Origin of the sequence: Paenibacillus sp. NPDC056579 (genome assembly GCF_042793215.1) — a bacterium.
Lineage (GTDB): Bacteria > Bacillota > Bacilli > Paenibacillales > NBRC-103111 > Paenibacillus_S.
In genome coordinates this window covers 1,151,888-1,267,230 of record NZ_JBHTVD010000001.1, presented here as the reverse complement: position 1 = coordinate 1,267,230, position 115,343 = coordinate 1,151,888, and the positions used below count along the sequence as shown (strand labels likewise).

The window sequence follows — 115,343 nt, the reverse complement described above, 5'->3', positions numbered from 1 at the left end:
TGGAGAAAGGGGACTCATCATGATTCGATTGCTTCTGGTTGACGATGAACCTGTTATTTTGGAGGATTTGACTTTATTTATAAGGAAAACTACAAACTTTGATTGCGTATATACAGCTGCCTCTGGGCAAGAGGCCGTTCAGATCATTGAGCAATTCCCTGTCGATATTGTTGTCACCGACATTCGCATGCCGGGAATGACAGGGCTTGAATTGTGCGAGTATATCAAACAGAAACAGATGGATATCGAATGTATCCTTTTATCAGGCTATGCTGAGTTCGAATATGCACAACAGGCGTTAAAAACCAACGCAGCGGCGTACCTGTTAAAGCCGGTCAAGAAAGATGAGCTGCTGCAAACCATTCTTCAAACGGCTGAAAGGCTACAACAAAAGAGGGAAGCCGTGGTTTCCAACAAAAAAGCGCAGGAAACGCTTCGTTCTCATATCGTGCGCTTACAAGCATCTCTACTGCTCGAATTACTTAAAGGGGGAAAGCAGACCCCGGGGATATTGACCGAAGAAATGGAAAGGTTAAGTATTCCTTTCTCATCAGGGGATAAGGCAGCTTTGATGCTGCTAAGAATTGAAAATCGCTTTTTGGAATATGATGAGCGGGACATTTCCTTATTTGAATATGCAATCGTTAATATTACAGAGGAAGTGTTCCAAGAATTTTTTGAAGTTTGGTCCTGCAAAGACGACAGTCATTATCTGGCTTTCTTAGTAAAAACAAAAAACAATGATTTGCTGGATGCCTCCCGAAAAAAGCTGGAGCAGTTGATCCCGCAATTACAGCATTATATAACGATATATCTTCAAGGAAAAATCTCAGTCATTGTCAGTGACTTTGAAGCTTTCCCCCAAGGACTTACCGAGCTGTATCAAAAAGCTCTGACGCTGTTCAGAAGGCTGCCCGAAAGCGAACAGGAGTTGTTTCAACGTTTGTGGGACCAAGCTCCGCATACACCACTGAGGCCTCTCCAGCGGTTGTACGAACCTCCTACCGTTTTACAGCTGATAGAGACCGGCCGGTGGCAGGATGCACAGGAGAGATTGAACTATATTTTTGAAGAGCTGAGCAGCAATGGAATGGACTCCGCGGAATATTTATCGGAAGTGTATTTTGCTTTATCGAATGCCTACACCTACGTGATTCACATGTATGGACTGCAAATGGCGGATGTGATAGAGGAGCCCTATATGAGAGGGATTAACAGCCCTGTGTTTCGTACCGTGAAGCTGCTTCATGCTTGGGCGGCTCAGGTGCTGAATCGGCTTAAAGAACGCGTTGCCGTTGGCGGTAACGTGAGTAAGAGCTCACTTGTATTGCAAATTCATCAATATATAGAGCGCCATCTCTCCGAGAATGTAACCCTGCAGGCCATCAGCGACCACGTCCATCTTCATCCGTCTTATTTGTCGGTTGCGTACAAACAAGAAACCGGCGAGAACTTGAGCGAATATATTTACCGGTACCGTATGGAGAAGGCTGCCTACTTGTTGAGAAATTCAAAGGCCAAAATCTATGAAATCTCCGCCCTGCTGGGTTATCAATATACCCCCTATTTTACAAAATTGTTTAAAAGCTATTATAACGTATCGCCGCAAGAGTATCGCGCCATGTCGGGTCGAGAATAGGCACAATCTTTAGATTGTCCTCTAAGATCTTAAAATATCATCCGTTTTCGCCTCCCCCTATACAACCTATACTTAAATTATGAATCGGAAGCATCTCAAAACAAATAGGGGGACTCCAGTAATGAATCGCATAATACTCGATACGGATATCGGAACGGATTCGGATGATGCCGTCGCATTATCGCTTGCGCTAAGATCGCCGGAAATCAAGCTTGAAGGAGTGACAACCGTATACGGTAACGTACATGTCCGTGCGGAAATTGCCAAGAAAATCATGGCCTTGTCCGGTGACAGCGAGGTCGAGGTGTATCCCGGAGTTGTACAGACATTATTGCACAACCGTGAGGTGTTCTGGGCAGGGATTGAGGGAGAAGGGTTGGACATTGACGATCAGGGTAGGAACGACGGTAAGCATGCCGTTGATTTTATCATTGAAACGGTAATGAATAACCCGGATCAAATCACTTTGGTGACCATCGGGCCGCTGACAAATATCGCTGCAGCTATTATTCGAGAGCCGCGTCTAGTGAGGCACGTCAAGGAAATCGTCATGATGGGCGGTGTCGTTCGGTTAGGCAGCAGCGCAGTGGAGCTCCCTCCCATCGAGCATAATGTGAAATGCGATCCCGAGGCAGCGTCGCTGGTGTTCTCCAGTGGGGCACCAATCCTTATGGTAGGGCTGGATGTAACGAGGCAGGTTGCCATTACGAGACAGGATAAAGACGATTTGACAGCCTCGGCAACCCCGTTGGCCGTTACTTTGACCAAGCAAATTGAAGGGTATATGGATTACCGAAAGAGGGATTTCACATTTATGCACGATCCTTTAGCTGTTGCGCTGCTGATAGACCGCCAGCTTGTAACGACCCGCAGGATGAGCATCCGCGTTGATTACGATCATCGACATCCGACGGGAATCACGGTTGGGGAGCTCAATGAGGCTGGGAATGTTGAGGTTTGTCTTGAGGTGAACCGCGAATCCTTCCTGAAGCTGTTGAAAGAAAGAGTGTTCTGCTGATACACACGCATTTATAGAAGGGGGCTTTTACTTTGAAAAAAATACAAGCTGGTGTCGTTTGTTCGCTTGCTCTACTGCTATCTGCAGGATGCTCCGGGACCCCGGGTAAAGATTCTCAGTCCGTCCAGCAAGAGGCTAGCTCTTCAGGCACGACTGAAATTTCGTACTTGGCTAACTCTATCTGGGAAAAGCCTATTAAGAAGGTTATCGAAGAATTTGAGAAGGAAAATCCCAATATCAAGGTGAATCTGCAGCTCAGTCCTTCGACCAAACTGACGGAAACCATTGAAATTAAGCTTGCTTCCAAAGCACAGGATCTGGATGTTATCTCTGTCGATGTTCCGCTAACAATGGGTTATTCGTTAAAAGGTTATTTGGAGCCGCTCGATGCTCTGATAGGCGCTGACGCGAAGCAGAAATGGATAACGTCGGCGACAGAGGCAGGCTCCTATCAAGGACAATTAATGGCGGCGCCGATGAATACCTCCAGCGTCGTGCTGTTTTATAATAAAGATTTGTTCCAGAAAGCAGGCATTGCGTTTCCATCGGATCAATTGGAATATCGGATGACGTGGGAGAATGTAGTGGAAGTTGCCAGGAAATTATCCAAGGATACGAACGGCGACAATCAAAATGACGTCTATGGTTTCAGTTTCGATCAGGTTGGCAAGGCCTATCAGCTCATTTCGCTTGGACAAAGTAAAAATGCGAAGGTGCTGAGCGACAACGGTCTAACCGCTACAGGCTACACGAATTCACCGGAAATGGTGAGCGCGTTCCAGTTCTACTCAGACCTGTTCAATAAAGAGAAGATTAGTCCAAAAATCAAGCGGGAGGAAGCTCTGGATTACTTTATTTCCGGTAAAGTGGCGATGTTCTTGGCTTCAACCCAGAATATGCCTCGTATTAAAGATGCCGGGATGAATTACGGGATAGCTCCTCATCCTTATTTTGCCGGGGGTAAGATTGCCACTCCTACAGGCAGCTGGCATGTAGGCATCTCCAAATATTCCACGAAAAAAGAAGCGGCAGCCAAGTTTGTCAAGTATTTAACGTTAGGAAAAGGCTCGCAAATTTGGTTTGATGAAAACGGGGCGCTGCCAGCGAGTCTGGAGCTGCTGGATCAGATCGATAAAGACCCTAAATATAAAGATTTCCCCAACAGCATTATGAAATTAGCTGCAGGCGAAGCGCGCGAAACAGCAGCTGCACGCCCCAAAACGCCAGGGTACTTGGAGTGGGAAAACAATGTTAACAAGGCATTCGAGGATATAAAAAACGGTTCCGATCCGAAGAAAGCCTTAGATGATGCCGCAACATTAATCGATAGTCAGTTAAAGAAATATCAATCCGTGGTGAAGTAAATAACCGTTCTGGGGATGAGGGTGAACAATCCCGACCCTTCATTCAGAACTATTGAACTAAAGATGACTGAAGGTGAATGACATCAGAATAGAGAGAATCACCCCTTATATCTTCTTATTTCCAGCCATGCTCGGCTTGCTAATGTTTAAGCTGTATCCGGTGTTTAAGGGCTTGGAGGACAGCTTTTATGCACCATCTTTTCTAAGTGATAGTGAAGCATTCATCGGTTTGAACAATTATAGCTTCCTGTTCAGCGATCCGGTTTTTTGGAACTCTTTGAAAATTACGTTGTTATTCAATGTATTCATCAATCCGATTCAGGTCATTCTTGCTTTTATGCTGGCGCTATTACTAAATGCCAAGCTCAAGCATATCGGGCTGTTTAGAGGGATTCATTTTGTTCCCGTAGCCGTTTCGGTCTCTACCGCGTGTATCTTATGGAACATCATGCTGAGTCCTGAACAAGGAGTCGTCAACTCCATGCTGGTCGGCTTGGGCTTAGAGCAGCAGCCTTTTCTAACGGGCTCCAAACAAGCTCTTGCTTCAATAATCGGCATCGCAACTTGGAAAGGTATCGGGTATTGGGCTATCTTTTTTCTTGCCGGCCTGCAGGAGGTTCCTGTGTCGCTATACGAGGCGTCATCCATAGATGGGGCATCGCGTTGGGAGCAGTTTAAACAGGTCACGTTTCCGATGATGAAGCGGTCCATAACCTTTGTCGCTGTATCGGTAACGGTTTCCAATTTCCTGCTGTTTTCCCCCATGTATATTCTCACCCAGGGCGGACCGGAACACAGCACGAATGTCCTGATGCTGGAAAGCTACAACAGCGCTTTTCTTTACTCCGATTCAGGCAGGGCCTCAGCGATTGTTATTATTTTGCTCCTTTTAACTTTAAGTATCGTTGCTATGCAATTCAAATTTCTAAGGGCCAAACATTAGAGAGGAGATCCCATGAAACGCAATCAAGGTACGATCCCATTACTGTATATCGCACACATCCTTCTGGGGTTAGTGATTCTGCTCCCTCTGGGGTTTGCGTTGGTCTCATCGCTGCGGCCTCTGGACGAGATCTTTCGCTATATGTCTCCAGTATCTTGGAGAACGTTTGTGCCGACTGAAATTACTTTTGATGCTTACGTTTCCTTATTTGTAGAAAGAGGCTTCGGGCGGATTTTCTTTAACACGTTCTACGTTTCCGTTGTGAATGTTGTAATCGGCTTGATTATCGCTTCGATGGCTGCCTTTGCTTTTGTCTATTTCGAATTTAAAGGAAGAAATTTATTGTTTTTCCTCGTTATTCTGACATTCATGATACCGTTTGAGGTTATCGCTATCCCTTTGTACGGCCTGGTTGACAGCCTGGGGTGGATTGATACCTACTCCGGCATTATTGTTCCCGGTTTGGCTAATGGTTTGGTCATTTTCCTTTACCGGCAGTTTTTCCTTGACCTTCCTAAGGCGCTTATCGAATCGGCCCGGATGGACGGAGCTTCATGGTTCAAAATTTATGCGGGAATCATCCTGCCGTTGTGTAAGCCTGTAACGGTCAGTGCCGGATTGTTAATCTTTATCCACCAGTGGGAATCCTTCATGTGGCCGTTGATTGCAACCCGGTCGAAAGAGTATAAAGTTATCCAGGTTGCGTTGAGCGATTTTGTCACCGAGTTTGCAACCTATTGGAATGAAATGTTTGCCGGCATCATCATCGCCGTAATCGTGCCTGTCCTTGTTTTGCTGCCGCTGCAGCGTTATTTTGTCAACGGTATCGCAAATACAGGATCGAAAGAATAGTTCCATGAATGGAAGCGACCCAATGAATCCGGGTTGCGACTGATAGTTCACTATCCGCTGGGCCTATGGGAGGTAAATTCAATGGGAAACATAGTGGTCGTTGGAAGTATTAACATGGATTTTGTATGTTATATTCGAAAGCTTCCACAGCCGGGGGAAACGGTTCAAAGCTATAAAACGGAGACGAAATCCGGCGGTAAGGGAGCCAACCAGGCGGTTGCGGCAGCTCTTTCGGGCGGGAATGTCACTTTAATCGGGGCGGTTGGCAATGATTTTTACAGCAGAGATATCTTGTTTGGCATTAAGAAGTACCAAGTAAATACAGATCGGGTCTTATGGAAGGATAGCGACATTGGTACAGCCTTTGTAGTTGTAGACGAGTCAGGCCAAAACAATGTTTTTCTAAGCGAAGGCGCGAATGGGTGCTTGACGGTTGAAGACTTGCAAGGGCTGACGGAATTGTTCGACTCCTCGTCGGTATTACTTGTACAGAACGAAATACCGTGGGCCTGTACGCGATACGCTCTTGAGACGGCAAAACAGCGGGGAGTACAAACCTATTTCAATCCTGCACCGGCATCAGAGATCGAAGAGGTTGTATTTCCATTAATAGATGTAATGATCTTGAACGAATCCGAGGCCGAATTCATTACTTCTATACGAATAGAGGATGATTTATCGAACGTCAGACAAGCCGCCAGCCAGATTATTGCCTTGGGAGTCAAAGAAGTTATCATCACATTGGGCGAGAAAGGGTCTCTCTATATGAACCATCAGGAAGAAGCTCTCTTTACGTCAGCTTATCCTGTACAAGTCGTGGATACAACGGCTGCAGGCGATACGTTCATCGGATCCTTTATCGTAGCGAGGCAACAAGGTATGACGGTTAAGGATGCTCTGCAGCGAGCTAGCGCCGCTTCAGCTATTGCTGTGTCACGTGCCGGGGCTCAAGAATCAATACCTAATGTTGAGGAAATCGCTAACTTCTTGGAAAGATGCTCCACATGAGTTTACAATGCATATCATTCCGGCAGCGACTTGGGTTGTTTTCAGGATTACACGTGAGCAGATGGCGGTAATGATCGCCAGATCGTTTGCTTTTGTTTCCGGTAAACTAAATTTGCCGGGGAGCAGCCAGTCGCTTGCCACGTTCGCCGATCGCGAATCGATCTCGGCCTGGGCGCAGTCTGCAGTCGCCGGATCGGTGGAAGCGGGAATTATCGCCGGTTGGACGGCGGACGTTTCGAGCCGCAGCAGTTTGCAACCCTGGCCCAAGCAGCAACGATGCTGAAGAGATTGCTGCAAAAAGTAGATTTTATCGAGTAGTACGGCTTTGCTGCGTTGCAACGGTTGTATTCGCCCCATAAAGGAAAGAACACGTGTTACAATGGAAAAAAATTTCAATCACACTGGGAAGCACCTCGCGCCTGATTAAATGCTGCGGGGTGCTTTGCGTTTAGAGCCAAATTCGCGGCAATGTGCAGTTTGTATAAAAGTGCTTATTTTGACGACTTTGGAGAGTAGATCGGAAGCCAGTCCACGCAGGTAACGGTCGCAGAACATCAGGGGAGTTGGCATATAGTATGGAACGAGCAGGTGCTGTCGGCCTATGCCGTTAACAACTGGTAACGTGATCCGACATCAGCATTCATGAAACCCAAGTTCATGTCAACCGATGTCGGGTGACATGAACATTATCTCATTGAATAGGCTCGTAAACCGCAGTATTTCATGAGATTGGATTCTAGTATATACCACGTAAGAATCGCTTTCGAGATCAATAAAACGCGGTTTTAACCGAGTCCTCCTTGTTCTCTAGCATTTCCACGATTTCCAGAGCATTGAATTCAAATATATCATTTAGTAAGCAATGTTAGTTTAGAATGGTTTGATTACAGCATACTCTTTTATTGTCCTGGCACCCCGGCCTGGTTTTTCTTCGATACTTGCAGCGGTAAGCGAGCATTAAGCCAATGGTACATGTTGCCTGCAAGCAGTCCGATGAACAAGTAGGTCAATCCGCCGAAAATCGCATATACGACTGCTCCCGTCACCGCCGTTACAATACCAAAAACTATCTGGTCCTTGACTTTCGCGGGGGAAGTAGGCGGGTCGGTAAGCATGAAAAACCCGAAAAACAACGTCGCATTGATAAAAGGCGGCCGGAGCGCGTCAGAAGCATCTCCTATATGGAGAAGGCCCATGACCAGAAGCAAAAGAAAGAATACCGCAAAAAATGCGAAAATTTGAGGATACTTCTGAACACGGTTCGTTATCATATAACCTCCTATCAGCAAAAAGAGGATGGTCCATACAGGGAGGTCGCCGAAAGCTCCCCACCAGCTTTGCCCGGCATGAAACAGCGGAATGGCAAGAAGCAAGCCTAACGCCGCCGGATTTAAAACCGGCTTCTTCTTATTCACGAGAAGATGCTTGGAGAGCACGGCCATAACCGTTGTAGCCGATAGAATAAGCCAAGAGGCCGTACTGCTTAGGACCAAGGAAATAATGAGCCCTGTGATCACAGCACCGTCCAGCACGATTCGCTTGCGCTTCTCCGCCCAGGAGCACAAATAATCGACAACTAGCGCAGCAGCTACAGCGAAAAGTCCATTCATGATGCCCGCGGCGCTATGAGAGCCTAGAGACGCTATAACAAGATAGGCGGTCAAAGTCATTGCTACATAGCCCTTTGGGGATTGAAACCATTGTTTTGCAGTCACTTATATCTCACCTGCTTTTATGATTTGCATAGATGAATTGATGAAAATGCCTTTAAGCTTCACTTGTTCGATCAGTTTCAGTGCACCATCAATCCCTAAAAGGAACGATACCGTGGAAAGGGCATCGGCCAACATGGCATACGGCGCGATAACGCTGCTGCTCACCAGGCCGGACGGCGAAAGCTTGGTTTGGGGGTGAATCAAATGATGCTGCCCTATACCTTTTGGACTCTTGCGTTCGTAGCTTCCCGAGGTACAAATGGCTTCATTGGAAATGGATACCGTATAGATAACGTCTTGCCGATTCATGGGATGACGGATTCCTACGGTCCACGGCTCCGCCGACTCATCCTGTCCCCCCGCATAGATATCCCCACCGGCATTGATTAAAAAACCAGGGAAGCTCCCTAATTCATTTGCTGCCAAGTCGATGGCAAACCCTTTGGCCACCGCTCCCAGGTCAAGCACGGCCGGTTGCAGCAAGCAGATGGTCTGTTCCGGCTCATTCAAGACGATATCCCGAAAGGTCGCAAAACCGGATGCTGTACTCTCCACGATATCCCCTGTCAAGTAGCGGCGGTTAAACCCACGTTCCTCCATCAGCTTGCCCACAGTAGGATCGAATACGCCGTTCGTCCATTCAGCAATCTCTAGAGCAAACTTTAGAGGCTCGAATAAGAACGGACTTACTCTAACGGGGGTTTCGACATGACGGCATACTCTCATTAGCTCACTATCGGGATCGAAACGGCTGCAAGCAAGCTCGACTTGCCGGAACATCTCGAAAGCCCGTTCAATGCTTCTTTCGACCATCAAGGATCCCTCAATCCCTTCAGTAACTACTTGAATATCAACGACGGTATCCATACATAACTTAGTTTTCTTCATGGCATTACCTCATTAAAAGTTCTTATTTAAGCATTCTTTGCCTGGGTGAGTGCATCTTGAACGGCATCTTGGAAGGCCTGCGTACTGTAGGTCGCACCGGAAACGTTCTTCACTTGGGCACTTTGCTTTTGCAATACTTCCTTGGGCAGTCCGGCAACGTCTCTTTCCGAATAATGCATGGCAAAGTCACTTATCTCAACGTCCGTGATGTTGTCGTTCTTCACCGTTACCTCGACCTGAATTGAGCCCCTGCGGTTTCTTCCCATCCCTGTATAAGTGCCGTCTTTGTATTTACTGCTGGATACATTGGCACTTGTATCGGGTGTTTGTCCGCTGCTTTTTGTTGAACCTCGGACCATATCGCTTTTATCCGTCTGGACATAAGGCGCGGATTGATCTATCGAAGCTTGGGTTTCCGTTGCCATATATCCAGCTGCATATACGGCCGCTATAGCTGTTGAACACAGAACTACCCATTTCTTATTCAATTTGGCCATTAGGAGTCTCTCCAATCCGATTATCGTTAATTTTCTCTGCCGATGAGCTTAATTATAATAGGGGATTATTTAAATTTTCTTAAAATCGGTCTTTCTGATACTATGGATGTAACGATTTCTGATAAGGGGGGAATCCGGTATGCGTGTGCTTATAGTGGAAGACGATATATCCCTGCTTGCCGTAATACGAGACATTTTTGAAGGCGAATCTTTCTTGACGGATACGGCCGAAAGCGGCGACGAAGGATATTATTTGGCTCAGCAAGCCATACATGATTTAATAGTGCTCGATGTGATGCTACCCGGGATGAGCGGCGTCGAAATCGTCCGGCAGCTAAGGTCGCAAGGGATGTTGATTCCCATCATTTTACTAACGGCAAAGGATGCGGTGGAGGATCGAGTGGCTGGCCTGGATGCGGGAGCCGACGATTATTTGACGAAGCCTTTTGCTGTCTCCGAGCTTATGGCACGGACTAGGGCGGTGCTCCGGAGGCGGGGCACGATCGGACAGGAAGGAGATCTGATCTGCGGACCGATCCGGTTGGTTCCCGGGTTGCGAGATGCTTTTAACGGGGAAACCCCATTGCATTTGACGGCGACCGAGTATGCGCTGTTGGAATTTTTCTTATGCAATAAGGACCGCATTTTAACACGCGAGCAAATCTTTGATCGTGTGTGGGGCTTTGATTCAGGTGCGGCCACATCGGCTATCGACGTATATGTCCATCTTCTTCGCAAAAAGCTTGCGGCGCATGGTGCAGACTCGCTGCTTAGAACGGTACGGGGGGCCGGCTATGTATTTCATGTTTAAGAACACAAGATGGCGCCTTGCCATTCTTAATACGTTGGTTTTTTTGGTTATTCTGTGTGTGTTAAGTTCCTTGTTTTATTGGCATATGCAATCACGGTTGTTACATGAAACGGATGAAATTTTGCAACAAGCGGAAAAACGAATCCATTCCTATCGGAATTTGAATGATCTGCTTCGTTCGGACCGGGTTGATCTTCAGAAGGATGAAAGAACGGTATACCTTTTTTGGGATGCCCAGGGACAGCTGGTAGGACAATCGCCCAAGCAAGCTTTTTTCAGTGAATTGGCCGATCAGCTTAGAGCCGCTTCCGATTCGGCAGCCGTACGAACGGTACGAGTAGACCAACATAGCTATCGTGTGGTGCAGTTCCCGGTCCAAAGCCAGAGCCACAGCTCGATAGCCTCCGTCGAAATTGTCCGAAGTCTGGAAGATGTGCAGCATACCCTTCGTTCTCTTCTTTTGGATATAGCTGCTGGAATGGTAGTCGGCGCGGTCATATCTGCCTTTGCGGGGCTGTTTCTGGCCGGGCGTGCATTAATTCCGATCCAGCAAGCATGGGAAAAGCAACAACGCTTTGTAGCTGATGCCTCACATGAGCTGCGAACGCCGACGGCAGTCATCCACGCGCAAACCGAGCTGCTTCTCCGGTACCCGGATCATTCTATCGAGCAGGAAAGTCCACATATCGCAGTGGTATTAAAAGAAAGTAAGCGAATGAGCAAGCTTCTGGACGATCTTCTGACGCTAGCCCGTTCTGACTCGAACCAGCTGGAAATTTCCTCATCCCAAATAGCTTTGGATGCATTAATAGAAGAATTGTCGGAACGATTCGAGCTATTGGCAAGTACGAAGAACATTCATATTGTAACTGATGTTAAGCAGCCGTTGACTCTGTGGGGGGATGAGGGAAGAATCAGGCAGCTGCTGATCATCCTTTTGGATAACGCATTAAAATATACTCCGTCCTCCGGAACGATCGAAATCAGCGGCTGTTATCAAGGGAATTCCGTTTGTATGCGTGTAAAAGATAATGGCATCGGCATTACTACGGAAGATCTCCCTCATATATTCGATCGTTTCTACCGCGGTGATAAGGCGAGATCTCGAGCAGAAGGCGGGACAGGGCTCGGTTTGTCCATCGCTAAATGGATTGTGAACGTGCACGGGGGCGTCATCCGTGTCGATTCCGCCATTAACGAAGGCACCCAGATCGAGCTGCTGTTCCCAAGAAAAAGTAAAACAGATCAAAAACCTTCTACTTCTCAGAAGCACAGAAAATTACATTAAGGGGTAGAGACGGGATTGAATGTGCCTTGGGAATTTAATTCATAGCACAAACAACCTATAGAACCGATGGCATTCAATGAAAAAAACGAGCTTGAGCTTCTAATTCAAACTACAAGTAACCATTCATTACTGGAATCCTGCATAACATTATTGTGACACCTTAATAGGCATAAGCATAGGATGATATGTCAATTAATGCTAGTAAGAATGGAGGTTCTTCATGTACTGGATAAACACGATCTGGAATAGATCTGCTTTTACTCCAATTTGGGCTATTTCTACCCAACAAGCACTTGAATTAATAAGAGAATCAGTTCAAGGAGAACGGAATGATGAGTTATTCTATGATCAACTAATAAGACTTGCACCTAATCCCGAACAAGCTTCTGTCATCGCTACCATTCGAAATGATGAACGGGGACATAACCAAATGTTCCGACAGATGACCTAACCGGTTACCAAGTGACAGGCGTTAGTAATGAAGAGCCGGAACAAGTAAAATCGTATATACTGGGGTTACAAAAAGCTTTTCAAGGTGAATTGTCAGCAGTTGAGAAGTATCGGAGGATATGGTTTGGATTACCTTCTGGGATTTATAGAGATACGGTTTATGGAATAATTCTTGATGAGCAAAAGCATGCAGCTAAATATAATAACTTACTTATAAGGGATTTAACTGGGCAGCACTGACAATTTTCCATAAAGGAAGGATAGTGAAGTGACAAGAAAAACTGCGGCAAATGATGACTTTGGAAATCGGTTCGGGTAAGATCGCTCGATGGGAGCAAATGGAACGATGCTCCTGACATATCGATACGGAATGTATTTTATACGAGGATAGCCTCACCCTGACATGCCGTCTCATTCAAATGTGCGCAATTGGAGGACAAGACGTAGATTTAATAAACAAACCTATAGAATGACATAGAGTAGAAATTCTATATAGAACAAAGCCCTGAGGCACCCTCAGGGCTTTTTCTTATAAAGCATACATAAGATTTGGCGGCTACAGAGAAAAAAGAAATTAAACAAATTTACATTGAAGGACTCTCATTAGGAATTGATGTTTTAGACTTATCAGAAGCATTGTTCAGATCCAATTCAAAAGAATGGCATAGGGCCATCCGAAGCCAATAGATGGAATATTGCATGTGGCATGAGAATGCTTGAGAAGCCCAATCCTGTGGGGTTAAGTCGAGGGTTAATCCCCTTAAAACCGAAATTGGAAGTCTATCCTCGCAGGTTATCCCAATTGCTAGTTTTCCTTATTACCTAGCGCTTACAGCCATCAATATTATTGTATCGATAATCAGAAAGTTATTGTCCCAGGAAGAGAACATCCATAAAGGAAAGAGTGAGGAAATGAAAATTTGGAGTAAGATTATGAATAACTCGATTGAAGTTCATCAAATGATAAGATCGGACGTAGATTGTTGAAATTGTAAAATACAAGCTATAAAGGCAGTCGTAAGCATTAGCTTGTCCACTTAGGTAATCGGCAATGCAACACCAAAAAGCACCAGAGACAGCAGCACAATCGTCTGCAACTCAGGTGCTGCTTAAAGACACTAAGACCTCTGTCCTTTTAGTTTTTCAGGCTGCGCCAGCCTGTGTAATCGTGCACGGCGATGCCAGCATACGACGGGTGAGCTTTCACCAGCTCATCGATTCGAGATATTTGAAGGTCCATCTCTACTTTCCCCTCTTCATAGAACGTGATGTACGGAGTATCCGGAACAGCATTCGTTTCGAGGCTGAGCCACACCTTCTTGCCGTACTTGTCGCCCCAGGCAAGTTCCTCCTTGACGAGGTCCGCTACCGCGTCACCTCGATCCCGATAAGACATGAGGGCAACCTCGTCGAGCTTGGCAATCAAAGCTTCACCTAATGCGACTCCGCTGCTAAGCAATACGCTGTCGAGCCAGAACGGCAGCGCTGCGGAGGTCGATAAGGCGGGAGTTTTTTTCATTTCGTCGTGAAAATAGGTAAGCGCATCAAGCCATATTTTCGCCATGCCACTTTGGTCGGTTGACCATTCCGCAAGTAGATAAGGCTCGACGTCGAGTTGAATGCCGGAGAAGCGTTCGTTCTTGGCGACGGAAGCGTTGTACGTCTTTACCCAGCCGATCAGGCTTGTGATCCGTCCGCGATTTTCGGGGAGCACCCAATAGGGAGCGCCATCAAGCGCGTACACTTCAATGCCATTTTCGGCGGCGGTCTTGATCATGCTGCGGTAGGCATTCTTTGGAACATCAGGGTTGACTTGAAGATAGATGCGGGAGATTTGCTGATTTTTGACAAACTGAATAATTTGATTGCGTCCGGTGATTGTGGTTATTAGCGAAGTATCCCACAACCAGGTGGCTTTTTGTTTTCCCGACGGCAATGGCGCAGCTAATGCGGCCCACGCTGTAATAAAAGCGACTGATAACAGGACCAATGTAACGATTACAATTTTTGGCCATATTCTGTAATTCCAATAGATGTTTTTGGCCCAAGCCATGTTTCTTATAGCACTCCTTTAGTTGTTAGACGAATTCCTCTTCCGGAAGATTGATTCCATTATATGCCAAGCGTGGACTGGCTAATATGGTTCTTATTAATTATTTCGACATTTTTCGACCGTGTCTTCAGCCCTGTTTTTTTCATCCAAAGTAACGTCACTCAACTTACGAAGTCGGATTTCCAGCTCACTTACGAGATAGATGAATATAACCGAGAGGGCTAGCGTTGGGTAACCTTTCGTTAACGGGAACGATCGTGCTCCATATTATCGAAGTAATGGGCTGTTAAGCTTAGAAATTCCACATGAATTCAATTAGATGGAAAACAGGATGCTGGGATACGGCTCGTCTGGTGTGGAGCAGGGGAACAGCTGGATACTCCTTTAATCGTGTTCAAAATAACGTATAAGCAAGCAGGAATAATGAAAAAAATAAGATTTTTAATTATTCTTCGACATTTTCTAGGGGAGAGGTTGTTGAGGGGATTTTGTTCCTTACCACGAGAAAATAAATCTATAGTATGCGACAGATTACTTTTTGTAATGTATACATGCCTAGGGCGAATAACTAAAAAAAGCCCTCCATGGCAGAATGGAGGGTGGTGGATGTCCCTTACATTAGTAGTCTATTCAATAAATTATGCGTGTTCTGGGTTTAAGCCCAAAGCAGAATCAGATCTGGACTTTGCGAATACAGAGGCACATGACATGTATGGACTGCGGCTAAAAGATGGGACGAAGGTATCTACACTTAGAGATAATTAAATATCCAAGGCCGGATTGGACACCCGAACGCCATTATAAAAGTGGGGCTAGCAGGCGGGCACCTTGATCTAGAACGCGTTGTACAGGGGACCGCTGTAGCACATCTTCCATACGCAAGGGTAAGGAGTCAGTGAGATCTTGCTCGAATTGCTCTGCTAGTTTTCTTGCCACGTCGGAACTGTAAATAACATCACAAACCTCATAGTTCAGGCGCATACTTCTCATATCAAAGTTGGCGGAGCCCACAGTAGCAATCTCTCCATCGATGATCATCACCTTTGCATGCAGCATACCTTTGTTGTACTGATAGATATGAACTCCAGCTTCCAACAAATCACCGTAATAGGTCCGGCTTGCTGCGCCCACGATCATGGTTGAGAGTTCAACTTGGCGAGGGACCAATAGCCTTACACGAACACCGCGTGCCACTGCTGTTTTTATCGCCATGATGATATCCGCGTCGGGCACAAAGTAAGGGGTAGAGATATTAATGCTTTGAACTGCTTGAGTTAGGCAATTGAAATAGACTTCCCTGATGATTGGAGTAGGGATTCCAGGATTGCCTTCAAATGTCTGTACGTACGCATGATGTAACGCACGTTTATCAGCGAGAGTGACTTCGTCAGTACCTTTTGTCCCTAGCTCAGAAGCCCATTCTTGCGTTAACAGTGCTGACCTCTCAGGGGAAACAATGGTTTGTGATATGGGTCGTGTACGATTAGCGGGCATTCGCATTTTTTTGACTTGTTGGTTCGTCTGTTCCGCTACGGAAATATTCCAATGGACTTGAAAAATCGTATGTAAATCGGCTGAGGATTCACCTACGATTCGTATATGAGTATCACGCCAAAACCCAATGTTTGGTTTCGATCCTGTATACTCATCTCCGACATTAATACCGCCTGTAAAAGCCTCCTTGCCATCGATAATGACGATTTTACAATGATCCCGGTAAGTTAAATTCGCAAATATCCATGGAGAGCGCAAAGGAAATATGGTCCGGCATTCAATCCCTGCATCTAGCATCCTATTCAATTGTTTCCGTGGATATTTCCGGCTCCCCCAGCCGTCTCTGAGAAAACGAACCTTTACACCTGACTCCGCCCGTTCTATCAGTAGTTCCGTAATTCGCCTGCCAATATTATCATTCCGAAAAATGTAATATTCCAAATCAATTGACTTTTGGGCGTTTTGTATGGATCGTATAAGATTCTCATAGGTTTCAATTCCATTCGTAAGCACCTGAACCTGGCAAACCCGAAGTCCCTGAACGGATAGGTTGCGCAAAGCATGAGCAATGACCGAAGCCGAGCGGTTAAATGAACCAGGCAGCTTGTCCGATTCATTGTTCTGTGAAGTCAGTCTTTTACGTTGAATTTGTATAGGATTCGATGTGATGAGATAGAGCACAAAACCAATTATGGGCAGAATGAGGCAAATGGTAAGCCAGTTTAAAGACTTGGCCGGTCTCCGAGCCTCAATTAGAGCTACGATTAACATAAAAACTGTGTTCAATAGGTACAGCCAAAGAACCCACATGAATTAATACCCTCCTTTGTTTACCGTATCAGAATGTGCAATTTGTTCCAGAAATATTCGAAGCAACCCTCAGTTTGTAGACAGGTCTCAATTCACCATGATGTCCATACCTTTTAATGAGATTCACTTGTTACGAAAGGTGGGACAAATGATCCAACAAACTTTCAACTTTTGTGTTCAATTTGTAATTTGGAAGACAAAACATCGGTAATAAAACCTGAGTACCGTATTCAAACATAGTTAATAATTCCTTACAGGAACACGAACTCTAAGATTAGGCATTCAACATTTTCTTGCAGAAGAAGCAGTTTTAGAAAGTGCTTCCCATGGAGTCAGGCATTAGCTTGGAAGAACTCCGGGCCCGATTATGGCATCGTTATTTATCATTTCGCGTTGTTCATGGCGAGACTGTTACTTTTGAACAATACTGGTTTGATTTTCTTGCAAGATTTGCTTGTGCGGATCCGCAAGAATCTCCAGAACGAATTTGTAGGGAGTTGGAAAAAGGAAGCTAAATTAGATGATGAGGCTGTTCGTGTATGAACTTGTGGACTGTGGGTATAATCAATAAAGGATATTATAGTCCCACCGCTTGTGTATAGTATCCGTTAAGCCTTTTATCCATCAGGATAGAGGGCTTTTTTGTTGTTTTGAGGGCTTAGAATTACTAAAATAACAAATCGGAACGATATCCGATTCTGTTTTGGAGAGCAAATATGGACATAGGAGCAACTAATTTAAGAGCTGGTTCTGTTACTATATTTGCATTCATCTATAGTCGATTTAACCATCAAAAGTAATCAGAGAAATACGGGATCTGGCGCTCTATCAGCTTCTCCAACAGCTCGATTGTTTTCCATTGCGCCTGGAAGCGGCCTACCCGTGCCAAATATGCCGGACGTTTATATCCCATCAGCATCGTAGTCAATGTCTGTATATCAAAGGCCACCTCCGGGTTTCCGCGGCCTTCCACCAATTTCCCGCGACCTTGCTCATCCACATTTAGTGTGAATTTCCCTTGATTCCACTCCAACATCGGGTCATGCAGCGTAAAAGTCAACTGGCAATCCACGACCTGGGGGAGGAACGGATAATGTTTTACGAAGTGGTGAATATCGACAATTCGTGCCATATAGTAGGGAGAGATGGTCTCCTTGATGTCACTGTCTTCCAGTAGGAAGGCAAGAGGCTCTGTTGTGAAAATATGACCTTTGACACGCGTTATCATTGAGAAATGGGCGCTGATAAAATTCCATAGACCTGCTCGCGCCTCACCGTCCATGTATACCATTTCTTTCATATGAAAGACCTCCTCGGCGATCCAATAGAGCAGATAACCCTGAGGCTGCTGATCTTCATCATAATAAACGGCAACAGTCAAATCATCCAGGTCCCAACGCAAGTATTCTTCCCATGCCAATTCGCTCCGAAGCATCGCGCCGTGATGGTTCAGGGCGAAACGACGGTAAACATTACGAATATCAGGGTGATCGATCGACAGCCGTTCCACATTGCCATGTACTATCTTCAGCTTCGGCAATTGGGTATCCTTTACCTCAAACGAGATCTTGTCAGAAATGATCTCCCAACCTTTGCGGCGATAATATGGGATGGAATAAGGATACAAATAAGATATTGACTGCTGCCGTTCGCGCATATTCGCGAGTGATGTGCGCATTAATTGGCTCATCAATCCTAGATTGGCATATTCGGGGTAGGTACCGACACCCGTTAAGCCGCCCATATCATAGATCTTCCCAAAAATATTAACCTGGAACGGATATACCGCCAGCTGGGAAATCAGTTTATCACCATCGAACCAGCCAAGTACATCTGCCTGTTTGAGTACAGGAAGTTTCGCCTGTGCAATCTCCCGATTCCCCCAGCCGAATGTAAGCAGATCATGATTCGTTACTTGGAAAACGTAACGCAGCAAGTCATTGAATTGCTCTCCATGACTTGGCTCAACCTTCTTCATTCTCAGTCGGTCTTGAAGTTTCTGCCTGCTCATTACTTTCTCCTTCGCATCTGCTATTTTACGTTATGTGCTCCATGGTGAATAATTACATGTAAGAGAATCGTCAATATGGTCGGGAAGAGGAAACGTCATCAAGCTGCGCTGTTCGAGCACAGGTTCTGGCTGCAAATATTGGGGGACCACGCCAGATTTATTTTGAACACGCTTTCTCCAAAAGAAACCCCGTCGATCCAATCGGCTCAACAATTTATCCATTCATTCGACCGGTTGCTGGAGTTTTCCCGGCGTCAATTATCCGGTGGGGAGCTTGCGACCCTTAATCAGCAAGCGCTTGATTTGACGAATCAGTTTCGTATGTTCAAGCTGGACTTATTGAAACGGCTGCTGACCGGCAAAGTAACGATCGGATTGACGCCGACGTTTATCAACCATATGGTGAATGAGCTTGAGGAATATTTGCACATATTGAACTCGTTGGCTGCCGGTAATCAGGTTCCGCAATTCGACGCAGTGCACCATGATTTACTATGGCTATCCGATGCAATCGGTCACGCTGCTGCCATCGCCAGCGATCTGGATATGGTCGAGAAACGGCTGATCGATAAAAGCCGCATGTTCGAGGTTCATTTTCAGCAGTTTTATTTGAAAAGCATCGAAATGGCAGGCTATATGCGAACACAGCGGCTTGGTTCCGAATCCGGACTGTGACCCGGCTAAGCCGAGGATTGAGACGTGATCTGATTCAGCCGGCATCTCCCATAGCCCCGACCAACTGCATAAAATGCGTATCGGTCAACACCTCAGAATTGTTAACGAACAGCAGCTCCAGAATGTTATGCTGCTGCAAAAACGGGATTAGCGGCTTGTTGAACTGCCGCGGATCGATAACGTAAATTTCACTGAAATGAGGGAGAAGGAATGGAATCAAGGCATTGCCATATGAATCCTTGATCACAGCGAGCCGCTTTCCGTTATTGACTTCCGTTGTGATCTGCCCCCAAGGGCGATCACCGCTTAAAAAAATCCGGTATTTGTTCATCCTATGCGCATGATTCATATCGAGCAGATCCATTTTGAGCGGTCCGGCATAATGAACGGTATAATCGTGTTTTACAAATGGTTTATAAACGACGATCGTATCGGGCCGTTTCTCCAGTTTTTTGTGCAATGTTGCTGAATAAAGCGAGCCCAAGAAGCCGGGAACTTCCTCTTTGGCATAGGTCTTCAATGCTACGGGAGATAGTCCTGTCGCTTTCATGTAGGCTGCATAGCCGTAATAAGCACCTGTCGCCGTCCAGTGATGGTCGGTTCGGAAATATAGATCTTCGTCTATATGATTTTGCATCAAGGCAAGCGCGTCCACGGTCTTTATTCCCGGCTTCAATTTCCGGTATACATCGACTATCGCTTCCTGCTGGGAAGAGGACAGTTTCTTCAATGTCTCGCTTTGCAAAAATTCCGCCCCGGTCGGAGCGATGAGCACCGAAACGGAAACGTCCGAACCAAGCTGATCGGCGACATGGTCACGAAGCCGATTGATCGTATCCGCGTACAGCTTTCCCGCTGTAGAAACATAACTGAACAAGTTCACGGCACGATCATCGATGATCAGTACTTTACCCGCAAGATGGCTCGTTTGCTCCGATTTTCGCGCACTGGGCTCCGGATGACTTTCAACCGGCGAAATGTTACCTGCGCTTGGAATACTCGCGCTTGCTTCATTCAGGGAAGTCGTTGCTTGCGAAGACGCAACTTCTTCGGAGGAAGCTGACTTCATTACTTGAGCCATGTTATCGGCTTTGGAGGCAAGTATGACCGTGTTTTCGGTACCGGACATGCCTTGCCATGAAGCAATCTTCTTGCTGATGCCAACGAGCGCATCGCGGTACGGCACGTGGTCAGCGACATAATTTTCGATCCCTCGCCAATATTGCCCTGACCATATGGAGCTGCCTGACCATTGTGGCAATTGCGACAGACCGCGATTTTCCTTTTCGGATACAGACTTGCTTCCCTCCGGCGTCCACATGAATCCGGTCCCTGCATATACAAACAGGAGGAAGAAGCCTATTTGCAAATAATGTCCTAGTCGCATGACATTCCCTCCGTTTTATCAAAATCGGAAATAGAAAAAAGGCGAATACGTTTTACCTACTAGCAGTAGGGCCGATACGACCAGCATGACCAACGCTCCAACCGGTAATGCAATTTCATTGTAGAAGGAACGGGCCAAACGTGGCTGCAGACGTTCTTCCAACAGACGATGCAAGCGGATTGGAATGGGTGTCGCGGCAATAGCGGCCAGTGTGAGAAGGACGATATGGTTTTGCAAATGGATGAAAAAGGCCGCATCGGCTGCCGGTATAGGAGCAAGGCCGAACATTGCCCGCAAATACTTGGTTCCGTGACCGAGCGATTCGAAATAGAAAAACACCCATCCGATAAGCACAGCAACCGCGAAATACATTCGTGATACGAACGTAGGCAGGATGGAAAGCAACTTCTGCAGGAAGCTTTTTTCCAGAGTGATCATTAGACCGAAGTACAATCCCCAAACGACGAAATTCCAGCTCGCCCCGTGCCATAGCCCTGTCAAAAACCAGACAATAAACATATTGAACATTGCGCGCTTCCGGTTTCCTCCCATCGGAATGTACACATAATCCCTGAAAAACCGGCCGACTGACATGTTCCACCGCCGCCAAAATTCCGCTACACTAGTCGAAACGTAAGGATAGTCGAAATTTTCCTTGAATGTAAAACCGAACATTTTTCCAAGACCGATCGCCATATCCGAATAGCCGGAGAAATCGAAATAAATTTGCAAAGCGAATGCGAATATGCCGAGCCATGCTCCCGCCACGGTCAATTGTTCAATCGGACTGTCGAGCAGCAGAGGAGCAGTTTCGGCCAAGGAGTTGGCAACAATGACCTTTTTTCCGAGTCCTGTAACGAATCGGACGATGCCTTGACTAAATCCATCTGCTGTAATATTCCGTTCTTTAAGCTGAAACTGAATATCGGCATAACGAATGATCGGACCAGCCACCAGTTGGGGGAATAACGCTATATACAGCAATAGAGTGGAATAAGACGATAAGGCCGGAGCTTCCCGGCGATACACGTCCACCAGGTAAGATATGACATGAAATGTAAAGAAAGAAATCCCTATTGGAAGCGATGGCGGCGAATACGATAAAGATAGGGATGTAACCGATTGAATTGTTTCGATAGCAAACCCGAGATATTTGTAGTAAACAAGAAATAGAACCTGAAAAGCGACCGAACCAAGCAGAAGCAGCTTGCCGATCGATGTTCGTCCTGCCCGTTCGATCCATCGTCCGCCGATCCAGCCCGCAGCAACATTCACCAGCAAAATGAAAACGCCTGCCGGTTCTCCCCAAGCATAAAACAGAAGAGAGAACAGCAGCAGCACCGTATTTTTCCATTCCTTTCCTGCGATGAAATAAAGCAGCAGCACTAACGGAAGAAAACCATAAAGAAACACGAAGCTGGAAAAAACCATGCCGATCTACCTGCCTATTCATTGTTTAATCAACGGCGTTGGAACGATGTGTACAAAGTGGCGCTAATGTGCACCGTGAACATAGCGTCCATAATCCGGAATTGCTATCCGCTCGAAATCGTGAGCTAATGCAGTGAGCCCCTCAGTCAATTCATCACCAAGCATCGGTACGCCATGCCCGGTTATCGCTAAAGCAGGCTTTAACTGTTCAAGCTTTTTGACGGATTGCCAAGCTGCTTGCCAGTCGGTCGTAAAATATACGGGCGGGCCGGTCAACTGCTTCTTTTGGGTCATGACCTTGTATAGCGAATCCTGCTCTACCGTAACGAACGAGTCTCCCGCAAGAAGTGACCTGTCCGAATCACGGAAGAGGGATATATGACCCGGAGTATGGCCAGGCGTATGTATCCATCGCCAACCGTGCATTCCCGGAATCGTCCCGTCGGATGGCAAAGCATGAACATGACTCGATAAATTGATCGGCTCATTCGGGAAAAATGGCGACAGCTTCGCAATAAGTCCGCCTTCCACCGATCCGTCGGGTTCCGGATAGCTTGATTTGCCGGTCAAATAGGGCAGTTCCAGTTCGTGTGCGTAAACGGGCACGTTCCATGTTTCCACGAGCCTAACAACACTACCGACATGATCGAAATGACCATGAGTTAAAATGATTGCTTTGGGCCTTGCTCCAGATCCAAATCGTTGTTCGGCTATATCGACAATCCGTTCGGCCGCGTGCGGCATTCCGGTATCGATCAATACCCATTCTTCGCTGGTACCAGCTAAAACGATGTTGACGATCTGAATGGTGCAGCAGCAAAGATCGGAGCTGACCTCGTCTGCAACGCCGCTTCGTATGGACGTAATGGGCATATAGTTATCCGCCATGGTATCTTCCATTGGATGCTCCAAGTGCTAACCTCCCGATAACAGTTTGAACGACGGGGAAGAGGAGACTACCATCGTAATCGCCTCCACCAACTTTTAAACTTGGTCATATTTTGTACCTATATTAAGATGCATCCACCATATGAAACTTATTCAAATTGCCATGGGAATGAAAACAATCTCATTTTTATGAAATTAAATGTCATAGAATTACTTGCTCATTACACGCATCGTTTCGTATCTAGTTTTCAGGGCTGCTTGGGCGTGTGTGAGAACCAGGGGATATAGTACACAGCGGAATGGTTGTTCCCTGTTGAATGCCGTATGCATCTAGTGTGACCGTCGACTTACTGCCGTCAACACCGGTTAAGTAATGTAGGCAAGCTAGTGTTCCAGCGGGCATGAATGGCGTCGTCATGATTTCGGCTGGCACTCATCATTCACTGGCATTGAAATCGGAAGGAGCCGTATTCGGTTTGAGGAAATATTGATCATGACGGTGCGATCATACGCTGAGCGTTCTGGTTTTACAGGAGGGACCGTTCAACACGCCCTTTTACCGACGGTTACGTCGTATACGTATTCGTATATCGCTCCATCGGTGTCCGATGTCCCATTAACCGCTGCGCTAACCGTCAGTTCGACATGTAAGCGCTTCATTTCCAATTACAATAACGAAGCTGTAACCAGCTTTAATGAGAGTTGCATTGCCCTTGGCAACGGCACCATTACTAGTGTGGCCAGTGTAGATGCGACCACATGCACTACTACGATCATACACGCATCGGGTCGGGTTTTACGGTCCCTGTGCCGAAGAGCGTAAATCAATGCAGGAAAACGCAGCTCTTCCATGAAGAGGCTTGGAGAAATCGTATCCCAAGTTACCACTCCTTAAAATAGTGGTTCTGTTGTTTATACACGACTGCGCAAAAGAGGGTGTGAACCGCTCCATTTCTCCCTTATATTTGTCATCAGGACGATCGATTCTTTGCTTTGATGAAAGATTTTCAGGGCTAGTTTCGGGCCATAAGCCCACCGTACTTTTCTGTGTGATAGGTGAGAAGCCGGATCGAACAAATAACTCTAATGTTGCCTTTTCGCTTCGCGTCCTAATATGTAAGAATGAACTCTTCCCTCGCGAATGCCGTAAATTTCAAACGACACTCAAGGAGAATCCTTGAGTGAAAATGGATAAAAAGTAGATTTCCCTCCTTAATACAAGTGGTGTTGACGGAAAAACTCAAATGAGTTATAGTAATCGCATACCCATACGGGTATATGTATAAACAAAAATAATGAAAGGAATGCTGTTAATATGGCCATCTTGAATGTAAGTGATCAAAACTTCAACCAAGTTGTCCTGGATCCCAACAAGCTGGTAATTGTTGATTTTTATGCCGACTGGTGCGGACCTTACCGAATGCTGTCTCCCGTTTTAAACGAAATTGATGACAAATTTGGCGATGAAATTACGATAGCGAAGGTAAACATCGAATCAAATCAGAAGACAGCCAAAAGTCATCAGGTTATGGATATTCCAACTCTCAAGTTTTTTAAAGCATGGTAATGAGGTGGGTATCATAACCAATTTTTTTTACTTAAAATTATACCCCATGGGGTATATTGGATGCCGTTAAAGAACAAATTAACCCAAGAAAGGAGTCGCCATGGATATCGGTTGGATTATCACGCTATTCGTCATCGGTTTTGTCGGTTCCTTGATTTCAGGGATGGTCGGTATCGGCGGGTCCATAATCAAATATCCAATGCTGCTGTATATCCCGCCGGCCTTAGGATTTCTAGCCTTTACCGCTCAAGAAGTCTCAGCAATCAGTGCGGTTCAAGTATTTTTCGCAACCTTAGCTGGTATGTTCGCTTTCCGCAAAGGGGGCTACATCAATAAATCCTTAGTTTTATCCATGGGTATCGCGATTGTGGTTGGAAGCTTCGCTGGGGGATACGGATCTAAATTCCTGCCGGATGATGTAATCAATCTTGTTTATGCTATCCTTGCGCTCGTTGCAGGTATCATGATGTTCCTGCCCAAAAAAGCTAATGAAGATGCTGACTATACAAAACTGCAGTTTAATAAGCCTCTCGCTGCCATATTGGCCGCCGTTATCGGGATTCTTTCTGGAATTGTCGGAGCGGCAGGAGCGTTCATTACCGTTCCGGTCATGTTAGTCATTTTGAAAATACCGACTCGCGTGGCCATTGCCTCATCACTCGCAATTACCTTCATTTCTTCTATCGGCTCTACGGTAGGGAAATTTATGGGTGGCCACATGCTCCTGATCCCGTCCATCGTTATGGTCATTGCCAGTACGATTGCTTCGCCGATCGGAGCGAAAATTAGTAAGAAGTTAAATACGAAAGTTCTTCAATGGATATTGGCCGCACTTATCGTGGCTACTGTCATAAAAATATGGATTGATATTTTAACCTAATGGAGGAGATACCATGCGTGAACAATTGCCTCATGAAGTAGCTGAACGAATCCAAAAAGGAGAAAAGTTCGAAATTCTTGATGTTCGGGAGCACGATGAATGGGAGTCCGGGCATATTCCTGAAGCAAGACACATTCCTCTGGGTGAGTTGCAAGGAAGACACAACGAGCTAAGCAAAGATCGAGAAACGGTTGTGGTTTGCCGCAGCGGGAACCGCAGCGGGGTGGCCTGTGATCTTCTCTCGACATTGGGTTATAAAGTGGTCAATATGCCGGGGGGTATGTCTATTTGGCCCGGACAAGTGAAATTTGGCAAATAATTATACCTTGGAAAGGAAGGCTAAACATGAGTACTCTACAAGCAGATCGAACATTGGAATGTGAAGGCTTGGCATGTCCCATGCCTGTGGTTCATACCAAAAAAGCCATGGAAGAGTTAAAAACAGGTGAGGTTCTGGAGGTAAGAGCAACAGATAAAGGCTCGGTTGCCGATCTTCAAAACTGGGCCAAGCGCACAGGACATCAGTTTATTGGTTTAAAGGAAGAAGGCGAAGTGTATCGTCACTTTATCCGTAAGGCGGATCCGTCTGAAGTAAAGGCGGAAGCCAAGTATCCCCATACAGCTTCACTTGATGTGATCAAGTCGAAATTGGCGAGTGGTGAGAAGATAAACATTCTGGACGTTCGGGAGCCGGCAGAGTATGCATTCGGTCGCATGCCTGGGGCGAAATCCATACCGGCAGGAGAGCTCGAGCAAAGAATGAAAGAGTTGAATCCCGATGAAGAGTATTACGTCGTTTGCCGAACCGGTAGCCGCAGTGATATGGCTTGTCAAGCCTTAGCTGAAAAAGGCTTTACGAATGTCAAGAATGTGCTGCCTGGGATGGCAGAGTGGACTGGTGAAGTAGACAAGGATTAATTCTAGATCATTCAAAAAACGGAGGAATAAAAACATGGCGAACAAACTCGCAATCATTGCAAGCAATGGGGGATTATTTGACGCATACAAGGTGTTCAACATCGCAACAGCAGCAGCCGCGACAGATACGGAGGTAGCCATCTTTTTCACATTTGAAGGCCTGAATTTGATCCACAAGCAAGCATACCAGCAGCTTCCAATGCCAGCAGGCAAAGAGCATTTTGAGCAGGGCTTTAAGAGGGCTAATGTTCCCTCCATTCCTCAGTTGGTCGAACTGGCTCAGGAATTGGGCGTGAAAATCATCGCATGCCAAATGACCATGGATGTCATGAATTTGCAGAAGGAGGACTTTATTGAAGGTATTGATGTCGGCGGGGCCGTTACCTTCCTTGATTTTGCTCAAGATGCCAATGTAACACTTACATTCTAATTAAGATTGGGAGGGGTAAAGATGACAACCAGCACGATTCACAAAATGACTTCCAAAGAAGTGACCAGAAAGATTCTTAACAATGAAGAGTTGTTTATCCTGGATGTTCGCAATGAAACGGATTTTATGGATTGGAAGATCGAAGGAAAAAGCATCGAGATCATCAACATACCTTACTTCGATCTGATCGATGGAGTAGATCCGGCACTTGAGAAAATTCCGGATGGCAAGGAAGTATTGGTAGTATGCGCCAAAGAAGGCTCTTCCATATTTGTTGCCAAGCAAATTGCGCAGGCAGGGAGAAGCAATGTTTCTTATCTTGAGGGCGGCATGAAATCATGGAGCGAGTACCTTGAACCGGTGAAAGTAGCCGACCTATCGAGCGGGGGAGAGCTTTATCAATTTGTTCGCATCGGCAAAGGCTGCCTGTCCTATATGGTACTATCGAACGGAGAAGCAGCGATTATCGACACCAACCGGATGATAGACCAATATGAAAGATTTTTGAAAGAAAAGAATGCAAAGCTTATTCATACCATCGATACGCATCTTCATGCGGACCATATCTCCGGAGGACATGCTATGGCAGTGAAATATGGAGCAACCTATCATTTGCCGCCTAAGGATGCGACTGAAGTTACGTTTAGCTATACACCGTTGGAAGAAGGAAACAATATTTACGTAGGCAATGAAGCGATTGCAGTACAGCCTATTTATTCCCCAGGTCATACTATTGGGTCTACGTCTTTCATCGTGGATAACAAGTACTTGCTTTCCGGAGACATTTTATTTGTGGAATCAATTGGACGCCCTGACTTGGCGGGTCTTGCTGAAGACTGGGTAGGTGATCTTCGTGAGACTCTCTACAGCCGTTATAAGAATCTGTCTGATGATCTAGTCGTGCTCCCTGCTCACTTCGGTAAAGTAACAGAGCTTGGATCAAACGGACTTGTATCCGGTCGTCTAAGTGAACTTTACAGCAATAATCCAGGCTTAAACATTCAAGATGAGGGAGAGTTCCGTAAGACAGTTACGGAAAACCTGCCTCCACAGCCTAATGCGTATCAAGAAATACGTCAAACGAATATGGGGAAAATCAGCCCGAACGAAGAGGAACAGCGCGAGATGGAAATTGGCCCGAACCGCTGTGCCGTTCACGATAAATAAGGAGGAAATCGAAATGAACAGTCATAAAGTATTGGATGCTAAAGGGTTGGCTTGTCCTATGCCTATTGTAAGGACCAAAAAGACTATAGATGAATTGGGATCGGGGCAGGTTTTGGAAGTACATGCCACAGATAAAGGGGCAAAAAATGATTTGGCCTCGTGGGCTAAAAGTACGGGACATGAACTAGTACAAGATACAGAAGAAGATGGTGTATTTAAGTTCTGGATTAAAAAGGCCTAATAAGGAAAAAGGAATGACATCAATGTGTCATTCCTTTTTAGGAATTCCCATATTTTCATTCTCCTGCATTGCATCAAAAGTAATCATCTTTTCCTCAAACGAAGCTATGGACATCCCTTTAAAGATATTATCGCGGGAATGGATTCAGAAGGAAGCAACAACTGCTAAACTTGTTGTAAGGATATAAAAAGGTAAAAAATACACTTGATTGAATACCCTATAGGGTATATCAGATAATCATACCCTTTGAACGAAGGAGGGCGTGTTCATTGAATTGGATTGTGTATTCACTCGTGTTAGCACTCGTGGTTCTCTTTTAAAAGAGAATCATGCCTGTGAAGGGCCTTAAACCTATCGTTGAAGCACTTTTGTATGAGAAAATAAAGGACCCAAAAGTCAAAGTTCTGGATGTTAGGCACCCTATGGATTATTATAAGCAGCATCTCCCCGGTGCCATTAACATTTATATAGGCAGACTGCCGCACGTAAGGAAGAAAGAGCTGAGCCAAACAGACGAAATTGTGATCGTCTCTTCGTCAGATTACAAAATAAAAAAAGCGGCAAGGAACCTTCAAAAATCCGGTTTTACTAATTTATCTAGCTTTGTATGGATTGACAATACAGGACGTTAACGGTCCTTTTATTTTTAAAGCGAACTATACCCATACAAGTATATGTATATAGAACGAAAATGAAATGGAGAAATGTTACATGACACAGAAAGAAAAATCTACGATCGTACTTTTTAGCGGAGAATTGGATAAAGCCATCGCCGCCTTTATTATTGCGAACGGGGCTGCTGCTTATGATCATGAGGTAACGATCTTCTTTACCTTCTGGGGCTTGAATGCCCTTAGAAAAGACGAACCGGTTGCTGTAAAGAAGGGCTTCCTGGAAAGAATGTTCGGCAAAATGATGCCGCGTGGTGCCAACAAGCTTGGTCTGTCGAAGATGAACTTTGCTGGAATGGGCCCACAGATGATTAAGCACGTAATAAAGAAGCATAACGCGCTGAGCTTGCCTCAATTGATTGTGCTTGCACAAGAGCAAGGAGTTAAGCTTGTGGCTTGTACTATGACCATGGACCTTCTGGGTTTGCAAAAAGAAGAGCTGCTCGATGGAATCGAATATGCCGGCGTTGCTGCTTATCTTGGAGATGCTTCTGAAGGGAAAGTAAACTTGTTTATTTAAGGCCAAACAATAATTCACTCCTTTCTTATTTTTAGCTGCGATAATCAAGGCTATAATATACCCATACATGTATAAGGAAAGGGTGAATGAAATGATCTATGATGATGATGTAAAAAGAAGATTGAAACGGATGGAAGGCCAGATGCGGGGTGTTCTTAATATGATGGAAGAGGGGAAGAACTGCAAGGATGTTGTAAGTCAGCTCTCAGCCATTCGCAGCGCGTCAGATAAAGCCATTGCGTATATTGTAGCTGTCAACTTGGAGCAATGTATTCTGGAGCAAAAAGATGCAGGAAAAGATACCAGCCAAGTAGTCAAAGAAGCCATGGAGCTCTTAGTGAAAAGCAGATAACGGCATGGGGAGAGTGACAAGTGGATACATCAGCTATTATTAATGTTGCATTGATCATTGTCGCAGTATGGTTTCTATACTCAAGGTTAGCTCCGACAAAGGGATTGCGGACATTAAGCTACAAAGACTTCGGACAAGAGCTTCAGAGTCAAAAGAATCCGATTCTCATTGATGTACGCGAGGCCGGTGAGTTCTATACGGGTCATATTCCTGGCGCAATTAATATGCCTATGTCACAACTGAAAAATAAAGTATTTGAAATTCCTAAGGATAAAAACGTCTACTTGTACTGTCGGAGTGGTATGAGGAGTAAGCAAGCAGCCGGTATATTGAGCAAACAAGGCTATACGCACGCAGATGGCTCAACTCCAAGGCGGGATTATGGCGTGGCAGGGAAAAATAAAGAAATAATGAGAACCATCAGTTGATGAGACTGATGGTTCTCTAATTTTGTAACATAGTTTTTCATAAGATTGGAATAATAAATTAGGAATATTTCTTTTGATGGTACTCAACATAGGTTTCAAATACCGGATGAAACTCGTTCACATAGTGGTCTGAAGGGCAAGACTTGATCACATGAGCGAAAAGAGTATTGGATTGGTCGGTTGTTAGCTTAGTGCTGCAAGTAGGAAATTTTCCGTAAATAAATGATGTAGAATGTTCATAGGCCTAATCTCCATAATACCGAGTTATATACTGAGGATTATAAAACAGAATTTCAATTTTTAAATATTAGGAGGGCTATCATGTTCCACTATACCGTTGCTTCAAATAAAACTGTCGAAGAAGCGATCCATGCACTAGAAGAGAACTTAAAGAGTGAGCAATTCGGTGTTCTGTGGAGATTCAGTATACAGGATAAGTTAAATGAAAAGGGGCTTGAGTTTCATCAAAAATATGAGATCCTGGAGGTATGTAACCCTGTTGAGGCCAAACGAGTTTTGAGTGAAAATCATTTGGCCGGTTATTTTTTACCATGTAAACTAGCGGTTTATGAGCATGAAGGACAAACGAAAATCGGCATGCCTAAACCGTCATCTCTTATCGGTATGGTTGAAAATGAATCCTTTGAGGCTTTGAGGAGTATTGCAGCGGATGTGGAAAAACGGTTGGTTTCATGTATCGATAATAGTGTATAGCTGATGCGGAACAGCGGCAAACTGTTCTTCTCATTCGACAGGAGGGGACTAGAATTCCACAGCTGTCGGGTGACAAGAACTTTATCTCATTAAGAGCCGACGGGAAGCATCCAGTGGAGTTTACGCGCTTTTGCCGTGAAAGGAGGAGTCAAAAAAATGAGAAAATTGATTATTGCAACAATGATTCTTACGTTTAGCCTGTTTTTGTCTATCCCCGTATTAGCAGAAGGAAACAATAATAACAATAGCTATAACAATGGCAACGGAAGTAACAATACAACGCAAGCTTACGCAACAACAAACAACGATAATAATAGGAATTAGGGTTGGCTAGGGTTAGCGGGCCTTTTAGGATTGGCTGGGTTAAGAAACCGATCGAGAAATCCCGAGAAATAAGGTCGTGTATTATTGACCTTAATGAATGGAACAAAGACCCTCTCTCATCGGAAGGGTTTTTTTGTTTTATCTGATGGGAAACTGTAGCTCTGTAGGAATAAAAGGAGCACCCCTTAGAGAAAATAACTTTCGATTCAATTAAACAAAGAGGAGCTGTTACAGTGGGTATTTTAAGCGGTATCAACCAAAAAGATGAGCCTTTACACTATGGCGAAATCCATGATCTTTGGCAATTTTCAATGAAGGCAAAAGGTTGTATATCTGCATATCGGGCTTATCAGTACCATGCTGGCGACAAAGACCTGAAAAAACTATTGGGTGATTTGATCGATCAAGCTGAATTAGAAGTAAGTGAATGCGACACAATACTTAACCATAATGGAATTGCTTCTTCTCCTCCTTTACCTAATAGACCAGAAGCAAAGCTTGAAGAAATTCCTGTTGGTGCTCGGTTTTCCGACCAAGAAATTGCTGCTATGATTGGAGCAGATACTTCCATGGGCCTAGTTGCTTGCAGTATGGTTATGGGTAAATCCACAAGAGAAGATATTGGAACCTTATTTGCTAAATATCATACAACAAAAGCTGCCCTCGGCTTAAGGATTTTACGAGTAACAAAGGAAAAAGGTTGGTTGATACCTCCTCCACTTCAATTAAAGAGACCTGAGCTAGTAGAAGCCTAGTTTTTGATTTCTAGATTAAGGGATGATGAGATTTTGACCATTAGTATAAAACCCAAACAACCGAAAAGATGCATCGGGTGTATCTGGGGGCATTGGGATGGACTGAAACAATATTGTTCAAAAATACGCTGTATCAGGTTAAATACGTAAGGTTATATTATGATTAGGATATTATTGTCGACTCCACCTTAACGATATCCTGTAGTACAAAACCCTCTGTCCATCGGGACATGAGGGTTTTTATTTTCCAGCGACCGCTAGAGATCATTGAACTCGGGGTGACTCCGCTGCATAAAATGGTTGTGACATGGATCAGTTAAAGAAATTAAACCATACCGTCAACTGCAGCAGCCCCGCTTTGGTCCTTTCCGATTACAATTTTGGGCCAAAAGTCTTAGACTGCCGCTGATGTTATTAAGCTAAAGTTTTCCATTAGCGTAACGACTATGCTATTTGACAAAGTACCTACTAGAAGGTAGACTGTGGTTATGGACAATTTATCTACTACTTTTGACAACATTCTGGCTTGTGCGCGTTCTCTGATCGTCACTGGCGGCTACAACGGATTTAGTTATGCCGACATCGCTGATGTGGTTGGGATTCGAAAGGCGAGCATCCATCACCACTTTCCTAGCAAGGTCGATCTGGTCCGAACGCTAGTTGCGAGGTATCGGAAAGAAGCTGAAGCAGGGATGGCGAATCTCGAACTTCAAGTATCCGATCCGCTCGAACAGCTTCGGAACTACACTGGTTATTGGGAAGCCTGTATCACGGACGCCAGCGCTCCGTTTTGTGTCTGCGCGTTGTTGGCAAGCCAGCTCCCGGTCCTACCCGAGGAAGTTGCGCTAGAGGTCCGGGCGCATTTCTGCTACCTGTCGGCGTGGTTGACATCCGTGCTGGAGCGCGGTGCGCTGCACGGGCAATTTCAACTGATGAATACCCCTCGTGACGAGGCCGAAACGTTCATGGCTACGGTTCACGGCGCGATGCTTTCGGCGCGGGCTTATGGCGATCCGAAGATATTCGGCGTCGTGACAGACACGCTCTTGGAACGACTCGCTTCGCGCTTCCCTTTGTGATGAAAGCCGCGATGGCGATGGTTGCAGTCATGATCGAGATGAAAGGAGGTGAACATAACCATTTTGAGGATAAGATCGCTATTTACGAACTAATCGTATCTCATCCGCCAAGTTCCATTTGGATCATGACAGCCAGCCGCATGAGTCGCAAAATCATGGCGTGTCAATGGGATACCGGAGCATGGCACCGTAGTGAACTTCTGGAAACTTGAACGAACGTCATGGCGATGGATGATTGCGAAACGAACACTGCTTCCCGTCGATGGTTCAGGCACACATCATTTCTTTTTAACCTACCTACTAGTAGGTATACTATGATCAATTATCAATGTAGCTGCTATGCCGGATTAGGTGCGTTCAATTTCCTTGTTTCAGCCCCGTGGAAGACCTTGAGCTTTCGCGGAAGGCGCATGGCCGATCCATCTTAAGCCCCACCGACACGATATGAGAGATGCTGTTAACCTCTAGTATCGGCTCGGGACAAGACAGAACAAATCACCCTTGTCCTTAAGGACTGGAAGGAGACAATTATGTTTGGAATTTCATCACTTGGCTGGGTGCATACGCTCAGCAGCTTGCCCGCCATTCCGCTGGCTATATATATGTTTGCTCGCTATGGACGGATTGTTCCTCGGTCAAGGTCTGGTGTCATCTACTTCTTTTCGATGCTGATTGGCGCTATCACGGTATTTCCCATCGCACATCAGTCGGTCAGCTATGTCATTGGCACGGCAACGATCCTGCTGCTGCTCGCCGGATACGGCATCAGGCGTGTTTCGAGCTTTAAGCGTGCGGCCAAGTACCTTGAAACAATTTTCCTCAGCCTGACAGCGTTTCTGCTGATGCTGCCGACCGTTACCGAAACCCTGACCCGTGTTCCAGACGGCCACCCCATAGTCGCCGATCTGAATTCGCCAATTCTCCTCGGCGCTCAAGCCAGTCTCTTCGTCATTCTCATCATTGGCCTAACAGCCCAAATCATCCATTTACGAAGGCAAGACAGGATCGCGGCATTCACCTCGCCAGCCAAGATGTCTGCCAAATGAAGCATCACTAACTAAGTTATAATCTGGCGATTAACCAGTAATATTTTAATAAGGAGCTATAAAACATGTCATTAACTCGAGCTTTAGAGGGAGCTAAACAGGAATTTATCGCGCATACCCCTTTGCAGATTCAAACGGAGATGTTTCGTCAGATCCGAGAGCAGCAGGAATCTGGTATTGCTTACGGCCGGCAGGAGGGGCAGAAGGCGAAGGATTTTACACTCAAGAATGCTTTGGGAGAAACGATTAGTCTTTATGAAGAACTGTCCAAAGGGCCTGTTGTTCTGACATTCTACAGGGGCGGATGGTGTCCGTTCTGCAACAGTCAGCTTAAGGCCTATCAGAAGCTACTGCCTGACATCGAAGCCCTTGGGGGCCAGCTGATCGCGGTCAGCCCGCAAAGCCCGGACAACACGCTTTCCCAGCAGGAGAAAGAAGAGCTGACTTTCCAAGTGCTAAGCGACACACACGGTCTCGTGGCCGCATTCTATAACATTCTTTACGACGTTCCAGATTACATTAAGGACATTATGAAACAAATTGGCATGGACTTGGCGGAATACAACGCGACGAACCGCTGGATCCTGCCGATTCCTTCCACCTTTATGATCGATGAATCCGGCATTATCCGTTCCGCCTACGTGAATCCAGACTTTATGCAGCGGTTGGATCCCGAAAATATTCTGCGTGAATTGAGAAAGCTTTAATTATTTACATAAAGGAAAACGAGCAAGCGATCAGACAGTTGGTTAATCCGCTGGGATCGCAGACAGCGCGTTAAGGTTCCTGCTTTTTACCATAAACATTCTATTGAACATAACTGTACTGTAAAAATAAAGTCTTAGACTAGAGTCGTTGAGTTAACAACGTTTTAGAAGACTGGGTCCAATAAATAAGCAGCGACAGAACAAGACTTGATAAATAAAGTCTTAGACTGCCGCTGTTGTTGTTCAATTATCGTTTCCCGTTAGTTTAGTCAAGGATGCTACGAAAAAACTATATATTTCGATTTCAATTTCAGATTAATGCCCAATTGAAGGATTTAATGAAATTTATCTTTTTCTCAGAATGCAAAAAGCTCATCATACTGCCTATATCGGAAAAGAGTTATCTTATCCATGAAGAATGAAAAATGCAATAGATCTTGATAGTAAAATCATAAAAGGAATGAAAGAGATTATTATTGGGGTACCTGGTTAATCAACTGACATAGTTAAATATGTAGAATTTGTAATGAAAAATGTTCCTTACCTATTCGTATGTTTTGATGTTACTATGTGACTATATTATATAATTTAATCAATGAGTTGAGCGAGGGGGCCGTAGCGATGAAGCGATGGTTATTGTTTTGGTTTCCGCAGAAAATCAAATACCGGTTCTTCGTTTCGTTTCTATTCTTTATTTTATTGCCTGCCGCGTCCTTTGTCATGTATTACTTCAGGGAGCTTGAAAGCACGTTGAAAGAAAAGATAAGCTCCCAAAGTTATGCGCAGTTGGGCTATGTGAAAGAAAGCATGGAAAATATCAGGGTCGCGCTTTTTAGAGAGTCTTTGGTACTAAGTAATGATAAAGAACTTCAAGCGGCACTCCGTGATGATTCAATAAACACTGAAACACGACAGTTATATGTGACGGAGCGATTGCAGGAAAAGCGGTTGCAGGACGGATTTACTCCGCTACCCACCCATGTATATTATTCGCTGATCGACCACCGCCATCAGGAGGTCATTACTACTTTTGGAAGTAAAATCAATTATACAGATCTTGCCAGTGAAGATTGGTGGAAAAATTCAGAAGGCTTCGAAAAGCAGAACAACCAAATGATCGGAAAAAGCCTCCGGGACATGTATACACTTACGGTTGATATGTTTGGCCCAGACGGAAACTTGGATGGTCGTATATTGCTCAGCTTCGATTATGTGGAATGGCTGAACGCCATGCACCGTTTTTTTACGATCAGACAAGAATATTTCATAATGAATCAATCGGGGGGTATTGTTACCAAGACAAGTCCGGCAGCATTTATTTCCGATCCGGCTGCAGAGGTTGTTCGGAGGCAAGCGGCAACCGGAGGTTTTTGGACGAATGGCCAAGAGTTGATGCATGCGGTCTACTTGCCTTCCTATCAATGGTATGTGATTAACAGTTTTCCGCTTCATACATTTTTCGGGGACATCGATCAAGTGAAGCACAGGTTGGTCGTCATTCTCGCCTCCTTTGTCTTATTATTCATCGTGATCACCTTTATCATCTCCCATCGAATTACACGTCCGTTGCAACTTCTTCAGCATCATATGTCCGTCATTGTGAGAAATGAGTTTAGGTCGTCTTTGCCCGAAAAGCTGGGCACCGGTGAGGTACGTGAATTAGGAACAACCTTCAATCGAATGAGTAGCGATATCCGTCACTTGATACAAAAATTAAAAGTGGAGGAAAGGGAAAAGGAAGCATCCAGGTTCCAGATGCTGCTCGCTCAAATGAATCCTCATTTTCTCTTAAATACGTTGAATGCGATCAAATGGACCGCCCTAGGACGCAAGGATACCGAGATTGCGGAGATTTGTGTTTGCCTGGGCGAACTGTTGGAATCCAGCTTAAACGTTCAAACCGATTTGATCCATCTGGACGAGGAATTAACACTAGTGAAGGCGTATGTGCGCATTCAGAACTTCAGATTTGACAGTTATGTCAATGTCCGTTACGAATATGACGAATCGCTTCGTTACGCGCTTGTTCCCAAGCTGAGTTTGCAGCCACTGGTCGAGAATTCGTTCTATCACGGCTTTGCTCAGATGCAGCAAGAAGGCTCCATAACCATCCGGGTAGTGAAAGAACATCAATCGCTGATCATGGAAGTGGAGGACAACGGGATAGGGATGAAGGCATCCGCCAATCATCAACCGTTACGTAAGAGCAAAGGGATCGGAATCAACAATCTGCGGGAACGGTTGCAGCTGCTTTTTAAATCAGACGGCCAGCTCGAGGCGAGTTCAAGCGGCCAAGGAACTCTAGTTCGTTTGAAATTCCCGCTGCTTCTTTCGGAACCGTATGGGAAGGGAGAATGATTTCATGTGGAAAGTGCTGTTGGTTGAAGATGAGACACGTGTCAGGCGATTAATTAAAGAAATTATTGATTGGGAGGAAATGGGGTTCGTTATTACAGGTGAGGCCAACAACGGGATTGAAGCGCTTGAGGTGATTCGCGAAGAGTCTCCTCATTTCATTCTGTGCGATATTATGATGCCGCTCATGGATGGGATCGAGCTCCTCCAGAAGGCACGTCTGCAAGGCTTTGAGGGTCCATTCGTCATGCTGACCGCCGTGAATGAATTCGAATTGGCCAGACAAGCGCTTGAGTATGGTGCGACTAACTATATTTTGAAGCTCTCGCTGAATGTCGATACGATGCGCCAGATGTTGGAGAAGGTCAGCCGGGAATTAAGCAAAGCCGCCATACCTGCTCGGCAAATATCGTATCGTGATTTCGAATTACTGTACCGCTATACGTGGAGGCAGATCCACGGTATGGATGAAGCGGACCCGGAAAGGAGTGTCTTGCTGCAGCGCATCTCCGCAAGCGGCTTTACACATGCAGATCTTTGTTTAGTATTGCATGGGACCGGCGGGATAGGTGAGGAGGATCTGACTCGTAACGGGTTGATTCATTCCATCGAAACATCGGTCATTCACAAATTCAGAATCCATGGCTGCACCACGTTTTTTTCCTGGGTTCCACGTTCCGAGCTTCCTGTTGTGCGTGCTCCCGCCGAGAACGGGGCAATGGCATATTCAGTCGTGTGGGCCTCTTCCGTACCTATATCCGAATTGGAGACTACTTGGGGAGGTATGATCAGGCTCATCGAGAGATCCTGGTATGAAAGCAGCAAAAGTGTGACAGCCTATTCAGAAACGGATTCCATCATCCAACAGCCAGGTATATCCTCACAAGCGCTATGGAACATGGAACGCGAAATATTACATGCGTTTGAGCGCAGGGATAAGAATATTTGCATCCGCCAGTTGAATGTCATGTTCGACGAAATGAAAAAGAACCATGTAAGCATGACCATTGTTGTGGAGACGGCGGAACGATTGGACGATAGGTTTGCTGCTATATCGGGTCATGGGAAAGCTCAAACCGATGATTGGTTGTCCGCAGCAAACCATGAAGAACTTCGCCATGTGCTAGAAGACAGAATCGATGACTGGATAACAAAATGGATAAAGTCGACAACATTGCCATCGGCCCATCCCGAGATCAACAGGATTGTGGATTATATCCAAAGCCATTACGATAAGGAAATCACGTTGAAATCGATGGCAGAGCAAGTCACCTTGGATGAGCACTATTTAAGCGGCTTATTCAGTAAAAAAATGGGCTGCACATTAATCCAATACTTGCATAAAGTGAGGATTGATCAAGCCCGGTTTTATTTGCTCCAATCTACATTAACCGTCGGGGAAATTGCAGAAAGGGTCGGATTTGCGAATGCCGCGTATTTTGTAAAAATTTTTAAGCGCTGGACAGAACAGACGCCCAGTGAGTTCAGAAAGAATAACATGTCCAATGGATAGATTTTCGCGCCCCTTTCCTGCTTGCGGAGAGGGGCCGATTTGTTTTTACCGGCTTAATTTTGTATAAGAGGTCACTAAATCTGTTTCTTATCCGCCTTCAGGTACGGTGGTATGATAAAGATGTGTTACAGAAAGGGAGCAGCGTCTACTGCAGGGATTCATCTCCCTTCTGCGATTCCAATCTATAATCCGATTAAGGAAAGAAGGGGGATATCGATGTATAAATATAAAAAGATCGTGTTATCCGCGACCTCCATTGCACTTTTTAGCAGCTTGCTTGCAGCCTGTGGAGACGAAACCAAGGAAAACGGTGCGGCTCAAGAATCATCGAAGAAGGTCAAACTGGATATTATAACAAGCGGGGCCGGCCTGCCCGCTCCAGAGAAAGACTTCGTTCGGGAGAATCTGAACAAGGCGCTGAATGCTGATATCAACTTGACGGCTTATGCCACTGATTATGGCAATCAGCTGAATGTCCGGATGGCGTCAGGCAATTACCCGGATTTGTTTGCCGTTGACAAGGTTTCGTTGAAGCAGTTGTCGGAACAAGGGCTTCTGCTCGATCTGACTCCCTATTTCGAGAAAGAACTTAAGCCGGTCCAAACCTTCATCGGAGATTCCAGCCTGAAGAAAGGTATGGTTAACGGCAAAGTGTATGCAGTTGCCCAAGCACCGCAAGCCCCGAAAGCATCTTACTGGATCCGCAAAGATTGGCTGAACAAGTTGCAATTGAAGCCGCCTGAAACTCTCGATGAACTGCTGGCCGTGTCCAAAGCGTTCACGGAGAAGGACCCGGACGGCAACGGAAAGAATGATACTTATGGTATCACAGGCCTGATGGGACTCACAGGCGTCAACTTGTTGTCCGCTTTCTCCCCTGTATTTGGAGGATATGGTGTCCCTAATCCGGGTGAATTTTTCGTCAAAGACGGTAAGGTCGTCCAATCGTTATATGACCCGGGTATGAAGGATGCATTGGCCTTTATTGCGAAATTCACTGCCAGCGGTTCGGTTGATCCGGATTATGTATTGAACACGGGGACGCAGCCCAGGGACAAGGCCATCAAGGGGCAAGTGGGAATCATCTGGACGGAATGGACAAATTTGACCAATGAACAGTACGTCGAGCAAATCAAGAAAGTAAATCCGAATGCCGAATGGGTGCAGTTGCAAGCACCGAAGGGTCCCGCAGGACAGTTCTCTGGGTCATTGGATATCGGTAAAGCAGCCGGATTGATGGCGATTCCGAAGGCGCTGGAGAAGGACAAAGCGAAACTGCAGAGAGTGTTCGACCTTTTGAACTATATCTCCGGCGGAGAAGGCTCGAAGCTTGTCCAGTTTGGCGTGGAGGGCAAACACTATAATATGGAAAACGGCAAGGTTGTCCCGACTCCGCTTATGGCCTCTGAAGCTGGGTTTACCTACATGTACCAATTCACCGGTCGGCCGGACCTTGATTATTTGTCGATCAAGTTTGCTTCTCAATTTCCATTTATCGATTTCGCGAACAAACAACCCCGTATTCAGTCGCTTAACGGCTTCCTGAGCTATCCGGATGGTTACAATGATGCCGATGCCAGCCGGTACATTTCGGAAGAAATCACGAAGTTCGCTTATGGAAAGCGGCCGATGAGTCAATACGATGACTTCCTGAAAAGCCTTGAAACGACGATGAACTATAAGACTTTTCTGAACTCGGCGACCAAGCAATTAAATGAGTTGGGTTACGGTAAATAGAGCAATTAGTCTTTGTGGCAATATGCAATGAATCTTTGAGGCGAAGAGCCGATTCTTCTCGGTTCTTCGCTTTTTGGTACTTTCAATAAGATAAATAAGTTTGCAATGGTATCGAGGCCATGCATCATTCAGGTAACGGATACGGGCAAGCTCATTCCTAAACCCGTATATTCCGGAAAAGCGGTTGACGGCGCCATAACCGAGGCATCCTGAAGGCTTGCAGCGGTCTAGGTGAAGGCCCCCATTGGGATAGCTGATAGATAACCAGTAGATGATTCGATACCGCTTGTGAACAGATGGTTTATTTCACCTGTGGGAATTGGACTTATATACCGGGTAACCTCTAATATTACGTCGCGATAAAGATTCGAGTGAAACTTATAAAGGGGCGTTTGGAGTTCCATGTGGAAACGAAAGAATTGATACGTGGATGAGCAAGGAATAATGGCTCCGTTCGTCACGTATGAAGTGCCGTAACGCTGTAGAAGGTATAAGGAGGGAACCAACGATGGATCAAGGAAGTTTGCCGGTAAATAAAGAGGCAGTAGTAAAAGGGCTTCAGACGAAACGGCTAGGGAACGTGGTATGGAACAATCGGGCCCTTTACTTCATGCTGCTGCCGGGACTCATTTATTACATTATTTTTAAGTATATTCCTATGTATGGAATTATCATCGCATTCAAAGATTTTAATTTCTCTGACGGTATTTTATTTAGTGGGTGGGCAGATCCTTGGTACAAATATTTCAAGATGTTCTATGAATCGCCTTACTTCACACAGGTCATGTCCAACACGTTTATTATCAGTTTCTATAAGCTGATTTTCGGAATCGTGCCTCCGATCATTTTTGCGGTCCTGCTTAATGAATGCCGCGTTCGATGGTTCAATTCGTTTATACAAACGTTAACCTATATGCCTCACTTTTTTTCCTGGGTGATTATATACGGGATTCTCCTTGCACTTCTGTCCGAAAATTCGGGCCTGGTAAACCAGTGGATTAAGGATTCGGGTGGCAGCCCGATCAATTTCCTTACCTCAACTGAGTTGTTTCGGGGCGTACTTGTTGGTTCGGAGATTTGGAAAGACTTGGGGTGGGGCGCCATCATTTATTTGGCAGCTATGACCGGCATTGATCCGACGCTGTACGAAGCCGCCAAGGTGGACGGGGCAGGAAGGTTTCGAATGATATGGCATATTACGTTGCCCGGGATCCGCTCGGTCATGGTCATGCTTCTGATTCTGAAGCTTGGGCACATTCTGGATGCGGGATTCGATCAAATCTACATTTTATACAATGTTCAGGTATATCCGGTTGCGGATATATTGGACACATGGGTATTCCGGACGGGTTTGCAGCAACTGAATTTCAGTCTGGCGGCGGCTGTCGGATTGTTAAAATCTTTCGTAGGTATGATACTGATCTTGCTTTCTAACCGACTTGCGAAGCAATGGGGGGAAAATATATGGTAAAACGCTGGGATGAAAAGCTATTTGACGGAGCAGTGATGGTCATATTGGCTTTGGCAGGCTTGCTTGCCGTCATTCCGATCATGTACGTGGTTTCCGTATCGATTACACCCTTCTCCGAGGTGCTGAAAAACGGAGGATTCGTTTTCATTCCAAGAAAAATTGATCTAACTGCGTACAGAGAGCTGTTTACGACAACAGGAATCCCACGCTCGTTATGGGTTACGGTTTTATTGACGGTTATAGGAACGGCCGTCAATTTGGTCTTGACGCTTCTCATGGCATATCCGCTGAGCCGGAAGAAGATGCCTGGTCGAAGTTTCTTTCTTCTCATGGTTGTCTTTACGATGCTGTTCAACGGAGGATTGATTCCTACTTATATTGTTGTGAAGTATTTAGGATTACTAAACTCCATGTGGTCCATGATATTGCCCAATGCAATTTGGACGTTTAACATTCTCATCATGAAAAGTTTTTTTGAAAACCTGCCGGAGGAATTATTCGAATCCGCACGGATGGATGGAGCCAAGGAACTGAGCATTTTGCTGAAGATTGTTGTACCGTTGTCGGTTCCATCCTTAACGACCATCGGATTGTTTTATACCGTCGGTCATTGGAATGAGTTTTTTCAAGCCATTATGTATATGACAGATAGAAATTGGTTCCCATTGCAAGTGATTGTAAGGGATATCCTGGTGCAGACACAGAAACCATTGGAGAATGCCGAAAATTTGATGCCCACCGAAACGGTGCAAATGGCAGCTGTAATCGCAGCATCCTTGCCGATCATTGTCCTGTACCCATTCTTGCAGAAACATTTTACCAAGGGCATGCTGTTAGGAGCGATCAAAGGTTGAAAAATGGAGGGGTTCACATGCAAATGCATACAGATGTACTGGTTGCAGGCGGCGGGATTTCTGGCGTGGTGGCTGCACTGGCGGCTGCCCGCAACGGTGCTAAGGTTGTGATATGTCAGGATCGGCCCGTTTTAGGCGGTAATGCATCGTCGGAGATTCGCATGCATATCGTCGGAGCGGCGAATTCCAAGCGGAGACAGGCTCTGGAGACGGAAGCGAGGGAAGGCGGCATACTGGAAGAAATTCTACTTGAATGTGCTGTCCGCAATCCACAGCGAAGCTCATCAATGTTCGATCTCATCTTATATGAAAAGTGCAGAGCGGAGCCGAACCTGACGTTGATGCTCAATACGGTGGTGACCGGCGTACAGATGGAGGGCAGTCGGATTCTGTCCGTACTGGCTGCTAGGGAAAGCACAGAGCATCACTTTGAAATCTTTGCCGGCATCTTCATGGACTGTACAGGAGACGGCCGACTCGGCAAAGAAGCGGGAGCGTTGTTCACGACAGGTCGGGAATCCTCCAGGCAATTCGGGGAGTCCCATGCAGGAGAAGAAGCCGATCCGTACCGTCTTGGTTCCTCGTTGTTGTTTACGACCCGGGATATGGGCAAACCGATGAGGTTTATCCCGCCCGTATGGGCGAAAAAGTTTACGGAAGAGGATTTGAAGTTCCGTAGCCACTCTTCATGGGAATACGGATACTGGTGGGTAGAGTTCGGGGGTTTGCTGGATACGATTGCCGATAACGAAGCGATCCGCGATGAATTGCTTGCCATCATGATGGGTGTCTGGGATCATATCAAAAACAGTGGCAACCATCCGGAGTCGGAGAACTGGGCTTTGGACTGGTTCGGCTTCGTCCCTGGCAAGCGGGAGTCCCGCCGGTTTATCGGCAAGCATCTCCTAACGCAATCGGATTTGGAAGAAGCCGTCCACTTTGAAGATGTGATAGCGTATGGCGGGTGGCCGATGGATACGCATCCTCCACAGGGGATCGAAGCAAAAGACCGGGAGCCAAGCAGCCAGCCTGTGACCAACTATGTGTACGGCATTCCGCTCAGGGCCTTGATCAGCGCCAATGTGGACAATCTGATGTTTGTTGGACGGAACATATCAGCTACGCATATCGCTTTTTCAAGCACCCGAGTTATGGCGACCTGCGGCGTGATGGGACAGGGTGCAGGTACGTTCGCCGCGATGGCGATTCGCAATGGGATTAAGCTGGATCAAGCATGGCAAGACCGGGAGTTGATCTGGAACACGCAGCAGCAATTGATTCGGCAGGATGCTTACTTGCCTGGTATTCAGGCGGATGCCAATCTGGCGAGTCGGGCTATGGTCCGGGCGTCATCCGAGCAGCCGGAGGGGCTGGCATCGAATGTCATCGATGGACATACCCGTTCCATACACGGAGAGAGAGGGGTTAGGCCTAATCTGACCGTTCCCGGCACCCATCGCTGGATGGCACTGCCGGAAGACCGGGAGCCTTGGATCGAGATGGAGTGGAACGCACCGGTATCGATCTGTGAAATCACCGTCGTGCTTGATACGGGCATGCACCGGAGGCTAACGCTGACACACGAAGACTATCTGCATCAGCAGAATGTATGGGGGCCGCAGCCGGAAACCTTGAAGGAGTTTCGGGTGTTGGCATATTTAGCGGATTCCCCTGAAGATGGCTGTCAAGTGATGCATATTCAGGATAATTATCAGCGGCAAGTTACTTGTCAGGTCCAGTTAAATCAGGTGTGTAAGCTCCGTCTTGAAGTTCTGGAAACCAACGGCTTGGATCATGCCCGGATCTTTGAAATTCGATGTCATTGAAGGTAGGGATATAAAAATGAGTCAACGTAAACCACTTTTTCCGCAACTGAACCGGATGCTGCACGGGGCGGATTACAATCCCGAGCAGTGGATTCATATGCCTGATGTCTGGGATGAGGATATGCGCCTCATGCATCTTGCCAAGTGCAATGTCATGACCATGGGCATGTTCTCTTGGTCCAGCCTGGAGCCGAAAGAAGGGCAATTCGAGTTCGGATGGCTCGATATAATCATCGATAAGCTGAACCGCAACGGCATCTCTTTCATCCTGGGCACGCCCAGCGGTGCGCGGCCGGCATGGCTGGCCCGGAAATACCCGGAGGTGCTGCGGGTCAGACCGGAACGGGTGCGAAATTTGTACGGAACCCGGCATAACCATTGTTATACGTCGACTGTATATCGGGAGAAGGTCAGGACCATCAATACGCTTTTGGCGGAACGTTACCGCAATCATCCTGGCTTGCTGCTGTGGCATATCTCCAACGAATACAATGGGGAGTGCCACTGCGATTTATGCCAAGCGGCATTTCGTGAATGGCTGCGGAAGAAATACGGGGACGATTTGGACCGTTTGAACCAGGCGTGGTATACGACCTTTTGGAGCCATAACTATACCGACTGGGAGGAAATAGAGTCGCCCTCCCCTATCGGGGAATATATGCTGCACGGGTTGCAACTGGACTGGAAACGGTTTGTCACCGATCAGAGTATTGATTTTATGCTTCAGGAGATCGAGCCATTGAAGCGCCTTACCCCCGACATTCCCATCACTACGAATTTCCTTGGCGGGTGCGTCATCAATTATGAACGAATGGCGGAGCATGTTGATATTGTCTCGTGGGACAGCTATCCGTATTGGCATGGCAAGAGTCCCGACTGGCAGACAGCCTGCCGTACGGCGTTCACCCACGACCGGTACCGTTCGTTCAAGCCCGGGAAACCTTTTCTGCTGATGGAAAGCACCCCCAGCATGGCGAACTGGCAGGAGGTTGCCAAGTTGAAGCGGCCCGGTATGCACGCGTTGTCCTCTATTCAAGCGGTCGCCCACGGTTCCGACTCGGTGCTATATTTTCAATGGCGCAAGAGTAGAGGTAGTTCGGAAAAGTTTCACGGTGCCGTTGTCGACCATAGCGGGCATGAGCATACGAGAGTGTTTCGCGATGTGGCAGAATTAGGCGCTTGCCTGGAAGGGCTGGAGCCAGTTACAGGTACTAATGTGCCGGCGGAAGTCGCTCTCATTTACGACACCGAAAATAAATGGGCGGTGGAAGGAGCCGCAGGGCCGCGAAAGCCGAATCTTAGCTACGATCAGGAGGTACTGCGCCATTACGAGGCATTCTGGAAGCAAGGGATTCCGGTGGACATTATAGCCATGGATCGTCCGTTGGATCGCTATAAGCTCGTGATTGCTCCGATGCTTTATATGTTGAAGCAGGGGACAGCTGAGCGGCTCGAGGCCTTCGTCCGTTCAGGAGGCACGCTTGTCCTGACGTATTGGAGCGGAATTGTCGACGAGAATGATCTCTGCTTCCTGAACGGATTCCCAGGACCGCTCCGCAAGCTGGCCGGGGTATGGTCGGAAGAGCTTGATGCGCTGTATCCTGAAGATTGCAATTCACTTGTTATGAAGGAGGATGGATTGGACGGCTTTATGGGATCGTATTCGGTATCGCTGTTGTGCGATCTGATTCATGTCGAGACGGCGGAAGTTCTTGCGGAGTACGAGGAGGATTTCTATCAAGGGTATCCCGCGCTGACCGTAAATCGATTTGGAGACGGAGAGGTCTATTATATAGCGGCGCGGACCGAAGCTCCGTTTCTGGACGGCTTTTATCGTGCGATGGCAGCCCGTTGCAGGTTGAGTCGAGCACTCCAGGCGGACTGGGCGGAAGGCGTCAATGCGCAGGTGCGTACGGACGGTGTCCGGGATTACATCTTCCTTCATAATTTCACCGATCAAGAGCAGAGCATCCTATTCAAAGAGTGTCTCACCGATCTGGACGGGGCTCCCGTCGAACAACATCTGCGCCTATCCGCTTACGGTTACCGTGTGTTCATTAGAGAAGGAAATGGAACGGACAGTGTTAAACATAGTGGTCGTTGGAAGTATTAACATGGATTTTGTATGTTATATTCGAAAGCTTCCACAGCTGGGAGAAACGGTTCAAAGCTATAAAACAGAGACGAAATCCGGCGGTAAGGGAGCCAACCAGGCGGTTGCGGCAGCTCTTTCGGGCGGGAATGTCACTTTAATCGGGGCGGTTGGCAATGATTTTTACAGCAGAGATATCTTGTTTGGCATTAAGAAGTATCAAGTAAATACAGATCGGGTCTTATGGAAGGATAGCGACATTGGTACATCCTTTGTAGTTGTAGACGAGACAGGCCAAAACAACGTTTTTCTAAGTGAGGGCGCGAATGGGTGCTTGACGGTTGAAGACTTGCAAGGGCTGCCGGAATTGTTCGACTCCTCATCGGTATTACTTGTACAGAACGAAATACCGTGGGCCTGTACGCGATACGCTCTTGAGGCGGCAAAACAGCGGGGAGTACAAACCTATTACAATCCTGCACCGGCATCAGAGATCGAAGAGGTTGTATTTCCATTAATAGATGTAATGATCTTGAATGAATCCGAGGCCGAATTCATTACTTCTATACGATTAGAGGATGATTTATCGAACATCAGACAAGCTGCAAGCCAGATTATTGCCTTGGGAGTCAAAGAAGTTATCATCACATTGGGCGAGAAAGGGTCTCTCTATATGAACCATCAGGAAGAAGCTGTCTTTACGTCAGCTTATCCTGTACAAGTCGTGGATACAACGGCTGCAGGCGATACGTTCATCGGATCCTTTATCGTAGCCAGGCAACAAGGTATGACGATTAAGGATGCTCTGCAGCGAGCTAGCGCCGCTTCAGCTATTGCTGTGTCACGTGCCGGGGCACAAGAATCAATACCTAATGTTGAGGAAATCGCTAACTTCTTGGAAAGATGCTCCACATGAGTTTACAATGCATATCATTCCGGCAGCGACTTGGGTTGTTTTCAAAACTTCAGGTCCACAGCCCGAATCCCTATTGAAAACATGGGAGCGAATTTATGCTGAATGGTTACCTTCGTCAGGTTATGACTTGCTAAGCCGATCGAATTTGATTTGAATGACGCAACAGATGTCACAGCACATGAAATATGGATTCCTGTGAAAAGAAGATCAAAACAATTATGGGATAATGTTTGTGTCGTCCGACATACATTTATGCCGATGTCGGATGACAAGAACCTGATTACATTACAAGCCGCTTAAAACGCGGCTTATTTTATTTATGTTATAAGTATGAGTATGAATCGGATTGTTATCAACGACCAGAATTATACTAAATTGGAGGGGAGCCTGAATCTCTCTTGGGTTGGATTATTGAGTTCTGCACAGATGTATGTACAAACCGGGACAGGGGGGAAAGATTGTCTATCAGGATATTTACGTTGACGATTCAGTTTGGTAAATACAGATCGCGCGACACCGTTACCTCCTTATCTTGGGACTCAAGCGTCAATCTTGCAGCAAATAAGGGAGTAACCGCTTCAAATACATTAGACAGTTCGTTTAGTACCTCTTATCTAACAGATGGTGGTTACTGTTGATTTACAAAACAGTGTGAAATTTAATCGTATTGAGTTTTATACGAGCCACGGCAAAGAGCTGCAAGATTATCAAATACAATGCTGGACATCAACTTCTTCCAAATGTGCTTATCTTCCTTTTGCGTATAAGCGTAAACAAGATACTAATGCCAAAGAAGCTCCGGTACGGACATGAAGTCTTCTACTCGATCACCCCGCAGTCGGACAGTCCGTTTGAGAGAGGATTCAGGTAAAAAACAAAAATCGTACAGAAAGACCTAAAGATTCTTAAGGCCTGGAATGGAGGGATCACAGTACAGTGTAAGCATCCATGGAGCGAGGCTAGTGAGAATGAAAGCGCTTTATTGTTGAGCGATCATTTCCTGTCTGTCAAAAAGCTCCAAATAAAAATCCCTAAGGAGGAAATTGTTGCAATGAGGAGAATTGGTTTGTTTGCTGTGTCCCTAGCGGTACTGCTCGTAATGATGCTGACCAATATCGCCTATGCGGATGTATCATCCCATTATCTTAACCCGCTGATGAAAGGAGCCGATCCTACCATTGAACGGCAAGACGATGGATACTATTATTCGGCGGCAGGCGATGGCAATGTTGTATTGAAACGGCATGAAACCATTCTTGGCGTTTCCACCGCGAAGAGTAAAGAGGTATGGAAGTTACCTGAAAACCTGGAATTTATATGGGGTCCCGATGCGCACAGGATCGATGGCAAATGGTACATCTATTTCGCTTCCGGTCCGAAAATTAGTGATAAAGCGGGGCGCTTTGCTTACGGCCACCCCAGCTCCTATGTTCTGGAGAACAGCTCGCCCGATCCATTTGAAGGGACCTGGGAACTGAAGGGAACCTATGATAATGGAGACGGACTTACACCCCAACAGGGATTACTGAATACGCAAAGCTATGGACTGCCTACTGGCTTTGTCACCATCAATGGGCAGAGATACCTTACTTACACCAAATATTTCTATTTTATAGATCCAAAAACGGGAAAAGAGAGATTTGATGAATGTCCCACGATTGTCAAAATGAAAAACCCTTGGACATTGGAAGGCGAAGAGATTACGTTAGCCAGGCCGACCTACGACTGGGAGAAGTATGTTGATAATGTTAATGAAGGCGCAGCTGTGGTGGAGCGAAACGGTAAAGTTTATTTTGCCTATTCCGCCAGCAGCTACACGCATGATAACTATGCTGTCGGCCTATCCTGGGCTGATCTGGCCCAAAGTGTGGAGAATGAAGCAGCATGGAATAAACATCCCGAGCCGATCATGAAACGTTCGGATGAAAACGGTTCTTACTCGACAGGCTCGCCGTTATTCCTGAAATCCGAAGATGGCACAGAGGACTGGATTACATACCATGGCATACCGACCCATAGTCAAGGCGGCAAGAATAGAGAGGTTCGCGCCCAGCGGATCAATTGGGACGACAATGACTTCATCAATCTGGGCATCCCGTCCAACCCCGGCACCGTGCTTAGCCGCCCCTCCGGGGAGGAGAAGAGCGAAATCTATGAAGCGGAAGACGCGCAATTATCAGGGGCTGCAAGAGCAACCATGAACAGCATCTATGCCTCGTCCGGCCGATATGCCCGGTACAGCAATGGCAATGACAGCGACTATGTAGAGTTTACAGTCGACACGAATACTGGGGGGATTTACTCGCTAGATTTCCGATACAACAACAATACGACAGAACCGGTCACCATGACACTTGGCGTGAACCAGGAGGCTCCTACCGCGCTTGTATTCCCGTCTAATGCCGGGCCGGAGAACAAGCTGAACTTCGACTTAAAAACGGTTCACAACATCCGGCTGAATGCCGGTAGCAACATCTTACGTCTTTCCGGCAAAAGCGCTTTGGGGCTGGACGCAATCATTGCCAAGAAAAGTGTCTTGTATGAAGCGGAGGGCGCAGAGTTGTCCGGCGGCACGGGAATTGCTCAAGATCATACGGGATATAGCGGTTCAGGCTTTGTCAGAGGGTTCACGAAGCCAAACGCGGCGATCAGCTTTACAGTAAACGCTCCTCACGCGGGCAGCTTTTCGGTCAAGCTGGCATATGGCGCTGGAACGGAGGACGATCGAACCTTGACCATGTATGTGAATGGCACCAAGATCAAACAAGCGAATTTCTTCGGTCTGAAGGAATGGGACAAGTGGGCCGACAGATATGACAATGTATTCCTGAAAGAGGGAAGCAATGTTATCACCTATAAGTATGACAGCGGTGATACGGCGATTGTCAATCTGGATTATATCACTGTTACCGAAGCGGCGACCTGGACGTATGAGGCGGAATCCGCCAAAACGACAGGCGGGGCGCATGCCAGGATCGTTCAGGCTCAGGATGGGAATACGGGAATCGGTTATGTGAGCGGTCTGTCCCATGTGAACTCGTCCGTGGAATTCTCTGTGGATACCGAGTATGCGGCCTTCTATGATCTCAAGCTGCGGTACGCCACGGAGCAGGGCGGCAAAACATTGTCGCTGGAGGTGAATGGCACGCCTGTGCAGGACATGGTCCTTCCCTACTCCGGAGGAGCCAAGGTGTGGAAGGAACAGATTGTAACCGTTCGCCTGAACAAAGGGAAAAACAGCATCACCTATAAGAGTGCAGCGGGAGATTCAGATGTCATCCATATCGATCATATTCATTTGAATAAACGCACTCCATGGAAATATCAGGCGGAAGCAGCTGCCCTCTCAGGCACGGTGGGGATCGGAAGAGACCGTCTATGGTTTGAAGGCAACGGTTATGTCGGCTTATTCCAGAAACAAGGGGATTCTATAGGGTTTGAAGTGAATGTCCCCTATACAGCGGCCTATACGTCAACCTTGCGTTATTCAGGTGTACAGTCGTCGAATCGAACCATGAGCATGTATGTGAACGGCAAACGGGTCAAGCAAGTTTCCTTACCGCCGACAGCGAATTGGGATACCTGGATGGACGCGACAGAGACGGTCAATCTGGAGGCCGGGAAGAATAGCATTGAATTCCGCCGTGAGGAAGGGGATACCGGACAGCTCAATATAGACAGCCTGATCCTGGATAAATTCAGCGGTGGATTCATGAGCACGACGGCCAGGGAACTTACCCCCGAGAAAATGGTGAAGATCCAGCCGAAGCATAGCGGCAAAGCGCTGAGTGTGGCAGGTGAGAAGTATAATCAGGGAGCAGCCGTTATCCAATATTCCAATGGCGATACCAATAGTCAATTGATGCGATTCCTGGATCTGGGAACAGGCTATTACCGGATCCTAGTTATGCGTGGAGCACGCTTCCTCGATATCAAGCCTGATTCGGATATCCAAGAACTTATTCTAAATCAGACTATTGAAGCTGCCCCCACTCCCTCCGATACTGAACAGTGGCGTCTGGAAAAGGAGGGCGATTATTACAAAGTGATCAACAAAAGCAATGGAAAGGTGATTACGGTCAATGAAGCGTCCAAAGGAAACAACGCAGTTATACGGTTGGCCGATGACGAGGGGAAAGACAACCAGCGGTTTAAGATTGAGTTGCGCAACCTTTATGACACTACATTCCACTCGGTGTCGGACATTTCTGATGTCCCTGCAGCAGTGCAGGCAGGACAGGAGCTGACTCTCTACGGAACAGTCTCACCGGATTGGGCAACGCGGAAGAGTATCACCTGGAGCATCAAGGATGCCGGGCAAACAAGAGCTACCCTGGATGGGAATGTGCTGTCCGCCACAAGAGCGGGAACAGTCATTGTCACCGCTACGATTGAAGAAGGAAGCGAGATCGGCGTGAACTACTCCAAGGACTTCACCATTACCGTCTCCAAGAAAGACGCGGATGTTAGTCCTGAACAGGCCACCTATGATCTCTATGTTCCCGGGGATGTAAGCACCAGCATCATATGGAACGAAGCCCAGTCTGTGACCGGGGTGGTATACGCAGCAACTGTAGCAGGTGCCGTACACAATGGCACATTGGGAACGGATGATTATACGATCGGCGGGGATATGTTGACCATCAAACGCGAGACTATGGCCGCATTGGGGTTGAAGCGCGGTGATAAAGCGGACTTCTCTATTCTGTTTAATCAGGGGAATCCGGCTGTGTTCAGTGTCAATGTGGTGGATAGCTTTGCTTTGACCAGCCATAGTATTACAGTGGCAACCGAGGGACACGGCACTGCCAGCGCTAATGTATCGTCGGCGGTCAAGGATATGGCGATTACCTTAACCGCCACGCCAGGTCCGGGCCAGCTCTTCAAGGGCTGGAAGGTGAATAGTCCTAGTAGGCTGAATGTGACTGGCAATACCTTCACCATGCCAGACGAGGCGGTAGTGATCACGGCGATATTCGGAACGCCGTCCTACAGAGTGACCTATAACGGCAACGGCGCGGCAAGCGGTCACGTGCCGGTAGATGACAGCGACTATGATCAAGGCGTCACGGTATCTGTCTATGGCAATACCGGCAATCTGAAGAAGCCGGGCTATCTCTTTGCCGGCTGGAATGTACGGGCGGATGGTAGCGGAGCCAGTTACACTGAAGGCCAGGTATTCATAATGGGCGGGGCGAATCTGACTCTATATGCGCAATGGACGGTTAAAAATTCGGGCGGTTCTTCTGGAGGAGGTTCGTTTGATGGGGATTCTTCCGATGGCAGTTCACCATCAATACCAACGAGCGAAGGAGTTATTCCGGCGAATAGCAGCCAATTTGCAGTTCCAGCAGATAAGAAGGGCGAATTTGGCATAGGTGATGAGATTAAGATCGAGATCCCTGCCGGCGCTTCCAGAAAGGAATTTCAGCTTATCATCAGCAAGATAACAGACACACAAAAGCTGCTTGCAGGCAAAGATGCGCTGGTCAGTCCGGTGTTCGAGATTCGGAAGGATTTCCTAGGGATTTTCGACAAGGAGATTACTCTGACCATTAGTTTCGATCCAACCAAAATAAAGAAGGGTCAAAAGCCGACTGTATTCACCTATGACGAAGAGCGAAAAATCTGGAGGGAATTAGGCGGACAAGTCAATGGGGCCACTTCTATTACGGTGAAGGTGAACAACGTTGCCAAGTTTGCAGTATTCGGCGTCGATCAGGCGGTAAGCCTGCCCGCTCCGAAACCGACGGTCAACTTGAGTGACCTGGCGGAACACTGGGCGGAGTCCGATGTCAAACAAGCGATTGACCTGGGAATCGTCAGCGGTTATCCGGACGGTACGTTCAAGCCGGATCGAACCGTAACACGCGCCGAGTTTGCCACCATGCTTATCAATGCGCTAAAGCCGCAAGAGAACCGCCTCTACAGCACGCCACTAACGTTCACCGATAAGGAGAAGATCGGTGCATGGGCGCTGAATTCCGTGGCGCAAGCGGTGCAAGTAGGGATCATTTCCGGTTACGAGGATGGTTCGTTCCGACCTGATGCCGAGATTACCCGTAGTGAGATGGTCAAGATGATCGCCAACGCCATGGGCCAGTCAGGCGAAAAGGCTGACACCACAGGGTTTGCGGATGACACGGCTATTCCTGACTGGGCGAGGGGTGCCGTGGCGACCATGTGCAAGCGGGGCATTATTGAAGGCAAAGGAGGGAACCAATTCGCCCCCGGCGATCAAGCAACACGAGCAGAGGCGATTAGAGTATTGCTGAACATGCTGCGTAACAGATAAGAGAAGTGAGAATGCCTTCTTCGGCGCCGCAGGCCCATAGGCTTGCGGCGGATTTTGTGTTCCTATCAGAACAATCATTTTGTGTAGAGCAACCATTTTGTAAAAACGGTTACAAAAAGATTATGGTGATTTTATTTGAAGGAAGGCGAAAACTCGAGACTTCTGAACAGCCCCAACTTGATCTAAATTGGGGCTGTTTGTTGTGTAATAACACTACTTGCCATTACACCGCTATCCTTCCAAAAAAATAGTGAATGTACAGGTATTGCTTGCTGGGAAAGCGGCTGGCTCCCGAAACAAACTAGTAAACGAATGTGCCGAAAGTTAATTTAAGGACTTGATAATTAAGTGGAGAACCATAAATAGAACTGCTGGATGAGATTAAGAACTATACAACATATGGAAGTTAACGTACGATGTGCGTAGTTCTTCATAGTGGCGCTGCAGCAAATGCTTTTGGTTCTATCTATTAAAGAGAGGTGAAGAGATTTGCAACAAACTACTTTAGGAGATAAGCAATTAACACAAATCCATTCTGTTAAAAAAGGGAAGATAAATACTGTCCTGACCCGTCTTAGCCGAGACAAATATTTATATCTTCTCGCCGCACCTGGAATATTGTATTTTTTGATTTTTAAGTATATTCCCATTGGCGGAGTAGTCATTGCTTTTCAGGAGTACTCGCCGTTTAAAGGAATCCTGCATAGTAAGTGGGTGGGCTTCGAAAACTTCGAAAGGTTTTTCAGTAGCAGCGAATTCTTGAAATTATTAAGAAATACAATGGTCATTAGTGTTTTAAACCTAGTTTTTTTCTTCCCTGCACCCATCATTCTTTCTTTGCTTCTCAATGAAGCAAGAAACAGCAAGTTCAAAAGAACTATCCAAAGCATCGTATATTTGCCACATTTCTTTTCCTGGGTGATCGTTGCGGGGATCACGTTCCTGTTGTTTTCCCAATCCGGAGGCATTGTAAATGGCGTCATTCACATGATGGGTTACTCTAAGATAGACTTCTTAACGAACGAAAATTACTTTTGGGTGATGCTGACCCTGCAGTCCATATGGAAGGAAGCAGGCTGGGGCACCGTCATTTTTTTGGCAGCCATAGCCGGGGTCGATCCTGCGCTTTATGAAGCGGCTAAGATGGATGGGGCTAACCGACTCCAGCAGGTGAAGCATATCACGATGCCTGCCATACAAAATGTAGTTATTACATTATTAATTCTAAGAATGGGCCATGTTCTGGATGTAGGCTTTGAGCAGGTTTATCTCATGATGAACAGTGCAGTGACTGATGTTGCCGATGTATTCGAAACCTACGTGTACAGGATGGGCATACAAAATGGACAGTTTAGCTTCACTACGGCGGTTGGACTGTTTAAGTCTGTTGTAGGACTTATATTGGTAATTGCAGCTAACAAATTGGCTAAGACATATGGCAAGGAAGGCCTATATTGAGGGGGTGGAGACATTGAACAATAAATGGAGCAGTAGATTAGCAGATGCAGCCGTTGTGTCCATGCTGATTATAGCTGGAGTAGTCACGATCCTGCCATTCCTTTACATTCTGGTTATATCCTTTACCGACCCCTCTGAATACATCCGGACTGCCGGTCTCATCCTGATCCCGGAGAAATGGTCGCTAATTAATTATCAATACCTGTTGTCAACCAATACGTTTATTAGAGCGATGGGAAATAGTGCCTTTTTGGCTACAGTCGGCACTGTATTGAGTCTTGCTGTAACCTCAAGCTTTGCTTATGCCTTATCGAGGAAAAGATTGATGGGAAGAAAAGTCATGTTGATGCTTATTGTGATTGCGATGCTTTTTAACCCCGGTATCATCCCACCATATCTGCTTGTGAAGAACTTAGGGCTGATCAACAGCATGTGGGCACTAATCATACCTGTACTGACAACAGCTTATTATACATTTCTTATGAAAAGCTTCTACGATAGCATTCCACCCGGCTTGGAAGAAGCGGCCAATATCGATGGATGCAACGATTTAGGAATTTGGATGAGAGTGATCCTGCCGATCTCTTTGCCCTCTCTGGCGGCCTTCGGTCTATTTTATGCGGTTGCTTATTGGAACGTATTTTTTTCCGCGATTCTTTATTTGAACGATTTCAAAAAGTGGCCTTTACAAGTATTGCTGCAGCATATGCTTATCGATTCATCAACCAGCGTAGGTGGGGAATTAGCGCAACAAATTTCCTCCGAGCAAACCTTGCCTCAGGAAACTCTTAAAATGGCCGCAGTTATTGTGGCAACAGTACCTATTATTATGGTGTATCCTTTCCTGCAGAAGCATTTCGCCAAAGGCGTCATGGTAGGTTCTGTGAAGGAATGAATATAAATTTACAAATGGAGGTACTAGTATGAGCAAGAAAAATGCAGTAATTAAACTGTGTTCCCTGCAAGTCTCATTAGCTTTATTGTTAGCTGCATGCGGAGGAGGCGGGGGAGAACAAGCAAATTCAGTGGAACAAGAGGGGGGGAAACAGGGAAAACCAACTCAAATCAGCATATTGTCGTCCTTTTATTCGCAAGAACCACCCTCAGAAGACAACCCAATAATAAAAGAAATCGAAAAACGGACGAATACCAAGCTGAACATTGCCTGGACATCATCCAACAACTATACGGATAAATTAAATGTAACGTTGGCCTCCGGTGAGCTGCCGGATTTAATCTTGACAACCGACCCGCTCAATTCATCGGTTATTAAGGGGATGGCAGCTCAAGGAGCCTTTTGGGACCTGACCAATTTGTATAAAAATTATCCGAATTTAGCAAAGTTTCCTGAAGAAACTTGGAAAAATTTGGCCTACGCGGATGGACATAACTATGGTATACCCCGGGTAAGACCGGTCTATGGCCAGAACGGGTTAAGCATCCGCAGAGATTGGCTTGATAAACTGGGCTTAAAAATGCCGACCAACATGGATGAACTCTACGAAGCGATGAAGGCATTTACCAATAACGACCCCGACGGAAACGGGAAAAATGATACGTATGGAGTCATTTTAAATATAAGAGCTTTCGAGAACGTTTTTAATAAAACTATAGGCGACTGGAAAGTGCAGGATGGAAAGCTGGTTCCTACTGTTTACTTATCAACAGAAAAAGACGCGCTTATGTACGCCAATAAATTGTATAAAGAAAAGCTGATTCCCGAAGATTTCCTGATGCTTAAACCGAGTCAAATCCTGGATATGTTAAAGGCAGGGAAGGCAGGTGTCGCCACACAAGCCATAGATCAGGTTTGGAATATAACAGCCGAGCTTAGAAAGCAAAAGCCTGACGCTTATATGGAGCCGATTGTTTCATTAAACGGAGTGAGCGAGACAGAAATCGGCTCTTTTGGAATGTTTCTGATTCCCAAGACCGTTCCTGAAGCGAAGTTGAAGAAAATTATGGAATTCATGGATTACGGGGCTTCCGCTGAAGGATCGGATCTTGCGAATTTCGGCTTTAAAGACGTTCATTTCATTGAAAAAGACGGCTTTAAAATCCCTACGGAACAGGCTGTAAAGGACAATGTATCCCAACAAGCGTTTGGTCAAATTTTTCTTAGCTACATCAAATATCTAAAAGCGTATGTTCCGGGAATTCCGAAGGAGTACTATGACCGTCATGTAAAAATAATGGATGAGCGGGCAAAAAATGCGGTTAATGATCCGTCGGTCGGTGTGGATTCCGAGGCCTGGATTAAGTTCTGGCCGGAATACAACAAAAAAATTACCGATATGAAGCTGCACGTGATTATGGGCAAGGAACCGATAGAAAAATGGGATGCGTTCGTCAACCAGTTAAAAACGGAACCGAATTTTACTAAAATTGTTCAGGAGATGTCAGAGTCATACGTAAAGAGAAATTCAACCAAAAAATAATGCTGAGAGGCGGTATTGGAATGAAAATAGCTTATACCACATTGTCTTGCCCGAATTGGACCTGGGAACAAATTTTGAACGAAACCACACGTTTAAAATACGACGGGATTGAGATCAGAGGCATGGAAGGGGAAATGTTCCTGCCCAAGGCAAGGCCCTTTCTCCCTGAGAATCTGGAAAAAACTTTGGAGCAACTTCATTCAATGCAGATAAAAATAATCGGTTTAAATACATCCTGCCAATTCCATGACCTTGATAAATTCGATGATTTTATTGCAGAAGGGACAGCACATATAGATCTAGCACAAAAGCTAGACGTACCCTATATAAGAGTTTTTGGGAATAAGGTGCCGGATCCTTTCCAAAAGGAGCAAATTATTGAGAGGATTTCAAGAGGCTTACAAGAGCTTTGTGACTATGGCTCGGAAAGAAATGTCCGCATCCTTTTGGAAACCCATGGGGACTTCTCCGATCTGGATAATATGCTGCCTGTACTGGAGAAGGTTAACAGTGCCAACTTGGGCGTGCTGTGGGATATGGAGCATACGTACAAAAGATACGGCAATACCATTGAACCGTTTATCGAGAAGATCTCTCCCTATATCGAGCATGTCCATGTTAAAGATACCAAAAAGGTCAACGGCCAATTCCAGCTATGTTTCATTGGCGATGGGGAAGTTCCCATTAAGAATAATATTGAATTGTTAAAGAAATATGGTTACACAGGATACTTATCGTTGGAGTGGGAAAAGAAGTGGCATCCTGAGCTTGAAGAACCGGAAGTTGTACTGCCAGCATTTATACAATACATCCGAGAGTTCGTTTAAAACGAGGAGGAGTTAGAAATGACTATGAATAAAAGTGTAAAAATAGCCATCGTTGGAGTCGGGGCAATGGGATCGGGTCATATCAAATATCTACGGCAGCTCCAGACTGCCGGAAAGGTCGAAATTGTCGGTGTTTGTGATGTAATTAAGGACAGAGCTGATAAATTTGCCGAGGAGCTGCAAATACCGGCTTATTATAGCCACACAGAACTTCTCGACAAACCGGGTCTTGAAGCTATTACGGTGGCGACACCCCATTATGATCATCCTTCAGTTGCTATCGATGCATTTAACAGAGGAATTCACGTGCTTTGCGAGAAGCCTATCGCTGTCCACTTAAACGATGCGAAGAAAATGATAGCTGCTTATGAAAGAGCTAAAGAGACCTACCCTGAGCTTGTCTTCGCCATAATGTTTCAGGAAAGAACGTATCCGTTTCATAAGAAGTTAAAGGAAATTGTCCAAAGTGGGAAGCTCGGCAAGCTGATTCGTGTTACTTGGATCAATACACAGTGGTTTCGCCCGCAGTTTTATTACGATAGCGGCGACTGGCGGGCGACTTGGGCCGGAGAAGGCGGGGGAATTCTGACCAACCAATGTCCGCATAATATGGATCTTTATCAATGGTTATTCGGAATGCCTGCGAAGATCAGCGGTTTTGTTAACATTGGGAAATATCACAATATTGAAGTTGAAGACGAAGTGACGGCCTACTTTGAACATGAGAATGGAATGATTGGACATTTTATTGCAACCACGGCCGAGACGCCCGGAACAAACCGTTTTGAAATTGTAGGAGAACACGGCAAGCTGGTTTATGAGAATGAAAAGCTTGTCATGTATCAAAATCAGATGTCCGTATTTGATTTCATTCTGCAATCAAAAAGCAAATTCGGCAATGTTGAAAGCTGGTATACAGAAATTCCTGTAGAAATAACTCAGCCTAAAGGGCATCTCGTTGTTATCGAAAAGTTTATTAACGCTATTCAAAATGGAGGCGGCGAGTTAGTAGCTCACGGTACAGAAGGAATCAATGGGTTGACTTTAGCCAACGCCATTATGCAATCTTCATTCACTGAAAGCAAGATTGTATTGCCCCTGGACGCCGATGCTTATGAAAATAAGCTGAAGGAATTGATACAAACCTCAAAGTATGTTGAACCACCAATCACGCGGCTGTAGAGGAAGTTATGATATATTCGTTTTCAAAGAGTTAAATAGGATTGAGGACTGACAATTTATAGCGCTTAAAACCCTGCGGATTACAAGTCCTAAAGATCCGCAGGGTTTTTGTTAATCCCGGTCCAATACAAACTTGACGATAAGCTAATGGAGGAATACCTTTAGATAAGATACATCGGCGACAAGGAGGGATGACAATGCTTCGTGGTCTGCTGCCGCAGCAATTGCATTTACGAATGTTTATATATATGGCCTTAGCGTTCACTGTGACCATTTATATATTTTCTTATATTTTAACTAGGCAATTGACTAATAATGCAATAACTGAAATTGACCGCCTGACTCTGCAGCGTATTGCGCAAGTTAAGGACAACACCGACTTCACGCTGCGAAAACTTAAATTATATTCCGTCCGTATTTTTCGGGATCAGAATGTAAACGGTTGGATGACCGCTTCGGAGGTTGACTATTGGGTTTTTAAACAAATGGAGTTGAGCTTGACGGATTACTTGGGTATTGAGCCATTTATTCAATCCGTAAATGTGATTAATCCCTCCATTAACCGTATGTACGCTTCGGATAAAGGTCTGACTAAGTTAACTGACGAGGAGAACAAAGAATTTCTTGAACAAGCCCGATCGGAAAAGAGTCAAAACCTAAACCTGCGAAATTACGAGATTCAAGGCAAAAGTTATTTGTTATTGGTCGTGCGAGATGTAATTGATAGAGGGGAGAACAACAGTAAATTGGCGGTGCTGCTGGATAAGGAAAAGCTGCAGCAGTACATCCTGCAGATGAATAAGCAAATCGCGAATGATGTGTTCATACTGAACGGGGAAGGGGAATTGATGCTGGGGAATGTTTCGGATGAAATGCTCAAGAAGGTAAGAACGTTAAGTTTAAACTGTAACTTAGGGAAATCTCATTTTTCGGTTGATGGCGAGGAGTGGTCATTACGTTATCAGACGCTAAGTATTTCGGGTTGGAAGATCTTTCATCTAACCTCGCTTGAAACGTTAAATCAAAGTATTTCCGTCACCAGATGGACGATTTTACTTTGCTTCAGTCTGCTTGTTCTGATTATCTGGATGATACTTTATTGGTATTCCAGAACCAATATACGCCCCATAGGTACTATGCTGCAAGCTATTCAAGTGCGTATCGGTCAGCCCTATGTCCCTTCCAACACCGTGGAAACCACAGTAAGCATCACTTCCGGTATCGAATCGCTTATTAACAAAGTGGAGCAAATGGATCGTTCTATCAAAGATAGTAAATCATTAATCAAGGAGGAGCGGTTGCGCCAATGGATACTTAACGGCTCGCTTTCGGAACGTTATAAAAAAGAGTGGTTTCAAGAGATACCGGTGCTTGCCGCGGGTTCGATCCGATTAGCGGTGTTAAGGATCCGGTATTATGCTGCATTCTGTGATAAATATGATTTTCCTTCAAGAAAGCTAATGAAGTACGCGATGGGCAATATAGCTAATGAGGTCATGAGACAATATGGCTTAGCCGGAGAGGCAGTCGATATTGGAATCGATCACACCGTTCTAATATTCCCTGACACAAAGAAGAAAGAAAAAATCGATGCTATGCTTCAAGAAATCAAATCAAATATTGACCAATGGCTGCATATCGGAGTTGTTGCAGCGGTCAGCGATCCTAAGGCTTCGGATGAAGCACTGCTCCAGAGCTACGAATTGGTTATGGAGGCATCCATGCTTAATTTTATTGATGGCAAAGACCGTGTATATTCGGAGAGTGATCTAAAGCAGTTTGAGGATAGGCCAAATTATCTTGATGAAGATGTGATACGAGAGCTCGTTGCATCTGTGCGTATCGGTAACTTGCTAGCTGTTAAAGGATATTTGGAGCAGCTGGCTGGGGATATGAAGGGAATGACTTATTCGGAATGCAAAATGCAGCTTGTACATTTAATATATGAGTTGATGAAAAGTTTTAAAAAGCTAAACACTGTAAAAGGAATGGAAGGAATTGAGCATACACTAAATCAATTCCATCATTTAAATGAAGCATTCGATTGGATTGAAACGTTCCTGCATCAAATTGTTGACGATTTAAAACAGCGGTCAACTAATAATCGAAAAGAAGAAATTGTTACAGAAGCCGTTCAATATATTCGGAATAATCTACATAACCCCATGCTGAGTGTGGATTCCATTGCCGATCATACATCGGTCTCAGTCAGCTATCTTCGGGCCGTGTTTAAGGAATGGATGGATTGCCCGATATCGGACTTTATTTCAAGTCAGCGTTTGGACCGGGTAAAGGAACTTCTTTTAAGCACTGATTTAACTGTAGCGGAAGTTGCAGAACAGGCTGGTTTCCAAACGAAAAGCCACTTCTTCACAACGTTCAAGAAGGTATTTGGAACAACGCCTATCCAATTTAGACAGCAGCAAAAAATAAAGTAAGTAATGCGGTGCATACGTACACGGCAATACAAGCTGATGATTCGATACTTGGGCATAACGCCCGTACTGGCGAATGTAGACGATGGCTTCCTTCTTTTTCGCGATAAAAAGTGAAAAGGAAGGATTTTTATTATGTTAACAAATAAACTGAAAAGAAGATTAAAATCCGAACAGCATATCGATGAAAAAGATAAGCAAGTAAACAAAAAAGCAGTATCGCTACTGCTTTCCTATTAAATCCTTATAAATTTGATGCATGACATGCCTAAGTTCGGGAACGATGATTTTCATGAGAGCGAGCTTAACAGCCCCGGACGATCCAGGCATAGAAAAAATAGCCTTATCTTTATATACTCCGGCGACTGCGCGGCTCAGGATGGCAGCAGCGCCAATGTCCTCGGTATAGCTTAGAAAGCGGAAGATTTCGCCGATGCCCTGCAGCTCTTTGTCAAGAAGATCGCGAACCGCCTCATAAGTCGTGTCCTGTCTGGTGCCGGTTCCGCCGTTTAGCAACACGGCTTCCACAAGCGGATTGTCCTAAAAACAGTGACTTCGACAAAAGTAAGATGAAGCGGAAAATTCATTGCGGACCTCTGTGCAAGGACGTCGATAGGAGTTTTTTCTCATAACGATAAAATCCAATGCGCTCTCTCAATAAATTATGGTATGGTAAGAAGAGAATTGCTTTTTTGGGAATATATTTGGCCTTAACTCTTAGGAGGGGAAACATGTCCTTTATTACGAGATTGTCGTGGTTTTTTAAGCAGCAGTGGGGGAAATATGCAATGGCCATTGCTCTGATGGCTTTAGTCAACATATTGAATATCATTCCGCCCAAAATGATAGGCAACGTCATCGACCAAATCCGTACCGGAACGTTGACCGGAGAAGAGCTCCGTCAAAGCGTCCTGCTGCTGATCGGTTTGGCGCTGCTCTTGTATGTGATGGTTTATATTTGGGTGACGACGCTGTTCGGCAACTCGATTTTGCTGGAAAAGCTGCTGAGGGGCCGACTTCTGAAGCATCTGACGAAGATGTCGCCCTCTTTTTTTCAACGCAATAGTACGGGGGAGTTGATGGCGCTGGCTACGAACGACGTATTGGCTATAAGCCAAACGGCGGGTTATGGCGTTATGACGCTGGTCAATACGCTGGTCGGAACGGCTGTGGTCCTGGTGACGATGATTTCCCTGATTAGCTACAAACTGATGTTGGCGGCGTTAATTCCGATGCCTTTCCTTGCATTGGTTATAAGCATGCTGGGCAAACAGATGCGTAAACGTTTCGTCGCCGCTCAAACCTCGTTCGGCAGGATGAACGATCAGGCACTGGAATCGATCTCCGGTATGAGGGTCATCCGTTCCTATGTACAGGAGGAGCACGACATAGACACCTTTGATAGAGTGACCAGGGACGTCATGGAGAAAAATATCCGTGTGGCGGCGGTCAATGCCTTGTTCCACCCATCAATTTCTCTAATTGTGGGGTTAAGCTACGCAATCGGTATCGGGTATGGAGCCTATCTCGTATTTCATAACCAAATATCGCTCGGTCAGCTCATTTCGTTCAACATTTATTTGGGCATGCTGATTTGGCCTATGATCGCTTTCGGCGAGTTTATTAATATTTTGCAGCGGGGGACCGCTTCGGTTGACCGTTTGTCGAAGAGCTTTGAGCAGCAGCCCGACGTCCAGGATGCGTCGCCAACGGTTTCCTTGCCGTTTCCGGGGTCCATCGTTCTCGAGCGGCTATCCTTCCGTTATCCCGGATCCGGTACGGACAGCCTGAATGAAATATCGTTCCGACTTGAGCGAGGACAGACGCTTGGTATTGTTGGCCGAACCGGTAGCGGTAAAAGTACGCTGCTGAAGCAGCTGCTACGGCAGTACCCTATAGAACCGGGCCGCTTGTTCCTTTCACAAACTCCTATAGAACAAATCGCGCTGTCCCAGCTCCGGGGGTGGATTGGGTACGTACCTCAGGAGCACTTGCTGCTGTCGAAGCCGATCTGGGACAATATCGCTCTCGGCAGGCCGGGGGCGGAGGAGAGAGACATATGGAAAGCGATCGAGATGGCTTCGTTCCAACAGGACATTGGGCACCTTCCCGATGGCTTGGATACGATCGTCGGCGAGAACGGGGTTATGCTGTCCGGTGGGCAAAAGCAGCGGGTAAGCATAGCGCGCGCCTTGCTAATCGATCCGGAAATTTTGATTCTGGACGATTCGCTCTCGGCTGTTGATGCGCGTACGGAAAGTGCGATTTTGGCCAACCTGCGCATAGAAAGGACGGGCAAAACGACATTCATTGCAACGCACCGGTTATCTGCGGTTATGCATGCGGACTGGATTATCGTGTTGGATGAAGGGCGGATAGTAGAGGAAGGCACACACGAACAGTTAATGCTGCTCGGAGGCTGGTACAAGGAGCAGTTCGACCATCAGCAATTAGAAGCGAATCTGGCGGAGGCTTGAACGGGCTGAACCGTTATTTGTTTGGAAAAGAAAAGAGAAGGAAGTGAATCATGACTCCGAAACCAACGGTTGTAAGGCGGTTAATGTCCTACGCCATGCTGTACAAGATGCGGATAGCAGCTGCGCTGCTGGTGCTCTGCTGTGCGGTTGGAGCCGAGCTGGCAGGGCCTTATATTGCCAAGACGATTATCGATAAGCATATTAACAGCGTTCAGCTGCCATGGTATGAGGGGGATGTCGGGCAGCAAGTCCCGGAGGGTCTACGCACAGTCGAACTGAACGGGAAACGATACAGCAGAGCCGACTGGCTGGCTGCCGATTCTTCGGCAGGCTCCTCTATTACGAGCTGGGCGCAGTGGAAAGAAGTGAGGTTCATGCAGCTGGAGAGAGGGATGTATTTAATTAATACAATGTCCCGATTTGACGGCAGCTGGTCTCTTGCACCCGATTCCAGCGGGCTGGAGGGATCGCAGCAGGTGCTGGTGCAAGTCGTTCGCGAAGGGGCCGCTCCAGAGATAATTCCTGCACGCAGGCTAAGCGGAGCCGAGGTGGCATCGCTCTACCGGTATGACGTAGGCGCGGTGATCCGATGGCTGTCTCTGTTCGTCGGTTTGCTCGTTACGGCCAGTCTCCTTCATTACGTACAGGCATTCACCCTGCAGTCGACCGCTCTCCGGATTATCCAACGGATGCGTATGGATCTGATGCGGCATATTCAGCGTATCCCCATCCGGTATTTTGACAGTACGCCTATTGGACAGGTTGTATCTCGAATCGCGAACGATACGGAGGCGATACGGGACCTGTTCATGAGCTTTATGGCTACTTTCGTAGTCAGTACCATCAATATTGTCGGCATTTATATAGCGCTGTTCTTGCTTGACGTCCGTCTCGCGCTCGTCACGCTGGTGTTCATCCCGCTGTTTGCAGTCGTCATGGTGGTGCATTTGAAGTTTTCCAAAAAGTATGTGACTGTCATGCGGGCACGCTTAAGCGATATGAATGCGATGATCAGCGAGTCTATCGCAGTGATGCCGATCCTGCAGGCGTTTCGCCAGGAGAAAGCCCGTTTGGACGAATTCGAGGAGCTGAACGAGGACCGGTACCGCAACAACGTCAAGCAGTTCCGGGTATTCTCCCTTTCCTCACGCAACTTCACCGGCTTGATCGGAGCCTTGTTTACGGCAGGGACGATCTGGTATTTCGGCGGCCAATCATTGCATACGGCCATTTCGTTCGGTGTTTTTTATGCGTTTATCGATTATTTGGGCCGCTTTTTTCAACCGATCATCGGCATCTTCGATCAGCTGATGAATGCCCAAAGGGCTATTGTATCCGCCGAAAAAGTGTTTCATCTGCTCAATCTGGAAGGCAGGGAGCTGGAGGATGCTGTCGGAGTGGCGAGACCGGAAGGGCATGTTGCGTTTGACAACATTAGCTTTGCCTACAAGGAGGGGGAGCCGGTGCTTCGTAACATCACATTCGAAGCCAACAAAGGCGAGACGGTGGCTCTTGTAGGACATACAGGCTCTGGCAAAAGCTCTATCATGAACTTGCTGCTGGGCTTTTACGAGCCGACGGAAGGTGAGATTCGTATCGACGGCAAAAGCATTGCCGGAATGTCCAAGCAGCAGCTCCGTAAGCATATGGGCATCGTACTCCAGGATCCGTTCTTGTTTGCAGGGGACATCAAGTTTAACGTAAGTCTGCACAACAAGGACATTGATGAGAGCAAGGTCAAGCAGGCATTGGTGGATGTCGGAGCAGCTGGCTTCATCGAGAAGCTGCCCGACGGATACGACGAGCCAGTTGTGGAGCGCGGAAGCACGTTGTCGGCAGGCCAGCGGCAGCTGATTTCATTTGCCCGCGCGCTGGCCTTCGATCCCGCGATTCTGATTCTGGACGAGGCGACGGCCAGCATAGATAGCGAGACGGAGGGCCTGATTCAGCAAGCGCTGAAAGTAGTCAGCGAAGGGCGTACGACCTTCGTTATCGCCCACCGTCTATCGACCATACGGGAGGCGGATCTGATTCTCGTCCTGCATCGCGGGGAAATCGTAGAGCGCGGCAATCATGAGCAGCTCATGCAGCTGCAGGGCCGATACTACCGGATGTATCAGCTGCAAAAGGGTGGGGAGAAGAGCACTGCAAATCGGGCGATATAGACCTAGGGCGATGAGAAAGCAGGCAACAGGTGAGGGCGACCTCCAGATTGCGGGTGCAACCCCGAACTGAAAGAGGGATGAAGACATTGTTTCAATCGAAAGCAAAAATACATATGAAATCGTGTTAAACTACATTCATTCACAGAAATGTTGTGGAGGATCGAGCAGGTGTTAAAGGAGAGGGAAGTAGAATGTAAAAAACGACGAATTGAAATACACCAATAATGATGTTCGGGTGGGATGAAGAGTTCCGCTCAAACCCTAAAACTGATTGATAAAAATCTCAGAGTCTAGCGAAATCGGTTTTCCTAATCATCATCAAAGCTTTATTAGACGATACGTCGATACATGTTGTGGTTGACGATTATCTGTGGAGCGGCAACGGACAAAAACATTTGAGCAATTCGAAACAAAATAATAAATAATAGAAGTCGTTCATTTTAACTGAGCGACTTCTATTATTTATAGCAGCATTATTCAATTAACTGGGACAGAATGTGGTATTTCTCAGTAGATTCTACACTTCTCAAAGCGAGTTGTTATATACAAATGCTTTATTATTGTCGGGTGACAAGAACTTTATATCACTGCCGATTTTGACAAGAACCTTATATCATTCCCGATTGCAATTTTATCTGGAGGGAAATAGGTGTGATTTAACTCTGAAGCAATTGCAATCAATACTTAAAAGAAAAGGATTCGTTTCTCTTTCAAAAGAGATCATCTCCTTCCCACATACTAAGTTATGCTTGAGCGAATATAAAATGAGATGGGCACCCATAGGCGCATCACTTCTTACGTAAAATAGGATGAAAGAGGGGGAAGGGAATCATCGCAAATGATGCTTCCAGAGCATGCGAGCAATATCTTGAGCTCATGCAGCGGCCCGCGTTCGCCAGTTCATGCCGAACCACGACGAAGCCATCCATATGGTGAAGCCCGACGCTATGCCGGCAATCGTCATTCCTCCAATAGCTTACAGCGCGCTAACTGTCCATTTTCTTGAACCCGCGGCGACCGCCTTCTGGCTAGCCAGGAACAAGACTACTCCGGTCACCAGGCTGCCGATCCACAAGATCTGGATCAACAAACCCGGCGCATTCCCCGACGCATTATTCAACCCCGGTGGATGCACGACTTCCTCCTGAACGTTCACCGGTGTCATTAAAGCTTTAGCCGATTCAACTGGAATTTGAATTTGCTCTGTTTGCTGTCCGATCTGCCCAAGCAGCAGCTGCAACAGTTCCGGCCACCGGGAGCTCCTTTGGCTTCGATCCAAGCACCGATCCCATCATCACTACCCCGAATACGGTCAACACGATCAGGACGAGCACTAATCCAAGCCACATCATTTTTTGTGTAAGTATTTTAATGATCCTCTCCCCCTCGTCATACGGCAACTTCATTGCAATGAACGAAAATAGCGTTGCTGAAGCAACGCTTCTGTATCCATTGGACTATAAAATTTACCATTCAAGTACATTCGTGAAGCGAAAGACATCACCGTAATTAAATTCGGCGATGTCTTTCTTGCGATTCAGCTACACAAACTCAAAATCTACTGTTCGAATTTTTTCGTTTTTCTGCCGGCAAGATGGCCTCGATTACGTCCCAATGCTCAACGATCTTTCCATCCTCTACGCGGAACAAATCGTAGAAAGCGGTATGCTGACCATCAAATAGACCTTCACTCACTGTAAGAACAAAATCGCCTTGCCCGATTACTTGATGGACATGAGTATATTGAAACTCAATATTTTTCTCCTTCAGAGCCTGCAAAGCAGCGTAAAGACCGGAAAGACCGTCCGTAATATGCGGGCTATGCTGAATGTAGTTATCTCCATCAAAGTAAGAGGCAAGCAGGTAGGGGTTCTTCCCAAGCAAGATGTTTTCAACATAACTTTTGACAAATGCTTTGTTGGCATCCGTCTTGTCGATATCCTTAATCGTAACCGGTCCGTCAATCATCGTATGATTGCTTGGTGTCTTTTCCTCCATCTCTTGCAAATTGTCCCAATGCTCGACGATTAGTCCATTCTCAAAACGGAAGATATCAAAGGCAATTTTAGGGCCGTGAAAATCATATACAGAATGAAGAGCCACATAATCTCCGTCGACTAAAGTACGCTTAATGCTTACCTTTGTACCAATTTCCTTTAAATGATCAAGTGCACCAAGCATGGCTTCACGACCATCGGGTAAGGCCTGGTTGTGCTGAATATATTGATCTGGATGAACGTAAGCCGTAATCGCTTCGAGGTTGCCGCTCTCAAAACTTTCCAGCACGGCGACTGCCTTACGAACAAGCTCATTTTGATGGTTGAATGTCATTGGATAATCCTCCTTAGAGTTCTTAGTCATTTGATAAATAATGAACAATTAGTTGTTTATTTATCTGTTGCTCATTATAATGGAGGTTAATATAACGCTCAATATTCAATATTTTTAGTTTTGAAGTATAACAGACAACTCAACAAACTTTGTCGCTTATCGACTCTAAATAAATTTAGGGGTGAACGAAAACAATGAACAAGAAAACCGACCTTAGAATACTGCGCACGAAACAATCGATTCGAAAGGCGTTTTATGAGCTTATTCAGGAAAAGGGATATGAAGCGATAACGATCCAGGATATTGCCGATCGGTCTATGATCAATCGAAACACTTTTTATCTTCACTACCAAAACAAACCTGATTTATTAGATACATGTATGAATGAACTGTTGAGCGAATTAAAGGATGCAGTCGTTCTTTGTCCCATCAGCATGAATCCTTTCAGTATTTCTGTACTCGAGACAGTCATGCAAACTGTTTTGGAACATATTTCTCTAAATATGACCTTTTACCATTCCATGTTAATTGAAGAGAATAGAATCTATCAGTTTCAAGCGAAAATGGAGAATATCATTAAAGATAAATTAATTGAGGGGTGGATACCTGCTCAGGGAAACTCTTCATTAGCGATATCCAAGGAATTGCTGATCGAATACCTCGGATCGTCTTTCATGGGGATTGTAATTTGGTGGATCAAAAACGGTAAACCCCTTCCTGCAGATGAAGTTTCATCTCAATTTAGTAAAATCGTTGCATACGGGCATTTAAGAGCAGCCGGCATCGCCGTCGAGTAATAAAGTTACGAGGGTAGAAGGAGCAGGGATCATAAAAACAACCGAAAACGGTGAGTATCGGAATAAAAAATATTGGATTAAGTCTATAACTCCTCGTAAACGCTTCAAGAATAACATGTTATTGACATATCGGAAAATGTAGATATAATAAATGACATGGATCCAATTGAAGTGTTCAAGGCGTTGTCTAACGAGTCGAGGTTACAGATTTTACAGTGGCTTAAGGAGCCCGAAAAACATTTTGTGCCCCATGAAGGAGTGGATATGAGGGAAATCGGGGTATGTGTCAGTCAAGTGACGGATAAGTTGAACATGACACAGTCAACGGCTTCGCAGTATTTGTCTATTCTACAACGGGCCGGACTGATTCGAACCGAACGGATCGGCAAATATACGTACTACAAACGAAACGAAGAGAAAATAAGCGACATAGCTGCTTTCTTAAATCAGAAACTCTAATCTGAACTGAATACCTCAAACGTAATCAGTTTTTTTTACCCTAACAAATCGACATATTACGATATGTTAATATATAAAAGAATCCTCATATCGGTAACGATTAAAACAACAAATAAAGGAGAAGTGAATGTATTGTCTAACACGTGGAGAATCTATTTATTGGCTTTAGTTACTTTTTTGGTGGGTACATCCGAGTATGTTATTTCCGGCATCTTGGATAAGATCTCGGATACAATGGGTATTTCCGTTACTTCTGCGGGGCAGTTGGTCACGATTTTTTCCTTTGTGTACGCCATTAGCACCCCGATCCTCATGGCGTTGACTGCTAAGGTGGAAAGACAAAAACTGCTGGTTTGGGGGCTGGGTATCTTCGTAATTGGGAATATTCTGTCTTTCGTTTTGCCTGGCTATTCATCGTTTCTCGCAGCTCGGGTCATCATGGCTCTAGGCGCGGGAATGGTCGTGGTAACCGCCTTGGACGTTGCCGCAAAAACCGCCGCCCCTAGCAAACAAGCCAGCGCGATTGCTACCGTGGTGATGGGCTTTACGGCTTCCTTGATTATCGGCGTGCCTCTTGGACGTATCGTTGCAGCACTATTCGGATGGAAATCCGTTTTTGGCATATTGGCACTGGCCGGTCTGGTGGCTATGTTCTTTCTGTACGCCATCATCCCTCGAGTTCAAGGGGATAAACCGATTCCGTTATCCGAGCAACTTGCCTTCTTGAAAAATGGAAACGTAGCGTTAGGGCTAGCGATTACCTTTTTCTGGCTCGGCGGATACTCGATCGCCTACACCTACATTTCACCGTATCTACTTGATGTTGCCGGATTGAAAGAAGGAATGCTGAGCGGAGTGCTGTTGGCGTTCGGCATCGCTAGCCTGGTCGGATCCAAATTCGGCGGTTTCAGCACGGATAAATGGGGGGTATTCCCGACACTGTCAGGGGGAATGCTCTTGCATGTCATAGCGCTGCTTCTCCTCTCTCTAACCGTTACCTATACGCACTCGTGGCTGCCGATTGTCATCCTCCTGATCTTGTGGTCATTTGCGGCTTGGTCCTCCGGTCCAACGCAACAATTCAATCTGGTTCGGATTGAACCGAATTATTCTGGAATCATGCTGAGCCTGAACCAATCCATGATGCAATTGTCCATGGCTGCGGGTGCTGGAATCGGAGGCATCCTGGTCGACCGGGTGACCTTGTCATCGATCACATGGGTCGGGATGGTTGGAGTCGCTATTGCGATCGTGGTGGTGTCGCTATTGAAGATGCGAATGAATGCCAGCAGTCAAGGTGCCGGAGAGTATCCTGGGATGAGGTCTAAAAAGGCATCCATTAAATGAATTGGAGTTGAACCTGATTGCAAACGACTAAAATGCATCATCTTCAGGTTTTCGGAAGATGATGCATTGCAACTAAATGACAAGAGGAGACCCGAATCATAAACAAATTTCCTCACTCAGACTCATGAATTCGCAGTAATTCATCGAATGCTGCCGTCATAATAATGATTGGGCACCCAATGCCGGCGAACAACGGTTCATGGGACCGAAGACAGCTTGATCGATTCGCTCGGCCTCTTCGCTCCCGGACTTTCGGATGTTTAGTACCACTTTCATACATTGGATCTGAACGACGTGTCACGGCATGCATTCAATGCCGCAGCCTACTTGTTTGAAGCGGATGTTCCGGTGAGCGACGGCGAGACGATCACCGGCTTGCTGGACGGGGAGATGACGCCGGACGTGCATTGGCCTTGAGGGTTCGAAATGGCGCTGGTGGCCCGATCCAGCCGACTGAACCGTCATCTTTATACTAACATTCCTGCAATAGCATACGGCACGAAAATGAGCTGGCGGTACGTTTCCACTAGAGTGTGTCTTCAAAACTAAGATAGCGATAACGTAGCGGGATTTAAGGAATCAAAGTTTATCCATTATGAGGACAAGAACTTGATTCCATTGACGTAAAGGACAGTGCTTGTTCAATCATCTACAGACCTTGCCTTAGCTGGGTAAGAGGGAGGCGGTTACACCCCTCAAACGAATTACTAATCCGTAATTGTCTCCGCGCCAGCGAGTGATTCCTTCATTTATTGTTTGCATTGGATTCGGTTCGGATAGAGAAATCGCCCAGGCAATATGTCCACCCGGCCGTGCTGTAAGTCAAAAAAATTAGTGGTGTAATATTCAACGGCAAAGCCTGAGATAACTTTGCCGTTGAATTACGCCAATACTGCACTAGGAGAGACAAGAGGATGTAAGTCGAACACTATAATTTTTATAGCGAAGGGATTCCTAAAGGGGAATTCCTTTTTTCTTGACGCCCTTCGACGTATCCTCATTTTCATCCTTCTGATGGTGCCGAGGAGCGGCGTGATTGTCTGTAGGCAATTACTGATTATGATAACTTTTATTCGTTGTTCTTAGTTTTAGCGTCCGCCTTACATTTATCATGGGAGGTTACATTCATCAAGGTGCTCATGCTTCGTCCTTTCACTTTCAGCGTAACACTCAACTCTTATGGGAAGACGTCTAGAAATGTAGTCCACAACGGAATCGGATATGGACTCTTCACTTATGAAATGGCTTGCAAAATATTAACGATCCTCCTTTCAATATTGGAATTGTCTATGATCTTCAGATATTCAGGTTTTAGCAATTGATACTGCTTCATGTAGTAGAAATCCATAATCGCTTGTTTCAAAGTGATATCATACTGAATCGAAAATGACGGCTCAATAAAGCGCCGCAGCACAGCGTCATCTTGAACCATAAACAAAACGGCATTCAATCTGTTGAAAATCTGTTGCTCCATACCGGATTCAAAAAAAGTTTGTAAGCTTTTATTCCGATTTTGTAGGGCAACGGACAGATTCTCAAAATGGTGTGGATAAAATTCCTTCAGGTCTTGCAAAAACAAATCAGAGATATACGTGGCACACATCAAAGATTGTAAGAATGTTAGTTGAAAACGATCCAAAAAAGAGACGGAATCGTCTTTGACAACGGTGTCAGCCTTCTTCGAATAATCAATATAATAATCCACGACTTGTTCAATGATGTCGTCTTTGGAGGAAAAATGCTTATAGAGTGTCACTTTGCTGATATCCATATATTTTGCGAGATCATCGACTTTCAGTTGGCTGAATTTTGTTTTTCTTATAATGGGTTTTATTTTCTCCACATATGTATCTACACTCACTGCTTTTCTCACGGATAAGTGCCTCCCTTTGATGCCTATGAAACTCATTATAACAAATTTGCTGTCTTTTATGTATTTAAATTATTAAATGAACTAAATTAATTAATTTCGTTTACTTATTAAATTTATTGTTGTATAATCGCTCCTGTACCTAATCATCCGATTACGGATTATACAAAGGGAGGACGATTCAAATGGAACAATTCAGTAAGGGCAAATTCTCTGACAAAAAGGTCGTGATCACGGGAGGTAGTAGCGGAATCGGCCTTGCGACGGCGAAGTTGTTAGTGGATGAAGGCGCACACGTTCTGATTACTGGACGTACTCAGGCGACGCTGGATGCGGCTCGTGAACAACTCGGCAACAACGCAATCGCGTTCTTAAGCGATGCCGCCTCATTAAAGGATATCGCCGCGTTAGCCGATCGAGTGAAGGCTGAATTTGGAACAATAGATGCCCTGTTCGTTAACGCTGGTGTCACAGGGTTTGTCCCTTTCGAGATAATGACCGAAGAAAAGTACGACGAGATACTTACAATCAACGCCAAAGGACCGTACTTCACCGTGCAGAAACTCGCCCCGTTGCTAGGTACAGGTAGTGGGGTAGTCCTTACCACCTCAATCGTGAACGTAGTGGGGATCCCGATGCTCAGTGCATACTCAGCTAGTAAGGCGGCGCTGCGCTCCATGACTCGAGGTCTGGCACGTGAGTTATTACCTCGAAATATTCGCGTCAACGCAGTCAGTCCCGGCATCATTGACACAGGTATCATGGAAAAGTCTATGCCGAAAGAAAGTGCCGAGCAGACAAAAGCACAGATGAGACAGCAGATCCCAATGCTGCGTTTCGGCGATCCAGTCGAGGTCGCCAAGGTCGTTGCATTCCTGGCATTTGAGGCCACCTATACCACCGGGGCTGAGTTCCCCGTCGACGGAGGCGGCTCCCAGATCTGAGCACTCTCCGTTCGCAACTGGCTAGGGGCTTCCGCTCATGAGCCGCTGAATTTGGCGTTCGCGCCAGCTACGGAGAATTAAATACCCTGCCTCCGACTGATGTGCGCAAATAACCGGTGAATATTCTGGAATATGAGGAGGGCATTCATTGAATACGAACCAGCGAGAACATATCGCACTGATTACAGGCGCAAGTAGTGGGATCGGGCTGGCATTGACCCGAAAATTGCTGTCGGAGAACTGGCACGTGATTGCTTTGAACCGGTCGGATTTTCCAGCAGACGATAGATTTATTCAAAATCATCTCAAAGAAAGATGGCTCCGAGCCTATAAAGTGAAGGATCTTACCGATTATGGCAGCTTAAGATACACTTTGGAAGAAATCAAAAGCAAGGAGCAACGGATCGATATTTTGTTCAACAACGCCGGAGGAGGCTTAAGTGAGCTGCGCTATTCGAAACAAGGTCGCGAAATGCATTATGAATTGTTGACGGTCGTTCCTTATATTATTCTGATGGAATTGAAGGAGCTGTTGAAAAACGGCCGCTTAAAAACGGTGATTAACACTTCATCACAGGTGTTTAGATTTACGAAGGAGTTTACGATCGAAAACTTAGAGCATCCCAAAACCTTCCGCAAAATGTTTGGCCCTTATGCAACTTCAAAGCTGGCGCTTTCGTTGTGGACTCAAGCCGTGGCACCGCAACTTGCCAAAGAAGGCATCAAGATCCGCAGCGTTGACCCGGGAATTAACAACACTCTAAGAAAAGGAAAAGATTCCGGACTGACCGCATGGTTTGAACTGTTTATGAAGATTTTTTCCTCTCCGCCTACTCATGGCGCTAATCTATTATTTGAGGGAGCCCTCGGCAGACATAACAATGAGACCGGCGCGTTTCTGTTTAAAGATCGGATTGCAGACTTGAAATTTACAGAGCATGCGCAGCGTGTGCTGGAAAAAATATCCGATATCTATTGCCATGAATTTCTTGGCGGGAGTGTTCAACGATAGCGCAGAAAACATATCATGAGGCCACCGCAATTAATTAACCGGGTGGCCTCACTCCGCCGGTTAGGCTATAATCAGAAGTATCAATGGTCTGCGGGCATCGTGGATTATTGCAATTTGACTTTGTCCTTGAAGGTCGACAACCATGAACGATCCTTCCGCAGAACGCATCAAGATCACGTCAGGTTTCTGGACTAGCCTGAGGGGGATAGGGGTAGAACCCATTGATGTAGCGCGCCAAGCACGTCTACCGCTAACCGTCATCACCGAATCGTTAGTCACAACCGCACAATATTATTCGATCTGGCAAGCCTATTCCGAACTGGTCGGGGACATCGTGAGCAGCAAGCTGAATCAATCTGTGATATGGTTTTAATCAATAATCGGATGTATAGTTTTCGGCTTGTTATGGGGATGGTATCCACACAGGAAGGCGAACAACTGGTGGTGGCAGGCCAGCATCAGTTGAAGGAAGGGCAGAAGGTGGCAGCACAAAGATAAGGCCCGGATGGCGCTGTCCACGCTCGGCTTCGTACAATACATCGGGCCGACGATCATGCTGTTACTGAGCGTATTCCTGTTCAAGGAATCGGTCTCGCCGGTTCTTCTCATCGGCTTCGCGCTCATCTGGACAGCGCTTGTCGTATACGCTGCGGCATCAGTTCGCGGCACGAAACTCGCGAAGGCGCGCTGACGGCAAACACGTCCAGCCACCCGGTACCGTCATAACAGCCATTTCCGTCCGCTGGGGAGGAGATGGCTGTATTCTGTATGGGGTTAAGCTAACGGGTACGTTAGTTGAATAAAACAGCGACAGTCTAGGACTTTATTTTCTCGTCCTAGGGTTGTCGCTGTTCAATTTCTAGGGACGACAAGAACATTTGAAGAAATTTGTGATACTATTTTTACCATTTGGTATGAATGTAGTGTTTCATCGTGGATCGATATAAGTTAGAAGAGACGTATAAAGATTCCCTCATAATAACTTGAAAACCGCGTATATCGCGGCTTTTTGTTTTTATGTTATCAAGTTCTTGTCAAATTGAAATGACAAGAACTTGATAACACCCGATAAAGTGTACGAAGCGCGGGCTTTGAGTGCAAACCACCATGCCGGGTTTCAGACGGCGGGATTGAAGATAGATGTCTTCATATCTAGCAATGAGTATTTTAATTATTACGTGTCGGGCAAATCGAGCTGGACAATCATACAAACTAAACAAGGTTGTCATCATATTTTAGAAGTATCAGAGAAGAGGAGGTTGATTGCGATGTCCTCATCGAAAAGCATCTCGATAATAACATAGAACATCTATTTCGGAGCAAGCCTGGCGCCTGCAATCGCACGACTCCCCTGCATCTCCCCTGTGCATTGCCGAAATCTACAGACAGTTTCAAACAACGAATTTTCCGGTATCGGCAAGGGCGATCGCGGATCAAATCGCTAGAAAAAACCGGATATCTTCGGTCTTCAAGAAGCCGCGATTTAGAAGCTGCTATTCCCTCAAAATCCCGGCAAGGCGGCTGCGGAATATGACTTTGTTACGATTTTTCTCAAAGAGCTGAGAAGAAGAGGCATGCGTTACGAGGTGCTTGCCATCACCAAAATACGAACGTTATGGTCCCTAGCAGTAACGGCTTCGACGTTCAATTTATCGATCGAGAGGTTATTTTGGTACGAAAAGAATCAGGGTTCTCACTCTCGAATATCCAGACGGAGAACTTTCAAGCGAGACTCACCGTTCCGATCGGCGGTTACTGCATTTACTACAAGTGATTATTGATTTTTTTGAAAATTGGAATTTTACTGTGAGAAAATTAAAGGTACAACGAATAACTGTTCACCCCAAAAAAGTACGCATAAAGGAAGACCTTGGAGATGGGTTTGTACGCCTCGATTATCCAAGACTGACGGTCCCTTCAGGTACTGCTGAATTCGTTGCTTTAACCACATTTAGAGATACGATAATAATCAGCGCAGGCTGGCAGACGTTTTTATCAACCCCAATTTTGATAGACTCTTTTCCGGCGAAGGTGGATGGCAGGAGTCGCTGGGTTTTGAAATTTTTTAATAATACGGATAAAAGCGTAGATGTGGAGTATTACGCAATCATTAAAGAAGTCGCACCCGAAGCCAAAAAGAGAACACCCCTTCGAAAAAAAGCGAAGGTAAAGAGAATAACAAACTTGCTGAACATCGGGAATCGAAAGAAGTAGAATAGCGCAGCGGCAGTTTAGGACTTTTTCGCGTCCTGGACTGCCGCTGTTTGCTTTATCATCCATGTGACTCTGCACTCCGCACATAAAGTCTGCCGCTGAGGACTTAAAGTTTGCCGCAAGGAAAACCGACGAATAAGAACGTTTTAAAGCTGAAAGAACCCAGAAGAAAACTGCATAAGGGTGAAGTCGGACACATCTAAGGCGACGAATTTCAGGTATTCATTCCTGATTTTCGCTCGGCTTTTTTCTATTGTCAGTAGTAAATAAAGTTTTAGACTGAAAAATATAGACTGAAAAATAAAGTATTAGACCGTGAAAATAAAGTTGTAGACTGGCTGCAGCCATTAAGCTAACGGGCAGGATAGTTTTAATCTCGTCTCGAATAAAGCACTAAGGGACTATATCGTGATGATGTCAGAATATTTTTTTATTTGAATGTGATAAATATGGATATGCGTAGAGCGAACTGTAAAAAGGAGATTAATATGGCTGAAAAAGGTCGACCACAAACCTTAGGAATGCACATAACGACTACAAAATTCTTGGGATCTGAGGAAGTTGCACACTACATTTTTGAAAAACTTAGACTGCTCCCGACTAAATACCACCCAACTAAATCTGAATACTATACTAGCAAGAATAAGGGGAAATTCTCATTTGATAATCCAAATGAATTTATCACTAAGGTACCTGGTGACTATAGATATGGGGGATACGCATCTTTATATAAAGTCAAACAGATCTTCTCAATCTATATCAAGTGGACAAGGTGCCCAGAAAGTTTAGTTTCCGAAACTGATTTAGTTTATAACACAATCTGGATTCATTTTGATGACGGAATGGGATTAATAAATAATTCAAAGGAATTTAGTATAGTTGAGAGTATTTGGCTGGACTTGTGTAAGTTTTTGCATTCTTGGTATGGAGAATGCCACTTGTATAGTAATGATGAGAGCAGCAATAATTATCTTGGCTGGGGATTCGGTAGATGTATTCCTAGACTGCATTGGAAAACATATTTTGGCGAAGCTTATAAACAACTGATTCCAGTTCAAGAAATTGACTTCGAAGGAACCTGCGAAGTTGATATATTCACAAACGAAGGGTTCATCTTGACTATTAACGATGATCCTAGAAACTTAGTGACTCGAAGTGACCTAGAGAGGAAAATTATCAATAAACTCGGCTCGAATTTATTTTGGAATGAACACGACAACAGATTAAGTCCGAAAGGTGAATATAAAATTCCCAATTTAGATTATTCTGAAGTAATATATAGGAACTTTTAATACCTTTACTGAATTGGGCATGATTGAACTTATGGGCAAGATGGCGATGGAACCAATGACAACTGTGATTGAAACGATCAACACAACTTGGATTGATGTAGGTCCGGAAGGTGCACCTCATAAGCTAGCGGGAGAAGAAATGCGGCAATGGTTTCGTAATGCTGCAGGTCATTGAACTAACGGGTACGATAGTGTGGAGCTGCCCCCAGGCTGACAATTTAAAATTATTATCCCAGAGAGCGCCGTTTGAAACGGTGTTTTTTGTCAACCGACAACAGGAAGCAGCTGCTGTAAAACAGCTTCCATCTGGAATGCATCAAAATTTAAATAAAAGAGAATGATGAAACAATTTCCAGATAAAAAGTCTATATTAATAAATTAACCACAAATGGAGGCGTTTTATCATTGAAAAAACTATTATGGCTTATACCACTCATTGGGCTGTACGTTATCAAAGAAGGAATTGTTGTTTTGTCAACCAAGGGTCGCGGGGAAGCAATATATGAGCTAGGAATGCTTATAACTGCAACCACACCCTCACTTATTGCCCACGGTTCTTTATTTGTTCTTGCAGGTATCGCCTTAGTTTCGGTACCATTTATATTAAAAAAACTTGGAAATCTATAATATACTTCTTTGAGCTCACGGGTACGATAGATCGACATTACATCTGGGCTTCCGCGGATTAATCGGGCGGCCTCATTTAGCTAAAGGCAGGATAGTGAGAATAGCTGGGTAAATAGAAACTGATACTTGGTCCAAAGGCGAATATACTTAAGAAGATTGCTTAAGGAAATGGTGTGGTTGAAAGCATTTGTTTGAATTCAGAGGAGGTCAAGATGGTTAGTTTTGGCTTAGTGTTTCTAATCGTTCTAACTCTAATAGTTATTGCAATCTTTTATGTATGTGTAATATTGGACTTTATCAACCCAAGTGCTCTTCAAGTTCAACTTTTAGGTGTACTTATTATACTATTCGGAGTAATTGTTTTGTTGGCTTTTGAAGAGTCTTCCGGATATGGATTTACTTTTGGGTTGATTGGGCTTATTACAGGCAGTTTCGGTTCGTTTAGAGAACCTCAAAAGGCTCAAAAAGAGAAAGTTGATTGAGCTAACGGGTACTTTAGATCCCATCTAGGAGCAGTTTGCCGCCGCGGCAGCTGCTCTTTCTGTCATTAAGCTAAAAGGCAGTTATCTTCAATAACCACATAGGATCAAAGGAATTTGTCTGCATCTGAACCGCCTATACTGGGCGTTATTTTCGTTCCATTTCTCGCCACCTCACGGAACTTGAAGCGTGTATTATAAGATTTTTAATAGAAACTGCTTGCTTTTAAAGCCAGAGAATGTTGCGGTACCTTGAGGAGGGAATTTTGCTTTTGGAAAGCAAAAGCCCCCTCCATCGTTTTGGTGGAAGGGGCTTAAAAATACGCGGTCATGGCGTTGGGGCATTATAAGATGCAGCAGATCCTTTTTTTGTTCTTTCCGCCAGCTTCGTAATCGACTCCACGTCTTGATCGGTTAATTGATCCAGAAAATGTTTGCGTATGGCCATGGAGACGATGGGACGGGCATCATTTAAGGCTGATTTGCCAATGGGAGTAATGATGACCTGAACACCGCGATCGTTGTCTAATGGCTTCCTCATCACCAGCCTGCGTTTCTCCATCCGCGTCAGATGATGCGACAATCGGCTCTTATCCCAGTCCATGGATTCGGCCAGCTCCTGTTGGCGAAGGCTGCCGTCCCCCAGAAGGTCTAACCGATCCAGTACTCCATAATCGCTCTCTGATAGTCCGGTTTGATCGGACATCTCTTTGATTACGCGACCGAAGATGCTGTGAAAGGTGCCTTTCCACTTATACCATAATTGAATTTCTTCTTCGTTCAGTTCGCTCTTATTCATGGAATCATTATAGCATGGTTGACGCGTCAACTACAATATGATACTGTTGTTTGAGGTTGATACGTCAACTAGACTAATGCTGAGAAGACCAAGAAAGGAACATCTATTATGCAAATGAACGTAAGTACGTCTACTCCAGTTATCTCGTTTAAGCCGGTAGTACTATCGGCCCCGGGTCGTGGTGAGGATTTGCAAGTGCGGGTATCAGCGTCAGCGACGGGTAGCCAATTGCCTATTATTATTTTCTCGCAAGGCTTTGGTTGGTCGATGGACAGCTACGGTCCGTTAGTCGACTACTGGGCTGCTCACGGCTTCGTGGTCATTCAACCCACCCATCTCGACTCGAGGACGCTGAATCTTCCCCCTGACGATCCCCGTACACCACTGATTTGGCGTTTCCGCGTCGAAGACCTGAAGCTCATCCTTGACCAACTTGATCTTATTGAAGCTTCCGTTCCAGGCCTCAGCGGACGTCTCGACCGAAGCCGTATTGCCGCAGCCGGACACTCCTGGGGAGGCCAAACGGTGAGCATGCTGCTCGGCGCGCGAGTCCTCGATGCCAATGGCGAACCGGGAGAGGACATGTCCGACTCGCGGATCAAGGCGGGCGTATTGCTTTCCACGACTGGCCTTGGTGGAGCTGACTTGACTCCGTTCGCGGCAGAGCACTTCCCATTCATGCACCCGAGCTTCTCTGAGATGAGGACGCCGACTCTTGTGGTCGCGGGGGATCATGACCAATCCCACCTGTCCACTCGGGGACCTGACTGGTTCACGGACCCCTACTTCCTGAGCCCGGGCAGCAAGAGCCTGCTCACCCTCTTTGGGGCAGAACATATACTTGGCGGAATCTCCGGGTACAACGTCGCGGAGACGACGGACGAGAACCCCGAACGAGTTGCTTTGCTCCGGCAGCTTACGTGGTCGTACCTTCGCGATGCGCTCGGCCTCGACAATTCCAGCTGGATAGAAGCCCGCAAAGCTCTGGAAGAGAGTACCAATCCGTTAGGCCGAATTGAATTCAAGTAAGAATAATTGTTCACAGCGATCTCAAAGAAGGGACCATCCTAAAAATAGGATGGTCCTAAAAAAAGGAGAGTGTTACTAATGCAGGCTAATCCAAAGGGAGAGCGTTCCATGAGCAAGCCGTTCACTGAAGCTGCCGGTATTCCTGTCAACGATTCCACTCCTGTTATAACCTTCAGCCCCGTTGTGCTTTCGGTCCCGGGTCGGATTGTGGATTTGCAGATCAAGGTCTCCGCGCCCTCGACGGGGAGCGACCTGCCCGTGATTCTTCTATCGCACGGCCATGGGCCTTCGAACTTCGTGTCATCCCTACACGGCTACGGGCCCCTCGCAAACTTCTGGGCAGCTCACGGCTTCGTCGTTATCCAGCCCACTCACTTGGACTCGAAGGCGCTGGGCCTGCGTGAATCGTATAACCCAGAGGCACCGTTGTTTTGGCGGTCCCGAGCCGAGGACATGCGCTACATTCTCGATCACCTTGACCAGATCGAGGCTGCTGTTCCGGGGCTCGGTGGGCGCATAGACCGAAGCCGGATCGCCGCAGTCGGGCATTCAATGGGCGGGCATACGGTAGGCATGATGTGTGGTCAGGGGGTTACTGATCCGGTCGACGGGACGGAAGTGAATCTGGCCGACCCTCGGATCAAGGTGGGTGTACTGTTGGCTGCGCCAGGCAAAGGTGAGGACCTCGGTGCGTTCGCAACCGAGCACTACCCAGTCTTGAAGACAACTAGCTTCGCCACAATGACAACGCCAGCCCTCGTCGTCGTGGGTGATAACGACTGGAGCCCCGCGTTTTCCGATCGCAAGGATTGGCGCTCTGATGCGTACTTCCTGAGCCCGGCCCCAAATGCCTGCTGACGCTGTTCGGAGCGGAGCATGGGCTAGGCGGGGTAGCCGCGTACGACGCGAAGGAAACGACCGACGAAAACCCCGAGCGCGTGGCTGCGCTGCGAGCGCTCGTCTGGTCCTATCTCCGTACAGCGCTCTACCCTGAAGACCCCGCCTGGCTCGCAGCGTGTGCCGCGTTGATGGATACACCTAATCTGCTGGGTATCATCGAATGTAAATGAAGCTCTAATAAGCCGTACGAAACTATTATACAAAGAGCAAAAAACACAACTTCTCATTGGGCGGACTGGTCTTACCCCCACCGCCTCAAAATTGGTTGCGTCGTGATATTGTCGGGGGACAAGGACATTCATCCATTAGAAGCCGTGCTAAGTGGGAATTGGCATTAAGCTAACGGGTACGATAGTTTGGAACTGTCCATAGGACAGCTTCTATTTGATGTTCATTAAAGTAACGGGCAGATTACTTCAATAACAAGATTGACAGTAATTTGTAATAAACTTGAAATCATCATTTTACCTTGCATTAATAAATATAGCCTATAATAAGAGTTGACCCCCCTTTTAAATAAAAACCTTAGCCCTGTAGCCCGTTGCTATGGGGCATTTTTTTTCATTGATCTATGGCAGTTTACAGCAACAAAACCTTGATTACAGCCGTTAAATATGGAAAGTACTGCCTTGTCTTTGATGAACTACATTCTGAATCGGTATTTTTCAGGTTAGCTGAATAACATTGCTTAAAAGATGAATGTGTAAGGTGGGAATTATGTGTTTAAAAGAAAATTATTGGCTTTTATTTGTACCATTATAATATCTGCTCCGATTGTGGGAATTTGTTTTATGCTCATAGAAGAAAGTACAATAAAGGAAATACCTGGGTTAATCTTTACTTATATAATTGCAATCCCAGTTACACTTATATACGGGATTCCTATATCAATGCTTTCCGATATATTAAACAATCAGGTTAGGGGCAAAAGAAGAGAATTCTTTTCATTAATTGTTCATTTATTTTTTGGAATTTGTTTAATTATGGTTCTTGATTCAAGATTTTATCTAACTGAATTCAATATGTTCGACCTATATTTCTTAGTTGCCTCCACAATTATTTCATTCATTTTTTGGGCAGTGGACGAGATTTTGAGGAAATATTATTTTAACATTCGGGCAGATTAACGCCATTCGTTTTCATTTTCTTTAAGGATTGAACATTTCTGATAATAACAGATGTTCAGGAAATTATTGGGGTTTACTGAGGAACACTCCGTATAAATGAGAATTATGAAAGTAAGGGGGACTCTCAATGAAGAAATCAATTGCGATTGTATTCCTTTCTCTATTCGTTATAGGTTGCGAAGAGTACAGCATTACTGATTTAATCACTCAAGAGTCGCCAAAGATAGTTGTAATGACACAGGACCTTATCGCTATTGAAAATCATAACGATGGAATGGTACGTAGGAACTTAGAATATAACTCCAAAGACAAAGGAAAAATAGCTGTCGACCCGAACTATTTCAATCAAAACGATATTAATCGGGGCGATGTGATTTACTATAAAACACCTAAAATTGATAATAACAAATATCCGCAACTAAATCCGCCCGAGTATAATATTGCAAGGGTTATAGCTCTTCCAGGGGAAGAAATTGAAATAAAAAAAGGCAAAGTTTATGTTAATGATAAAAGGTTAGATACCTTCTATGGTAAGGCTCTCAGTTGGGGACTCGAAGAAGAAGAGTATTTTAAGACAGTCAATAAGCCAGGTTCAGCTCAATGCGGAGATTCATGCCTGAAGACCATGAAAGAATACTTTAACATGGGAATGGATAAGGTTAAAGTTCCTGAAGGGCATCTCTTTGTTATGGGTGATACGTGGTGGAGAAGTATTGACAGTCAAATCTTTGGTCCTTTGCCTGTTGCCACTATCAAAGGAAAGGTATTGGGGTATGCTGGTAACTGATTGAACTAATGGGTAAGATAGTGGAGGAGCTCCTACGAGGCGTCCTTTGTTCGTTTGTGGAGGTAACGGGCAGTTTCCTTCAAAAAACAATTATATATTTATTTTGAAAGACTATTATTTTAGCAGCTTTTCATGGGGTGATCTTTTGACGCAGTCGGACTTACGGCAGATGCTTGTTCGCAAGCTGGTAGTCGCTTATTTTACTTCCTGGGCAATTGTTCTTTGGGTGTCCTTTCCTAACATAGTGTTAGGAGGAGCCAGCTGGAACGCGGCTGGAAATTATATGTCTTGGGTTTTCATGATTGCGTTATACGCAGTTCCCACCATCTTTCTCTACGGAAGTCTAGTTTCTTCTCTCCTCGAAGCAGCTGCGGCGAGGTTAAAAGTGAAAGGCCCAGGTGAGGTGTTAGTATCCGGTTTGCTTCATGTCGCATTTGGGTTTTGCTGTGGCTTCGTACTTCAATCTTCACTTTTCAGCATCATGGGGGGAGTCGCAGCTATCCTTTTCTTCTGTTGCGATCGAATCATCGTTCGTGCCATCCCGAGCCTTAAGATAAAAGCCCGGTTGATCTCCTTCACTGTCCCTGTTCTCCTGTTTGTTCTCATCGCTGGTGCGATCTATGCGACATCACCGCCAAAGCCGCCATTTACGGCAAAAGATGCTGTACAATTTGCCACTTCCGGTAACGGCACTACTATTGACCGGTTTCCCAAAGAAGAGGGCCAAGTTAAGTTGAAAATTGGCGGCTATGACGTTGAGCGGGAAACGAAAGTAGAGGAAACGGCCCGGAAGGAGACTTATAATGTGGTGTTTACGGAACGTTGGCATAAAGGTGAAGAAAACGGTCAATATCAGATGATCTATGAGGTCAGCCGCGGAAGCATGGGAGCCAAAGGAGGAAATGGTGCGGAGCCTCCATATTTGCAGTTTAAGTAATCGCGTTTCTATGGCGGGTCAATTGCTGTAACCTAGTTCCTAGGAATGATCAGAAGTATTTTTACGTTAACGGGTACGATAGCTCCATAAAAATAGAGAGGTGGCTGCCGGCATGGATCGGCAGCCGCGTTGAGCTACCCCAAAAAATACTCTTAGCACAGACCCGAAAATGGCAGCACGTAACTAAGCCCAGCTTTTATGTTTTTTTAATACTGTGCTTCTAAGGAATTTATGGGACATTAGGACGGTTAAGAGGTTTCCGAGTTAGAGAGAGCAACGTTTTAGAAAACGGAAATGTCCACTTTTTACGAAGATGAAGATGGGGAGGAGGGAAAGAAATGGCTTCGTTTTGTATACTGTCCGGAAGGAGTGAACAGTAAATTCAGCCTCAATGTATTTGAGGATTCGAAAGAGGCATTCATTCCTCTGACAGAGTTTTATCTACCCCCAGTGGTACGTATCGACAAACGATCTCTACCATATCCAGCTATTGTAGGTGTTGGTGACCGCTCTCACCATAGTTTTTCAACGGCCCCACTTTGCTTTATTTCATTCATCAATCCGGAGGAAATGTATGTCGCGTCTATTATTCCAGCGTTTAAAGGGAAACAGCAGAGGCTGCTTGGCTTTTGAACCATGTTTTCTCATTCCGTACAGTATGGTGAGTACATATGCCTCATTGTATATGTTCGAGCTCGGCATCGCCGAGACTAGCATCGGGTGGATCACCACCATCGGATTGGTCGTCCAGGTGTTTTCTTCGTTTATCAGCGGTTATTTGACCGATCGGATGGGACGCAAATCGGCCATTTTATATTTTGACCTGCTCAGCTGGAGTCTGGCGACGATCCTGTGGGCAGTTTCGCAAAACGTGTGGTTCTTCCTAACCGCCGCGCTCATCAACGGATTTCAGCGGGTGCCTCATACGGCGTTTTACTGCCTGATCGTCGAGGACACGAAGCCTGCCGATCGGACCTATGTATTCACGCTACTGCAGATTATTAGCGTAATCGGCGGCTTGTTCGCCCCCCTCGGCGGGCTGCTGGTGGACTATTACGGATTGGTGCCGGGCGTCCGCATCATGTATGTGCTGGCGTTTCTGATGATGACCTTCCAGTTCGTGGGACGGCATCTGACGACGCGCGAAACTGAAATCGGACTGAGAAAAATGCGGGAGACCCGCGAGCTCTGCCTGAAGGAAAGCCTGATCGATTATGGAGGGGCGATCCGCGACATTTTATTGAGAAAGTCGCTCGTGCTTATCTTCAGCGTATATATCCTGTTCAATTTCCAGGCCACAATGAAAACGACGTATCTATCGCTCTACATGGCTGATTATCTTCATGTGAGGAGTGGGTTGATATCGCTTTTCCCGGCGTTGTCCTCGGTCATCATGTTGCTAACCCTGTGGCTACTGATGCCTAAGATTCCCGAGCATATGGCGAACCGCTCCATGATGGCGGGGTTCATCCTGTCGGTAATCTCCAATGTGATGCTTGTACTGTGGCCAACATCCAATTTAGTCTGGATCGGGTTGAGCACGATTTTGGCGGCGGTGGGGCTGATGATCAGCTCGCCTTATCTGGAAGCCGCCGTGCAGAACGCGATCGACGACGAGAAGCGGGCGAAGATGTTCTCCATGTTGTCCGTGCTTATCCTGCTCCTGACGTCTCCGGCTGGTATTATCGGCGGGTGGGCGTACAATCTCGATCCGCGAATTCCCGTATGGCTCGTATCTGGTGCCTTTGCGGGATCAGCGATCCTGATGCTGCTGCATCTGAGGCGGGAAAAACATATCCATTCACACAAGAGATGAGCTTTACCGGGTTCTGTTAAAGACTCACTTCCTTCTTTGGTAATATCCACGCGAATAGAGTCGGGGGCAAGCCAATAACAAAATAGCTAATCCTGCATAGCTGGAGTATCTTAATGCAATATTCAAATCAGCTTTTACTAAGGAAAGCACTCTACTAGGGGAAGTACTGTTTATCCGGCTGAAATCCATTATCCGTTAAAATCGTATCCGTCGTAACATAGGTGGCCCCTGCCTCTATGTATGGCAATGCTTCTTGCCTATCGTTAATCGTCCATAGGGATATATCGATCCCCGTCTCTGAAAGCTTTCTTACTTCCTCAGGCGTAGCAGTTTTGTAGGAGTAATTCAGAAACGACGGCTTCAATCGTCGGACGAGCTCCATGTCTGCGGCGGCGGGCGCTTTAGCGGATAAGTAACCGAGCTGCACATCGCCGTCAATCATTCGTACTTTATTCAGATCGTCGGCATTAAAGCAGATGAAACTGCACTGTGCGAGCATACCACATTGGCCGACAAGCTGCACGAGCCGCTCCAGATCCGTATCGCGATGATATTGTTCGATTTCTATAAACACATGCATACCGTATGATTCGCTTACGGCCAGCACTTCCTCCAATGTAGGGATTTGCAGACCGGGATACGCTTCGATGCAATGCCCCCCCACGATGTTTAGCTTGCGGATTTCCTCGAATGTAAAATCTTTTACCATCCCGCTCCCATCAGTCATCCGGTCGACCGTCCGATCGTGATGAACGATCCAACGACCGTCGGTCGTGCAGTACGTATCGCATTCGATCCCCCAGAAACCGGAACGGCCGGCCAGTTCGAACGATGGGACCGTGTTTTCCGGAGCGTGCATGCTCAGTCCCCGATGCGCGATATATTTCGGTGCCTTCATTGGGTTCCCGCCTTTTGTAAATAGACTACTTGCCAGCTTGCGTCAAAATGTATTGGTTGATGCTTTGTTCCGCATCCCGTAGCGCGGTATTGACGTCCTTCGTGTTGTTCATTACATGTTCATACTCCGTATTCAACAGGCCGCTAGCTTTGGATTCGTGTATCGAGAAGGCGGGAGACGGCGCCGGTTTGCTTTTGAATATTCCGGCTATATTTTTACCCTTGAGCTCAGGGATATCTTGTCCGAACAATTGGGCATATTTCGGATCTTTCAATACGGACACTTTCGCCGTCTTTTTGACCATGGTCGTCTGCACTTCTTCGGAGAACAGCACTTCCATGACACGAAGCTGGTCGTCTCGATGCTTGCTTGTTTTGAGAGGGATTACGACGTGCAGGTCATACATACCGTAGACGTTCGGCTTGTCCTTGTAGCTGGGGAATTGAGCGACGTCCCAATTCAGCTCTGGATTTTCCTTGAATCGCAAAAACAAGTTCACGGTCGCGATCATCGCCGTCGTCTTATCTTTGATGAACCGGTTCCAGGATGCAGCCCCGCCTTTATCCAAGGTATTGCCTGGTATCGAGTATATTTGCTTGCCGATATCGAACGCTTTTTTGAAAGACTCGCTGTTGACAGCAGCCTTATTCGTTTTCACGTCGACGTTGGTTAGTGAAAGCGGAAAGGTCAAGCGGGCCACGCCGTCGACATCCAGGCCTTTATACTGAACGCCGTTATCCGCGCGGGTCAATTTGGCCGCTATGGCAATGGTGTCCTCCCATGTCATGCCGTCCTTCGGATAAGGTACACCGAATTTGTCGAATATGTCCTTGTTATAGTAAAGCGCATTCAAATTGGCCGAGTACGGGAAAGCGTACAGCTCGCCTTGATCCGATACTGACCGGATCGCATCTAACGCCTGGGGATCGAATCGCGCCAAATCCAATTGTTGTTTTTTGGCCGGAGCGGTCATATCTTCATATACGCCCAAGTCTTTATAACTTGCCATATTACCGTTCCATGTAACGAAAAAGTCAGCTGGTTCTCCGGCGGCGATCAGTGCAGGCAAATCGTTTTTGGTGACGACGTTCTCGATCGTTATGTGCGGGTACTTCTTTTTCAGCGGCTCTTGGATCAGATCGTTAAAATCTTGCGCTGACAAATAATTTCCGCTCTGATACAGCTTCAAAGTGACCGGTTCCAGCTGGCGGTTCTCGACGCCCGCGGACGGTTCTTTGCCTGATCCCCCTTCACACCCAGTTAGTAAGGATCCGACTGCCGCTGCCATCATCCAAGCATAGCTCTTTCTTATCATTGCGCCCTGCTCCTCCTCTGTTATATAAATAAAACGATGAGAAAACGGATAGGAATACACCGCCTAAGCGAAAGTATCACATCCGGATTTTCTCATCGTCTCCATCCGAAAAATATGCAATTTATGATCGAAGAAATCAAACATATGATTTTTTCAATCATTCTCCTTGGTATTGTACTTCAAAAAAATGGTTTTTACAATAGATTTCACATTAAATTTTGTTAAATGGAGGGGGAACTTCCTAATATTTACCGAGCTGCTCCATACCAGCCAGATAGGCATACGTTTCTCCTGGATTTTGCCAAAAAAACGGCACTAATACCATGTTCTCGATGCCTCTACTTTTTTGCAGCGTTAAGATACTCTCGGTAATGCAGCAGCATGCTGACATACATGTCAAGGCAGATCAGATGGCTTTGGAATGGCGCCTGTGGAATGGATTTCATTCGCTGCGGCCGATAATGCTCCAGCCTTTTCCATTGCTCAGTGATCGGAATATACAACCCAGTCACTGCATCGCGTCTGACCTTATAATTTCGGGAGTTTAGCGCAATAGCGTTTTTATTTGCGATACTGTTCACTGTACAAAATATGAGCAAAATCTGAACCTATAAAGATATAGATAGGGATTCCAATATATGGTACTATATGGGCGGGTTGATGGAAGAAGGGTGGAGTAGATAATGACAAATGATAATTTCACAAAAGCTATTTATTAGGAATTTTAGCTTGTTTGATTGTAATAGCGTTTAAATTGAGGAATAAGGAATATATTCAATCACCAGCACCAAACGTAGATGTTAATAACCAAGGTGGAAAAGTAATACAAATTAAACCTAATAGAATGTTATTCATAGGGGAGTGGTTGGGAACAACTTGTCATTTTTGAAAATAATCCAGATACTAAAAAATTGAAGTAGTCAGCTCGTTTACTTATGAAGATTATTTCAATAATCACAAAGAAAATGGCATTCCTGTAAGAACCGACAAATATGGAAACTAAGCTAACGGGTACGATAGCTTAATCTCAATTCTAAAAATGCACCATCCGGCTAAAGGGGGATTTAATTTTTAGAATTTGGCTCAGAGTGAGGAGGGCAAGAATGGATTGGGTGTTTATCGGAAGTACTGCAGATGACTCATTTTTGCTGAACGGGATATATCTTTAAGAAAAAATGGGTTGACACGGGTGGGAAGGCTGCCGTGATAGACCCGATATACAAAGCTAAAAAATACTTTACCGTTGAGGGATGCCTTCATCAGGCTATGTGCTAGCTCAGCCTATTGTCCGTTTGAAAAAGTAAAAGGTACGATAAAATAAAATATTTTCTTTTCGATGTTGGTTCATATTTAGGCTTCTCAAATTATAAGATCACCGATATTATCTGTAAAAAAGAGGAATTTCGTTGCGCTAACGGCGAACTATAGATCAATTGGGAACGGCGGAAGACGATCAAACTTAAGGAGTAATAATATGGCGCCAGCGGAAGAAACAGTACCGTCATTAGAGGAACTTAGAAAAATTGCTAATAGATATGATTTAAAAATAAATGAAGAATTAAATCCACATACAGGTTTTGAACTTTTCTCTGAGGAGCTTGAATGCGGTTTCGCTGCAACAATAATTAGCGATTTTTACTTATTTAGTATTGATGTGTATAAACCTTATATTAAGTTTGTTACAGAGGCACTTGCAGGAGTGCTTAGAAGCTATAGTTTACCCACAGGCCAATTAAATGAGGACATTCAAGAATTTAATAACACTCGTTTAGAAATTCTGACAGAATATGAGCGTTATTGGGTTCAATATCTAACAACTGAAGAAAAGAACGATGAGATTCTCTTATTGCGTTACAGACGTTTTGTGGAAGAATAATGTAACTAACTCCACTGAACTCCTGATCTAATTTTCTAACGGCATAAGCATGATGCGAATTTTGGGTGGAGTTTCCGAATGTTGAATTACTCAATAATAAAATCGTGATGCCTGCTGAAATAGCTTTAATTATTTCGGAGGCAATCATACAAGGTTGGAAACCTAGTGAGAAAGGTGCGTTATTAAGTTTAATGGGAGAGGATCGGAACTCCACAGCCCAGAAAGTCCTCTCATTAGAGGGGACTTTTTACTTATGACCCATACGAGACAAAGGTTTAATTATAGTGCATACATAGCATCGATGTTCTTTCCCTTTTAACTGCCTGAAATTATCACAATAAGCACATTTCATGCATCCCACCTAATTCTGCTCAGAACGATTTGTAGAACCAGCAGTCTGAGCTTGTGTCGCTTCATTTTTAGCTGAAGTTGCTGCTTGATTACTAGCTGGTTGAGACTGTGATACTGCATTACTAGCTGGTTGAGACTGTGATACTGCATTACTAGCTTGATTGTTTGCTTGATTTGATTGTTGGGTAGTCATTTTTGACTCCTTTGTAAAATTTTTTTGTGCTTAATAAGCACATCATTAATATTAACAAGTAGCTACTCATTTATTTATGTTTCTGACAACTTGGCTCATGGCGAATATTAATAGTTCAAAGAACCATTGCGCTAACGGGTACGATAACTCAATAATTATCATCATGACAGACCTGCTGTGTTGAACGGCAGCTTTATTTACTAGTGACGGGCAGTATTTATTTAATAATTGGAATGCAACATTTAATATCTATTTTTAGTCAAATATTTATAACGAACGATATGAAGAGGTTCCGCAAATGGATAAACAAAAAAAATTATTATTCCGGTTGTATTTATTGGAGTGTTAATCTTAAGTGGGTGTTCGAAGGATAACGTAGAGAAAAACGCTCAAGCACCGGCTGACCCAGCACAAGCTAAAAACAACAATAAACCATCGTCTCTTTCTCCGCCAAATACTCAAAGTCCAAGTCAATCTGAGAAACTAGAGGCCATAAAATATACGAATGAGCAGTTATCACAAATATCAGAACTTATGGAAAAAGAAGGCCTAGAGAATGTTTACCTGCCTAAATTAGCCGTTGAAGATAATCCACTTACCATTTTGGATCGGGATAATAAACTTATTCTTCAATACAAATACATGACGTTAGAACAACGCAAGAAGATTTGGGATGAGGTTAAGGATGTACAAATTAAGAAAGTCATACTAGCTAATGGGGTAACTGGAGAATGGATTAATGGTAAGGATAATTTACCAAAAAACAGATTCTTTAGATTCCAAATGAACGGAATGTATTTCATCCTAGATGATTACAGAAATTTGTCGGAAGAACAAGTACAGACAATTGCTGAATCGTTTGATTCTCTTGATAACCTGAAAAACAAAAACTAAAGGGTACGTTAGTTCAAATAAACCTTGGAGCAGTTTCGCCAACGCAACTATCCTGAGAACCATATCACATAAAGATACGACTAGGCTTGGGTGTTGAAATTTTTCGCATACGCTATTTTCGTTATAATTCGGAAAAGATGGAATAATGAATTCAAGAAAGGGTGAGTCAAAATGCAGCAACCTTTACTTGAAAAGCTGGAGCAACTTATTTCCGATCTAAAGCAGAAAGAGCAGGCAGCTGTCTACACTGTCCCAGACGAGGTTATAGTCAGCATTAATAAGGCCAAAAACTTGGAAAGATTATTGCTTGAATACTAAATACAGTTCAAGGGAGCGGCGGGGTCGACATTGTCAATATTTTGCGTAGGGAGTTTGGCATAAGCAAAAATTTAACTGACCGATTTGCCAAGTGGGCTGCGCACAGTAAGGAGCAATTTGCGGACGCGCTTCACGACGCCATCGACCGGGCTGAAATTCGCGCCGGCAAGCAGGGGTTGTTCTTCGCGGGTTCCCCCGGTAAGCAGGAAGCTACAGAAGCTCTTGCCCTGCTGAAAGAAATCGCTCATGCTGCGGTGAGGCGGCAGTTTAACCCGCGTTACGCTGGGCCGGACGTCTATGTTGACATGCAAGACAAGCTGCTTCGTTTTCATGAGCTTCCGAACACGTTTCCGGGTAGCGGTACCGTGAAGTACAGAAGTCTGCTATCAGAGAACCGGTTCTATGCTATGTCCGGGGAGGATCAAGAGATTACAGAGGCTTTGAAGGCGAGTTCCCGGCGTGGTACCAGCGTTCATCTTTTGCTTTTCTGGAAAGCAGGGAGTGGTACCCGGATTACGGTTATGTACAAGCTTATTTATATTTGTTAACGGTGGAACAGCTAGACCGGCTCCGTGATGATTTTATCCGCTATATCGGTGAGGAGTTCACGAAACTAAAGGTAAAGCCGGAGCTGTATAGGGCCGAATCTTTGAAATCAATGCTGGAGACGGCGCTCACCTGGAAGGTATGACGTCGAGAAGGCTATTAATGAAGCTTTAAAACACTTAAAATCTATTCCTCCAAAAGATTATTCGGATTGCACTAAAGGGTACGTTAGATCAATTTCATCCAGGAGCAGTTTGCCGCCGGCAACTGCTCTTTCTGTCATTAAGCTAAAGGGCAGGATAGTTATAACTAAAGTCACCCCAAAATAAGGGATCACATTTGATATAATCATCTAAGCAGCTGGTATAACGGCTGTAGTTATCTCATTAGATGGGTATCTATGCCCCGCAAAATGATAACAAGTATATCCAGGATAATAAGCGCTACCTCATCGACAAAGAAGAAAATGGAGGAATAAATGAATATTGAACTTGAAAAGCTGATTTATGCTTTAAACCAACGGTTCAAGACGAATATCATCTCCACTGACTTCCAAACTATGCCGTTAGAGGGCGGAACTGTGGGAAATGTGTACCTGGTAACGGGGATCGCCGAAACCGTGGATGGCGAAAAATTGCCTTACCGTATAGTGCTGAAAATCCAGAACAAATGGGAGCGTTACGGCGATCCGGGTTCATGGCGTCGGGAATTTGATCTCTATTCGTCTGACTTGGGAGCGACTTTCTCGCAAGCCCTCCGCTGGCCGACATGTTATCACGCCGAGTTCAATGCCGAAGTTAATGAATACCATCTGTGGCTGGAATATATCGATGGCGTAACCGGTTTAGACTTGACCGATGACATGTATGAAAAGGCCGCGCTGGAGGGATGAGTACCTGAAAGCTGCTTGGGATGAAGCACCTTCTGAGGTTTGGTTAGAAGTGATACCCTAATATGCGTGAATGGGTAGCACATAATAAATCAATTCCTGATGAGATTATGGAGATTCTCGCTAACGATGCGGATGAAAGGGTCAGGTTTAATGTTGCAACAAAAAATCGACTGCCTGAGCACTTGCAATTAAAACTGGCTAAAGATTCAGATTGCTCGGTTGGAAAACGGATTGTTTACAATAAAAAAGCAACAATTCAAGTCCTAACTTTTTTACTAAATGATGAGGACGAAGACATACGAACTTTGGCAAAGAATAGATTTGATGAAAGACGATACAAGTAAGCGTTACGCTAACGGTTACGATACTATGGCAAAATGGGGAAAATGTTCACGGGCGTTAGGTGAAATTGTGAGCGATCGGGTGCGATTCTACTAGTTACAAAAATTTCTGGAGGCTTTATCATTCTTGCTATAAGTGGCTTTTATATATACGCTATAACCAACACATAGATACTGAACCGTAGAGAACAAGAAGAGGTCTTTTCCGCTAACGGGTGCGACAGCATTCCTGTAGAGCGTTAATTTTGAGCTTTGCAAAAAAACGAGCGCCTCGGTACGATGGGAGTACGCAACGGGTCATAGCCCTTAAAATCCCATCATCCAGGAGGACGCTCTACTATGAAGTTTAAAGCACAGGAGAAACAAAAATCAACTCATTGAAAAGATTAGCCCTCAGCATCTCGTCGTCGAAATCGACATCGCACAACAAACGCACGTCGCGCGTGCAGTAAACTTCCGTGGGATCGTAATCGGCAATCCGCTAGCTTTCTCAAATGACGAAGAAGGTTTTCAGATCCTTCTTCGCTGGATCCAATCGTTGCTAGCAGCCCACAATCTTAACACCGCTATCATCGGCATGGAACCGACTGGTCATTATTGGCTGAGCGTCTCCAGATGGCTATCCGAGAAACAATTTGAAGTTGTTCTTGTTGATCCTCATCTCGTGAAAAAGAATAAATAAGGAAAACCGCGACAATACGCCATCGAAGAGCGACCAAAAGGATGCTCTCGTCATCGCAGACATGGTAAAAAATGGCTGCTACTCGTTCATTCGCAACGCGCCTGAAGCGTTTGAGGAACTTCGTGTCTTACTTTCAAACCGAGATTCCGTCGTTACAAGACTCGTTAGTGCAAAGAACCAAGTCCATCGTTGGGCTGACGTAGTGTTCCCTGAGCTGCGACAAGTGTTTAAGAACCTGATGTGTAGAGGTTCATTGGCCACACTTCGTCTTTTCCCGACTCCTGAAGAATTGAAAAAGCTAGCCTCAGGACGTGGTAAAGGGCTGGAAATCCGTTATGCAACGTCAACCCGGGAACAAGAAGGCTCAGACCCTAATTACGCTTGCTCGTCATTCTGTTGGTTCTAAGCGGGCAACGCATGCGTACAAGCTCCACTTAACGCAGCTTCTCGCTGAATACGACCTAGCTTGCCAACAGCTACAAGTCGTAGAGGCAGAGATTACGGCAGTCTTAGACCGCATCCCTTTTGCTAAATCTATGCTTGCTGTCAAAGGGATTAGCGCGATCTCACTAGCTGGAATTCTTCAGCAGTTTTTTTCTGTGTAGAATTACTTGCTGTTGTCCCTACGGGATTCGCAATTTTTGTAGAGAAAACCCTGCACGCCAATTAGACAGAAGACGACGCTTGTCAGACGACACAAACATTGTTTCATAAAACTCTTATTAACTAGAGATTTTTTAATTTATAGGATCAAGTTTGGTCGCGATTTGACGACACAAACTTGATCCTATTATCGCTACACAAACATTGTCCATTTTTAATGGAGGAGCAAAACTTATCGATTTTCGCCGCACCTATGAATGCCATCTGTTGGGTAACGGAGCTCTTTGGGGTCAAAGCTATAATTGCCGTAATTCATAGTGCCCGCTTCGTCCAGGCTGGCTTCCCTCATTAATAAAAAATTCAAGAATACCTAAATCCGTTGGTGCTACACATGCCGTTATGATGAGAGGGGAAGACACCAGGGGAATGGCAGTTGATAATGAGGGTACAAAAAGACTTAAAAAGCGAGGTCGAACTAAAGCATATTTCTTTATCAAAACTAAGATACCTGCACAATGTACGGTGGTGAAGGCAGCCACACATACCTTTGACGATATAACCGGCGAGGCCGGAACTGTAATCAATATAAAAACCCTAGAAGATGCTTTCCGTAACACCCGGCAGAAAAACAACTCTTCAAGACCATATCCATAGACATCCCGAAAGTTGAGAAGGCCACGATCTATACTGTCATGGTACCATCCGAAGCGTTTATCTCTTCTGATCCGGGCAAGTTAATGAAGATCAAGACCGCGTTCGGAACCATAACAGTTCCGTCTAACATGCTAAACCTCGAAAACATAGATGGAGCTAAGGAAGTCGGCCTCCATATCGCTACAGCGGAAACTAGCAAGCTGACCGGGAAAGTAAAGGAGAAGGTTGGAGGAAGACCAGGGGTCGAGCTTGGGATAGCCAAGTTGCTAGTCAAACAAGACACAGATCCGTCTGTAATGCCTCCTTCATACGCGCACTAGAATATCGATTTTTCATAAATTGATATCGCATTTTGACATTTACATTCCTATTCTTCAGACATATGATTAATTTATCGTTGAGTTAGATTTAAAAAGGAGTTGCTTCTATGAATAAAACGGATTTTATCGACAACAAGTCACAAACTTATGAAACACGTCAAAATTGCCATGGCGGCAAAGGTCCTTTTCAGCTAAAGGATCTTATTCAAGCAGTGTCATCAAGTGATAAGCAATACATCAAATTCATTCATGATGATATCATCCCACCTGGTTCGACTTTCGGCTATCACCAGCATAAGAGCGATGCTCCCGTAGAAGAGTGGTATTACTGCATTTCCGGTCAAGGAATCATGGAGCTTGACGGCAAACAATACGAGATGTCGGCCGGCGACATCAGCGTCTGCCGTGCAAACGGCAGCCACGGTCTTATTAATAACGGCCCGGAAGACTTAAGAATTATCGTTATTTATGCTTCTTCAATACAGTAACGGGGGGATAAGCTTGAGTGACCGAAAACTCAAAGTAGGTGTTGTCGGCTTAACTGTAGGAGCAAGTCACGTTAAAGACTATGCGAAAAGCGACACCGTTAAAGAAATTGTGCTGTGCGACGTTAATGAATCAAAACTGCAGGAAATAGGCGATAAATATAACATTTCAAAAAAGTATACGGATTTCGATCAAATGCTGAGAGAGGAAAATCTGGATGCAATCAGCCTTGCAGTTCCTAATTTCTTGCATATGAAGCTTGCCATCCAGGCTATGGAAGCGGGAGTGCATGTGCTATGCGAAAAGCCGATGGCAAGAAATGCGGCAGAAGGTAGGAAAATGCTTGAAGCCGCTCAAAAGCACAACAAGAAGTTGATGATCAACTTCAATCAGCGTTTTCAACATGAATGCCAAAAGTTAAAATCCGTTATCGACGAAGGCAAGCTTGGCGATATCTATTATGTGCGTACGCTGTGGCAACGAAGACGAGGGGTACCATGGTGGTATCCGCTTTCTTCTGGAAAAGAACTATGCGGCGGCGGAGCTATCATTGATCTTGGCGTTCATGTGCTTGACCGCGCCATGTGGTTTTGCGGATATCCGGACCCGGAATGGGTGCTGGCTAACACGTTTAGCAAGGTTTCCAAGGAGGAAGCAGCGCGCAGAGGCTTTCAAAATTTCGAGCTAGAAGACATGGGTGTAGCTATGTTTCGCATGACAAACGGGGCAATGCTTGAGTTGGAAGCATCCTGGGCCGGCAACCGTGAGAACGAGGTGATCACAACACGGATCTATGGCTCCAAGGGCGGTGCGATCCTTCATAAAGTAGTTGGAGATGATAATGCTGCAAGCAATAAAGTGTTTTTGGAAATCGACGGCGACGTTCACGACATCCCTTTTGATGAAATAAACATTTCTCGGATGCCGAACATCCGACAAGCGTTTCTGGATGCCATTGTCAATGACGAGGAGGTATCTTGCACGCCTCAACAGGGACTCAAGATTACCCAAATGTTAGATAAGGTTTACTTGAGCGCCGAAAATGGCGCACCGGTAAGATTCGAGGATTAATAGTTTTGCAGTAATGTCATGGAAAGAAATGGACTGAAGCTGTCCCCAGGATTTTCGATCCAATTACGGAATGTTCTTGGGGACATGTCTGTTTAAAGGCATGTCACACAATACACAACCGCCTTCTTTTGATTGATTAAGAAAACGTCTCCAACACTTAAATTGCAGCAGTTCTCGCCCAGTATGTTTTGACCGCTTCCGCCCCAAACGTTCCACAAGGCAGACCCTGGATGGCAACCGACGGGAACATTCCATTTCCATTATGGAACACAGTGCTGCCCGTAATGCATAGATAAGAACTCATAATACATCACTCCATTTATCTTATATCGATTTATCATAAACACTGCTACATTAATTGCACAGTTTGTCCAAGAAACAACTGTAAACATGCGGAACATTTTATAAATTTGAAAACGATATCATTCTATAGTGGACGGTTATAGGATGAAATTCTTGTGTGAGTGTGGTCATGCGATATATGATCAAACCGATTACTTGTCCTATAAAGCATACTTAATATCAGACCAAGATTGGTTTAATTTTTTAGAAGAAATTGATAATGCTGTTGAAAAAACTGGATCAACTCCAGAAGATAAAGAAGAAGCATTAATGAGAATTAGATCGATAGCAATTAATCTCACTAAGTTAGTGTATCAATGCGATAAGTGTGGAAATATATTTTTTTATAATAGTCCGCCTCAATTAGAAATGTTTCGAAGTTGTAGTGACACTCCTAGTGACACTCCTAATAAAGGATTATTAAGATCGGCTAAAGGAGAGAACTAGGAGATACTATTTTACTATCCAAAGGTTGATCATTCCGCTAACGGGTACGTTGGATAACAACCAGGGAGCAGATCGCCATGCGGCAGAGACAGGTTAACGCAACGAAATGGAGTAAAATATAATACGAAGAAAGAAATGAAATTAAACGGATAGCTACTTTTGAAAGTGGGTGGGCACCTTTTTTAAAATATTTAAAAGAGGAAAGAAGAAAAGGAAGTATGCTGAATTACGAAGATAACTTCTTTTTTACAAACCAATTTACGAATTTGTCATGGCTGATGTTTATTGGGTGATTTGAATTGGAGGTTGTTGAGATTTCTGGTAGGACAGTTTGAAAAAGAATATGAGGCGAAAGGACTTTCAAAAGATGAAGTTGTCCAATTAGATAGCTCAACTACTGCATATATTTTCATTACTCACATTCTTCGAAAGAAAAATTCAAAAATTACAGATATACTTTGACCGTTTCAACAACTCCACACTTGTTATTAAACCAACAGCTAACTTCATTTACGGGAATTTTGATTTGATACTGAGGGTACAAAAAGATATAAAAAGCGAGGTCGATAAAGAGCATATTTCTTTATCAAAACTAAGATACCTACACAATTATATATTTTTTATATATCTAGACACTGTTGAAGGAATAAAAAGATTCGAAATGGTATCTAAGGAGTTAGAACACTTATTGTAAAGATTTACATCAGTCCCAGACTAATTGCGCTATTGAACTAACGGGTACGATAATGCAATGACTAGGAAGTAGACCGTCACGGCAACTGCTTCCTTATCTTTGATTTTTAATCATTTAGAAGCATTGTCAAAACAGCGATCAAAGAGTATTTAACGGATAACGGCTTCGGGGATGTCTAAACGAGTCTAAAGTTATTTTAGACTCGTTTTTTTATGAAGTGCAAATGATGAATGAGTAGATTTTGTAAGAATATATTACGGCTATACTGGAAAACTATTTAAAAATTATCAAGATGTAATACAGGAACGTGCAGAAAGGGGCTGGAAGTTTATACAAGGATGAAGTTGAAGCAGGGGTAAAGCCAGGTCACACTGCAAACGTGACCGGGTTTTACCCATTCGACGGTTCGAATCTCTCTCAACCAGAGAGATGTAATCGTACTACCCAACGGTATCTTACTTATCGTATAACTATGCAGTGCAACTAACTTGTTTCTTCGTCAGCGCCTGGTACTGCTTCGGGAATACTAACGGCTTGGTTAGACTGAGTCTCTCCGATTGGTTGTACATATCGGAGCTGCGTCATGACAAGGATGATGATACCTAGCATAATTGCTCCGCTGGCTGCCGCAACGGCGTGCATCCCGCCTGTAAAAGCTTCACGGGCACCGGTGAGAAGTGCCGTCCCGATCTGCTCGGAGAGGCCTTCCGCTACGGTTACAGCACCGGCCAAGCTGTCGCGGGAAGCTTGTACCGAGGCTGCCGGCAAGTCGGTAGGAATGGAACTAGCGACTTGATCGCGGTAAATGATCGTGCCAATGCTGCCTAGGACCGCGATGCCCAGCGCGAAAGCGAATTCGCCACTGGTCTGCAACATGGAGGCCGCCGATCCCGCCTTCTCGGGAGGGGCTGAGCCGATGACTAAGTCGCTTGATAGGCTCGGAAGCGGGGCAGAGCCTATGTTAAAGAAGATATATCCGATCACCAGAATCGTGAGATCGGACTCAACCCCCACTTGGGTCAACAGCAGACAGCCAATTGCCGAGATAAAGAGACCCGTCCCGATAAGGCGGGCTGGGCGGATTCGGCGCGCGATGAGCGGCGAGAGGAACATCCCGGCCATCGACGCAATTACTCCGGGGAGCATGTACAACCCTGCCTCAAGGGGCGACAACCCTTGTACGAACTGGAGGTGCTGCGCGACGAAGAGCATGGTTGCACCTGTCAGCGTAATACCGAACATGCCCCCCAATGCGGCGCTGAATCCGGGGCTCGTAAACAAGCGAAGGTCCAGCAAAGGGGACGACAGACTGCGCTGCCGTGATATGAACACCGCGCCGAGGACGGCACCTGCCAAAATTAACAGCAAAGGCACTATTTGCAGACCATGCTTGGCGATTTCCTTGAGGCCGTATATGACCGGTAGAATGGTGCCCAGTGATAATAAGACACTCGTCAAATCTATCCGCCCGGATTCAGGGTGACGGTACTCGGGCAGTAGCAGCGGCCCGGTTATTACCAGAAGCAACTTAACCGGGACGCCCAACAGGAATACCGCCCCCCACCAGAAGTGATCTAACATGATACCACCAATTACCGGTCCAAGTGCCATGCCGCCCATGGAGCACATTAACCATATGCCGACGGCTAGGGAGCGCTGCTTTTGGTCGCGAAACATGTTACTTATCAAGGCTAGTGTCGAGGGTGATACGGTCGCCCCGGCGATACCAAGCAATGCGCGGGCCAAAATAAGCATCTCAGCGCTTCGGGAGAATGCTGCCAATATCGAGGCTATTACAAAGGCTGACCCGCCCAACAACAGCAGCTTGCGGCGGCCGATTCGGTCTCCCAGTGTGCCCATAGTGATTAAAAATCCTGCGAGCATGAAGCCGTAGATGTCAATGATCCACAACTGCTGGGCGCTGTCGGCGCCGAGGTCGGCACCAATATGCGGTAGTGCGAGAATCATAACGGAGAGGTCGATCGAGACAAGAAGAGCGGGCAGGGCTAGTACGGCGAGCCCTGTCCATTCCCGAATGCCGGCTTGTATCTCATTCCCTTTCACAGCGTTCATCATTCGTTCTCCAGCTGCTCGCTCAGCTTGTCCAGCATAAATTTTGTTCCGTACTCGCGCTGTTCTGGCGTATTATGGCCATCGAGGAAGGCGCCTTGCTCGGTGTAGATGAGCTGTGTGCCGTTACTCACTGGCTTAATTTCCGCCGTCGTCAAGGAGACCGAAATCCTTGTCTCCCCCTGGTCCAGGGTATAGGTATAAACGATGCGACTGTTCTGAACGATCTTTTGATAGCAGGCGTCGAAAGTAAAGATCGGACCGCCTGACGGGTTACCGCGGTTGATCTCTCGTCCGCCGACCCGGAAGTCGAACTCGTCGGCCTTCGGGTACCACCGGGCTTTAGCCGACAGGTCCGACCAAGAGGTGAATACCCGCTCGGGTGAAGCGCTATAATTACGCTCTATAACAAATGTAGTGTACTTTATGGATCGTTCGTTTATAATATTTTCTCCTCCTTGGGGCGGCTCATCCGGATATCGCCGAGATAATCATCAAGCCGGTCGAGGTGAGGATTCCAGCTCGCTCGCCGCTCGGCAAAATATTTCTAATGACTCATCCTCATGGCGCTCAATAATTTGGCGAAGTCTTGAACGGTCAACGAGATCTGGATGTGGTATTACTATGTTCGAAACGTTAATCCCGTCAATTTCGCATGTTTCCGAAATTTCCACTCTCGTTTCGTGATCATCCCCTTTTTCGCGCGAGGTATTTACCGGTGTGTTTGATTATAAGACATTACGCTACGTAAACTTCAAGAGTTAGTATAAAGTTTTTGAAATATTTGTAATGGGCTGCTTAGTTAAATTGCAGGTGCAACTGGAGGAAATAAGGCTGAAAATAACGTAATTGTCTAAATCCGCGCCCTGCGGATTATAGGCTGTGCATTCTTGTTTACTGCAGGTCTTTTAATTAGTGCAACTGAAGGCGACCAGCAGCGTGGTAATAATCATTCGCAAACGAAGCTGCCCGACCTCTAAGCTTGCTCTTGGTAAGCCGTGAAACGGGGAGTGCCTAAAACCCCAAGGTGGTTGTCGAATCACAATCATAAAGCTCTGAATCTGTAGTCTTGAAATTTAAAAACCCTTGACTTGTTATTTCTTCGACGAAGTTTCCGTTTTATGTTCAATAATTTGCAAGACTTTTGGTTCAACAGCTTTTAACAGTTGTTCATTGGAAAGATTGCTTTTTGGAACATCGCCACTATTTTCGCCTTGAATTTGTAAATCAACCTGTGTTTTTGCAATGACATCAACCACTTGTTGTCTAGATACATTTTTAGATGCAGCAATTTCCACAACCGATTTACCTTTTGCTAATTCTTGCTTTAATTCCGTTGGGCTAATTTTTCCTTCTGAGCTTAGAAGATGATCAACAAGTGAGTTTAAATGAGATTGTAGAAATTTTCATTATTCCGAGTAATCGTTCAACTAACGGGAGAACGTTAGTTCGATGAATAACCAAGACGTGCCTGCCGGTATGGATCAGCAGCCGCGTTATACTAACGCGCAGTTTTCCTCAGTGTGGATGAAACTGCTTTTAATTAAAGATTACCTTGTAAATATTTACTTATTTTGTATTATGTAGAGAATGAAACTCGCAAGGGAGAGAGTATGGATGTCTATGATAGTTCGACCTTATAGTTCGGATTTAGAGGATAGTGTAATGAAACTAAGCCATAAAGCATGGGCACTTTTTAAACACAACAAAGATTTTGAGCACCAAAAGATGAGCTGTGTATTCAACGAAGATAGTAAACTCATCACTGTAGGATATGTGCGTCAAGGAATAGCTGATGACCACAACGTAATGGAAATTGTGATTCATGTTAACGAAGAGGGTTCTGAGCGAATTGATGAAGTGAGGAAAATAATATACCCTTCATTAGTTGATATCTGTTTAGCGATTCGTAATCCTGGAAAGAAAACAAAGTTGGTTGCGTGGGATGATTTTGATGGTGATAGAGAATTTTTCATAGAACAAGGTTTTTCTTCCTATCAAAAGTATTACTTTGCAAAGCAATCGTTGAGTGAATGCATTCCTAAATTCAAAATGCCAAGTGGTGTTACTATACGTCATCATCCCATGAAAACAAAAGAGGAACGAGTAAAATACACTGAACTTGAAAATCAGTTTTATCAAGGTGTTGTATATAGAAGCATCAATATGCTGGAATGGATGATGGGGGGACCAGAATTACACACCATTGGGGCGTATGAAGGCGAGGAACTTGTTGGAAGCGTTATGTGTTGGCAAACTGGTGCGGTTGAAAGGTTGTTTGTAATCCCACGATGGGGAAACAAGGGACTTAGTGAGTTTCTAATAACTAAGGCATTTGAATATCATCTAAAACACGGGCGAATTAATGTTGAGACGTTGGTAAATGAACAAGAAAAGGATAAGTTACTTTTGTTGGAATCATTGGGTTACAGTTTTCCTGTGAAACTGGAACTTCTAGCACTCGATATTCAATAAAAAAGACCAAGGAATTATTGAATGTGTGATTCCGCTAACGGGTACAATAGCTCAACACGACGATAATATCTTGTATGTAGTATAGAGGAAGATGATGTAAATTGAGGTGGTCAGGATAAAAATGCTTATTGGAATATTGGGGTTTATCGTGTTAATTTCTATCCCCTTATTCATCTACTTTTTAAAGCCTAAAAGAAGTTTCCGCTCAAGAGTAGTTCTTAAAGAGAAAGAAACATTTACTGTTATGGGCGCTGCAAATAAAGTGACATCATATGAGATTACAGTAATCAATGATGATACAGAGATAATTACATTAGCCACTTATAATCCAGATCTCTTCGAGTCACTCAATATTGGTGATATTGGAATTGCAGTTATAAGAGGGAATACATTGGTCAGATTTGAGAATACCAAAAATAACCGATAATATAATAATCAAACAAGACGCGGCTGCCGGCATAAATCGGCAGCCGTGTTACGCTAACGGGAGATTAGTTGAAAGACTCTACCCATTATTTAAGGAGCTAAATAAGATGAGAGATTACCGAGCATTTTATTCATCATCAAAACATTGTTTAAAATTTCTAATGATTTATCCCCTTGAAAGCGAAAGAGATATAAATGGCGAATTGCAAATAAACGAATTGATATTCGAAAAACGTCCTTTTATTGATGAAGTACCAACAATACATTGTACAAGTCATCCGTTTAATGGTTTCATAAAAGATAGAGAGATAATATTGACTTTCACAGGGGAAGCAAAATCGCTAAATCCTAAATGGAAAGACCCGATGATTGGGGTTATATGGAAGGGATCTTTAGGGTCCGAGGAAATTGTTTTTTCTAATGTAACATTTAACGAACCCTTATATTTTAGAGTTTTAGAAGATGATGAGGCTTATCACCGGATGCTCGTGGACTTAGGTGAGAGATTATTAAATTTAAATACCCATAATGATTAAGCTAACGGGTACGATAACTCAACAAACTGCCTTTTGGGCGTTCCGCCGAAATACCTAAGATTATCTCATAGAACTCGACGAGACGATAATGATGCGTACAGAAGCAATATTCACGGGATGCCATCCTTCCTATAATAAGTGATACAATACCGTAACATATTATTTTGGGCCAAAATATTAATCCCTTTACTTAAACGATAATTGAGGCGTATAATCCGATAAGACATCGGAGTGAGAAGAGGGAAATTGATTATGAACAACGGGTTGGTCAATGCTATTATCGCGTATATCATGTGGGGAGTTCTCCCGCTTTATTGGAAGTTGTTTAACGATGTGCCGGCAGGCGAGATTCTGTCACATCGGGTTGTCTGGTCGTTCGTCTTCATGGGTATTCTCGTCACCGTCCAGCGTCACTGGGGTGACCTGAAGCGGGTTGCGGCTAGCCGCTCGCTCCTGCTGTCGCTCACCGCTAGCGGACTGCTGATCGCTGCTAATTGGCTCATCTTTATCTGGGCTGTCAACAACGACCATGTCGTCGAGACAAGTCTCGGTTATTATTTGAACCCGTTGCTGAACGTGCTGCTTGCGGTTATCTTCCTTCGTGAGAAGCCAAACCGTGGCCAATGGCTCGCGATTGCCATCGCTGGCGCCGCGGTGCTCATCATCGCCATCGACTACGGACGGTTCCCATGGATCTCAATCTCACTGGCCGCGACGTTTGGCTTGTACGGCCTCGCGAAGAAGAAGATCGGACAAGACGCTTCTGTAGGCTTGCTGTCGGAGACGGCTGTAGTCCTGCCTGTTTCGCTCGGCTACTGGATCTATTTGGCCACCGTGGGAAAGACGACGGTATGGACGCTACCTGTATCCACGTTTGTCGAACTGCTTCTTTCCGGCGTGGTAACAGCGCTACCGCTGCTTTTCTTTGCGCGAGCGGCCGCCCGGATGACGCTGTCCACGCTCGGCTTCGTACAATACATCGGGCCGACGATCATGCTGTTACTGAGCGTATTCGTGTTCAAGGAATCGGTCTCGCCGGTTCTTCTCATCGGCTTCGCGCTCATCTGGACAGCGCTTGTCGTATACGCAGCGGCATCAGTTCGTGGCACGAAGCTCGCGAAGGCGCGCTGACGGCAAACACGTCCAGCCACCCGGTACCGTCATAACAGCCATTTCCGTCCGCTGGGGAGGAGATGGCTGTTTTCTGTATGGGGTTAAGCTAACGGGTACGATAGTATAATCATAAAAACAGGAGCAAGCGCCTGGCGACCTGCTCCTGAATCGTTAAAGTTACGGACAAGATACTTACATGGAAACTCATAAATAATTAGTGGTAGCAGTGCTGGGGGATATAACGATAGGCGTAGAGCCCTTGCTTAACCGCTCCATTGCGGTTAGCTATAAGGCTGTCTATCATAAACCCCAGGCCGCTTATAAGCTGCTATCCGGCTGAATCCATAGATCCCCGTTCCAGCTGTGAATACGATACCAACGGTGTCCCTCAGAATCATCCCACTGCTCAAAAGCCTCCACCTTCTGCGGGCTGAGCAGACCGAAAATTGGGTGCGATGTCTGGGGGAACAAATGCAGCTCGGTCAGTTTCGTGAGTTCGATGGTCTCGTTAATCTTCTTCGAACCCAGAGGCTCGGCATAGGCCGGATGGATCCAGAACGTATCTCCATTCTCACCACGTACGTGGTATTCACCATTCTCCGTCCTTTCTAATGCGAACACTTTCTGCGGGGGAATGAATCTCGCATCCGATGGCCGCTGGAGCCGATAAGCTGTATCGTATTCCTCCAAAAAGAGAGTTTCCGTCGGCAGTACCATCTCTTGATTTAGAACCTCTACATTGACCAGCATATAAGGATTGGAGACAAGCCATTGATCGCCGACCCAGGAGGTTTCAATCCGGTAACTGTTGGTCAAATAGGAGTAGGAAGAATCAAAAATCGCATTCGCATGAACCACTTGAGGGGTAAGCACGACGTCTGTTTTGGAAGACTGAGCCGGTTGGCTGTACAACTGTGCCGGCCCCAATAGAAGAATATAGGAATCGATAGGCTTGATGACACCTATCTTCTCCTTCTCCAAGTGTATCCACAGCTCCCCAAGCCACGTCGTCTTGACTCGAATCCAAACTTTCTCACCAGACTCTTTGGTATACCACTCGTTCTCCGCTTCGACGGTCTCCACATCCTGGGGACTGAGTAATGCCCAGGGCTCCTCGGATTCATCCTGCTCGGGATAAAGCGGCGTATCCTCCAGAAGCGAAATAACGGGTGGGATACTCGGCGGCTCAAACTTACTTTGACCAAAAGCATGGGAGGAATTCACCGGATAAACAAGGCTCGTGAAAAAAACAGCCAACCAGACAGACATCAGTACGACTCGGACACAGCGTCTCCAAACCACAGTTCTCACGATAACAAGTTCTCCTTTGCATGAGAGGATTTTATCTCATTAGACGCTTCAAAAGAGATCGGAGTTTCTTTGGACGGAAATTATTGTATATCACCTTGCCTACATCCTACGATGGCCTTTATTGTGAAACTGGTTGTTGTGGTTTAGTTACGGTTGCTATCCCCAACCAACCGACTTACCTGCCTCTTCAGATGTTGCTCCCCTAGATCGAAGGAAATGGTCCATGTATCAGAATAATATTCAGGGAGTAGTTTGCCTGACTGCTCCCTGATTGTCATTGAAGTAACGGGCAGGATAACTCAATGAGAGAACCGAATTGGTTATAAATATAAATATAATGTTAGAAAGGTGAAGACTCCATGATGAATCAAGAATTGATAAATGCGTTCAAAAATAAAGATGTAGAGACTGTAAAATCATTACTTGCTTCAGGCATCGACTTGAATTATCGAGCCTCAGGAACGGCTACATATCTAGAATATGCATGGGGCTATTATAGAGAATATGACTTTACTATTGTTAAATTGTTGATTGAGTATGGCGCAGAAATAAATCATCCTTCATTTCCATCAATTATCTGCGCTTCTGGGAGAGGAAGAATCGAAGAAATTCAATATGTGCTTGACCGTGGGGCAGATATCAATGCAATATCTCATGTCGGAACATCCGCATTATGGAAAGCCGCTTATGATGGACTTATTGATGAAATAAAATTCTTACTCCGTTCAGGTCTAGATATAGACAAGCACGGGGGACATGCTCTTCAAATTGCAGCCAGCAGAGGGAAAATAGAGATCGTCCGACTTTTGGCGGAGGAAGGGGCCGACATTAATTATCAAGTCTTTGATAAACACCCTGACAAAACCAATACTCCGCTTCATAATGCTGCTTTATATGGTCATTTACAGATTACTTGTTTCTTGCTAGAGAAAGGAGCCGACCCTACATTAAAAAACCATTATGGATACCGCGCGTTTTCAATTGCTAAAAGCCAAAAAAATAAAGAAATAATGGATTTAATTGCTTCTTATGAGCCGAAAGAACTGCATGATTTGGATAATAAGATCACGGAATTGAAACGCTCTGGATTGCCAAGTGCAATAATAAAAGAATTAGGTGAGGAAAGAAAGCGTGTTGAACTTCCTGGCTCGAAGTATATGGACTTTATCGAATTTTGTTCAATTATGGATGTTACAGAAATGGAGTTTGAAGGCATTCGTTTGATAAATCTGTTGTTTGACGTTGATGCTTACGATTCATTAGGTTTTTTAGTATGGATTCCATCAAAAAAAGCTCTTGGAAGTTATGACGTTGAACACCAGAATTTAAATATACTTCATGATGCAGATTGGAAAAAATTCAATAAGTCCCCAAGTGTATTTATAGACCGCATTCTCGATGGAGAATATGAGATTGATGAAGCATATGGAATAGAATAGTTAGATATGTCGTTCAACTAACTGGTACGATAGTTGAACGAATAGATCAATATAAACGTCAAGCAGCTTTCTCGGCAGTTCCTTTTGACATGCTCGAGGGTAAGTATAATCACAATTTAGACTCGGCTGCTGCCATAGATCAGCAGGAGATGGTGGAATCATAAACCTATTGACTATGACATTATAGTTATGGTTTATACTTGCGATATCAGTTGAAAGGACGTGGAACTGAATGGAAGAACGACGTCTTGTAGTGCTAAGCATATCCGGAAGTCTTCGCAAGGAGTCTACCAATTCGAGGCTGCTCTTATCTATGGAGGAAATGATGCCTACAGGTGTGGATTTTCGTCAATACAATAAGCTGGAAAGCTTGCCACATTTCAGTCCTGACTTAGATGCTGACAAATCCGAACCGCATAAGGCGGTAGTTGAATGGCGGGAAAATTTGCGGTCAGCGAATGCGATCGTAATCTGTACGCCGGAGTATGCTCGTGGAGTACCAGGCTCGCTCAAGAACGCGCTCGATTGGGTCGTTTCCTCAGGCGAGTTCATGAATAAGCCAACAGCAGTTATCAGTGCATCCCCGCATGCTGAGGGTGGCGCGTCAGCGCTAGCATCATTGATACTGACTCTGAAGATAATGAGTGCAGCGATTCCCGAGCAAGCAACGCTCGCCGTTCCGTTTGTCATTAAAAAGCTAGGACCAGATGGAAGGGTTATAGACGTGGATACCTTATCTTCGCTACGCAATCTCGTTCGAGCACTGTTGCTGCCTTTGAACTAATGGGTACGATAGATTAATAAACAACTGTGACAAGGCCGCCGGCATGAATCGGCGGCCTCGTTACGCTAACGGGCATGTTTAGTTGAAGATTAATTACGGGGAACCGTACCATAAGTGACGGCGAAACTTTTTATGCGGCAATCCGATGAAATACATCCGTCAGAGCGGCCGTCCATTCTCGCGGCATATCGAAAAAGGAAAGGTGATGGCCCGGAAAAGTTACCATTTCGCAGCCGAGCTTCTCCGCTAAGATGGGAAGTGTTACTCAGAATACTGCAAACAAATCGTCACAATATGCGAAGTGTTCGAGATTGTTGTATCTTATATCCGTAAAAAGAATTTAACGATTAAACGATAAGGGGGCATTTCCGTAGGTCAGGAACTTGCGGCTGCTATCGCCATCGAATTTAAGAACAATCAGAAGGTGCTGAATGCGATCGAAGACGAAACCCGGCAAACCATCCTAATGGCTTTGATTCAAGGGACCGACATGCGTGTGGGCGAGATCAGGGGACACCAACGGTTGCCACCAGATCTACCCGGTTCGGTTGGGAATTCACTGGAATCCGTATTGGGGTCGATGCTATACCGGATTTTTGCGAGGTACGTCGAATAGTAAACGATTTAGCCGGGTTGAAATGACTAAGCGACTAGACGGCCGCTTTATCAAGGATACGTACCATTCTATCAACTCCTCATTCGTGATGCCCCAATTTATGCTAGAAATATAGGAACTGACTGGGTACATGGACATTTAAGAAGGACATCCGCTCTGAAACTCAAAACGGATGTCCTTTTTGTGACCTACATTAGCGACTGATGGAAAGATAAAGCAAGTTCTTCAGTGGCCTCGTTGCGCGGTGGGCTTCTTTTCTTTTACGAAAGACGGGCTCCGCTTCGCCTCGCCAGCATCAATGCCAGCGGCAGGATGAGCGCAGTGGCGGCGGCCAGCACATATAGGCAAATGTTAAACGCGTCGGGATAGGCGGAGACCGAGCCGGTATGGGCTCCAAGAGCGTTAAGCCAAACGATGCCGATCAAGGCGATTCCGATCGTAGAGGCGATCTGTATGCTGGTTGTCATGACACCGGATGCGGAGCCGATGTCCGTTGTGCGGATTTTCGCCAAAACGATATTAGTCAGTGGCGCGGCGACGAAGCCTTGACCGATGCCGAGCACAGCTAAAGCGGGGATCCATACGCCAATATCGGATGAAATCCCGGTCGTTTGGACCGCCCAACTAAGCAGCAGGTAACCTGCTGTCGTCAAGATGGAACCGACAGTCAGTACATGGGCTCCAAGCTTCGCGGCGACTCGGGAAGAGAACAGCGATGCGAGGAAATAGCCCATTCCCATCGACCCGATTACAAGGCCTGCTTGCAGAGCTGAGAAATGAAGTCCAAGCTGAAGCATGTAGGCGGCAACAAGGAAGAAGGCACCCTGCGTTGACATCAACAGCAGCACGACGAGAATGCCGAACGTGAACACCTTATGCCTAAAGAGGTCGACATTCATAAATGGGAGACGACCGCAGCGCAACAGTCGCTGTTCGTACCAGGCGAACAAAACCAACACAGGGGCCGACAAGAGCAAACTGACGACCAGGCCGGCGGGCCATCCTTCACGCTGTCCCTGCACGAGCGGATAGACGAGCATCAGCAAGCCGGCCGCGGCGAGAGCGGCTCCGATCCAATCCAGTCCTGCGCGATCAGGCGAGCCGGATTCCGGAATAAACGGAATCAGGGCCAATATCAGAGCTCCGAGCAGAACGCTGATCAGGAACACCGTTCTCCAATCCAGATCCCACAAATTCATGCGGAGAAGCAGCCCGCCGATGATCTGACCGGCCGTCGCCGCGATTCCCTGGGTCGCTCCATACATGCCGAAGATCGCACCTCGACGTTCCGGAGTATAATTGGCTTGAATAAGGGATAAAACCTGCGGCATAAACAGAGCGGCACCGACACCTTGCAAAACGCGCGACGCAATGAGCATCGTGACGTGGGCAGACAAGCCGCAGAACAGAGAAGCGATTGTGAAAAAGGCCACTCCGATGAACAGCATTCTCCGGCGTCCAAATCGATCGCCTAGCCGGGCGCCTATAATCAGCAGAACGGCGAACGTAAGCGTATACCCGGTAAGTATGAATTGTACATCGGCGAAGCTGGCCCCGAGCCCTTGCTGGATTGAAGGCGTGGCCACGTTCACGATGAACGTGTTCGACACTGCCATAAATACAGGTAAAAGCAGAGCCGGCAGCATTAGACGCGATCTGCGACCGTCTCCTTTGGAGACGGGGGCGCGAGTCCGCTCCAACTGGGCGGAAGCGTCCGAAAGTGTAGTATTTGGCATAGAAAGTTCCCCTTTCTCACTACTCGCTTAATTGACTGGAGGCGAGAGGATTTGATATAATACACGAGACAGATCTGTCTGTCTCATCACAATGACATGATACAGACAGATCTGTCTCATGTCAATACACCTTTTTCCAAATTCATATAGAGATGGGGGCTGAGGATGAATAAAGAAACGGCTAGAGATCGTATACTGAGGGTCGCCTCCGAATTGTTTTACAAGGAGGGAATACGAGCGGTCGGCATCGATCGGATTATCAAGGAATCCGACGTTGCCAAAGCAAGCTTCTATCGAAGTTTCGCTACGAAAGATGATCTGACGGTTGCCTATCTCGAAGCCAGGGATGAACTAAAAGTAGAAAAACTGGAAAGACTGAGGCAACTGTATCCGAGCTCCCCTAAGGAACAGCTCGGCGCCCTCATTCGCGATGTGACCGAACAGATGGGGATGCCGGATTACCGGGGATGCCCGTTCTTGAACGCGGCGGTTGAATTCCCGGATCGGGATCACCCCGCTCACGTCAAATTGCTGGACATTCAGAGGAGCTTCTGGACTCGGGTTCAAGAGCTTGCAAGGGAGGGCGGGGCACGACAACCCGAAGAGCTGACTGCTCAGCTGAGGATGTTGTATGAAGGATTCGTCATGAAGAGATACTTGGATAAGTCCGATCTTGATTCGGAGTATTTCCGGAAGGCTGCGGAGTTGCTCTTGGAGAAGCAGATCACTCCGGACAACCATCGCGGGTAAGGGACGATATTCATTTCGCGGTAGAGCATTCCCTTGTGGAAATCGAGTTACCGCATATTGACGTCGATGTATCCGAGCCGTCCACGCAATTCGGTAGAAATTCCTGCTAAAATTTCGGATACACTTACAACCTAAAGAGGACCGGAGGCAACGCCTCCGGTTTCTTTAAAATAAAATGATTTCACCGTTAAACCCGTTCGGAAGAAGGTTAGAGTACCGCATGAGCCCGGCCGTCGGGCAGGCTAGTGATGAAACATGCGGCTTGTGTAGCGTTAGCGATACCGGCGTCTCAGGGCTTCAGTTTTTCGCAAAATGTAGTCCACGGCCTCCACGGGTTCCAAGATGTGTGCTTCATCCCCAAGCGTCCAAATCAAATCCACGATAATTAGGTCGGCGCTGCGACACGCCTCTTTCAGACCTCGACTCCAGCGCCCGTACCCCCTGCTAGGAGAACCTTGACTATGTGAACCGGATTTTGAAAGAGGAACGAGGCGTTGAGTTTGCGGCCAAACCTTTAGAGACGTCACGTTTTCAAGTGGAAAATATCCAATTTACCTACGTCTTTTATGAGGATGGTCTTGGGCTCAATGTCATGTATACGGTAGATGACCCTAAGAAGCGGGCCGTTGGTTTTAAGCTTTCCGAGGGGATGGAGGTACCCGCGGAGTTAGAAGAGAAGTTTAAGTTTGCTAGGCAAAAGTCTAAACTGGCCGGAACGATTTGGGGTTCGTTTTTCGTAATCAAGGGCCGTCCAGCAAAAGGACGGCCTTAAAAATTGCCGTTACAGACAACGCGGGAACCGTATCACAAGTTGAAATGTGAAGCAAGATCATTACACTAACGGGTACGATAGCATCAATACGAAAGGCTGCCGACGAACCGGCAGCCTTCGCTCACCTGAACGAGAAGGATAACGTAGTGACAATATTGTGTTGAGGATCTTCTAAAGCTATTGTCTCAACAGCATTTGCTGATAAATCAAGAAAAAAACGCATTGTCTATGATTGCGACAGTGCGTTTTTTATGCTTTTACGTTTTATTTTAGTGTTTTTACAGTTCCTTATCTCTTCAGCCGATCAATCGTTCAAAGCGGCGATGTCGAACTCGCGAAGGCGTGCCTGGTTGGCAATCATGCCAATCTCGGTGATCTTGCCATCCCCAACCGTAAATTCGAGAATGAAAATCGGTTGGTCCAAGTAGCCTGTAATGACACCTACCGATCCGTTCACGAGCACCGATATCATGCTCTGGGCACGATCGGTGAAATGCTTGGCCTGCTTGGTTACGGCCATCTGAATTGCGAACAACCGGAGCATTTGCAACTGGCGCGAATGC

At 45.7% G+C, this 115,343-nt stretch carries 102 protein-coding genes and 6 pseudogenes (2 of these 108 running past the window's edge); 85 read left to right on the top strand and 23 right to left on the bottom strand.

Annotation, left to right across the window (positions count from 1 at the left end; translation table 11 throughout):
* From ACFQ88_RS05745 to ACFQ88_RS05710, 8 genes are all read left to right on the top strand, one after another.
* Positions 1–42: the final stretch of a sensor histidine kinase gene (locus ACFQ88_RS05745; protein ID WP_239624422.1), read on the top strand. It extends 1,713 nt beyond the left edge of the window; 42 of the gene's 1,755 nt are visible here — the last part of the coding sequence; the start codon falls outside the window, past its left edge; its stop codon occupies positions 40–42.
* Positions 20–1,639 (top strand): response regulator, encoded by a 1,620-nt coding sequence (locus tag ACFQ88_RS05740; protein ID WP_379452797.1) that lies wholly within the window; start codon positions 20–22, stop codon positions 1,637–1,639. The genes ACFQ88_RS05745 and ACFQ88_RS05740 overlap by 23 nt, the downstream gene beginning before the upstream one ends.
* 121 nt (positions 1,640–1,760) lie before the next feature.
* Positions 1,761–2,657: a nucleoside hydrolase gene (locus tag ACFQ88_RS05735; protein WP_379452795.1), complete on the top strand. Its 897-nt coding sequence runs from the start codon at positions 1,761–1,763 to the stop codon at positions 2,655–2,657.
* A 32-nt stretch (positions 2,658–2,689) separates the two neighbouring features.
* On the top strand, positions 2,690–4,021 hold the full coding sequence (locus tag ACFQ88_RS05730; RefSeq protein ID WP_379452793.1) for an ABC transporter substrate-binding protein: 1,332 nt from the start codon (positions 2,690–2,692) through the stop codon (positions 4,019–4,021).
* Between the two features lie 73 nt (positions 4,022–4,094).
* The gene (locus tag ACFQ88_RS05725) at positions 4,095–4,964 is read left to right on the top strand and encodes a carbohydrate ABC transporter permease (protein WP_379452791.1); all 870 of its coding nucleotides are present in this window, start codon (positions 4,095–4,097) and stop codon (positions 4,962–4,964) included.
* Positions 4,965–4,976: 12 nt separating this feature from the next.
* Complete coding sequence (locus tag ACFQ88_RS05720) at positions 4,977–5,816, top strand: carbohydrate ABC transporter permease (RefSeq protein WP_379452789.1); 840 nt, start codon at positions 4,977–4,979, stop codon at positions 5,814–5,816.
* An 81-nt stretch (positions 5,817–5,897) separates the two neighbouring features.
* Positions 5,898–6,824, top strand: coding sequence for a ribokinase (gene rbsK / locus ACFQ88_RS05715; RefSeq protein WP_379452787.1), 927 nt, complete (start codon positions 5,898–5,900; stop codon positions 6,822–6,824).
* A 70-nt stretch (positions 6,825–6,894) separates the two neighbouring features.
* The gene (locus ACFQ88_RS05710) at positions 6,895–7,107 is read left to right on the top strand and encodes a hypothetical protein (RefSeq protein ID WP_379452785.1); all 213 of its coding nucleotides are present in this window, start codon (positions 6,895–6,897) and stop codon (positions 7,105–7,107) included.
* 616 nt (positions 7,108–7,723) lie between these two features.
* On the opposite strand, the gene ACFQ88_RS05705 is transcribed toward ACFQ88_RS05710, so the two are convergent.
* Genes ACFQ88_RS05705 through ACFQ88_RS05695 form a run of 3 tightly spaced genes read right to left on the bottom strand, consistent with a single transcriptional unit; the run spans position 7,724 to position 9,924 of the window.
* Complete coding sequence (locus ACFQ88_RS05705) at positions 7,724–8,539, bottom strand: RnfABCDGE type electron transport complex subunit D (protein WP_379452783.1); 816 nt, start codon at positions 8,537–8,539, stop codon at positions 7,724–7,726.
* Positions 8,540–9,427: an FAD:protein FMN transferase gene (locus tag ACFQ88_RS05700; RefSeq protein WP_239624404.1), complete on the bottom strand. Its 888-nt coding sequence runs from the start codon at positions 9,425–9,427 to the stop codon at positions 8,540–8,542.
* 26 nt (positions 9,428–9,453) lie between these two features.
* On the bottom strand, positions 9,454–9,924 hold the full coding sequence (locus tag ACFQ88_RS05695; RefSeq protein ID WP_379452780.1) for an FMN-binding protein: 471 nt from the start codon (positions 9,922–9,924) through the stop codon (positions 9,454–9,456).
* Between the two features lie 139 nt (positions 9,925–10,063).
* Here ACFQ88_RS05695 and ACFQ88_RS05690 point away from each other — a divergent pair, with 139 nt between their 5' ends.
* The 3 genes from ACFQ88_RS05690 (at position 10,064) to ACFQ88_RS05680 (ending at position 12,474) form a co-directional block, all read left to right on the top strand.
* Positions 10,064–10,735, top strand: a complete 672-nt coding sequence (locus ACFQ88_RS05690) for a response regulator transcription factor (protein ID WP_239624400.1) — start codon at positions 10,064–10,066, stop codon at positions 10,733–10,735.
* A gap of 121 nt (positions 10,736–10,856) precedes the next feature.
* Complete coding sequence (locus ACFQ88_RS05685) at positions 10,857–12,023, top strand: sensor histidine kinase (protein ID WP_379452777.1); 1,167 nt, start codon at positions 10,857–10,859, stop codon at positions 12,021–12,023.
* Between the two features lie 220 nt (positions 12,024–12,243).
* Positions 12,244–12,474 carry a hypothetical protein gene (locus ACFQ88_RS05680; RefSeq protein WP_379452775.1) on the top strand — a complete coding sequence of 77 codons (231 nt, stop codon included), beginning with the start codon at positions 12,244–12,246 and terminating at the stop codon, positions 12,472–12,474.
* 1,134 nt (positions 12,475–13,608) lie between these two features.
* Here ACFQ88_RS05680 and ACFQ88_RS05675 read toward each other — a convergent pair.
* The 3 genes from ACFQ88_RS05675 to ACFQ88_RS05665 all read right to left on the bottom strand — a co-directional run bounded on the left by ACFQ88_RS05675 (position 13,609) and on the right by ACFQ88_RS05665 (position 18,841).
* The gene (locus ACFQ88_RS05675) at positions 13,609–14,526 is read right to left on the bottom strand and encodes a hypothetical protein (RefSeq protein ID WP_239624392.1); all 918 of its coding nucleotides are present in this window, start codon (positions 14,524–14,526) and stop codon (positions 13,609–13,611) included.
* A gap of 798 nt (positions 14,527–15,324) precedes the next feature.
* Positions 15,325–16,830, bottom strand: a complete 1,506-nt coding sequence (locus tag ACFQ88_RS05670) for a phospholipase D-like domain-containing protein (RefSeq protein ID WP_379452773.1) — start codon at positions 16,828–16,830, stop codon at positions 15,325–15,327.
* A 790-nt stretch (positions 16,831–17,620) separates the two neighbouring features.
* Positions 17,621–18,841, bottom strand: coding sequence for a GNAT family N-acetyltransferase (locus ACFQ88_RS05665; protein WP_239624387.1), 1,221 nt, complete (start codon positions 18,839–18,841; stop codon positions 17,621–17,623).
* A 75-nt stretch (positions 18,842–18,916) separates the two neighbouring features.
* Between ACFQ88_RS05665 and ACFQ88_RS05660 the strand changes: the two genes are divergently transcribed.
* On the top strand, positions 18,917–19,516 hold the full coding sequence (locus ACFQ88_RS05660; RefSeq protein ID WP_379452771.1) for a DUF2935 domain-containing protein: 600 nt from the start codon (positions 18,917–18,919) through the stop codon (positions 19,514–19,516).
* Between the two features lie 34 nt (positions 19,517–19,550).
* Here the strand turns inward: ACFQ88_RS05660 and ACFQ88_RS05655 are convergent, their stop codons facing one another.
* The 3 genes from ACFQ88_RS05655 to ACFQ88_RS05645 form a co-directional block, all read right to left on the bottom strand.
* Positions 19,551–20,903, bottom strand: coding sequence for a DHHW family protein (locus tag ACFQ88_RS05655; RefSeq protein WP_239624385.1), 1,353 nt, complete (start codon positions 20,901–20,903; stop codon positions 19,551–19,553).
* 18 nt (positions 20,904–20,921) lie between these two features.
* On the bottom strand, positions 20,922–22,334 hold the full coding sequence (locus ACFQ88_RS05650) for an MBOAT family O-acyltransferase (protein ID WP_379452768.1): 1,413 nt from the start codon (positions 22,332–22,334) through the stop codon (positions 20,922–20,924).
* Positions 22,335–22,397: 63 nt separating this feature from the next.
* On the bottom strand, positions 22,398–23,234 hold the full coding sequence (locus tag ACFQ88_RS05645; protein ID WP_379453597.1) for an MBL fold metallo-hydrolase: 837 nt from the start codon (positions 23,232–23,234) through the stop codon (positions 22,398–22,400).
* Between the two features lie 1,303 nt (positions 23,235–24,537).
* Between ACFQ88_RS05645 and ACFQ88_RS05640 the strand changes: the two genes are divergently transcribed.
* From ACFQ88_RS05640 to ACFQ88_RS05475, 34 genes and pseudogenes are all read left to right on the top strand, one after another.
* Positions 24,538–24,789 (top strand): thioredoxin family protein, encoded by a 252-nt coding sequence (locus tag ACFQ88_RS05640; protein ID WP_379452766.1) that lies wholly within the window; start codon positions 24,538–24,540, stop codon positions 24,787–24,789.
* A gap of 100 nt (positions 24,790–24,889) precedes the next feature.
* Positions 24,890–25,669 carry a sulfite exporter TauE/SafE family protein gene (locus ACFQ88_RS05635; RefSeq protein ID WP_379452764.1) on the top strand — a complete coding sequence of 260 codons (780 nt, stop codon included), beginning with the start codon at positions 24,890–24,892 and terminating at the stop codon, positions 25,667–25,669.
* Positions 25,670–25,682: 13 nt separating this feature from the next.
* Positions 25,683–25,988: a rhodanese-like domain-containing protein gene (locus tag ACFQ88_RS05630; RefSeq protein WP_379452762.1), complete on the top strand. Its 306-nt coding sequence runs from the start codon at positions 25,683–25,685 to the stop codon at positions 25,986–25,988.
* A 26-nt stretch (positions 25,989–26,014) separates the two neighbouring features.
* Positions 26,015–26,587, top strand: a complete 573-nt coding sequence (locus ACFQ88_RS05625; protein ID WP_379452760.1) for a sulfurtransferase TusA family protein — start codon at positions 26,015–26,017, stop codon at positions 26,585–26,587.
* A gap of 34 nt (positions 26,588–26,621) precedes the next feature.
* A complete protein-coding gene (locus tag ACFQ88_RS05620; RefSeq protein ID WP_379452758.1) occupies positions 26,622–27,017 on the top strand; it encodes a DsrE/DsrF/DrsH-like family protein in 396 nt (131 codons plus the stop codon).
* A 21-nt stretch (positions 27,018–27,038) separates the two neighbouring features.
* The gene (locus tag ACFQ88_RS05615; RefSeq protein ID WP_379452756.1) at positions 27,039–28,184 is read left to right on the top strand and encodes an MBL fold metallo-hydrolase; all 1,146 of its coding nucleotides are present in this window, start codon (positions 27,039–27,041) and stop codon (positions 28,182–28,184) included.
* A 13-nt stretch (positions 28,185–28,197) separates the two neighbouring features.
* Entirely contained in the window at positions 28,198–28,425 is a 228-nt protein-coding gene (locus ACFQ88_RS05610; RefSeq protein WP_379452754.1) for a sulfurtransferase TusA family protein, read from the top strand.
* A gap of 335 nt (positions 28,426–28,760) precedes the next feature.
* The gene (locus tag ACFQ88_RS05605; RefSeq protein WP_379452752.1) at positions 28,761–29,057 is read left to right on the top strand and encodes a rhodanese-like domain-containing protein; all 297 of its coding nucleotides are present in this window, start codon (positions 28,761–28,763) and stop codon (positions 29,055–29,057) included.
* 79 nt (positions 29,058–29,136) lie between these two features.
* The gene (locus ACFQ88_RS05600; RefSeq protein ID WP_239624365.1) at positions 29,137–29,616 is read left to right on the top strand and encodes a DsrE/DsrF/DrsH-like family protein; all 480 of its coding nucleotides are present in this window, start codon (positions 29,137–29,139) and stop codon (positions 29,614–29,616) included.
* A 91-nt stretch (positions 29,617–29,707) separates the two neighbouring features.
* Positions 29,708–29,968: a metal-sensitive transcriptional regulator gene (locus tag ACFQ88_RS05595; RefSeq protein ID WP_379452750.1), complete on the top strand. Its 261-nt coding sequence runs from the start codon at positions 29,708–29,710 to the stop codon at positions 29,966–29,968.
* Positions 29,969–29,988: 20 nt separating this feature from the next.
* Entirely contained in the window at positions 29,989–30,396 is a 408-nt protein-coding gene (locus ACFQ88_RS05590) for a rhodanese-like domain-containing protein (protein ID WP_379452748.1), read from the top strand.
* A gap of 321 nt (positions 30,397–30,717) precedes the next feature.
* A complete protein-coding gene (locus ACFQ88_RS05585) occupies positions 30,718–31,110 on the top strand; it encodes a DUF302 domain-containing protein (RefSeq protein WP_239624359.1) in 393 nt (130 codons plus the stop codon).
* A gap of 156 nt (positions 31,111–31,266) precedes the next feature.
* Complete coding sequence (locus ACFQ88_RS05580) at positions 31,267–31,434, top strand: hypothetical protein (RefSeq protein ID WP_379452746.1); 168 nt, start codon at positions 31,267–31,269, stop codon at positions 31,432–31,434.
* A pseudogene (locus ACFQ88_RS05575) lies at positions 31,435–31,506 on the top strand (WGxxGxxG-CTERM domain-containing protein); the annotation flags it as partial.
* 161 nt (positions 31,507–31,667) lie between these two features.
* On the top strand, positions 31,668–32,189 hold the full coding sequence (locus ACFQ88_RS05570) for a DUF3231 family protein (RefSeq protein ID WP_239624355.1): 522 nt from the start codon (positions 31,668–31,670) through the stop codon (positions 32,187–32,189).
* A 488-nt stretch (positions 32,190–32,677) separates the two neighbouring features.
* Positions 32,678–33,268: a TetR/AcrR family transcriptional regulator gene (locus ACFQ88_RS05565; RefSeq protein WP_379452743.1), complete on the top strand. Its 591-nt coding sequence runs from the start codon at positions 32,678–32,680 to the stop codon at positions 33,266–33,268.
* Between the two features lie 530 nt (positions 33,269–33,798).
* Positions 33,799–34,314 (top strand): hypothetical protein, encoded by a 516-nt coding sequence (locus ACFQ88_RS05560; protein ID WP_379452741.1) that lies wholly within the window; start codon positions 33,799–33,801, stop codon positions 34,312–34,314.
* Positions 34,315–34,379: 65 nt separating this feature from the next.
* Positions 34,380–35,021: a peroxiredoxin-like family protein gene (locus ACFQ88_RS05555; protein WP_379452739.1), complete on the top strand. Its 642-nt coding sequence runs from the start codon at positions 34,380–34,382 to the stop codon at positions 35,019–35,021.
* Between the two features lie 750 nt (positions 35,022–35,771).
* Positions 35,772–37,379: a sensor histidine kinase gene (locus tag ACFQ88_RS05550; RefSeq protein ID WP_379452737.1), complete on the top strand. Its 1,608-nt coding sequence runs from the start codon at positions 35,772–35,774 to the stop codon at positions 37,377–37,379.
* 4 nt (positions 37,380–37,383) lie between these two features.
* Complete coding sequence (locus tag ACFQ88_RS05545) at positions 37,384–38,889, top strand: response regulator transcription factor (RefSeq protein ID WP_379452735.1); 1,506 nt, start codon at positions 37,384–37,386, stop codon at positions 38,887–38,889.
* A 216-nt stretch (positions 38,890–39,105) separates the two neighbouring features.
* Positions 39,106–40,626: an extracellular solute-binding protein gene (locus tag ACFQ88_RS05540; RefSeq protein ID WP_379452733.1), complete on the top strand. Its 1,521-nt coding sequence runs from the start codon at positions 39,106–39,108 to the stop codon at positions 40,624–40,626.
* 610 nt (positions 40,627–41,236) lie between these two features.
* The gene (locus ACFQ88_RS05535) at positions 41,237–42,097 is read left to right on the top strand and encodes an ABC transporter permease (RefSeq protein ID WP_239635432.1); all 861 of its coding nucleotides are present in this window, start codon (positions 41,237–41,239) and stop codon (positions 42,095–42,097) included.
* Positions 42,091–42,951, top strand: a complete 861-nt coding sequence (locus ACFQ88_RS05530) for a carbohydrate ABC transporter permease (RefSeq protein WP_379452731.1) — start codon at positions 42,091–42,093, stop codon at positions 42,949–42,951. The genes ACFQ88_RS05535 and ACFQ88_RS05530 overlap by 7 nt, the downstream gene beginning before the upstream one ends.
* Before the next feature lie 17 nt (positions 42,952–42,968).
* Positions 42,969–44,777 (top strand): FAD-dependent oxidoreductase, encoded by a 1,809-nt coding sequence (locus ACFQ88_RS05525; RefSeq protein WP_379452729.1) that lies wholly within the window; start codon positions 42,969–42,971, stop codon positions 44,775–44,777.
* A 16-nt stretch (positions 44,778–44,793) separates the two neighbouring features.
* A complete protein-coding gene (locus tag ACFQ88_RS05520; protein ID WP_379452727.1) occupies positions 44,794–46,890 on the top strand; it encodes a beta-galactosidase in 2,097 nt (698 codons plus the stop codon).
* A complete protein-coding gene (rbsK, locus tag ACFQ88_RS05515) occupies positions 46,847–47,785 on the top strand; it encodes a ribokinase (protein ID WP_379452725.1) in 939 nt (312 codons plus the stop codon). The genes ACFQ88_RS05520 and rbsK (ACFQ88_RS05515) overlap by 44 nt, the downstream gene beginning before the upstream one ends.
* On the top strand, positions 47,670–47,939 hold the full coding sequence (locus tag ACFQ88_RS05510) for a GyrI-like domain-containing protein (RefSeq protein WP_379452723.1): 270 nt from the start codon (positions 47,670–47,672) through the stop codon (positions 47,937–47,939). The genes rbsK (ACFQ88_RS05515) and ACFQ88_RS05510 overlap by 116 nt, the downstream gene beginning before the upstream one ends.
* An 897-nt stretch (positions 47,940–48,836) precedes the next feature.
* Positions 48,837–54,080: an S-layer homology domain-containing protein gene (locus ACFQ88_RS05505; RefSeq protein WP_379452721.1), complete on the top strand. Its 5,244-nt coding sequence runs from the start codon at positions 48,837–48,839 to the stop codon at positions 54,078–54,080.
* 489 nt (positions 54,081–54,569) lie between these two features.
* Complete coding sequence (locus tag ACFQ88_RS05500; protein ID WP_379452719.1) at positions 54,570–55,538, top strand: ABC transporter permease; 969 nt, start codon at positions 54,570–54,572, stop codon at positions 55,536–55,538.
* Positions 55,516–56,433 carry a carbohydrate ABC transporter permease gene (locus ACFQ88_RS05495; RefSeq protein ID WP_379452717.1) on the top strand — a complete coding sequence of 306 codons (918 nt, stop codon included), beginning with the start codon at positions 55,516–55,518 and terminating at the stop codon, positions 56,431–56,433. Before ACFQ88_RS05500 ends, ACFQ88_RS05495 begins: the two co-directional genes overlap by 23 nt.
* A 28-nt stretch (positions 56,434–56,461) precedes the next feature.
* Positions 56,462–57,976, top strand: coding sequence for an extracellular solute-binding protein (locus tag ACFQ88_RS05490; RefSeq protein WP_379452715.1), 1,515 nt, complete (start codon positions 56,462–56,464; stop codon positions 57,974–57,976).
* A gap of 20 nt (positions 57,977–57,996) precedes the next feature.
* Positions 57,997–58,803 carry a sugar phosphate isomerase/epimerase family protein gene (locus tag ACFQ88_RS05485; RefSeq protein ID WP_379452713.1) on the top strand — a complete coding sequence of 269 codons (807 nt, stop codon included), beginning with the start codon at positions 57,997–57,999 and terminating at the stop codon, positions 58,801–58,803.
* An 18-nt stretch (positions 58,804–58,821) separates the two neighbouring features.
* Positions 58,822–59,985, top strand: a complete 1,164-nt coding sequence (locus ACFQ88_RS05480) for a Gfo/Idh/MocA family protein (RefSeq protein ID WP_379452711.1) — start codon at positions 58,822–58,824, stop codon at positions 59,983–59,985.
* 197 nt (positions 59,986–60,182) lie between these two features.
* Entirely contained in the window at positions 60,183–62,423 is a 2,241-nt protein-coding gene (locus ACFQ88_RS05475) for an AraC family transcriptional regulator (protein WP_379452709.1), read from the top strand.
* Between the two features lie 219 nt (positions 62,424–62,642).
* Here the strand turns inward: ACFQ88_RS05475 and ACFQ88_RS05470 are convergent.
* A pseudogene (locus ACFQ88_RS05470) lies at positions 62,643–62,948 on the bottom strand (MogA/MoaB family molybdenum cofactor biosynthesis protein); the annotation flags it as partial.
* A 203-nt stretch (positions 62,949–63,151) separates the two neighbouring features.
* Between ACFQ88_RS05470 and ACFQ88_RS05465 the strand changes: the two are divergent.
* Together ACFQ88_RS05465 and ACFQ88_RS05460 are read left to right on the top strand one after the other, a co-directional pair.
* Positions 63,152–64,897, top strand: coding sequence for an ABC transporter ATP-binding protein (locus ACFQ88_RS05465; protein ID WP_379452707.1), 1,746 nt, complete (start codon positions 63,152–63,154; stop codon positions 64,895–64,897).
* 50 nt (positions 64,898–64,947) lie between these two features.
* On the top strand, positions 64,948–67,062 hold the full coding sequence (locus tag ACFQ88_RS05460) for an ABC transporter ATP-binding protein (RefSeq protein ID WP_483875126.1): 2,115 nt from the start codon (positions 64,948–64,950) through the stop codon (positions 67,060–67,062).
* A gap of 976 nt (positions 67,063–68,038) precedes the next feature.
* On the opposite strand, the gene ACFQ88_RS05455 is transcribed toward ACFQ88_RS05460, so the two are convergent.
* Both ACFQ88_RS05455 and ACFQ88_RS05450 read right to left on the bottom strand, forming a co-directional pair.
* Positions 68,039–68,341 (bottom strand): hypothetical protein, encoded by a 303-nt coding sequence (locus ACFQ88_RS05455; RefSeq protein WP_379452705.1) that lies wholly within the window; start codon positions 68,339–68,341, stop codon positions 68,039–68,041.
* 272 nt (positions 68,342–68,613) lie between these two features.
* Positions 68,614–69,393: a nuclear transport factor 2 family protein gene (locus ACFQ88_RS05450; RefSeq protein ID WP_379452703.1), complete on the bottom strand. Its 780-nt coding sequence runs from the start codon at positions 69,391–69,393 to the stop codon at positions 68,614–68,616.
* Positions 69,394–69,587: 194 nt separating this feature from the next.
* Here ACFQ88_RS05450 and ACFQ88_RS05445 point away from each other — a divergent pair, with 194 nt between their 5' ends.
* From ACFQ88_RS05445 to ACFQ88_RS05430, 4 genes and pseudogenes are all read left to right on the top strand, one after another.
* Complete coding sequence (locus tag ACFQ88_RS05445) at positions 69,588–70,190, top strand: TetR/AcrR family transcriptional regulator (RefSeq protein WP_379452701.1); 603 nt, start codon at positions 69,588–69,590, stop codon at positions 70,188–70,190.
* Positions 70,191–70,346: 156 nt separating this feature from the next.
* Positions 70,347–70,649, top strand: a complete 303-nt coding sequence (locus ACFQ88_RS05440; RefSeq protein ID WP_239624303.1) for an ArsR/SmtB family transcription factor — start codon at positions 70,347–70,349, stop codon at positions 70,647–70,649.
* Between the two features lie 132 nt (positions 70,650–70,781).
* Entirely contained in the window at positions 70,782–71,996 is a 1,215-nt protein-coding gene (locus ACFQ88_RS05435) for an MFS transporter (protein ID WP_379452698.1), read from the top strand.
* A gap of 276 nt (positions 71,997–72,272) precedes the next feature.
* Positions 72,273–72,413: pseudogene (locus ACFQ88_RS05430) on the top strand (DUF4261 domain-containing protein); the annotation flags it as partial.
* Positions 72,414–73,230: 817 nt separating this feature from the next.
* On the opposite strand, the gene ACFQ88_RS05425 reads toward ACFQ88_RS05430, so the two are convergent.
* Positions 73,231–73,905 (bottom strand): TetR/AcrR family transcriptional regulator, encoded by a 675-nt coding sequence (locus tag ACFQ88_RS05425; RefSeq protein ID WP_379452696.1) that lies wholly within the window; start codon positions 73,903–73,905, stop codon positions 73,231–73,233.
* Positions 73,906–74,051: 146 nt separating this feature from the next.
* Between ACFQ88_RS05425 and ACFQ88_RS05420 the strand changes: the two genes are divergently transcribed.
* The 8 genes from ACFQ88_RS05420 (at position 74,052) to ACFQ88_RS05385 (ending at position 80,437) form a co-directional block, all read left to right on the top strand.
* Complete coding sequence (locus ACFQ88_RS05420) at positions 74,052–74,810, top strand: SDR family oxidoreductase (RefSeq protein ID WP_379452694.1); 759 nt, start codon at positions 74,052–74,054, stop codon at positions 74,808–74,810.
* Positions 74,811–74,958: 148 nt separating this feature from the next.
* Complete coding sequence (locus ACFQ88_RS05415) at positions 74,959–75,822, top strand: SDR family NAD(P)-dependent oxidoreductase (RefSeq protein ID WP_379452692.1); 864 nt, start codon at positions 74,959–74,961, stop codon at positions 75,820–75,822.
* Positions 75,823–75,964: 142 nt separating this feature from the next.
* Positions 75,965–76,195 carry a hypothetical protein gene (locus ACFQ88_RS05410; protein WP_379452690.1) on the top strand — a complete coding sequence of 77 codons (231 nt, stop codon included), beginning with the start codon at positions 75,965–75,967 and terminating at the stop codon, positions 76,193–76,195.
* Positions 76,196–76,327: 132 nt separating this feature from the next.
* Complete coding sequence (locus ACFQ88_RS05405; RefSeq protein WP_379452688.1) at positions 76,328–76,513, top strand: hypothetical protein; 186 nt, start codon at positions 76,328–76,330, stop codon at positions 76,511–76,513.
* Between the two features lie 1,079 nt (positions 76,514–77,592).
* The gene (locus ACFQ88_RS05400; RefSeq protein ID WP_379452686.1) at positions 77,593–78,036 is read left to right on the top strand and encodes a hypothetical protein; all 444 of its coding nucleotides are present in this window, start codon (positions 77,593–77,595) and stop codon (positions 78,034–78,036) included.
* Positions 78,037–78,524: 488 nt separating this feature from the next.
* Complete coding sequence (locus tag ACFQ88_RS05395; protein WP_379452684.1) at positions 78,525–79,328, top strand: hypothetical protein; 804 nt, start codon at positions 78,525–78,527, stop codon at positions 79,326–79,328.
* Between the two features lie 405 nt (positions 79,329–79,733).
* Entirely contained in the window at positions 79,734–79,955 is a 222-nt protein-coding gene (locus ACFQ88_RS05390) for a hypothetical protein (protein ID WP_379452682.1), read from the top strand.
* A gap of 212 nt (positions 79,956–80,167) precedes the next feature.
* On the top strand, positions 80,168–80,437 hold the full coding sequence (locus tag ACFQ88_RS05385; RefSeq protein ID WP_379452680.1) for a hypothetical protein: 270 nt from the start codon (positions 80,168–80,170) through the stop codon (positions 80,435–80,437).
* Between the two features lie 325 nt (positions 80,438–80,762).
* Here ACFQ88_RS05385 and ACFQ88_RS05380 read toward each other — a convergent pair whose 3' ends face one another.
* Positions 80,763–81,233 (bottom strand): MarR family winged helix-turn-helix transcriptional regulator, encoded by a 471-nt coding sequence (locus ACFQ88_RS05380; RefSeq protein ID WP_379452678.1) that lies wholly within the window; start codon positions 81,231–81,233, stop codon positions 80,763–80,765.
* A gap of 108 nt (positions 81,234–81,341) precedes the next feature.
* On the opposite strand from ACFQ88_RS05380, the gene ACFQ88_RS05375 reads away from it, so the two are divergent.
* From ACFQ88_RS05375 to ACFQ88_RS05350, 6 genes are all read left to right on the top strand, one after another.
* Positions 81,342–82,262: an alpha/beta hydrolase family protein gene (locus ACFQ88_RS05375; protein ID WP_379452676.1), complete on the top strand. Its 921-nt coding sequence runs from the start codon at positions 81,342–81,344 to the stop codon at positions 82,260–82,262.
* 108 nt (positions 82,263–82,370) lie between these two features.
* Positions 82,371–83,120: an alpha/beta hydrolase family protein gene (locus ACFQ88_RS05370; protein WP_379452674.1), complete on the top strand. Its 750-nt coding sequence runs from the start codon at positions 82,371–82,373 to the stop codon at positions 83,118–83,120.
* A gap of 761 nt (positions 83,121–83,881) precedes the next feature.
* On the top strand, positions 83,882–84,289 hold the full coding sequence (locus tag ACFQ88_RS05365) for a hypothetical protein (RefSeq protein WP_239624277.1): 408 nt from the start codon (positions 83,882–83,884) through the stop codon (positions 84,287–84,289).
* Positions 84,290–84,416: 127 nt separating this feature from the next.
* Complete coding sequence (lepB, locus tag ACFQ88_RS05360) at positions 84,417–85,076, top strand: signal peptidase I (RefSeq protein WP_379452671.1); 660 nt, start codon at positions 84,417–84,419, stop codon at positions 85,074–85,076.
* Positions 85,077–85,122: 46 nt separating this feature from the next.
* Positions 85,123–86,013, top strand: a complete 891-nt coding sequence (locus ACFQ88_RS05355; RefSeq protein ID WP_379452669.1) for a hypothetical protein — start codon at positions 85,123–85,125, stop codon at positions 86,011–86,013.
* Positions 86,014–86,587: 574 nt separating this feature from the next.
* Positions 86,588–87,829, top strand: a complete 1,242-nt coding sequence (locus tag ACFQ88_RS05350) for an MFS transporter (protein ID WP_379452667.1) — start codon at positions 86,588–86,590, stop codon at positions 87,827–87,829.
* Positions 87,830–87,983: 154 nt separating this feature from the next.
* Here ACFQ88_RS05350 and ACFQ88_RS05345 read toward each other — a convergent pair whose 3' ends face one another.
* Positions 87,984–88,727, bottom strand: coding sequence for a glycerophosphodiester phosphodiesterase (locus ACFQ88_RS05345; RefSeq protein WP_379452665.1), 744 nt, complete (start codon positions 88,725–88,727; stop codon positions 87,984–87,986).
* Between the two features lie 25 nt (positions 88,728–88,752).
* Positions 88,753–90,042 (bottom strand): ABC transporter substrate-binding protein, encoded by a 1,290-nt coding sequence (locus ACFQ88_RS05340; RefSeq protein ID WP_239624265.1) that lies wholly within the window; start codon positions 90,040–90,042, stop codon positions 88,753–88,755.
* A 1,474-nt stretch (positions 90,043–91,516) separates the two neighbouring features.
* Here ACFQ88_RS05340 and ACFQ88_RS05335 point away from each other — a divergent pair.
* Positions 91,517–91,918, top strand: coding sequence for a hypothetical protein (locus ACFQ88_RS05335; protein WP_239624263.1), 402 nt, complete (start codon positions 91,517–91,519; stop codon positions 91,916–91,918).
* 361 nt (positions 91,919–92,279) lie between these two features.
* On the opposite strand, the gene ACFQ88_RS05330 is transcribed toward ACFQ88_RS05335, so the two are convergent.
* Entirely contained in the window at positions 92,280–92,462 is a 183-nt protein-coding gene (locus ACFQ88_RS05330; RefSeq protein ID WP_379452662.1) for a hypothetical protein, read from the bottom strand.
* A gap of 342 nt (positions 92,463–92,804) precedes the next feature.
* On the opposite strand from ACFQ88_RS05330, the gene ACFQ88_RS05325 reads away from it, so the two are divergent.
* The 10 genes and pseudogenes from ACFQ88_RS05325 (at position 92,805) to ACFQ88_RS05280 (ending at position 100,058) form a co-directional block, all read left to right on the top strand.
* Positions 92,805–93,356 (top strand): hypothetical protein, encoded by a 552-nt coding sequence (locus ACFQ88_RS05325; protein WP_379452660.1) that lies wholly within the window; start codon positions 92,805–92,807, stop codon positions 93,354–93,356.
* 171 nt (positions 93,357–93,527) lie between these two features.
* A complete protein-coding gene (locus ACFQ88_RS05320; RefSeq protein WP_379452658.1) occupies positions 93,528–93,674 on the top strand; it encodes a hypothetical protein in 147 nt (48 codons plus the stop codon).
* Between the two features lie 41 nt (positions 93,675–93,715).
* Positions 93,716–94,222, top strand: a complete 507-nt coding sequence (locus ACFQ88_RS05315; protein WP_379452656.1) for a hypothetical protein — start codon at positions 93,716–93,718, stop codon at positions 94,220–94,222.
* Positions 94,223–94,698: 476 nt separating this feature from the next.
* Positions 94,699–95,112 carry a hypothetical protein gene (locus ACFQ88_RS05310; protein WP_379452654.1) on the top strand — a complete coding sequence of 138 codons (414 nt, stop codon included), beginning with the start codon at positions 94,699–94,701 and terminating at the stop codon, positions 95,110–95,112.
* A 62-nt stretch (positions 95,113–95,174) separates the two neighbouring features.
* The gene (locus tag ACFQ88_RS05305) at positions 95,175–95,456 is read left to right on the top strand and encodes a hypothetical protein (RefSeq protein WP_379452652.1); all 282 of its coding nucleotides are present in this window, start codon (positions 95,175–95,177) and stop codon (positions 95,454–95,456) included.
* A gap of 336 nt (positions 95,457–95,792) precedes the next feature.
* Positions 95,793–96,719 (top strand): annotated as a pseudogene (locus ACFQ88_RS05300) (IS110 family transposase); the annotation flags it as partial.
* 445 nt (positions 96,720–97,164) lie between these two features.
* Complete coding sequence (locus ACFQ88_RS05295) at positions 97,165–97,392, top strand: hypothetical protein (RefSeq protein WP_379452650.1); 228 nt, start codon at positions 97,165–97,167, stop codon at positions 97,390–97,392.
* A 427-nt stretch (positions 97,393–97,819) separates the two neighbouring features.
* A complete protein-coding gene (locus ACFQ88_RS05290) occupies positions 97,820–98,200 on the top strand; it encodes a cupin domain-containing protein (protein ID WP_379452648.1) in 381 nt (126 codons plus the stop codon).
* Positions 98,201–98,213: 13 nt separating this feature from the next.
* Positions 98,214–99,269, top strand: coding sequence for a Gfo/Idh/MocA family protein (locus ACFQ88_RS05285; protein ID WP_379452646.1), 1,056 nt, complete (start codon positions 98,214–98,216; stop codon positions 99,267–99,269).
* 447 nt (positions 99,270–99,716) lie between these two features.
* Positions 99,717–100,058, top strand: coding sequence for a hypothetical protein (locus tag ACFQ88_RS05280; protein WP_379452644.1), 342 nt, complete (start codon positions 99,717–99,719; stop codon positions 100,056–100,058).
* 1,177 nt (positions 100,059–101,235) lie between these two features.
* Here ACFQ88_RS05280 and ACFQ88_RS05275 read toward each other — a convergent pair.
* The 3 genes and pseudogenes from ACFQ88_RS05275 to ACFQ88_RS05265 form a co-directional block, all read right to left on the bottom strand.
* Positions 101,236–102,825: an MFS transporter gene (locus ACFQ88_RS05275; RefSeq protein WP_379453592.1), complete on the bottom strand. Its 1,590-nt coding sequence runs from the start codon at positions 102,823–102,825 to the stop codon at positions 101,236–101,238.
* Positions 102,825–103,265, bottom strand: a complete 441-nt coding sequence (locus ACFQ88_RS05270) for an SRPBCC family protein (RefSeq protein ID WP_379453590.1) — start codon at positions 103,263–103,265, stop codon at positions 102,825–102,827. The genes ACFQ88_RS05275 and ACFQ88_RS05270 overlap by 1 nt, the downstream gene beginning before the upstream one ends.
* 651 nt (positions 103,266–103,916) lie before the next feature.
* Positions 103,917–104,207, bottom strand: a pseudogene (locus ACFQ88_RS05265) (hypothetical protein); the annotation flags it as partial.
* Between the two features lie 232 nt (positions 104,208–104,439).
* Here ACFQ88_RS05265 and ACFQ88_RS05260 point away from each other — a divergent pair.
* From ACFQ88_RS05260 to rarD, 4 genes are all read left to right on the top strand, one after another.
* Positions 104,440–105,297, top strand: a complete 858-nt coding sequence (locus tag ACFQ88_RS05260; RefSeq protein WP_239624251.1) for a GNAT family N-acetyltransferase — start codon at positions 104,440–104,442, stop codon at positions 105,295–105,297.
* Positions 105,298–105,418: 121 nt separating this feature from the next.
* Positions 105,419–105,724 (top strand): hypothetical protein, encoded by a 306-nt coding sequence (locus ACFQ88_RS05255; protein WP_239624249.1) that lies wholly within the window; start codon positions 105,419–105,421, stop codon positions 105,722–105,724.
* 106 nt (positions 105,725–105,830) lie between these two features.
* Positions 105,831–106,259 (top strand): hypothetical protein, encoded by a 429-nt coding sequence (locus ACFQ88_RS05250; RefSeq protein WP_379452641.1) that lies wholly within the window; start codon positions 105,831–105,833, stop codon positions 106,257–106,259.
* A 252-nt stretch (positions 106,260–106,511) separates the two neighbouring features.
* Positions 106,512–107,390, top strand: coding sequence for an EamA family transporter RarD (gene rarD, locus ACFQ88_RS05245; protein ID WP_379453588.1), 879 nt, complete (start codon positions 106,512–106,514; stop codon positions 107,388–107,390).
* A gap of 300 nt (positions 107,391–107,690) precedes the next feature.
* Here the strand turns inward: rarD and ACFQ88_RS05240 are convergent, their stop codons facing one another.
* Positions 107,691–108,683, bottom strand: a complete 993-nt coding sequence (locus ACFQ88_RS05240; RefSeq protein ID WP_379452639.1) for an SH3 domain-containing protein — start codon at positions 108,681–108,683, stop codon at positions 107,691–107,693.
* Positions 108,684–109,042: 359 nt separating this feature from the next.
* Between ACFQ88_RS05240 and ACFQ88_RS05235 the strand changes: the two genes are divergently transcribed.
* Positions 109,043–110,122 carry an ankyrin repeat domain-containing protein gene (locus ACFQ88_RS05235; protein WP_379452637.1) on the top strand — a complete coding sequence of 360 codons (1,080 nt, stop codon included), beginning with the start codon at positions 109,043–109,045 and terminating at the stop codon, positions 110,120–110,122.
* A 232-nt stretch (positions 110,123–110,354) separates the two neighbouring features.
* Positions 110,355–110,906, top strand: a complete 552-nt coding sequence (locus tag ACFQ88_RS05230) for an NADPH-dependent FMN reductase (RefSeq protein ID WP_379452635.1) — start codon at positions 110,355–110,357, stop codon at positions 110,904–110,906.
* 876 nt (positions 110,907–111,782) lie between these two features.
* On the opposite strand, the gene ACFQ88_RS05225 is transcribed toward ACFQ88_RS05230, so the two are convergent.
* The gene (locus ACFQ88_RS05225; RefSeq protein ID WP_379452633.1) at positions 111,783–113,258 is read right to left on the bottom strand and encodes an MFS transporter; all 1,476 of its coding nucleotides are present in this window, start codon (positions 113,256–113,258) and stop codon (positions 111,783–111,785) included.
* 165 nt (positions 113,259–113,423) lie between these two features.
* Here ACFQ88_RS05225 and ACFQ88_RS05220 point away from each other — a divergent pair, with 165 nt between their 5' ends.
* Together ACFQ88_RS05220 and ACFQ88_RS05215 are read left to right on the top strand one after the other, a co-directional pair.
* Positions 113,424–114,008 (top strand): TetR/AcrR family transcriptional regulator, encoded by a 585-nt coding sequence (locus tag ACFQ88_RS05220; protein ID WP_379452631.1) that lies wholly within the window; start codon positions 113,424–113,426, stop codon positions 114,006–114,008.
* Between the two features lie 448 nt (positions 114,009–114,456).
* A pseudogene (locus ACFQ88_RS05215) lies at positions 114,457–114,780 on the top strand (phage tail protein); the annotation flags it as partial.
* 304 nt (positions 114,781–115,084) lie between these two features.
* On the opposite strand, the gene ACFQ88_RS05210 reads toward ACFQ88_RS05215, so the two are convergent.
* Positions 115,085–115,343: the 3' portion of a hypothetical protein gene (locus ACFQ88_RS05210; RefSeq protein ID WP_379452629.1), read on the bottom strand. Its footprint extends 53 nt past the window's final position; only the last 259 of its 312 coding nucleotides appear in the window; the start codon falls outside the window, past its right edge; its stop codon occupies positions 115,085–115,087.

Excerpts from the sequence above, each read along its gene's own strand:
- ACFQ88_RS05740 (WP_379452797.1), top strand. The coding sequence starts at position 20 with ATGATTCGATTGCTTCTGGTTGACGATGAACCTGTTATTTTGGAGGAT.
- ACFQ88_RS05735 (WP_379452795.1), top strand. The coding sequence starts at position 1,761 with ATGAATCGCATAATACTCGATACGGATATCGGAACGGATTCGGATGAT.
- ACFQ88_RS05720 (WP_379452789.1), top strand. The coding sequence starts at position 4,977 with ATGAAACGCAATCAAGGTACGATCCCATTACTGTATATCGCACACATC.
- rbsK (WP_379452787.1), top strand. The coding sequence starts at position 5,898 with ATGGGAAACATAGTGGTCGTTGGAAGTATTAACATGGATTTTGTATGT.
- ACFQ88_RS05710 (WP_379452785.1), top strand. The coding sequence starts at position 6,895 with ATGATCGCCAGATCGTTTGCTTTTGTTTCCGGTAAACTAAATTTGCCG.
- ACFQ88_RS05700 (WP_239624404.1), bottom strand. The coding sequence starts at position 9,427 with ATGAAGAAAACTAAGTTATGTATGGATACCGTCGTTGATATTCAAGTA.
- ACFQ88_RS05695 (WP_379452780.1), bottom strand. The coding sequence starts at position 9,924 with ATGGCCAAATTGAATAAGAAATGGGTAGTTCTGTGTTCAACAGCTATA.
- ACFQ88_RS05690 (WP_239624400.1), top strand. The coding sequence starts at position 10,064 with ATGCGTGTGCTTATAGTGGAAGACGATATATCCCTGCTTGCCGTAATA.
- ACFQ88_RS05680 (WP_379452775.1), top strand. The coding sequence starts at position 12,244 with ATGTACTGGATAAACACGATCTGGAATAGATCTGCTTTTACTCCAATT.
- ACFQ88_RS05675 (WP_239624392.1), bottom strand. The coding sequence starts at position 14,526 with ATGGCTTGGGCCAAAAACATCTATTGGAATTACAGAATATGGCCAAAA.
- ACFQ88_RS05670 (WP_379452773.1), bottom strand. The coding sequence starts at position 16,830 with ATGTGGGTTCTTTGGCTGTACCTATTGAACACAGTTTTTATGTTAATC.
- ACFQ88_RS05665 (WP_239624387.1), bottom strand. The coding sequence starts at position 18,841 with ATGAGCAGGCAGAAACTTCAAGACCGACTGAGAATGAAGAAGGTTGAG.
- ACFQ88_RS05660 (WP_379452771.1), top strand. The coding sequence starts at position 18,917 with ATGGTCGGGAAGAGGAAACGTCATCAAGCTGCGCTGTTCGAGCACAGG.
- ACFQ88_RS05655 (WP_239624385.1), bottom strand. The coding sequence starts at position 20,903 with ATGCGACTAGGACATTATTTGCAAATAGGCTTCTTCCTCCTGTTTGTA.
- ACFQ88_RS05650 (WP_379452768.1), bottom strand. The coding sequence starts at position 22,334 with ATGGTTTTTTCCAGCTTCGTGTTTCTTTATGGTTTTCTTCCGTTAGTG.
- ACFQ88_RS05645 (WP_379453597.1), bottom strand. The coding sequence starts at position 23,234 with ATGGAAGATACCATGGCGGATAACTATATGCCCATTACGTCCATACGA.
- ACFQ88_RS05640 (WP_379452766.1), top strand. The coding sequence starts at position 24,538 with ATGGCCATCTTGAATGTAAGTGATCAAAACTTCAACCAAGTTGTCCTG.
- ACFQ88_RS05635 (WP_379452764.1), top strand. The coding sequence starts at position 24,890 with ATGGATATCGGTTGGATTATCACGCTATTCGTCATCGGTTTTGTCGGT.
- ACFQ88_RS05630 (WP_379452762.1), top strand. The coding sequence starts at position 25,683 with ATGCGTGAACAATTGCCTCATGAAGTAGCTGAACGAATCCAAAAAGGA.
- ACFQ88_RS05625 (WP_379452760.1), top strand. The coding sequence starts at position 26,015 with ATGAGTACTCTACAAGCAGATCGAACATTGGAATGTGAAGGCTTGGCA.
- ACFQ88_RS05620 (WP_379452758.1), top strand. The coding sequence starts at position 26,622 with ATGGCGAACAAACTCGCAATCATTGCAAGCAATGGGGGATTATTTGAC.
- ACFQ88_RS05615 (WP_379452756.1), top strand. The coding sequence starts at position 27,039 with ATGACAACCAGCACGATTCACAAAATGACTTCCAAAGAAGTGACCAGA.
- ACFQ88_RS05610 (WP_379452754.1), top strand. The coding sequence starts at position 28,198 with ATGAACAGTCATAAAGTATTGGATGCTAAAGGGTTGGCTTGTCCTATG.
- ACFQ88_RS05600 (WP_239624365.1), top strand. The coding sequence starts at position 29,137 with ATGACACAGAAAGAAAAATCTACGATCGTACTTTTTAGCGGAGAATTG.
- ACFQ88_RS05595 (WP_379452750.1), top strand. The coding sequence starts at position 29,708 with ATGATCTATGATGATGATGTAAAAAGAAGATTGAAACGGATGGAAGGC.
- ACFQ88_RS05585 (WP_239624359.1), top strand. The coding sequence starts at position 30,718 with ATGTTCCACTATACCGTTGCTTCAAATAAAACTGTCGAAGAAGCGATC.
- ACFQ88_RS05580 (WP_379452746.1), top strand. The coding sequence starts at position 31,267 with ATGAGAAAATTGATTATTGCAACAATGATTCTTACGTTTAGCCTGTTT.
- ACFQ88_RS05565 (WP_379452743.1), top strand. The coding sequence starts at position 32,678 with ATGGACAATTTATCTACTACTTTTGACAACATTCTGGCTTGTGCGCGT.
- ACFQ88_RS05560 (WP_379452741.1), top strand. The coding sequence starts at position 33,799 with ATGTTTGGAATTTCATCACTTGGCTGGGTGCATACGCTCAGCAGCTTG.
- ACFQ88_RS05555 (WP_379452739.1), top strand. The coding sequence starts at position 34,380 with ATGTCATTAACTCGAGCTTTAGAGGGAGCTAAACAGGAATTTATCGCG.
- ACFQ88_RS05545 (WP_379452735.1), top strand. The coding sequence starts at position 37,384 with ATGTGGAAAGTGCTGTTGGTTGAAGATGAGACACGTGTCAGGCGATTA.
- ACFQ88_RS05540 (WP_379452733.1), top strand. The coding sequence starts at position 39,106 with ATGTATAAATATAAAAAGATCGTGTTATCCGCGACCTCCATTGCACTT.
- ACFQ88_RS05535 (WP_239635432.1), top strand. The coding sequence starts at position 41,237 with ATGCTGCTGCCGGGACTCATTTATTACATTATTTTTAAGTATATTCCT.
- ACFQ88_RS05530 (WP_379452731.1), top strand. The coding sequence starts at position 42,091 with ATGGTAAAACGCTGGGATGAAAAGCTATTTGACGGAGCAGTGATGGTC.
- ACFQ88_RS05525 (WP_379452729.1), top strand. The coding sequence starts at position 42,969 with ATGCAAATGCATACAGATGTACTGGTTGCAGGCGGCGGGATTTCTGGC.
- ACFQ88_RS05520 (WP_379452727.1), top strand. The coding sequence starts at position 44,794 with ATGAGTCAACGTAAACCACTTTTTCCGCAACTGAACCGGATGCTGCAC.
- rbsK (WP_379452725.1), top strand. The coding sequence starts at position 46,847 with ATGGAACGGACAGTGTTAAACATAGTGGTCGTTGGAAGTATTAACATG.
- ACFQ88_RS05510 (WP_379452723.1), top strand. The coding sequence starts at position 47,670 with ATGCTCTGCAGCGAGCTAGCGCCGCTTCAGCTATTGCTGTGTCACGTG.
- ACFQ88_RS05505 (WP_379452721.1), top strand. The coding sequence starts at position 48,837 with ATGAGGAGAATTGGTTTGTTTGCTGTGTCCCTAGCGGTACTGCTCGTA.
- ACFQ88_RS05495 (WP_379452717.1), top strand. The coding sequence starts at position 55,516 with ATGGCAAGGAAGGCCTATATTGAGGGGGTGGAGACATTGAACAATAAA.
- ACFQ88_RS05490 (WP_379452715.1), top strand. The coding sequence starts at position 56,462 with ATGAGCAAGAAAAATGCAGTAATTAAACTGTGTTCCCTGCAAGTCTCA.
- ACFQ88_RS05485 (WP_379452713.1), top strand. The coding sequence starts at position 57,997 with ATGAAAATAGCTTATACCACATTGTCTTGCCCGAATTGGACCTGGGAA.
- ACFQ88_RS05480 (WP_379452711.1), top strand. The coding sequence starts at position 58,822 with ATGACTATGAATAAAAGTGTAAAAATAGCCATCGTTGGAGTCGGGGCA.
- ACFQ88_RS05475 (WP_379452709.1), top strand. The coding sequence starts at position 60,183 with ATGCTTCGTGGTCTGCTGCCGCAGCAATTGCATTTACGAATGTTTATA.
- ACFQ88_RS05465 (WP_379452707.1), top strand. The coding sequence starts at position 63,152 with ATGTCCTTTATTACGAGATTGTCGTGGTTTTTTAAGCAGCAGTGGGGG.
- ACFQ88_RS05460 (WP_483875126.1), top strand. The coding sequence starts at position 64,948 with ATGACTCCGAAACCAACGGTTGTAAGGCGGTTAATGTCCTACGCCATG.
- ACFQ88_RS05450 (WP_379452703.1), bottom strand. The coding sequence starts at position 69,393 with ATGACATTCAACCATCAAAATGAGCTTGTTCGTAAGGCAGTCGCCGTG.
- ACFQ88_RS05445 (WP_379452701.1), top strand. The coding sequence starts at position 69,588 with ATGAACAAGAAAACCGACCTTAGAATACTGCGCACGAAACAATCGATT.
- ACFQ88_RS05440 (WP_239624303.1), top strand. The coding sequence starts at position 70,347 with ATGGATCCAATTGAAGTGTTCAAGGCGTTGTCTAACGAGTCGAGGTTA.
- ACFQ88_RS05425 (WP_379452696.1), bottom strand. The coding sequence starts at position 73,905 with ATGAGTTTCATAGGCATCAAAGGGAGGCACTTATCCGTGAGAAAAGCA.
- ACFQ88_RS05420 (WP_379452694.1), top strand. The coding sequence starts at position 74,052 with ATGGAACAATTCAGTAAGGGCAAATTCTCTGACAAAAAGGTCGTGATC.
- ACFQ88_RS05410 (WP_379452690.1), top strand. The coding sequence starts at position 75,965 with ATGAACGATCCTTCCGCAGAACGCATCAAGATCACGTCAGGTTTCTGG.
- ACFQ88_RS05405 (WP_379452688.1), top strand. The coding sequence starts at position 76,328 with ATGGCGCTGTCCACGCTCGGCTTCGTACAATACATCGGGCCGACGATC.
- ACFQ88_RS05395 (WP_379452684.1), top strand. The coding sequence starts at position 78,525 with ATGGCTGAAAAAGGTCGACCACAAACCTTAGGAATGCACATAACGACT.
- ACFQ88_RS05385 (WP_379452680.1), top strand. The coding sequence starts at position 80,168 with ATGGTTAGTTTTGGCTTAGTGTTTCTAATCGTTCTAACTCTAATAGTT.
- ACFQ88_RS05380 (WP_379452678.1), bottom strand. The coding sequence starts at position 81,233 with ATGAATAAGAGCGAACTGAACGAAGAAGAAATTCAATTATGGTATAAG.
- ACFQ88_RS05375 (WP_379452676.1), top strand. The coding sequence starts at position 81,342 with ATGCAAATGAACGTAAGTACGTCTACTCCAGTTATCTCGTTTAAGCCG.
- ACFQ88_RS05370 (WP_379452674.1), top strand. The coding sequence starts at position 82,371 with ATGAGCAAGCCGTTCACTGAAGCTGCCGGTATTCCTGTCAACGATTCC.
- lepB (WP_379452671.1), top strand. The coding sequence starts at position 84,417 with ATGAAGAAATCAATTGCGATTGTATTCCTTTCTCTATTCGTTATAGGT.
- ACFQ88_RS05350 (WP_379452667.1), top strand. The coding sequence starts at position 86,588 with ATGTCGCGTCTATTATTCCAGCGTTTAAAGGGAAACAGCAGAGGCTGC.
- ACFQ88_RS05345 (WP_379452665.1), bottom strand. The coding sequence starts at position 88,727 with ATGAAGGCACCGAAATATATCGCGCATCGGGGACTGAGCATGCACGCT.
- ACFQ88_RS05340 (WP_239624265.1), bottom strand. The coding sequence starts at position 90,042 with ATGATAAGAAAGAGCTATGCTTGGATGATGGCAGCGGCAGTCGGATCC.
- ACFQ88_RS05335 (WP_239624263.1), top strand. The coding sequence starts at position 91,517 with ATGGCGCCAGCGGAAGAAACAGTACCGTCATTAGAGGAACTTAGAAAA.
- ACFQ88_RS05330 (WP_379452662.1), bottom strand. The coding sequence starts at position 92,462 with ATGACTACCCAACAATCAAATCAAGCAAACAATCAAGCTAGTAATGCA.
- ACFQ88_RS05320 (WP_379452658.1), top strand. The coding sequence starts at position 93,528 with ATGCAGCAACCTTTACTTGAAAAGCTGGAGCAACTTATTTCCGATCTA.
- ACFQ88_RS05310 (WP_379452654.1), top strand. The coding sequence starts at position 94,699 with ATGAATATTGAACTTGAAAAGCTGATTTATGCTTTAAACCAACGGTTC.
- ACFQ88_RS05305 (WP_379452652.1), top strand. The coding sequence starts at position 95,175 with ATGCGTGAATGGGTAGCACATAATAAATCAATTCCTGATGAGATTATG.
- ACFQ88_RS05295 (WP_379452650.1), top strand. The coding sequence starts at position 97,165 with ATGGCAGTTGATAATGAGGGTACAAAAAGACTTAAAAAGCGAGGTCGA.
- ACFQ88_RS05290 (WP_379452648.1), top strand. The coding sequence starts at position 97,820 with ATGAATAAAACGGATTTTATCGACAACAAGTCACAAACTTATGAAACA.
- ACFQ88_RS05280 (WP_379452644.1), top strand. The coding sequence starts at position 99,717 with ATGAAATTCTTGTGTGAGTGTGGTCATGCGATATATGATCAAACCGAT.
- ACFQ88_RS05275 (WP_379453592.1), bottom strand. The coding sequence starts at position 102,825 with ATGAACGCTGTGAAAGGGAATGAGATACAAGCCGGCATTCGGGAATGG.
- ACFQ88_RS05260 (WP_239624251.1), top strand. The coding sequence starts at position 104,440 with ATGTCTATGATAGTTCGACCTTATAGTTCGGATTTAGAGGATAGTGTA.
- ACFQ88_RS05255 (WP_239624249.1), top strand. The coding sequence starts at position 105,419 with ATGCTTATTGGAATATTGGGGTTTATCGTGTTAATTTCTATCCCCTTA.
- ACFQ88_RS05250 (WP_379452641.1), top strand. The coding sequence starts at position 105,831 with ATGAGAGATTACCGAGCATTTTATTCATCATCAAAACATTGTTTAAAA.
- rarD (WP_379453588.1), top strand. The coding sequence starts at position 106,512 with ATGAACAACGGGTTGGTCAATGCTATTATCGCGTATATCATGTGGGGA.
- ACFQ88_RS05235 (WP_379452637.1), top strand. The coding sequence starts at position 109,043 with ATGATGAATCAAGAATTGATAAATGCGTTCAAAAATAAAGATGTAGAG.
- ACFQ88_RS05230 (WP_379452635.1), top strand. The coding sequence starts at position 110,355 with ATGGAAGAACGACGTCTTGTAGTGCTAAGCATATCCGGAAGTCTTCGC.
- ACFQ88_RS05225 (WP_379452633.1), bottom strand. The coding sequence starts at position 113,258 with ATGCCAAATACTACACTTTCGGACGCTTCCGCCCAGTTGGAGCGGACT.
- ACFQ88_RS05220 (WP_379452631.1), top strand. The coding sequence starts at position 113,424 with ATGAATAAAGAAACGGCTAGAGATCGTATACTGAGGGTCGCCTCCGAA.